Below are 115,343 nucleotides of genomic sequence, written 5' to 3'. Positions count from 1 at the left end.
TATATTAAATAAGGCTCTACAAATTAAAACATCTATGACCATTAGTACTGCTGCCAGTGGGGATTTTAATAATGATAAGAAAGGATTAAATAATGCAACTATTAAAATGGTTGGTACAGAACGCTTATTTACGGTTGATGATGAAAGTGTCGAAAATAGTTTGCTAGCGGTTGGTCTTATTGAGTTAAATTTACAAGGTTCATCCACCAAAGTAAATAATGGTGGTTTAATTCTAAACCGTGAAGCATTAACAATTCAATATTCTCGTCTGACTGGCGGTAATGCTAATAATGGTGGTGCAATTTATAATGCAGGTGTTTTATCTGATACACAGAAAACTGTAGGAACCGTAGCAATTAGCAATAGTATTCTTCAGAATAATAAAGCTGATCAAGGTGCTGCACTTTATACAGATATGCCATATTACCGTATCACTCAATCTGTAATTAGAGATAATACCATTACGACAAAAAATGGTTCATTGTTGTATACAAATATAGGTTTTAAAGATCCAACCATTGGAGTAAATATTTTATACAATGGCGCTTCTGGTTTGCGTAATTCAACTATATTTAATAATACAGGTGGATATGTTGCCAATATTCGTGAGGGGATGGTTTTAAATAATGTGACCATGATCAGAAACGATGCTGGTCTATATCTGCAAGCACCTAAATGGATCGTTAAAACCACAACAACAGATGAAAATGATGAGAAAAAAGAAACAAATACTGATTTAGTGAGTGCTTCTATTTCAAATAGCATTATTGTTGGAAATGGTGAGAACACATGTGGTTTGAAAACAGATCCAGAAGACTCAACAATTGTACAGAGTAATTTAATAGACTCAACTTGCGATTTTAGCAAATTTGATAAGTTACTTGATCGTAGAAACTTTAGTGTGGGAGACAATAAACTGATTGCAGGGAATAATATTGTAGATCAGAAATGTGACGCCCCACCTGCAAGTGGTCTGTTATGTCCTTATTATACACCTAAAGATCAAATGCTTGGATTCTTTAAACCACGTTTATTAATGGCTTATAATCAATTGTCAGACTCTTTAATTGTTAATAAAGGCCGAATTTATAGTGATGGTGGTGCTGTTGGTTTAGCAAGTTGCGAAGGAAGTGATCAGCGTGGAAAGAATCGTAGTGGTTATGATGAATTATGCGATTTAGGGGCAATTGAATTGGTCATTAACCGAGGGGATATCTCAATTGTTGGTCAAGATATTCTGTACGGTGAGATTGCGAAGTTTAGTATTGCAGACAGTTTATTGGATGGTGAATTATTAGATCCAGCGTCGTGTGAACAAGTCTTGGGTAAACGTTCTGATGGGCAAGCATGGCAGTGGGGATGTTTAGAAATAAAACAAACTGCCACTCCATCTAAAGGTAAACTGACTTTGGATCAAGATGGCAACATTACTTATGTGCCAGACAGTAATTGGCATGGGGCGGATAAGTTTAATTTACGTGTAATGACTACAACAACACGTTTAAATGATGTTTCTAATTATTATATTGAAATCCCAACAACGATTGTACAAGATCCACCAAATAACTTTAAAAGTAAAACCGTGAATGTTTCTGGGGGAAGTATGGGTTTTGCTGCAATATTTATGTTGTTAGGTTTAGTTGGAATACGCCGTTTTAAATCATAATCAAGGATGATGAGATGAAAAATTATAAAAAAGCTCTATTAGCAACTATGGTAATTGCTGCTATGCCTCTTTTGGCTGCAACAAGTAATACCCCAATTAATGTTACAACTTTCGATGATGAGGATGGTGATAACCTAAATGCTTGTTCTTTAAGGGAAGCATTGAAAACTGCAGAAACACGTAAGTCGTTTGGTGGATGTGAAGTTACTGATATACTTTCAACTACTCAGAAAGTGATTCAGCTTAAGGCTGGAACCTATGTGTTAAATACAGAGCTGACTCCAAAAGTTGATGTGTCAATATGGGGGGAAAGTCCTGTAGATTGGCAGAAAAAGAGTGTTCTTACCAATGATTATCCAGCTCAAACAGATCTGAAAACCACTATTGAGGTAAAAAATAATAGTCGTATTTTCAATACGACTTTAGCTAATAAAGCTTTAGCCTTAAGCAATATTATCTTAATAAATGGTAAAACTCCAGATCGGGGAGGGGTAATCTATGCAGGTGCCAATGTTACATTGCAAAATACTAAAATCTTAAATTCACAGGCTGGTCTGGGCGGAGGAGCCATATTTTTGGCGGGACCTACAGCCTCACTTTCTATAACAAATAGCTTAATTCAAGATAACCAGTCACCAATCGGAAGTGTACTGGCGATGAGCTGTTTTAATGATAATGTTTATTCAAAGCGTGATATCAGTATTACTGGAAGTAGTTTGGTTGGTAATGGTTCTAGCAGTTCAAAGAGCATGTTGGATTTCTGTGGGGAGCCCAAAGTTACTTTATCAACCAATACAATTGCTAAAAATATTGCAGATATAGCAATCGGTAATTTAATTCAATTTTCAGGAAATACCAAAGCAAGTGATACGCCAAATAATAACTCTAGTGTATTAAGTAATAGCAGTAGTTTGGAATTATTGAATAATACGATTGTCGAGAATACGGTAAATACCACATTATTATATGATAAATTGGGTACTAAGCTACTTAGTTTTAATGTGTTGGCTTATAATAATGGAAGTTATGCTTGTCGTTATTTACTAGGTGATGCAGCTAAAGAGGAAAAGGTTGGTTTTAATGTTGTTTATAATGCCTTATCTCTTAAAGGTGATAATAAATGTGATGTTCCAGACCAGTCCTTGAAAGAAAATAAAACTAATATTGATGTTAGTGCCATAAATGATATTAAGACACTCCTTAGTCCACTAAAAAGTGCCTCTGAATATACTGCTTTCCTACCTTTATATTATCCTAGAAATAATAGTACTGAGACAGACCTAGTCAATATAGGAGCGACAGGTTGTAGTTCAACAGACCAACGTAATATTGCACGTATTACGGATGGAACATTATATTATGATCCTAATGCTCAAAATAGTTGTGATATTGGTTCAGTTGAGTTGATGAAACTTACTGCTGGAGATTTGGTGGATTTATCTAATGGTTCATTATTAGGTCTTGTGGCTGGTTATCAACAAGAGTATGATTTTTTTAAAAATTTAGTTGAAAAGCCTAATAATCCAGACTTTTTGACTTATTATAAACTTCGTTTGCAAGAATATAAAAATTTACTGGAGAATACTAAGGCAAATTTGAAATATCGTGGAATTTATGTAGATTTAAAAAAATATAAGCTCCCATTGCCACAAGAAGTTGAGTTGGCAGATGGCAATCATCAACTCAATTTCTTTAGTCCAGAAAATTATAAAGTAACTGTTGAAACATTAGGTATTGGACAAATCAATGATAATGGTGAAACAGTAAAACCCGATCCAAACCTACGCTGTGAATGGAATGAAGGTTTAGGACAAATTCTTGTTTATAGAACTGATGATGCAATTACTCAAGCTGGTGATAAAGCTTTTTGTAAATATACGATTCAATCTAGGGGTGACGAAAGCGTAAAGTCTTCTGGTTTAATTCAGGCTGCGTTTGTTAATATTGCTCCTTTGGCTAAAGATACATCAGTCACTTTAAAGTATAGACAGCATGAAAAAGCCACAATAAATTTATTAAGTTTTGCAAATGATGATGGTGATACAGGTGAGGGGGGTAAAGGGCCAGAGAGTAATCCGAACAAGCCCTCTTTCTGGAAAAATGAAGACGGTGTTGAATTGCCAATTCGCTTAACCAATGTACCCGCCAGAGATTTGACCATAACAGCAGATCGACAAGGTGCTTGTCCTAAGCCAGATGATAAAGAAATCTGTTATGGCGGTAATATTTATGTTCAGGAAGTAAATACATTTAATCCATTTAACTTCTCATTCAATTATCAGGTGTATGATGCCGATGGTACTGCTTCAAATGCTGCCACAGTGAGTGTCATTAGTACGGCTACAACAACTGATGATACTCGTCCTGCGGGTAGCGGTGGTGGCAGCACGGGTATTTTCTCAATATTTGGGTTATTAAGTTTACTGGCTTATCGCCGATTCAGAAAGTAGAAACAATGAATCAAAAAATAGCGCTAAAGTAGCGCTATTTTTTATATTCTGAGTAATCCTCTAGGGATAAGCTTAAGTTTAAATTATAGTCAGTGCTCAGAATATTTACTTAGATATTCATCTCTAATTGTTACACGTTCTTCCAAACTTGCATTTTGCATACGTTTACGTAAGTTATTTCGCTCCTGAGTGCTCATTTTCTGCCAGATGTCACGCATTTTTTGTTTTTCATCATCGGGTAATTGCGTAAACCATTCCATTCTTTGCTGGAGTTGTGAACCTTGGTCTGTTGGAATTTCTTTCAATGTTTGGTAGCGTTTAATTAAGATACGCTGTTCTTCAGGGGATAAATCATCCCATGCTTCTTCAGTTGTCGGTTTGCTGAGTTTAGAGAAAACCCAAAACCGTTCTGAACCAGCAAAACTGGTTTGTAATAAACCCAATGTACACACAACAAGTGCTAACTTTCTAGCTGCCATGTGGAACTTTACCCTCACCCAAGACCATTAACATTTCCATATCTTCAACCATTTGTGGCGAAAGCTTTGGATTTACGATGACCTGATTTTGTGGTTTATCTGTAAGTTGCAAAGAACTTGGAAGAACCACAATACCCATAATTGCAGCGGCAAATGCAAAACCAGTCATTTTCCAGATACTGTAAAAAGACGTATGTTTCTTTTGAACAGAATCGAGAACATGATTCATCACCAACATTTTATTGTGATGTTGTTCTCTTGCGAGTTGATCAAGCTTGGAAGTCACTTGTTTGGTGAATTCATCTTTTTTCATTTGATGATCCTCCCGTATGTGGGTTTAAATGCTCTAAAGCGATTCTGAGTCCCTGAATTGCACGGTGATAATGTGTTTTCACACTGCCTTCACTGCAATCCATGATTTGAGCTGTGGTCATGGTATCAAAACCCTCCCACGCTCTTAGCATAAATGCCTGTTGTTGACGTACTGGTAATTGATTGATTGCAGCCTGAATTTCTTCCATTGTGACTTCCTGATCTAGAAAATCGAATGGATTAGGGGTGGATTCATCTACAACATCAATAATTTCTTCGTCATCATCCAAATTAATTTTTTTAAATAATGAAAATGGGTTTGCACGGCGTGCTTCTTTGCGCCGCCAGTCCTGAAGTTTGTTATTTAAAATGGTATAGAATAGCGGATACCATTCTTCGGTACTTTTATCTGAATATGATTTATGCAATGAGATAAAAGCTTCCTGAACCAGATCCATTGCAATGCCTTGTTGTCCCTGGGTTGCACTTTCCATCATCACAAGCGCACGACCTGTCACGTCTTGCATAAAAAAACGCAGACGTTGTTCAACAGTACTGCGGTCAGTACCATTATCGGTTCGGGCCTGTTTCGGTGCTAAATCCATAGAGATGGAAAATCCTGTCATGGATACCCACCATTATTTCAATTCATTAATTCTATAACGTTGAAAAGGGTGGATGCGTTGACAACTCAAGCAATTATTTTTAGTAGTGTAATTGATTTTCTCAGCAGAGAAAGTGTATTTAAAATAATTTAACCTTTTACTGGCGTTGGCGAACCATTTCAAACAGACAGATTGATCCCGCAATTGCAACGTTCAAGGACTCCTGACCACCAGGTTGGGGAATGGTGACAGCCTGGGCATGTTCAAGGGCATAGTCACTTGCACCTTGGCCTTCGTTACCTAGAATCCAGACACAGGGCTGGGTTAAATCCTTACCATATAAACTGGTGGAACGGTGGGAGCTGGTGACAAACACGGGAATATTAAATTTTGGTAAAATATCTGTAAGTTGATAATTCTCAAAACAATTTAAACTAAAATGTGCGCCCATGCCTGCACGTAGTACTCGAGGAGACCAAAGTAATGCTGAACCTTGGGTACAAATGACTTGTTTAACATTGGCCGCTGCTGCTGAGCGTAATAATGTACCCACATTACCTGGGTCCTGAACATTTTCAAGAATCAGGGTGTCTTTGCTAAAATCAATAGTTTGAATATTTGAGGGTAAGTCAATAATGGCCAAACAGGGTAGGGTTGTACCCAGTGTACTAAGGTCTTTATATAAAACCTCACTGATCACAAAGACATGCCCCTTGTGCAATTCAATTATCTTTTGCAAATCTGGATGGGCTAAGGCCTGTTCAGTGGTAAATAAGGAAAAGATTTTCTTTTGTTGTTGTAACCATGTTAGGCACAGATGTGTTCCTTCGAGTACCGTTTGTTGATGTTTTTTTCGGGCACTGTTGAGTTCGATGAGTCCACGCAAATGTTTGATTTTTGCATTGTCTTTTGATTCTAAGAAAATAACCGCCATAGGGTAAATATCCAAAAGGGCATTACAATTTATAATGCCCTGATTATTAAAAATAATTAATGATACCTTGTTACGCGTTCCACTTCATTTTTAGAACCGATAATTACAGGCACACGTTGGTGTAACTCAGTTGGCTGGATGTCCATAATGCGAACACGGCCTGTTGTAGATGCACCACCAGCCTGTTCAATCAGCATGCTCATCGGGTTTGCTTCATACATCAGACGTAAACGTCCAGCTTTTTTTGGATCTTTTAAATCGTAAGGGTAAAGGAAGATACCACCACGGCACAGGATACGATGAATATCACCCACCATACAGGCCACCCAACGCATATTGAAATCTTTTTCACGGACTGAGGTTTTTCCAGCCAACAGTTCATCAATATAACGTTTTACAGGATTTTCCCAGTGGCGTTGATTGGATGAGTTAATTGCAAATTCCTGGGTATCTACTGAAACCTGAACTTGTTCAGTGGTGAGCAGGAAAGTTTGTGTCGTTGGATCAAATGTGAAGAAAGTAACACCTGCACCTACAGTAAGCACCAGCATGGTGGATGGACCATACAGTACATAGCCCGCAGCGACCTGTGCTGTGCCTGCCTGCATAAAGTCAGTAGATTGGGTTACGGCATTTTTAGCAGGTAAAATTGAGAAAATCGTACCCACACACATATTGATGTCAATATTGCTTGAACCATCTAATGGGTCAAATAGCACTAAATATTTTCCATTTTCCTGTGCAGGCGTAAAGTCATCCAGCTCTTCAGATGCCAAGCCACCCACCTGTGGATGAACTTTGAGGGCATCAATCAGGTAATCATTTGAAATGACATCCAGTTTCTTTTGTGTTTCGCCCTGAATATTTTCATTACCCGCACTGCCTAAAATACCTGCCAAAGCACCTTTTTGCAGAGCCTGATCAATGGTCTTGCATGTGTCTGCAATTGTTTCAATGACCTGAGCCAACTCTGGTGTCAAATTCCCATTTTGTTGTTGTAAATATTGGGACAAAGTAAGGTTTGACGACATATTGAATAGCTCCGATTTTGCTGCATCAAAATTGATAAAAGAATGCCGCTATTCTAGATGAGAACGACAAAAAATAAAAATTATCTTACTTTATTTATGTTGCTTTTATGATTACAAGTCTTCATTTACATGCTATGTTGGATGCATATTAGACAGGATGTTTGGAGAATAAAATGTCAATCAAGAATTTTGAAGCAACCCCAACCCCAAGTGAGCCGATTAGTTTGGATGAAATTTCCAGAGAAAATGTGGAAGATGCCTGGAAAGATTATGAAGCGAAGCCTGAGTATAAGAATTTTAATAAGCACGATATGATTGAGTCGATGCAGTCATCTAAACAGGATGATAATATCCAACAGCAGCCATAAAAAATGCTCACATGATGTGAGCATTTTTTCTTAAAGCATTATCTTAATAATGGCGGAACGGCTTCATAGTTAATTTCCACACGGCGGTTTTCTTTCCATGCAGCTTCATTATGACCCTGATTTACAGGTGCTTCCTTACCATAGCTAACCGCTTCAAGCTGCTGTGGATTTACACCATTGGTGATTAAAAAACTTTCTACCGCTTTGGCACGGCGTTCGCCAAGTGCCATATTATATTCACGTGTACCGCGTTCATCGGTATGGCCTGTTAAAGCAACTTTTGAATTGGCATTTGCAACAAGAAATTGAGCATGTGCCTGTAATGTCTGATAATCTTCCTGAGATAAGTCGCTGCTGTCATAGTCAAAATGTACAACACGTTTTGCCAAAAATGCTTTATTCGCTGCGGTTACGCCTTTTGAGGACGCACCTGCCAAGTTTTGTGCATTGAGTGCTGCATCTTCACTTAGACCATCGGTACTTACCGTTGTTGCGCTGTTTGGTGTATTACCTGCGGTAATTTCAGCAGCAGGTTTACGGCTGGCGCAGCCTGTAAAAGCCAGAGTCGCTGCGAGTAGGGGAAGTGTAAGATATTTAATATTCATGTGTGTCTCCAATGAATCAAATTTATTTAGGTGCCCAAGCTGGTTCCCGAACTTCACCTTGCTCACTTGGTAAGTTCATACGGAAGCGACCATCTGTTGACATGATAGAGAGTAAGCCGCGCGCTCCCTCACGTGTCGCATAAACCACCATTTGCCCATTGGGTGAGAAGCTTGGTGATTCGTCCAGACTGGTCGGTGTCAGGATGTTGGTAATGCCTGTATTAATATCCTGAATGGCAACTTTATAGTTGCTTCCACTTGGACGATGAACTAATGCAATTTTTTTACCATCTGCACTTAATGTGCCACGGGCATTGAACGCACCTTTGAATGTTAAGCGTTTAACTGAACCATCATCAAAACGATAACTATAAATCTGTGGAGAACCGCCACGGTCAGAAGTGAAGATAAATGACTTACCATCTGGTGCATAACGTGCTTCGGTATCAATCGCTGAATCGTTGGTCATCCGCTTGACTTGGCGGCTGGCTAAATCCATTTGATAGATTTCAGGGTTACCATGCATTGAGGCAGTAAAGAGCATGGACTTGCCATCTGGTGAAAAGCTTGGTGCGCCATTTAAGCCCCTAAAGCTTGCTAAAACTTCACGCTGGCCTGAAGCCAAGTCCTGAAGATAGATTGCAGGACGTTTGGTTTCAAAAGAAACGTAGGCGATTTTCTTTGCGTCTGGTGTCCAGGCTGGAGAAAGGATTGGATCGCGTGATGAAAGAACAGTTTTAGGTTGTTTGCCATCGGTATCGGCGACCTGTAGGGTATAACGTTGAGCTGGAGTTGCCTGATTTCGCAGTACATAGGCAATACGACCGCTAAAGTCACCTGCAATACCTGTCAGTGCCTGATAAATCGCATCACTGATCATATGTCCCGCCTGACGGATACGTGAACTTGGTACAGTCAGTACTTCATTGAGTAGGTATTGCTGTTTTTGTACATCATACAACTGGTATTGAATTTCAAATGTATTGGCATCAACAGCTTTCATTTGTCCGACAACGACATAGGGAACGCCAGCATTTTGCCAGTCGCCAGCCTGAATCTGATCAATACTTGCAGTGGCAGGTAAATTTTGTGATGCACTGGTAAAACGACCTGAACGGTTTAAATCGCTTTCAACAATTGGATAAATCGCCTTGTCATTGGTAAATGGCACAATCGCAATTTTAGGAGCCTGTTCAGGGGCTTTGGCAATTTCAAGATGGAGTTGTGCAAAAGTTGTTGCTGGAACAACGGTGCTAATGGCAGTAAAAACTGCTAAGGAGATGAGATGTTTACGAGTCTTGTCCATAATTACAATAATTTGCATAGTATTGTTGTGGCTGTTGATTATTTAACATAGTTACATGCTTTGTGCTATGACAGGCATGTAACTATTCACGATAAATTACTATTGTGCAATAAATGTGATGGAAATTCGGCGAAGTTGACTCACAATATCAGGGTCATCAGGCATTGGTAAAGGTGACGCTCGTTTAACAGCATCCTCTACGCTTGCTTTCAAATCAGAATCACTACTATTGGCAACCACAGATTTTACGTTCCCATTAGCATCAAGTGTAATATTAACATTAATAGATTTTCCTCGAGAGGCTAAAGGGACTTCCCAAGCTCTGGTAATCTTATTTTTAAAAGCTGCTTTAGTTGAATCAGCGATTTTTTTAGTTTCCGCTTTTTTCTGAGCAGCTTCTTGTTCAGCTTTTTTAGCGGCAGCAGCTTTGGCTTCTTCTGCATCCGCTTTTGCTTTAGCGTCGGCATCGGCTTTACGTTTTGCATCGGCTTCAGCTTTGGCTTTAGCATCCGCTTTTGCTTTAGCGTCGGCATCGGCTTTACGTTTTGCGTCTGCCTCTGCTTTTGCCTTAGCATCAGTATCTGCTTTTTTCTTGGCATCAGCGTCCGCTTTACGTTTTGCGTCTGCCTCTGCTTTTGCCTTAGCATCAGTATCTGCTTTTTTCTTGGCATCAGCGTCCGCTTTACGTTTTGCGTCTGCCTCTGCTTTTGCCTTAGCATCTGCATCTGCTTTTTTCTTGGCATCAGCATCTGCTTTACGCTTGGCTTCAGCATCCGCTTTTGCTTTGGCATCTTGTTCAGCTTTCAACTTGGTTGCATGATCTGCCTTGGTTTTAGCGGCCAGATCAGCTTTACGTTTTGCATCATTTTCAGCTTGTCGTTTTTGCTCCGCAGCTTTTACTTTCACTTCGGCATCGGATTTACGTTTTTCTTCGGCAGCTTTTGCCTTGGCATCTTGTTCAGCTTTCAACTTGGCTGCATTATCTGCCTTAGTTTTAGCGGCTAGATCAGCTTTACGTTTTGCTTCCTGTTCAGTCGCTTTTGTTTTTGCTATGGTATCTGCCTGACGTTTTTCTTCTGCCTGTTTGGCTTTTGCATCATTTTCAGCTTGTCGTTTTTGCTCCGCAGCTTTTGCTTTCGCCTCGGCATCGGATTTACGTTTTTCTTCGGCAGCTTTTGCTTTGGCATCAGTTTCTGCACGTTGTTTTTGTGCGACAGCTTCCGCTTGCTTCTGTTGTTCTTCTGCCTGTGCTTTTGCTTTAGCGGCTTCCTCAGCCTTAAGTTTTTGTTCAGCCAACTTTGCCTGTTGCGCCTGTTCAGCTTTCTGCTTTTCGGCAGCAAGTTGCTGAGCAGTAGGTGGTGGAGGGGCAACAGGAAGATTTTCAGGCTGAGTTTCATCTACAATTGGACTTAATATTTCTTCTGCCTGATTTTCAGCAGTCGTTTGCTGTTCTACAGGTTTTGCCATCGGTGGTGGTAAATCTTCTGGCTTGACTAAAATGGTGGTTAGCTTTTTAGGCTGCTCAGGTGGTTTACTCAAGCCTAAAAAAAGTAAGCCAACAATGGCGATGGCATGAACGCCGAGTGTAAAACCCAGTGCAATCGCATTTTGCTTAAAAGGTGGCTCTTGAAATCTTTTCATAACTTATTTTAATGGCTCTGTCAGTAAGCCGACTTGGGTTAAACCTGCTTCTTGTAAACTTGCCATTAGGGAGACAACTTCTCCATAAGGGCGAGATTTATCACCATTAACCAGTACAGTAAGTTGCTTATTTTCCTGTTCAGCCTGTTTCTGGGCATCACTTAAAATGCTTTCAAGCTGCTCATGTGTTAGTGGTTCAGTGCCTTTATTCTCTTGATATTGCAGATAAATATTACCATCCTTGCCAATGGTGACCATTGCAGGCATATCTTTAGATTCAATTGGATTGTTATTGGCTTGAGGTAAATCCACTTTAATTCCACTGGTAATCATGGGTGCAGTGACCATAAAAATCACCAGAAGTACCAGCATGACATCAATATATGGCACGACATTCATGTCACTTTTCAGCGGCTTCTTGATGCGTTCAAAACGTCCAGATCGTTGAATCGCCATTATGCATCTTCCTGTGTCGTTCCAATTGCTTGACGCTGTAACAGGGCAACCATTTCTTCGGCAAACAGGGCACGGTCTGAATAAATTGCTTCACCTTTTGCGGTGAAATGGTTAAAGGCAAGTACCGCAGGAATGGCAGCAAACAGGCCAATCGCAGTTGCAATCAATGCCTCTGCAATACCAGGTGCCACAGTCGCCAATGTCACCTGATCCACAGCAGCCAGACCAATAAAGGCATTCATAATGCCCCAGACCGTACCAAACAGGCCGATATAAGGCGCAACAGAACCAATACTTGCCAATGCGCCTAGACCTTGCTCCAATCCGCCCTGATCACGGCTTAAGCCAACACGAAGAATACGTTCTGTTCCCTCAATGGTCTGGTTGGTGTCAGCCTTACGTTTTTGCAGTTTAAAAAATTCACCCAAACCCTGATAAAAAATATCTTCCAAGCCACGACGTTTAGAGTTGAGCTGGGCATTATTGTATAAGGTATTCAGTTCGGCACCTGACCAGAACATTTTTTGAAAATGCTCATCATCCTGCGCTGCCTTTTTAAAGCCCATATATAGTTTGGCAATCAAATACCAGCTGAAAATAGAAGCAAGTAACAGGATCAACATGACCAATTGTACGACAGGACTTGCCTGTAAAATCAGGTCAGAAATGTGCAGGGAAGATTCTAAATTTGTTGCCATAAGTTGAGTGCCGAAAGTTTATTTTTAGTCCTGTGCCAATTCTTTTTGAATCAGGTCACGAATTTCATCAGGAAGTCTGCGTGGCATCAAGTCCTTGTTTAAACATGCCAACGTAACCTCACCTGAAGCCAGCAAGATTTCACCACGATAAATATTTTGTTGCAACACAAATGACGCGGCTTTACACGAAATAACACGCGCTGTAACGGTAATTAAATCATCCATTAATATAGGGCGTACATATTTGACCTGAATCTGGTGGACAACAAAGCTGTAATCCTTTTGATGCCAATAGTGTGCAATCCCCGTGGAGCGTAGCCATTCTGTACGGGCACGCTCCATAAAACGGATGTGGTTGGCATGGTAGACAATCCCGCCTGCATCTGTATCTTCGATATATACACGAATATTAAATTCAAAATGATTGGCCATGATGACGTCCTTATACAAAACTCTCCTGAATATTCAAGAGAGTTGGAAGAAATTTAAACTTATGTTTCTGGCGGAGTTAATCCAAACTGTAAATAAGCCATGTTGGTCGCAATTCGACCACGTGCGGTACGCATCACATAACCTTGTTGAATCAAATATGGCTCAATCACATCTTCAAGTGTTCCACTATCTTCTGCCATCGCGGCTGCTAAAGCTTCAACACCTGTTGGACGACCTTCAAAACGCTCAAGTAACATGCTGAGATAACGGCGATCCAGTGTATCCAAACCTGCCTTATCCACATTTAGCATATCCAAGGCACGTTGGGCCATATCCTGAGTCACTTCACCTGTACCCTTGACTTGGGCATAGTCACGAACTCGACGTAACAGACGGTTGGCAATACGAGGTGTACCACGAGAACGGCGAGCAATTTCCATTGCACCATCATCTGTCATGAGTACATCCATCAAACGTGCAGAACGCCCAACGATATAAGTCAAATCTTCAACTGAATAAAATTCCAAACGTTGCACAATCCCAAAACGGTCACGTAAGGGTGAGGTGAGCAGACCAGCACGGGTAGTGGCTGCAACCAGTGTAAATGGAGGCAAGTCCAGTTTAATTGAACGGGCAGCGGGGCCTTCGCCAATCATGATATCCAACTGATAATCTTCCATCGCTGGATAAAGGATTTCTTCAATCACTGGAGAAAGGCGGTGGATTTCATCAATAAAAAGAACATCACCCTCTTCAAGATTGGTGAGCATTGCGGCCAAATCGCCTGCACGTTCCAACACAGGACCAGAAGTTGATTTTAAATTACCGCCCATTTCCCGAGCGATAATATTGGCCAGTGTAGTTTTACCTAAACCAGGTGGACCAAAAATTAGAGTATGATCGAGTGCTTCACCACGTCCACGTGCGGCACCAATGAAGATTTCCATTTGCTCACGGACTACAGGCTGCCCAATATAGTCCGTCAATGAAGTTGGGCGAATTGCACGATCAAAATGATCTTCTGGTTTTTCTGTTCCGCTAATAAGACGATCTTGCATATAGGTATTACTTCATCATGGATTTAAGTGCCGCACGAATAATATCGGCAGATTCTGTATAGTCTGCCTTAACGGCTGCAACCGCTTTTTGTGCCTCAGCAGGTTTATAGCCGAGTGACTGCAATGCTGCTTCGGCTTCAGCAACAGGTGAGTTTGCCATAAACTGGATTTGAGCCGTGGTTGGGCTTGCATTGCTACTACTGGTTGACTGTGCCAATGCCTTGAAACGATCTCGTAATTCAATCATCAAGCGTTCAGCAGTTTTCTTACCAACCCCAGGAACCTTGATCAGGGTGTTGATGTCATCGTGTTCAATGGTATGAATCAATAGCTCAACACTTAATGTGGATAATATTCCCAAAGCCATTTTAGGACCGACACCATTCACTTTCAGCAAAGTGCGAAAAATGGTTTTTTCCTGCGCATCGTTAAAGCCATAGAGTTGCTGGGCATCTTCACGGACCACCAAGTGCGTCCATAATGTCACTTTCTGGCCCTTTTGTAATTGGCAAAATGTCGAAAGTGGTGTGTCTATTTCATAGCCAACACCATTCACATTGAGTAAAACTGTTGGGGCTTCCAAGGCAAACACTTCGCCAATTAAACATCCGATCATTGAGTCATTTTCACTTATTTATTAATGGTTGAATAGTAGAGGCCATTTGCTCTAAACGCAAAATGGCTTTTCATATTTATTTGTGATTTCGCGTGGATTTTATTCAAATCAATCAAAATAAAATAGCCTGAATAAATCTTATTTCTTAGAAGAACCCAACTTTATTGCCTTGTAACTCTTGCGCTAAACTATAAGCTTGATGGTCAGAAAACTTACTAATAATATCCAGAACTTGCATAATATTATGGTAATGGTTGTTCTGGAAATGTGCGCCCGAATGTTGCAAAATTGACATCAAACGCTGTTCCTTAAAGCTGAGGGCTTTATGTGGCATGGTCAATGGTACGAAAGCATCTAAAATCGTCTGTAAACTTTGATGCGCAATGATTTCCAGACCTGATTTTTGTGGATGCTCAAAAATCCGATCTTTGGCAAGATTCTTGGCAGTTTGAATACCTGCCTCAATATCAGGTGAACAATATTGAAGTAAACTGCCTTGAAGCTGTCCTGTCAGGATTTCATACTGATATTTGGCAAAAGCGGTGGTGACTTCGTCGACCAGACGTTTCATCACACGGCCACGCAGGGCAGCGATTTTTTGTTGCCATGTGGTATGTGGCAAATGCAGCTCTTCTGGATAGCCATAATCCACAATCAGGTTCAGGAAAATAGGCTCAACTTCGGCATAATTCAGCATGTTGAGGATGATGCCATCTTCCAGATCAATCAATGCATAGCAAATATCATCGGCTGCTTCCAATAAATAAGTGAGTGGATGACGGCAATAATGATATTCGCCCAACTGAATTAGTCCGAGTTGCTCGGCAATTTGTTTTAAAATTTCTTTTTCAGATTGATAGCAACCAAACTTGGCTCGCTTATGTGACGGAATATCACCTTGTTCCTCAATGGTTTTGGAAAGCCATGGATATTTTAAATAGGCCCCCAATGTGGCATAGGTTAGACGCATACCACCATCGTCAGGATGATAGTCAATACGGCTTAACAAACGAAGTCCTTGCGCATTACCCTCAAATTGACGGACATCGGCTGCTTCTTCTGGCGTGAGTTTAGTTAAAAAGTCCCGATGTGAGGCATCATCAAACCATTCACGAATCGCATATTCACCTGCATGACCAAAAGGTGGATTGCCAATGTCATGAGCCAAACAGGCTGCCTGAATAATCGCACCGACATCCGCAGGGGAAATCCACATGGGTAGTTCATCTTTAATCTTCTCCGCAGCCAACATGCCCAGAGAGCGGCCAATACAGGAAACCTCAAGCGAATGGGTAAGGCGGGTATGGATACCATCATGTTGAGTGAGTGGGTGAACCTGTGTTTTTCTATTCAGTTGACGAAAGCTTTGGGAAAATATAATTCTGTCGTAATCTTTGTGGAATGGGCTTCGGGCCAATTCTGTACTGCTTTTTTTACTGCCTAAACGAATTGCGGAAAGCAATTCCAACCAACGCATTTGTTCCATTGATTATTATTCACTATGAGTTCAGCTTTATCATGCCAAAAAAAAGATGAAAGCACTAGGGTAGGGCGACACAAGTTGTCTTTGGATCATGAAGTGAATCAGAATTCTATATTTCATCTATCTTGGTAATTAAAGTTGGGCGGCGTAGAAAAAGAGTCCCAGACTGGAAATGTGATGCACTCTACAAAGCAAATGAATTGTTACGAATATGGAAAAGCGATAAAGCGAGAAGAAATTAAATGACTTGGCATAGAAAACTCTGATTTTTAAGATGGATATGGCTAGCTGAAAGCAGGCTTTCACAGTAGAATATGCGCTCTCTCATAAGTCACATTGCGGTAGGTTGGTTAGACCTGCCCGTGGAGCCAAAGTCAGCATGTTTATCGTGGCCGGTGCAGCAGCACATTCTTCTTTTAAGAAAGCTCAACTCTTAAACCGTTTAGCGTCAATGAGTTCTGTTCAATCTTTTGACAGCCAATGGGTCTATTTGTTTGATCAAGCGCTCAACGAGCAGCAACATCAATCGGCATTACAATTGTTAAACGATGGTCAATCTTTTGAACTTCGCCAGGCTGCAAGTGATGAGATCCAGATTTTAGTGACACCACGTGTTGGCACAATTTCGCCTTGGTCATCTAAAGCAACCGATATTTTCCAGAACTGCAATACCCCAATTCACCGCTTAGAGCGTGGTCTGTTATTTACATTAAAAGGTGTAAATGAGATTTCGAACGAAGTGAAATTGGCCTTACATGACCGTATGACAGAAACTGTTTTTGCTCAAATTGATGATGCAAAAGCATTATTTACTGAAACAGCACCGAAGCCATTGAACTCAATTGATATTTTAGGTCAAGGAAAACAAGCGTTAGTCAAAGCTAACAATGAGTTTGGCTTTGCTTTATCTGAGCAGGAAATTGATTACTTAACCGAAGCATTTACCAAGCTTGGTCGTAATCCAAATGACATCGAATTGATGATGTTTGCTCAAGCAAACTCTGAGCATTGTCGTCATAAAATCTTTGGTTCTGAATGGACAATTGATGGTGAAAAACAGCCATTATCCTTGTTCCAAATGATTAAGAATACCTATAAAGAATCACCAACGGATGTGTTATCCGCCTATAAAGATAACGCATCTGTGATCGTGGGTTATGACACCATGCGTTTTTATCCAAAAGCGGATGAAAATGGTCACTTTGTCTATAAGTATAAGAGTCAAGCTGCCCACATTTTAATGAAAGTGGAAACCCATAACCACCCAACCGCAATTTCTCCATTTGCGGGAGCTGCAACAGGTTCGGGTGGTGAGATCCGTGATGAAGGTGCAACAGGTCGTGGTGGTAAACCGAAAGCGGGTCTAACTGGCTTTACCGTTTCAAACTTAAATATTCCAGGTTTTGAACAGCCTTGGGAAGAAAATTACGGTAAACCGAGCCGTATGGCATCGCCATTACAAATCATGATTGAAGGGCCTTTGGGTGGCGCTGCGTTTAACAACGAATTTGGTCGCCCTGCATTAAATGGTTATTTCCGTACCTTTGAACAGAATGTCAATGGTGAAGTGAAAGGCTTCCATAAGCCAATCATGATCGCTGGTGGTTACGGTAACATCCGTCCTGATCATGTTGAAAAAGATGCAATCCTACCAGGTGACTTGCTCATTGTGTTGGGTGGTCCAGCCATGCTCATTGGTTTGGGCGGTGGTGCAGCGTCTTCTGTAGACAGCGGTACTATGGGCGAGAGTTTGGACTTTGCTTCGGTGCAACGTGAAAACCCAGAAATGGAACGCCGTTGCCAAGAGGTGATTGATACCTGCTGGCGCTTGGAAGATTTTAACCCAATCGTATCTGTACATGATGTCGGTGCGGGTGGTTTATCCAATGCCATGCCTGAACTTGTGAATGATCACGAGTTAGGTGCTATATTGAACCTTCGTAAGATTCCATCTTTAGAGCCAGGCATGAGCCCGATGGAAATCTGGTCAAATGAAGCGCAAGAGCGTTATGTACTTGCAATCCGCCCAGAATCTTTAGAACAGTTTGAAGAAATTTGTGCCCGTGAGCGTTGTCCGTTTGCGGTACTCGGTGAAGCGACTGAAGCACGTCATTTAACCGTTGAAGATCCATTGTTTGAAAACAATCCAGTCGATATCCCAATGCAAGTGATGTTGGGTGGTACGCCACGTATGCAACGTTCATATGAAACGATTGAACGTACGGGTAACGACTTTGATGCTGCGAAAGTTGATTTGAAAGATGCGATTTTCCGTGTATTGAAAAACCCAACAGTTGCGTCTAAATCATTCCTGATCACCATTGGTGACCGCTCGATTACAGGTATGGTTGCACGTGATCAAATGGTTGGCCGTTGGCAGGTGCCTGTCGCAGATGCAGCGGTAACGACGACAAGCTTGCAAGGCTTTACTGGTGAAGCGATGGCAATGGGCGAACGTCCACCTGTGGCATTGTTAAATCCTGCGGCATCGGCTCGTTTAGCGGTTGCGGAAGCGATTACCAATATTGCTTGTGCCAACATCGAACAAATCAGCGATATCAAACTTTCAGCAAACTGGATGGCAGCAGCAGGTCAAAAAGGTGAAGACCAAGCCTTGTTTGAAGGTGTGAAAGCGATTGGTATGGAAATGTGTCCTGCATTGGGCATCGCAATTCCAGTCGGTAAAGATTCACTTTCAATGCGTACCACCTGGAATGATGGTGAAGATAAAGCCGTTACATCTCCAATGACTGGCGTGATCACTGCATTTGCTCCTGTGTTAGATGTACGCAAAACCTTAACCCCTGAACTTAAAAATCTTACAGATTCAGTCTTAGTTCGTATCGACTTATCGAAAGGTCAGTTCCGTTTAGGTGGTTCGATCCTTGCCCAGGTGTATAAAGCAATAGGTTCTGTTACTCCTGATGTGGATAGTTTTGATGACTTCAAAGCATTCTTTGCCTTGATTCAAGACTGGAACAACCGCGGTTTGATCAAGGCTTACCATGACATCGGTGATGGTGGTTTATTGGCGACCGTTGCTGAAATGATGTTCGCATCACGTTTGGGTGTAGCTTTAGAAAATCAAACAATTGAAAGTTTATTTGCTGAAGAAATTGGTGCAGTACTGCAAATTACTGCTGCTGATTGGGCACAGTTAGAAATTGAAGTTGCAGCGTCGAGCCTGAAAGATACAATCGCGGTTGTGGGCCGTGTCAATACAACTGATCAATTGGTTGTCAATGGTTTGACTTTAGAACGTGCTGAATTACAACAAGCTTGGGCTGAAGTATCACATCAAATCCAACGTTTACGTGACAACATTGAAACGGCTGATCAAGAATTTGCTTTAATTGCAGATAAAAACCACAAAGGTTTAATTGCTCAAGCAACTTATGATTTAAATGAGCCAGTAGAAGCGCCATTTATTAATACACGTCGTCCAAACATGGCCATCTTGCGTGAGCAAGGTGTGAACGGTCATGTGGAAATGGCTGCTGCATTTGACAAAGTTGGCTTCAATACCATCGATGTACACATGAGTGACTTGCTTGCAGGTCGTGTGAGCTTAAGTGACTTCGAAGGTTTAGTGGCTTGTGGTGGCTTCTCATACGGTGACGTAATGGGCGCTGGTGGTGGCTGGGCGAAATCAGTATTGTTCAATGCCAAGTTACGTGACCAGTTTGAGCAGTTCTTCCATCGTGAGAGCACTTTCAGCTTAGGCGTATGTAACGGCTGTCAAATGATGTCGCAACTTGCACCATTGATTCCAGGTGCAGAGCATTGGGGCCGTTTCCATCGTAATACCTCAGAAGTCTTTGAAGCGCGTGCGGTCAACGTTCGTGTAGAAAAATCAGTTTCGGTATTGCTTGAAGATATGCAAGGTTCGATTTTACCAATCGCCGTGGCGCATGGTGAAGGGCGTTTAGTTGCAACTACGCAGCAATTGGCTGCTTTAAATGCTGAAAACCAAGTGATTTTGCGTTATGTGGATAGTTTGGGGAATCCAACGCAACACTATCCATTGAACCCGAACGGTTCACCTGAAGCGATTACAGGTTTAACATCTAAAGATGGTCGTGCAACCGTGATGATGCCGCATCCAGAACGTAACTTCCGTGCTTTACAGCATTCATGGAAACCTGAAGATTGGGTCGAAGATGGTGCTTGGTTGCGTATGTTTAGGAATGCACGTAAATTTATTGGTTAATTAAATCCATGCAATAAGCCACCGTCAGGTGGCTTATTTTATTCTTAGATTCAATATAAAATAACGATGAATGAACAAGAACAATGAAATCAAAAAGAATATGCTAAAACTTATTTATTACGTTCCTGAATCTCACCTTGAATCAACCAAACTTGCTATCTTTGAAGCAGGAGCAGGTGGTATTGGTAATTATGAGCACTGTGCTTGGCAAGTGAAAGGCATAGGGCAGTTTAAGCCCATTCAAGGTGCAAATCCATTTTTAGGGCAGTTGGATGAACTGGAACAGCTTGAGGAATGGCGGGTAGAAACCATTGTTACAGAAGAAAAGGCAAGTACGGTTGCAAAAGCATTAAAGGCAAGCCATCCTTATGAAGAGCCTGCCTTTGAGTTTATTCAAATATTAGATATTGAATAATTTTTTAGACTTTTTGAATAAATAAATCACGGTCAAAACGATATTGCGGGAAGAACACACCATCTGTAGCACGCTCACCAGCACCAATCACCATGACAGGATACTGTTGATCATTTAATTTTAAAATTTTACGAACTAAAGGTTCATCAAAACCTTCCATCATACAACTATCAAAACCATAGGCACGTAATGCCAATACAAGGTTTTCACAGGCTAAAGCTGTGGTTTTAGTTGCCCACAATTTGGCATCGGCAGGGTTAAATGCAGTTACAGGAAGTTGTTTATCAAGTGTGCGGGCTACTTTAAATGCAACTTTTTTAAAGTTACCTAATGCATTGAAATAACCAGTTTTATAGTTGTAGGGAATAAAACGGTAATATTTTTGTACCATTGCAGGGGCTTCAGGAAATGGAAATTCACTAATATTGCGTTTTGCCATTTCATCAACACGATCTGTACGCGCTACGCATACGATCAATTCTGATGCAGTTTTAGCAGCAAGTTGTCCTAAACACGCTTTAACCAGTTGCTTTTTCTTACTCGGATTTTGCACCACATAGAATGTCCAAGGCTGTAAGTTTGATGAATTGGGTGCAAGCAACGCCAAATCTAAGCATTCATCTAAAATTTCACTTGGAATCGGTTTATCCGTGAACTTGCGTACTGAACGACGGCTTTCAATCACCTTACGGAAATTGTCAACGTCAATGTCCTGTGGCGCGGCTTCGTAATAACGTTTCTTTTCAGTTTGTGTGTGTTCTGACATGAGGAAAGTGTCATCCTAAAGTTATTTTATATTTAAATTGGGACGTTCAATAAAAAAACCACCTCGATTTTGCAATAAAGTGGTTTTGTTTCAATTAATAATGAGTGATTACCTCATTAATTGAACTGTGAGAAGTCAGGTTTACGTTTTTGCATAAATGCCTGTACCGCTTCCATCATTTCAGGTGAGCGGACACGTTGCATAAAGATTTCAGCTTCTTCATCGATACAAGCAATAATTTCAGCTAAGTCTTTTTTCATTAGTGCTTTGCTTTGTTTTAGAGATGCTAAAGGTAGTGCTGCTAAATGTTGAGCGGTTTGTTGAGCTGTTGCATAGGGGTCTTCAACAACGTCATTTACAAGATTTGCTTTTACTGCTGTTGCTGCATCAAATTTCTTCGCTGTGAATAATAATTCAGCCGCTTTCTGATAGCCTGCTTGTTTGACCAATAAACGGCTTGCAGCACCTTCAGGAGAAAGACCTAAACTTACGAATGGAATTTGGAATAGGGCAGTATTGTCTGCAAATACGATGTCAGCATGTAATAAGATTGTTACACCAATACCAATTGCAACACCTTTCACTGCGATAATGAGTGGCTTAGAAAAACGAGCCGCTGCTTTTAATAATACAAATGGAGGTTGATCACCCGCTTTGCCTTCATATGGCTTTTGCATAAAGCCCATGAAGTCTTTCATGTCATTACCCGCAGTAAAATCTTGTTCTGCACCACGTAAAATCACAACACGTACATCTTTATTTGTATCGGCTTCATCTAATGCTTTTGCAATCCATAGATAAAGTTCGCCGTAAAGTGCATTCTTTGCTTCTGAACGGTTAATGGCTAAGGTGAGTACGCCATCTTCTAAATTTGCTTGCAAATGTTGATGAGGTTGTTGAATACAGCTAAGTGTCATCGTACTATCCTTGCTTTAATCCAGATTGATTTTTTAAGTGCTCTCATTATGTCGCATATTTGCGTTACATGGTGCAACTGATGAGTTCACAAAAAGTGAAATTACGCCTATGTACACATTTGACTATCTTGTTTTTATTGGACGCTTTCAGCCTTTTCATTTGGCACATCTACAAACGATTGAAATTGCGTTGCAGCAAAGTCAGAGCGTGATATTGGCATTAGGTTCAGCACAATCAGAACGGAATATCAAAAATCCATTTTTAGCCCATGAACGTGAGCAAATGATTCTTGCCAATTTCCCTGAGGATGAGCAAAAACGGATTCACTTTGTCCATGTAGTCGATGTGTATAACGATGAAAAATGGGTTAAACAGGTTAAAGATTTAGTCAATAAAGTGGTTCAGCCAAATGCAAAAGTAGGTTTGATTGGTCACTTCAAAGATGAATCTTCGTATTATTTAGCTTTATTTCCAGAATGGGAAATGGTTGAGTTAGATAGCTTAAAGGATTCTATTTCCGCTACGCCTATGCGAGAAGCCTATTATCGAGGTGAGATTCAGACTGAATTTTTCCCTAAAGGCACAGTCTATTTTCTTGAAGAATTTCAAAAAACATCAACTTACCAGACCTTACAACAAAAGTTTAATGCCAATGACCGTTCCAATATTGAGGCATCATCAGGTAGGGAGATTAAGCATCTTCCCAAAAGATGATTCGGTTTGAAAATGGATCGGTGATACTGAGTTCCAGAGTTTCCCAGTCTATTTTTTCAATTTTGGGGGTAGTGAATGTACCAGACTGGATCATGCTTCCTCTTAACGAACACCAAATTGTTGCACCCAGTATGCCTTGGGTTTTTCCGATTCATCAAAGCTACAGGCAACTGCGTAATCGGTAAATTTTGACTGCATCAGGTTGCTGCAATGCACAGGGCTGCTGCCCCAGGTTGCCATGACTTCATCCAGATTCTTTTGGCCCCGTGCCACATTCTCACCGCCACCACGTGTTTTAACCTGATACAGTTGAAGACGTGACCTTAAATTCAAGCCTGTGCTACTGGTATGACCCAGAAAATTATGTTCCGCCATATCCTGTGCGTGGGCAAGAGAACTCCTATGCAGACCGCTATTCCATCTCAGCGGTGCCACAGCAGCAAAATATTGTTGCCCACATTGACGTGGATGTTGCCGAATTTCATTAATCGCATTCATGATGACCTGCTGATAGGCTGGATTTTGTAAATCCTGACAGCTTATTTCCAGGGCGGGTTTTTGAATTTGGCGAACGGGCGTAGCAATATCCTGTGGCATTGTGGTTGAACTCGCCCCACATGTTGAGATAAAAAGATAAAAAGGCAACGAGATAAATACCTTGAACTGACTCATTTAAATGCCTTTGGTTGAATTATTTTAACGTTTTTATCATACCCCAAGCCCAAACAGGCGAGCAATTTTTCCTCAATAAAAAAGCAAGTGAAACTTGCCTCTTGTATTCAGGGTTTACGAAGCTGCCTGTAGTGTTTTTAAATCTTCAAGCACCTGTTCGGCATGTCCCGCCGCTTTTACTTTTCTATAGATTTTAACTAGTTGTTTATTATGGAAAATAAAGGTAGAGCGTTCAATCCCTATCACCTGTTTGCCATACATATTTTTTTCCTTAATCACATCGAAGTGTTTACAAAGCACTTCTTCCTTATCGCTAATCAGGTCAATGGTCAGTGCCTGTTTTTCGGTAAAGTTCTGGTGTGCCTTGATTGAATCGCGGGATACACCAATGATCTTACAGTTCAATCCATCAAACTGGTCTTTTAGGCAGGAAAAGCCAACCGCCTGGGTTGTACAGCCAGGGGTTGAATCTTTTGGGTAAAAATATAATACCAGCCATTCATTTGTGAGTTCGGCTAGGTTGATTTCGCCCTGAGTGGCTGGAAAGGTTTGATTGGGTAGCTGGATCTGTTCAGACATTTTGTATCCTTTGCCAAAGCTAAATTTGATCTGATTCAAGGGCTAAAAAAACATATTCTTCATCATAAACAATATTTCCATGACGTACAGGAATAGCTTTGTTAAAAATCCGCCCCCTCAATCACAGTGGTATGGAATTCTCCCCCTTTTTCAGCATAAAGGAAAGTTTAACAGAACCTACAAAAAAGCCTGCATAAATGCAGGCCTTGTTTACAACAGCGCAGGATTATTTTTTAGGTGCCTGTTGCTGGGCAGCTTTCATTGCTTCCTGAGTCAACTTTTCTAGCTTGGTGACAAGTGGTGCGCCTAGGCAAGCCTGTAAATCCTTATTCTGTTGCTGTACAAAGGCAAGGGAGCTTGGGCTTTTCTTGGCATTGATTGCACTTTGAATTTCCCATTTTTGTGCTTCAGTTACTTTGCCCTGTGCCTCAATATTACAAGAACAGAATTTGCTGACTTCTGCCGCTGTCAGTTTTCCACCCTTTGTGGTCTGGTCTTTACACACATTGATCAATGCAGATTTGACATTGGTACTTTTATACGCAGCTTTGAGTGGATTCTCATCCGCAGCATGGGTTGCCGTTGCAAGTAGGGCAGCCGCTGACATCATGGTGGAAAGAATAAGATTTGATTTAAAAAACTTCATATATTGTACCTAATTATAACCCTATATCGTCTATTCGGTATAACGTGTAGGATCCGCAATACCTGCTTCGATAAAACCTTGTTGACGTAAACGGCAACTGTCGCATTTGCTACACGCACGTCCTTGAGCATCTGCTTGATAGCAGGATACTGTTTGGCTATAGTCTACGCCATGTTCGATACCTAAGCGTATAATATTCGCTTTGGATAAATGTAACAAAGGTGTTTCAATTTTCAGGGGTTTTCCTTCCACACCCGCTTTTGTTGCCAAACGCGCAAGATTGGCAAATGCATCAATAAACTCAGGACGACAGTCAGGATATCCTGAATAATCAACGGCATTGACCCCAATCACGATGGCTTCGGCATCAAAAACCTCAGCGGCGGCAAGCGCATAGGACAGGAAAATTGTGTTACGTGCAGGAACATAAGTTACAGGAATACCTTCCTGTAATTGTTCAGGTACATCAATGTTATGGTCTGTAAGTGCTGAACCACCTAAATTGCCAAGATCAATATTAATGACGCGGTGCTCAACACCTGCTCGTTGTGCAAGTGCCTTAGCTGCATCAAGCTCAGTTGTAGAGCGTTGACCATACATAAAACTAATGGCGATACAGTCATAGTTTGCTTGTGCCCAAGCGAGACATGTTGTCGAGTCTAAGCCGCCAGACAATAATACGATGGCACGGGAACGCATATTATTTTCCATGATTCAACCTAAATATATTTAATGAAAGCAAGTCCAAAAATGAACCGATTTTGAACTGTTTAGCGACCAGATTCATCATTCCATAACAGTTTATGCAACTGTAGCTGGAAGCGAACAGGGAGATGGTCATCTAAAATCCACTGAGCTAAATCACGTGCAAGAGCAGGCAGGACAGCCGCACCTTTTTCAACGGCAAAGGCAGGGGAGAACCAAACGGTACTGACCTTATCCTGCAATTGAAAATTGATCAACTGTTGCTTCGACCATTCATAATCCTCACGATTACAAATCACAAACTTAATTTGGTCGTGCTGGGTTAAATAGTCAAGATTGGTTAATAGATTACGATGGTCTTCATTAGACGTTGGTGTCTTTAAATCCAGCACTTTGGAAACACGTGGCTCTACCTTTGAAACATCTAACGCACCGCTGGTTTCAAGCGATACCTGAAAACCCAACTCACACAGGCGCTGTAATAGAATTAAGCAATTCGGTTGTGCTAGTGGCTCACCACCTGTGACGCAGATATAAGGCGTTTTATGCTGGCTTGCTGTTTCAATGATGTGTTCAAGTGACAGACGTTCACCGCCCTCAAATGAATAGGTGGTATCACAATAACTGCAACGTAATGGGCAACCTGTCAGGCGAATAAAAACGGTAGGTAAACCAAAAGTGTTCGCTTCGCCTTGCAAGGAATAAAAAATCTCGGTAATGCGTAAACCAGCCGCAGGATCGGAGACAGGAATTGCAGAAGAACGTAAGGAAGCCATAGATTCAGAACCACACCATATAAAAGAACAAAATCCCTACAACCATGACTGATTGTAGAGACGAAAAATAACGGGGTTAGAGTTGCTTAGTCAGCGCGTAACAAGTCATTCAAGCTGGTTTTTGCACGTGTTTTTGCATCAACTTTTTTCACGATAATCGCGGCATAAAGGCTGTAGGTACCACACTTAGATGGCAGACTGCCCGCAACAACCACAGAACCTGCTGGTACTCGACCATAATGGATCTCGCCAGTTTGACGGTCATAAATCTTAGTCGATTGACCAATGAAAACGCCCATTGAAATTACAGAACCTTCACCAACAATTACGCCTTCTACAATTTCAGAACGCGCGCCGATGAAGCAGTTATCTTCAATGATGGTTGGATTCGCCTGTAATGGTTCTAACACACCGCCAATACCCACACCACCTGACAGGTGAACATTCTTACCGATTTGTGCACATGAACCCACAGTAGCCCATGTATCCACCATTGTACCTTCATCCACATAGGCACCAATGTTGACATAAGATGGCATCAACACCACATTTTTTGCCTGAAAGCTACCACGGCGAGCAACCGCAGGAGGTACAACACGCACGCCAGCCGCTTTAAACTGCTCTTCAGTCCAGCCTGAGTATTTGGTTGCCACCTTGTCATAGAACTGTAGGTCACATGCTTCGATTGGCTGGTTGTCATTCAGTTTGAATGAAAGTAAAACGGCTTTTTTTAACCACTGGTGAACAACCCACTCACCATCGATTTTTTCAGCCACACGAAGTGTGCCGTTGTCTAAACCAGTTAATGCTTCCTCAACGGCTTGACGAATTTCTGTAGGGCAGTCCGTTGCGCTATAGTTAGCACGGTCTTCAAATGCTTGCTCAATGATCGTAGAAAGCTGAGACATGATCTTCCTTCTTCCAAAAAAAATTTTGAAGATTTTACACTAATTCACTGCAAGAATCTTTGAAAAAAATAGTTACAATAATTTGTTTTTAAAATGTGAAATAAAACGGTAACGAAAGCGGATTTAGTTGTTTTTTATTCATTATTTTGAAATATACAATTATTCTGAATTTGTATCAAAAAATAACAAAAAGTAATCAGTTTCTGTATAAAAAGATATGAATGATTATTTTAATATAAAACCACGGTAACAATTATATTTAAGTAAAAGTGTTTTTTTGAGGAGACTTCAATGAAAGCTGTACGTATTCTTTTAAGTGCTGGTATTTTAACTGCAATCGCTGGAACAACTTTTGCAGCTGATGAGCGTATTGTGACAGATGAGGGTGTCGCAACTTTCTCTTTCATGAAACCAGCATCTGTTCGTGCTGAAGTGGGTACAACAGGTTATGGTGGAGCAATTTCTTACAATGCCAATCCACATGTAGGTGTAACACTGGGTTATAACGGTGGTGACATTTCTTGGACAGATGATTTATCAGTTAATGGAACAAAATATGACCTGGATATGGATAATAACCTGACATATTTAAATGCTGAAATTCGTCCTTGGGCGAACTGGTTCTATATGGCAGCAGGTGTTGCTTATATCGACAATGATTATGGTTTACGTGGCCGCCCTGGGACAAATGGTGAAATCAGAATTGATGGTTCAACATTTGGTGCAGATGTAGGAGATGTGGTAGGTAGTTTATCTTACAAAAATAATATCGCACCTTATCTAGGCATTGGTTTCTCACCGGCAATTACCAACCGTTGGGGCGTATTCGGTGAGATCGGTGCCTACTATAATGGTAATCCTACTGTAGATTTATATAACACAGGTAGTCAGACAGCAACAAGTGTAAATGGTCGTCCAATTACAGATGCAATTAATACAGAAAGAGATAAAATTCGTAATGACAATGAATACGAGTGGTTACCAGTGGCTAAGCTAGGTCTAAGCTTCCGTTTCTAATTACTTTAGTTGTTATAAAAAAACGAGCGTTACGCTCGTTTTTTTATGTCTGCATAAAATTAAAAGATAGCAGTTCCAGAAAGTTTATAAGGTAAAAATAGATCATTATGAAAATCAAGATAATATGGTAAGGATAGGTATGGGGCGATGATTACATTGCTCCACCATAATCATTATTCTTCAGGATAGGCAACTTTTTTAAGTGCCCTGATATCGGTTTCAGGTGAGCATAAGGAAATAAACTCATAGCCATAACCACGAAGCAAATGTCCTTTGCGTACAGCAATCCATGTGGTATTGACACCAAAAATATCGGTTTTGATCTGTTGCAGACGATAATCCCGCTCAGCATCATAGGCGACATCATTGACAATACCTACGCCCATATTCAGTTCAACATAGGTCTTGATGACATCGGCATCAAGTGCGGACATCACAATGTCAGCATGCAGTTGCGCATCTTCAAAGGCTTTGTCAATCTTGGAACGGCCTGTAAAACCACCATGATAGGTAATCAACGGATATTCCGCCAAGACCTCAAGGCTAATTTTGTCCAATTTGGCCAATGGGTGATCTTTAGGTGTAATGATGCTGTGATGCCATTCATAATAAGGCACGCTTGCAAGATTTTCCTCTGTGGTTAATGATTCCGTTGCGATGCCAATATCCGCCTCGCCCTGAAGTAGCATTTCTGCAATTTCTACTGGACTGGCCTGTTGTAAAATCAGGTGAACCTTTGGAAATAATTTCTTGAATTGATTCACAATCAGTGGAAGTATATAACGTGCCTGAGTATGGGTGGTGGCAATCGTCAGTGTTCCTTCATCTACCTTGTTAAAGTCATCGGCAAGACGCTTGATATTGTCTGCATCGACCAGCATCCGTTCAACAATACTCAATAATGATTGGCCTGGTTCAGTCAGCCCCAGTAAACGCTTGCCTTTACGCACAAACAGTTGTACGCCGAGTTCATCTTCAAGATCTTTAATGTGTTTACTGACACCTGACTGGGAGGTATAAAGTGCCGCAGACGCTTCGGTTAAATTAAAGTTTTGACGAACAGTTTCCCGAATAATTCTGAGTTGTTGAAAGTTCATAAATATTTTTCCACATAAAAGGTGGGGAACAACTAAAGTTCAGTAGGGAAGTTTAGTGTTCCTCCATATATTATTTTAAGCCACTTGCGTTGTTTGGTCTGCAAATAAATGAAGTTGAGCCGCACTAATCCAAACGGTTTGATTTGGCTTGAATTGATGTAAATTCGCTTCTTCTACACTTAATAAAATCTCAATGGTACGTCCACTGCGATCTTGTAATTCAGCAATGACCCTGCCTGCAATCCAGACTTCACGTAGAAACGTTGCCTCAATGGTATTTGGCTGTGGTTGTGCATGAATATGTAGTTCATTTGGTCGTGCAAAGGCGATCACTTTGCCTTGCGGTGCATCAATAGCAGTCGGTAACTGAATACGGTCATCACCGAGGCGAATGATACCGCCTGTATGCTCACCCTCAAAGCGGTTTGCCTGACCAAGAAAATCAAACACGAATGGTGTGGCTGGCTTTTCATACACTTCACGTGGTGAACCGATTTGCTCAACATCACCTTTGTTCATCACAATGATTTGATCGGCAACTTCCAGCGCCTCTTCCTGATCATGGGTCACAAAGATGGAAGTGATATGTAGTTCATCATGCAGGGTACGTAACCAACGACGAAGTTCTTTACGTACTTTGGCATCTAGTGCGCCAAAAGGTTCATCTAATAACAACACTCTTGGTTCAACCGCCAAAGCACGAGCTAGCGCAATACGTTGACGTTGACCACCCGAAAGTTGGGCAGGGTAACGGTCAGCTAAAAAGCCCAATTGCACTAAGTCCAATAAACGAGTCACACGTTTTTTAATTTCAGCTTCTGTTGGACGGGTGGCACGTGGGCGCACGCGTAAACCAAAAGCGATATTATCAAACACAGTCATGTGGCGGAACAGAGCATAATGCTGGAACACAAAACCGACCTGACGCTCACGCACATGGATGTTGGTGGCATCTTCACCCTCAAGCAAGACCTGACCGCCATCCGCAGATTCAAGTCCTGCGATGATGCGTAACAGTGTGGTTTTACCGCAGCCAGATGGACCGAGCAATGCAACCAGTTCACCCTCAGGAAAGTCTAGGGAGATGTTTTTTAGCGCATGGAATGCACCAAAGTGTTTTTCAATATTTTTAACTTGAATACTCATGTGTTCATTCCTTATGTATTTGGCTGATGTTCGTTGGCTTGGTCTTGACGGATTTCTAACCATGTTTTCAAAATCAGGGTAATAATCGCTAAAAATGCCAGTAATGAAGACACAGCAAATGCAGCACTAAAGGTATATTCGTTATAAAGAATCTCAACGTGTAACGGTAAGGTATTGGTTTGGCCACGAATATGTCCTGACACCACCGATACCGCACCAAACTCACCCATTGCACGGGCATTACATAGAATCACACCGTAAATCAGACCCCATTTAATATTTGGCAGGGTCACTTTCCAAAAGGTTTGCCAGCCTGAAGCACCCAAAACAATCGCAGCTTCTTCTTCCTCTGTGCCTTGCGCTTCCATGAGTGGAATCAGTTCACGTGCAACAAAAGGAACGGTAATAAAAATGGTCGCCAATACAATTGCGGGAACGGCATATAGAATCTTGATGTCATGATCCATTAACCAGCCACCAATCCAGCCTTGTGTACCAAAAATCAGCACCAGCATTAAACCTGCAATGACAGGGGAAACTGAAAACGGCATATCAATAATGGTGGTGAGGATGGCCTTGCCACGGAACTGAAACTTAGCCACTGCCCATGCTGCGGCAACCCCGAATACCACATTGATTGGAACGGCAATCGCAGCGGTTAATAAAGTCAACTTCACCGCAGACAGGGTATCTGAATCGGTCAGGGCATGGATATACACTTCAATCCCTTGTTTAAACGCTTCTACAAACACCAGAATCAGCGGCAAAATCAGGCAGCTCAGAAAGAAAATCATTGCCACGGTGATCAGCGTATAACGTACCCAGGTCGGTTCACGGGTTGCATCGCGGGCCTGTAACTTGAGTGCCAAGGCATTGCTATTGTTATTTAAGCTCATTGTGCAACTCTCCCTGTACGGCGGCTTGCCCATGCCTGTAATAAGTTAATTAAAAATAGGATGGCAAAGGAGAGAACCAGCATCACCACGGCAATGGTGGTTGCACCTGCATAATCATATTCTTCCAGACGGGAAATAATCATCAATGGTGCAATCTCGGTCTTATATGGCATATTCCCTGCGATGAAAATAACTGAACCATATTCACCAACACCACGGGCAAATGCCAGCGCAAAACCTGTCAGTAATGCAGGGAATAAAATTGGCAGAATCACCTTACTAATGGTTTGCCAGCGATTTGCGCCCAGTGCAGAAGCCGCTTCTTCAAGCTCCGTTTCAATGTCGCTGAGTACAGGTTGTACGGTACGCACCACAAAAGGCAGGCCAATAAAGATCAGGGCAAGGGTAATACCCAGCGGGGTATAGGCCACATGAATACCTAAAGGTTCAAGATATTGTCCAATCCAGCCATTTTTTGCATACAGTGAGGTGAGGGCAATGCCTGCAACCGCAGTGGGTAACGCAAAAGGAAGATCTACCAGTGCATCGACAATTCTTTTGCCTGGAAAGCTATAACGTACCAAGCACCATGCCAGTAATAAGCCAAAAATCACATTGACTGTGGCGGCAATCAGGGCAGCACTAAAGCTTAGTTGTAGAGACTTTAAAATTCGTTCAGAAGTTAAGATTTCCCATAATCCGTCCCATCCAATCCCAAAAGATTTGATAAACACAGCAGATAAAGGAATAAGCACAATGAAAGACACGTAAGCGAGGGTAAAGCCTAAAGAGAGACCAAACCCAGGCAGCACTCGGGAACGCTGCGACATGATATTTCCTCAAGATGAGAGATGCTTGCTAAAGACCAGTAAGCAAATAAATAACGCGAAAACTAAAGGTATGAAGAGCTGAGCTTAGGCAAATTTCAGGTTAAAATTTGCCTGACTCATTCGGTTTACAGGCTGCATCTTTTTTTCGGGCAGCATGTAATTGAGGATTTCAGGAAAAGGACCAAACCCAGATGCCACATTGATATGACCAACCTGACCCAGATTAATCGGAGTGAGTTTCCATGCCTGTGCAAGCTGTAACGCATCGACATAACCCAGCCATGGATCATTTTCACTAATCAATAATGTGGTCGGCACATCAATGCTGAGCTGATGAAAATATTGCTTGTAGTCCGTCAGACTATGACGGGCAAAGCCACTTTCACCAAAACGGGCAGGGTTGGCAGGTGCCACCAGAATCAGGTTTTCCACTTTTGCCCTGAGTTCAGGATGTTCAGCAAGTGCCGCAACACTGGTCAGGCAACCAAAACTGTGTGCAACGATTTGCACAGGCGATTTAATTGCTGCAACTGTTTTGACAAACTGGGCAACCCATTCATTTAATACTGGTCGGTCCCAGTGTTTTTGCTGCACACGAGAACTAGACACGAGTTGCTGTTGTAACCACGACTGCCAATGTTGTGCTTCACTGCCACCAACACCAGGAACAATGACTGTATGAACCATGTCTATTCTCCTTCTTAACTTACCCCTTGCGCTGTTATCAACTTCAGCGCAAGGAGAGTTTATTATTTGCCTGTACTATTGGTCTTAACGATCTGGTCAAAAATACCGCCGTTGTCAAAGTGGGTTTTTTGTACCTTGGTCCAGCCACCAAACTCTTTATCAATTGTCACAAGCTTCAGAGGCTTAAAAGTGGTGCTATATTTCTTTAAAACAGCTGCGTTGCGAGGACGATAGAAGTTACGTGCTGCAATTTCCTGACCCGCTGGTGAATAGAGATAGTTCAGGTAACCACGGGCAATTTGCAGGTTGCCTTTCTTCTCGGCATTTTTCTCAACCACGGCCACAGGTGGCTCAGCAAGAATTGAAAGTGATGGAGTCACAATTTCAAACTTGCCTGGCTGCTCACGTACGGCAAGGAATGCTTCATTTTCCCAAGCCAGCAACACGTCACCGATGCCACGTTCAGCAAAGGTCGTGGTTGAACCACGGGCACCTGAATCAAGCACCTTGGTTTGTTTATAAATCTGGCGTACGAATTCCTGTGCCTTGGCATCATTACCACCTTTCTGGTGTTTTGCCCAAGCCCATGCTGCTAAATAGTTCCAGCGCGCACCACCTGAAGTTTTAGGGTTCGGGGTAATGATTTCTACACCTGGTTTAACCAGGTCGCCCCAATCTTTAATCTGTTTAGGGTTGTCTTTACGCACAAGGAAAACGATGGTTGAGGTATAAGGTGTTGAGTTATTTGGCAGTTTCTTCTGCCAGTCTGCTGGAAGCAATTTTGCATTTTCAGCAATTTCATCAATATCTGCTGCAAGGGCAAGTGTCACCACATCAGCATTTAAGCCATCAATCACGGCACGGGCCTGTTTGCCTGAACCACCATGGGATTGTTTGAAGTCAATGTCCTGACCTGTACGCTGTTTCCAGAAAGCACCAAACTGCTTGTTGAAATCGGTATAAAGCTCGCGGGTTGGGTCATAAGAGACATTTAAAAACTCTTGTGCTGCAAAAGAAGACACTGAGAGTAATGCGGCAATGACACCAACTTTTAACTGAGATAAACGCATGAAAAACCCCTTGAAACTAAATGAATGTTTGGAATATGGATGCAGCATAACGCCAGTTTTTTTGCAAAAAAAATAATTAAAAACGAATTTGATATGAAAAAAATGCAATTGCATAAAATAGATAAGCTATGCTGAATTATTGATAAATAATAAATTTTTATTCCAATGCTTAAATTGTTATAATTATTTAAAATCAAAGAGTTATTTGTTGTTAATCATGCGGGCTATTTGGATTAAAAGGTGTTTGAATCATGCAATGCTATAAAAATGGACAATTCATTGATTCTATCCCTTTACTTGATCGGGCATTTCACTATGGAGATGGCTGCTTTACCACAGCACGTATTTTTCAGGAAAATTTTGAACTAAAAGAATTGCACTTTGCACGTTTAAAACTAGCTTGCCAGAACCTGAGTCTGGATGCTGATCTATCCCAAATTGAAAAATCAATCGAGCAGTTACAACAACAGCATTCAAGCTTAAATGGCACCTTAAAGATCGTGATTAGTCGTGGAGAGGGAAATCGTGGCTATAGCTTGCCTTTGCATCCCGCCGATATTTACCTTTGGTATTATCCAGCCACATTGCAGGCTTTCCAGCCTGAATGGATTGCCAGTGGCATGCTAAATCGTGCTTTGGGCCTGACCATGCCGAATCTGGTGGGCTTAAAAACCCTGAACCGTTTGGAACAGGTGTTATTGAAACAGGAAGCAGACCAGCAGGGTTGGCTTGAGGCATTGGTCAGTGATGTACAGGGTTATATTGTTGAAGGCGTGAGCAGTAATTGTTTTATTCGTATAAATGGACGGTGGATTACGCCAGAACTTCGTTATAATGGCGTCCACGGTGTCATGCGGGCAACTATCCTGTCGCGAATGCAGCAATCACAGATTGAATGTGAGCAACGCTATATTGGAATAGATGAGCTTGGGCAGATTCAAAGCCTATTTTTCTGTAATGCCTTGCACCCGATGAAAGCGGTTGTTCGATTTCATGATCGAGCTTTAGAGCAACAACCTTGTCTTGATTTATTTAAAACTTTAAAACTGAACCAGATTGATTAATATGCCAAAGCCGCCAAATTCAAGCAAAATCAATAAAAAACCGAAAGCCAAGCCGAAATCCAGATTTCCAGTGAAAGCATTTTTGGGCGCGATCATTATTTTACTTGTCATCCTGTTGAGTATTGTGGGGACAAGCCTGTTTAAGAATTTTCCTGTTGAGGGCAAGAAACAGCTTTTGGTCATTTCTTCGGGCGATACCTATTCCAGATTTATTGACCGTCTTGCAAAAGAAAATAAGGTGAATTTTCCGATAATATTAAAGCTGTACCAGAAGTTCATGATTCATGACAGTATGAAAGCGGGTGTGTATGAAGTCACTCATGGCATGAGTGTTCGTCAGGTGCTGGATATGTTGTCGAATGCTGAAAATGCACAGATGAACCGTATTCTGGTGATTGAGGGAACAACGTTTAAGCAACTGGTTCAGAATCTTAAAAAAGACCCAAATGTCAGCAAAACCATTCTGGATTTGCCACAGGATCAATTTCTTAAGGAGCTGGACATTCCATATTCACATCCAGAAGGTTTGTTTGCGCCTGATACCTATTTCTTTGCCAAAGGTGAAACGGACAAGAAAATCCTGACCGATTTATACCGCCGTCAAATGAAATCACTGGATGAGGCATGGATAAATAAAGCGGCGAATCTCCCTTACAAAGATAAGTATGAAGCATTGATCATGGCTTCGATTATTGAAAAGGAAACCAGTCTGGACAGTGAGTTGCAAAAGGTTTCAGGTGTGTTTGTGCGTCGCCTGCAAATCGGAATGCGTCTGCAAACAGACCCAACCGTGATTTATGGCATGGGTGATCAATATAAAGGGAATATCACCCGTAATGACTTACGTACCCCAACAGCGTATAACACCTATACCATTAACGGATTGCCACCAACGCCAATTGCTTTGCCAAGTAAAAAAGCAATTGAGGCTGCCATGCATCCAGATGACTCAAAAAATCTTTATTTTGTTGCCACAGGCAATGGTGGACATAAATTTACAGCATCGTTGGAAGAGCATAACCGTGCGGTACAGGAATATTTAACTGTGTTACGTTCAAAGAAAAATCAGGGTGAATGATGTTTATTAGTTTTGAAGGAACGGAAGGTGTGGGCAAAACCACGCTGATTCGCAAAATTCACCAGTATTTTGAACAGCAGGGTAAACAGGTGGTGCTCACCCGCGAACCAGGTGGAACGCCATTGGCGGAACAGATTCGCTCGTTGCTGTTGGCGGTGAATCATGAAGAACAAATGAGCCATGATACTGAGTTGCTACTGATCTATGCGGCACGGGCGCAACATTTACAGCAGGTGATTGTTCCAGCTTTGGAGGCTGGCAAGATTGTGTTAAGTGACCGTTTTACTGATGCTAGTTTTGCCTATCAATGCGCTGGGCGTGGTTTAAGTCAGGAAAAATTACAGCTACTTAACCAGACTTTCGTTTCCCATATGCCGAATATTACTTTCTGGCTGGATGCGCCGATTGAACTGGGTATGACCCGTGCCAGAGCGCGTGGGGCACTGGATCGTTTTGAGCAGGAAAAGCTGAGCTTCTTTACCAAGGTGAGGGCGGGATATGAAAGCTTGTGGCAGGCTGAACCTGAACGGATTAAGCGACTGGATGCCACACAGAATGCTGAGCTTGTGTTTGAAGACGCCCTAAATTATGTAAAACAGCTTGCTTAGAAGCTGTTTTACATCGAATAAATATAATTACTCATTCACCAACGGCTGTTCCACTGCAAAATTTGGTGGTGTCAGAACAGTTTTACGAATTTCACTGGAGAGTTCAGGATAATCCAGCGTGTAATGCAGGCCACGCGATTCCTTGCGTTGCATGGCACAGCGAACAATCATTTCAGAAACAAGCACCAGATTACGCAATTCAATCAGATTCTTGCTGACACGATAGTCCTGATAATACTCTGTGATTTCACGTTTTAACATTTCAATACGGTGCAGGGCACGTTGTAAACGTTTGGTGGTACGTACAATTCCCACATAGTTCCACATGGTTGAACGCAATTCATCCCAGTTTTGCAGAATCACCACATCTTCATCGGCATCGGTGACCTGTGATTCATCCCACGCAGGCACCTCAGGGAATTTAAAGCCCTCATCAAATTTCTGCTCAATATCTTCCGCCGCGCTCATGCCATACACAAAGCACTCCAGCAATGAGTTGCTCGCCATACGGTTTGCACCGTGTAGACCTGTGTAGGAGGTTTCACCAATGGCATACAAACCTGTCAAATCGGTGTGGCTGCTGGAATCTACCATCACACCACCACAGGTATAGTGGGCAGCAGGTACAACAGGAATCATGTCCTTGGTAATGTCAATACCAAGCTCTAGCAGGCGTGCATAGAGTGTAGGGAAGTGTTCGGTAATAAATTCTGGTGATTTATGGGTAATGTCCAGCCATACATGGCGGATACCCAACCGCTTGATCTCGTAGTCAATGGCACGGGCCACAATATCACGGGGTGCAAGTTCGGCACGTTCATCAAAACGCAGCATAAAACGTTCACCATCAGGTAAACGCAGATAAGCCCCTTCACCACGCATTGCTTCAGTAATCAGGAACGAACGTGCTTTGGGATGGTATAAGCAGGTTGGGTGGAATTGGTTGAATTCCATATTGGCAACACGGCAACCCGCACGATAGGCCATTGCAATACCATCACCCGTTGCAATGTCAGGGTTTGAGGTATATAGATAGGCTTTCATTGCACCGCCACAAGCCAAAGCGGTGAAAGGGGCCAGAAACGTATGAACCTGTTCAGCACTTTCATCCAGGGCATATAAGCCAATTGCACGGTTAGGCTGGTTCTGTTGGCCAAGTTTATGCAAGGTGATCAGGTCAATTGCAATGTAATTTTCAAAAATGGTGATGTTATCGCGTTCTTTGGCGCGTTCAACCAATGTGGTTGAAATTGCTTTGCCTGTTGCATCCGCTGAATGGATGATACGGCGTTGTGAGTGACCCCCTTCACGGGTAAGGTGTAATTGCTCGTCATCATCCAGTGTGAACTGCACACCTTGTTTCAGCAGGAAGTCAACAGAGGGTTTGCCACCCTCAACGGTATGTTTGACGGCATCCATTTCACATAAATGTGCGCCTGCAATCATCGTGTCACTAATGTGTTGTTGAATGGAATCAGTCTCGTCCAGTACCGCAGCAACACCGCCCTGAGCATAAAAGGTACTGGCTTCCGTGAGCGCCGCCTTTGCCAAAATTGCAATGTTGTAATGACTTGGTAAAGAGAGTGCGAGGCTTAGGCCCGCACCACCACTGCCTACAATAATCACATCAAAATGGTGAATTGTTTCTAAATCAGGCATGACGATCTGCTTCATTTTCAAACGTTCGCTAATGACAACGCTTTTTAATGAAAAAGGCAAGTGCCAATCTGCCTAGAATTGAATGAAATTTTAGCGAATAAGTTTATTTTAATTGCTTACCATAATTTAGCAGATCTATATAAATATAGGTCAATTACGATTTGGAACACTGTTTTAATCTTTTTTTAAGGCTTCCCATGATAAAACATGGCTGAGAGTGAAGATTGAGGTGGAACTCCACAATTTATTCACATTTTGCCATTCTATTTCTTTGTATACCTTGAAAATATAAACATATTTTTACGAAAAGAATGCTGGGGTTATGATAAAAACATAATCTTGAATTTTATTTGATCATCAGTATGTAGGTTCTTGCTTCATGAAAAGTCGCTATTTACAACAAGGAATGTATGCTGCGGTATTTACGGTGGCAGCTGCTCAAGTCAATGCTGCATCGCCAGTAGATTTTTCAAGTCTCGTTGAGCAGGTTAGCCCTGCTGTGGTGAGTGTGAATGTTGTGAAGAAAATGACTCAGGAAGAGTTGTTGCAGCAACAGGTTCCCGAAATTTTACGCCGTTTTTTTGGTAATCAGGTGATTATTCCCCAACAGCAGGGGCCACAGGAAAAAACCGCTTACGGCAGTGCGTTCTTTATCAGTAAGGATGGCTATCTGTTAACCAATCGTCATGTCATTGACGATGCCTCACGTATTACCATTACCTTAAATGACCGTCGTGAGCTTGATGCAACCTTAGTTGGAAGTGATGAGCGTACTGATATTGCCTTGCTAAAAGTGAATGGCGCGAGTTTCCCTGAACTGAAAATTGGTGATTCAAATCAGCTAAAAGTGGGTGAACCTGTGTTGGCGATAGGTTCTCCTTTTGGCTTTGATTACTCAGCATCGGCAGGTATCGTCAGCGCAAAGTCACGCAATATGAGTGGTGAAACGTCAGTTCCATTTATTCAGACCGATGCAGCCTTAAACCCAGGCAACTCTGGTGGCCCATTGTTTAACCAGCGTGGTGAGGTAGTGGGTGTAAACTCTCGTATCTTTAGTGGTACGGGTGGTTATATGGGCTTGTCTTTCTCTATCCCAATTGATGTGGCGATGGATGTTGTGCAGCAGCTGAAAACTAATGGCAAGGTAACGCGTTCTTATTTGGGGGTGATGTTGCAGGATATTGACCGCAACTTGGCCGATGCCTATAAACTGCCAAAACCAGAAGGATCATTGATTAATCAGGTTTCGCCAAAATCTCCTGCTGAAAAAGCAGGCCTAAAACCAGGTGATGTCATTTTAAAACTGGATGGTAATAGCATTAGCCGTACCAGCGACCTGATTTATCGCTTAAACCGTATTGCACCAAACCAGACCATCCAGCTGGAAGTTCTGAGAGATGACAAGATCCGTACAATTTCTGCGACTTTAAGTGTGGCGCCAGATGATACACCTGCGGCTGAGGATAAAAATAATCCAACCAATGGCTTGGGTATGAATATCCGTGACTTGACGGAAGCTGAACAAAGCCGTTTAAATGTTAATGGTGGTGCTTTGGTCCGTGAGGTGAAACGTGGTGGTTTGGCTTCATTGTCGAATCTGGTTGCGGGGGATGTGATTGTACAAGTCAACAGCACACCTGTTGCCAATAGTCAGGCATTTGCCAAGGCAATTGCAGCATTGCCAAAAAATAGTGTGGCCCGTATTGTGATTATCCGTCAGGGGCAACGTGCAATTGTTGGTTTGCGTCTTCAGTAATTCATCTTGATTTTTAAAACCACTCCTCATTGGAGTGGTTTTTATTTTGTAATGACGATGGGTTTAGACTAGTGTATGCAACGAAACTTTGACGAATGAAATATCAGACCAATGAGTACCATTTTTGATTTAAAAATACAGGTTCAGCCAGCACATATTGATGTACTTGGGCATGTCAACAATGTGATGTATATCCAGTGGATGCAAGATGTTGCTGAGGCGCATATCGAAGCATTGGGTTTGGGGCTGGCACAATATCTGGAACTCAAGCATGCGATGGTCGCGGTTGAACACCATGTGCAATATCGTAAGGCTGCATTTGAGGGGGAGGAAGTCATCTTAAGGACGTGGCTTAATGGTATTAATGCATTATATTCTTTTCGCCAGTATGCATTTTACCGTCCCAAGGATCAAAGTATCCTGTTTGTTGGTAACACTAAATGGGCCTGTATTGAAATTGCGACAGGTCGTCCAAAACGCATGTCACCAAGTTTTACCCATGCCTACCAACCCATTCCAGCTGATTTGAATCCGATGGATTTTTCAATTTCCTATGCTGCTATGGAATGAATGAAAGTGTTGCGTGAACAATGAAGCCTTTAAATGAAACTCATTATTTTGGATACTTTGAAAAGCTGTTCTGTTATAATCGGCAACAATTTTGTTAAACCGCTTTGGCCTATTGCTTTTTTAAAGTATCAGGCGTTCTATTTTCTCAAGGTAACCCATGGCGCAAGCTAAAAAATCCGTAGATATCAAAAATATACGAAATTTCTCGATCATTGCTCACATTGACCACGGTAAGTCAACACTGGCTGACCGTTTCATTCAAATGTGTGGTGGCTTACAGGATCGTGAGATGCAGGCTCAGGTGCTGGACTCCATGGAGCTTGAGCGTGAACGTGGGATTACCATTAAGGCTGCATCCGTCACGTTGTACTATACCCATCCGAATGGTCAGGAATATCAACTCAACTTTATTGATACGCCAGGGCACGTTGACTTTTCTTATGAAGTGTCTCGTTCCTTGGCTGCATGTGAAGGTGCATTGCTAGTCGTGGATGCGGCACAGGGAGTTGAGGCTCAATCTGTTGCAAACTGTTATACCGCAATTGAGCAAGGCTTGGAAGTATTGCCCATCCTGAACAAGATTGATTTACCTCAGGCTGAACCTGAGCGTGTCATCCATGAGATTGAAGAAATTATCGGGATTGAGGCAACAGATGCGCCAACCTGTTCTGCAAAAACAGGTTTAGGGGTTGAGGGCGTTTTAGAGCGTCTGGTTGATGTGATTCCAGCACCAGAAGGTGACCGTGATGCGCCGTTGCAGGCGTTGATCATTGACTCATGGTTTGATAACTATTTGGGTGTTGTCTCGCTTGTCCGTATTAAACAGGGTCGTATCCGCAAGGGCGACAAGATGCTGGTTAAATCGACAGGTCAAACTCATCCTGTCACGTCAGTAGGTGTGTTTAATCCAAAACATACCGAAACTGACATTCTCGAAGCAGGTGAGGTTGGTTTTGTCATTGCGGGTATCAAGGATATTTTTGGTGCACCAGTCGGCGATACCATCACGCTTTCATCTACTCCCGATGTTGCAATACTTCCAGGCTTTAAGAAAGTGAAGCCACAGGTGTATGCTGGGCTTTTCCCAATTGATGCCAGTGATTTCGAGCCATTCCGTGAGGCTCTGCAAAAACTCCAGATTAATGATTCAGCTTTATTCTTTGAACCAGAAAGCTCTGATGCTTTAGGTTTTGGTTTCCGTTGCGGCTTCTTGGGGATGCTGCATATGGAAATTGTGCAGGAACGTTTGGAACGTGAATATGATCTTGACCTGATTAGTTCTGCGCCAACTGTAATTTATGAAGCATTGACCAAGAAAGGCGACATTATTTATATCGATAGCCCATCGAAAATGCCAGATGGTTCAACAGTTGAAGACTTACGTGAGCCGATTGCAGAATGTCATATTCTTGTGCCACAGGAATATCTGGGCAATGTCATGACCTTGTGTATTGAGCGTCGTGGTGTGCAAAAAGATATGAAATTCCTGGGTAATCAGGTATCCATCACCTTTGAAATTCCAATGGCTGAGGTGGTTATGGATTTCTTTGACAAGTTGAAATCCTGTTCTCGTGGCTTTGCTTCACTGGATTATAACTTTGTCCGTTTTGAGAGTTCATCTCTGGTTAAGGTTGACGTGTTAATTAATAGCGAAAAGGTGGATGCTTTGGCGATGATTTGTCACCGTCAGGATGCGCGCCATCGTGGTATCGCACTGGTTGAGAAGATGAAAGACCTGATTCCCCGCCAAATGTATGATGTGGCGATTCAGGCAGCGATTGGTGCGCAAATCATTGCACGTTCTACCGTTAAAGCCATGCGTAAGAACGTTTTGGCAAAATGTTATGGTGGTGACGTGTCTCGTAAGAAGAAACTGCTTTCGAAACAAAAAGAAGGTAAGAAACGCATGAAACAGGTGGGAAGTGTCGAAATTCCACAGGAAGCGTTCTTGGCTGTATTAAAAGTTGATCGATAGAAAAAGACTTAGGAATCGCTCATGGATTTTGATTTTAATTTGATTCTCGTTCCAGTCACACTGATATTTTTTATTGTGTGGTTGCTTGACAAGTTTGTACTGAAACAACGTGTAAATAAGGGACGTGATCAGGAAAACTTTGTGATCACATGGGCGTATGATTTCTGGCCAGTATTGGCTGTGGTGTTGGTGCTGCGTTCTTTCCTCTATGAGCCGTTTAATATCCCATCTGACTCTATGGTGCCTACCTTGGAAACAGGTGACTTTATTTTGGTGAATAAGTTTGATTACGGTGTACGTTTGCCGATTATAAATACCAAAATAATTAATGTTGGTGAACCAAAGCGCGGTGAAGTCATCGTGTTCCGTTATCCACCACAGCCTACTATTAGTTATATCAAGCGTGTAGTGGGTTTGCCTGGTGACCATATTCAGTTTAAAGATGGGCAGCTAATCATTAATGGTCAGCAAATTGCAAAAGTTGCTACTGAGGTTAAACGTGAAAAGGATCAACTTGAAACGCCAACCGTATATTATTTTAAAGAGACTTTAGGTGAGCATCAGCATCTGATCCGTTATCTGGATGGGCGTAATCCTTTGGCTGAACAGTTCCAGTTTGCTCAGTTAAAGGGCGCTGAAGCATTAGTGCCATTTGTGGCAAAAGCCAATGATGTGTTTATTAAAAGTAATGGACGGGATTGGGAAGTGACTGTACCACAAGGCCAGTATTTTGCGATGGGGGATAACCGTGACCAAAGCGCTGATAGCCGTTTTTGGGGTTTTGTCCCAGAATCAAATTTAACAGGCCGTGCTTTTTATGTATGGATGCATAAAGAACCTGGTTTCAATCTTCCAAGTTTCAGCCGAAATGGTAAGATTGACTAATAAATAAAACGTATAGGACATACTACAGATGCGTAAATCTCAGCAAGGGGCTTCGTATATTGCAATTTTATTTGGGGTGGTTTTATTTGCGATTGCTGTAAAGGCATCAATCGCAATCTGGCCAGCATATTGGGATGATCGAATTATAGATTCTCAAATTGAAGGTCTATTAAAGGATAGTCCTGAGAATATTACACCAACTCAGTTCGCAGCTCAGATGGATCAGCGTCTGGATATGAATGGGGTTCGGGATCTTCGTTTCAAGGATGTTGCACAGGTTACTTATAAAGATGATTTAATTGTTAAGAAAAAGTATGAAGTGCGTAAGCCTTTCATGCTGAATATTAGTTTAGTGATGACCTTTGAGAAGACTTTTGACCAAAAATCTGCCAAACAAGCTCAATGATGCACGTCTGCAAGGGCGAATTGGTCACCAGTTTAAACACCTTGATTTGTTAAAACTGGCATTGACCCATCGTTCTGTGAGTCAAAAGCACAATTATGAACGCCTGGAATTTCTAGGCGATTCATTATTAGGGATGATTGTTGCCAATTATCTTTACCATACCTACCCACTTGAAAATGAAGGTCGCTTAACGCGGATGCGTGCGACTTTGGTTCGACAGGAAGCATTGGGGAAAATTGCAAATGACTTACAATTGAGTCGGTCATTAATTTTAAGCACAGGCGAGTTAAAATCGGGTGGACATCACCGAGAGTCAATTCTGGCTGATACAGTTGAAGCAATTATTGGTGCCATTTATTTGGATAGCAATGATCTCAACCTGTTGGAACGCATTGTGCTAAAATGGTATGAGCCTTATCTGGATTATATCGAACCGACAGATCAACTCAAAGATCCAAAATCACGTTTGCAAGAGTATTTACAAGCACGTAAAAAACCTCTCCCAGTTTACGAGGTTGTAGATATTCAGGGTGATGCCCCTAATCAACATTTCAAAGTGGAATGTGATGTAGCGGGACTGCCAAAAATTATAGGCGAGGGCTCAAGTCGTCGTTTTGCCGAACAAACGGCAGCGGCAGAGATTTTAAAATTATTGGAGCAATAACCTGATGTCTCATTCAGAAGAAAATAAGCCAGAAGCAACTGAACAGCAAGATGGCAATAATGTAGTTGATCAATTTTTTAGTTCTCAGGGAACGACTATTCCCTCAGATTTCAAAAGCGGTTTTGTGGCTATTGTTGGTCGTCCAAATGTAGGAAAATCGACTTTGATGAACCACATCTTGGGTCAAAAACTATCTATTACTTCACGTAAGCCACAAACCACACGCCACAAAATCGTCGGTATTGACTCGCGTGAAAAATCACAGGCGGTATTTGTAGATACTCCTGGGATGCATAAAAAAGAAGTACGTGCCATCAATAAGATGATGAATCGTGCGGCACACTCTGCTTTGCGTGATGTGAATCTGGTTTTATTTGTGGTGGATGCACAAAAGTGGACGCAAAACGATGAATTGGTTTTGGAAAAACTTAAAAATGCAGATATGCCAGTGATTCTAGTGATCAATAAACTTGATACATTTGAAAATAAAAATGAGGCTTTACCACTGATTCGAGAGCGTGCCAAGCTCATGAATTTTGCTGAAATTGTTCCGGTTTCAGCATTGCGTGGTGCAAATCTCGATCATTTGCGAGATACCATCGAGAAGTATCTGCCATATCAACCACCATTGTATTCATTAGATCAAATTACTGATCGTTCTGAGCGTTTCCTTGCGAGTGAGATCATTCGTGAGAAAATTATGCGTCAGTTAGGTGAAGAGCTGCCATATGATTTGACTGTACAAATCGAATCATTTAAAACTGAAGAAGCAGCCGTAAATGAAAAAACAGGTCGTTTAAAGCCACCTTGTACGTATATTGATGCGACCATTTTTGTGGAACGCCAAGGCCAAAAAGCGATTGTGATTGGTGATAAAGGTGCGAAGCTGAAAAGCATTGGCATGGATGCACGTACAGATATGGAAAAAATGTTTGAGCAAAAAATTATGCTAACGCTTTGGGTGAAAGTCAAAGGTGGTTGGTCTGATGATGAGCGTGCGTTAAAAAGCTTGGGTTATAGCGATATTTAACAGGTTTTAAGACAATGGAAACAGGTATGAAAATAACAATCCGTGTACTCGCAATCGTAACATGCATCTTCATGTTGCAAGGCTGTGTTCATAAGCTTGTGACCGTACCTGTTAAAGTTGCTTATAAGACCACCAAAGGTGTTGTTAAGGGGACTGCTGCTGTGGCTGGTGCAGTTATTCCTGATGGCGATGATGAAGAAAAGGATGAGAAAAAGAAGGACTAGTCTCGTACTATGATGCGCAATGAAGTCCTACATGGTTATTTGATTCATCATCGTAAATATCGTGAAAAAAGCCATATTGTGCATTTATTTACACAAGAATATGGGCGGGTGGATGGGATTCTAAGACAGACCCCACCGCCGCAATATCAGCCTATTCGTCTGCAGGCCACAGGCAAATCTGAACTAAAAAACTTCACAAAACTGGAAATTCTGAATCAACCTGTATTCTTTTATGGTGATGCATTTTTTGCTGGTTTCTATTTAAATGAGATCGTGTTGCGTGTATGCCCGCTTGAAGAGGCAATGCCACAGACGTTTGAACAATACCAACTGACCTTGTTGCAATTACAGCAATTGGCATCGCATAAACAAGCCTCTTTATTTCTTCGACAAATTTTACGTCAATTTGAGCATGTATTATTGCAGGAGTTGGGCTATGCGATTGATTTTTCGGTAGATGCAAACCAGCAGGAAATTTCGCCATTCCAACACTATCAATTTCAGCTCAATGATGGTTTTCTGCCAGTTTCACAAGCCTCACGTTCAACACTTGATGGTGCATTGATTACATCCATGCAAAGTTATGAAGATGGTCAGGATTTTTCTCGCGAACAACTGCAATTATTGGGTAAACTATACCGTCAAATGATTGGCGCTTTGTTGGGTGATCGACCCCTGAAAAGCCGTCAACTGTGGATTCAAAGTACACAAACTTGATATTCCTGATGTATTGAAAATAATGATTCAGGGCTAAACCGATAGGATATTTTTTATGGCTGCAATCTTAGGTGTAAACATTGATCATGTTGCGACATTAAGACAGGCACGTGGTACAACTTACCCCGATCCAGTTCAGGCTGCTTTGGTTTGTGAGCAAGCGGGTGCAGAGGGGATTACCCTCCATTTGCGCGAAGATCGCCGTCATATACAAGATGATGATGTACGTCGTATGCGTCCATTATTAAAAACACGTATGAATCTTGAATTGGCAGTGACGGATGAAATGGTTGCGTTTGCCAAGGAAATCCAGCCTCAGCATGTCTGTTTTGTTCCTGAACGTCGTCAGGAAGTGACTACAGAGGGTGGCCTGGATGTTGTAGGTAACTTTGAAAAAGTGAAGGCGGCAACTGAAGCACTGAAAGCGATTGGCAGTGATGTATCTTTATTTATTGATGCAGATTTTGCACAAATTGACGCAGCTGTCGCATGTGGCGCACCAACCATTGAAATCCATACGGGTGCTTATGCTGATGCCGAGACGGATGAGCAGCAACAAGCTGAATTAGCTCGTATTATCAAAGGTGCTGAATATGCAGCAGCTAAAGGTTTGGTTGTGAATGCCGGGCATGGTTTGAATTTGGATAATGTGGCAGCAATTGCAGCAATTCCACACATTCATGAATTAAACATCGGACACTCAATTATTGCCGATAGTGTATTCGTTGGTCTGGCTCAGGCAGTTAAAGATATGAAAGCAGCGATTCAGGCTGCTGCGAGATAAATTGATGAGTAGTGTGAATTATGATGAGTTAATGCAACCTGTCATTGCATTTTTAGGTTGTTCCACTCCTCAGGCATGGCTAGATGAAGCGGTGAATAAGCTCGACATTCTGATGCAAGACCATGCCAATTGTGAAAAGAAAGCGGCAAGTACAGCAATGAACCTGATGTTCCGCTATAGCTTTTTTACCGACTTACAAGTGAAATTGGCACAATTGGTTCGTGAAGAAATGCTGCATTATGAGCAGGTTCTGGAATTCATGACCAAACGTGGTCAGGAGTGGAAAGGATTGAGTGCTGGGCGTTATGCTGGTGGATTGCGTAAAGAAATCCGTACTTACGAGCCTGAAGCATTGATTGATGTCATGATTATCGGAGCTTTTGTAGAGGCACGTTCCTGTGAGCGCTTCTATGCGCTGGCACCTGTTGTAGACGATGAGCTGGGGCGTTACTACCGCTACTTACTTAAGTCTGAATCTCGTCATTTTGAGGATTATCTGGCACTGGCCTTGGATGTTGCAAAAACTGCCAAACTTAAAGACCCAGAAGAAAATATTCAGCAGCGGATTGAACATATCCGTGAAGTGGAAAAGAATCTAATTTTAACGCCAGATGATACGTTCCGTTTCCATAGCGGTGTGCCTAGTCGCTAAACACACCATTTTTGCATAAATCAATTAAACACGAGGTGTTGTAGACTACTTAGGGGTCTGATCAGCATTTAAAAATTTATAAATATTTTCAAATGGAATGTGGTCGCTAGCATCAGAACCGTAATATGTTTCAATAATATAACCTTGCTCATCAATTAAAAAATCTGCTGGCATAATATCACTTGGATTTTGTAGATTCTTTTTTAAACCCTCAGCCCCAATTATTTTGATGCCTAAAACCCATGAGACGAAATGTCGAAAAACGCTATAAGCAGAGCGTGCCATTGATCGTTCAATACCATAAGCTTTATAGGCGATATTTTCAGGATCGGCGACGATCGTAAAAGGGCGAGGGCGTTTTCTTACAAATTCATTGACTTCTTCATGTGTTGATGAAAAAAATGCAATGATTTCTAAGCCTTCATCCGAAAGTTTTTTATAATGTTGTGTTAATTGGAAAATTCTAAAATTACAAAAAGGACAGTTTGTATCACGGAAAAATGCAAGTAAAGTGCGTTTACCTGAGTCTAGTCGAACTACTCTGCCATGGCTATCTATAAGTTGAAATTTTGGTGCAGTTTCTGGCGATATAAGACGCATTATGATAAGACCATATATTTTAAAAGGTATGCATTGTGCTTAATATAAAAAAGCCCTGATTATTGATCAGGGCTTTTTAGAATTTTGGCTCTCCCACCTGGGCTCGAACCAGGGACCTGCGGATTAACAGTCCGTCGCTCTACCGACTGAGCTATGGGAGAATCTGGAGTGAATTTTAGGGGGCAAGACGTTTATAGTCAAGTAAAATCAGTGTAAATAATAAACTGTTAAGTGCTTAAAATCGCTATATTAACGTACAACCTGATTGCATTGGGCTAATTGGGACGAATGCGCTGTCCAGCTTGCTCCCACTGAATTTTTATAATAGCTAATCTTGCCAATACGCAAAACCAGATTTTGACAGGAGTCCAGAGACAGGTCATTGCCCCAGGGCCCAGACATGCTACAAACTTTACCATTACACTTCCAGACCACATTTGGCCCATTTTCAATAGGGACAGTCACAGTACCCTTATAAGTCGAGCCTGCATACCATGTTGTTTGTGCAGCCATGACTGGACTGCATAAGAATAATAAACTGAGAAGTAGTTTCTTCATTATGGTTTTCCTTAATATGACCATCGTTTTTTATTATAGGGTTGAAAAGGACGCAGGGCTAAAACATATACGAGATGCAACATAAAAAATAAATAGAGTTACAACAGGGATGACAATAAATTAAAGCATTGACAATAAAAAAACCCTGATCAAATCAGGGCTTTTTAGAATTTTGGCTCTCCCACCTGGGCTCGAACCAGGGACCTGCGGATTAACAGTCCGTCGCTCTACCGACTGAGCTATGGGAGAATCTGATGCGCATTTTAGGCATTAAAAACGTATGCGTCAATAAGAATAGTAAATAAAATGAATTGTTTGCTTGATAAATATGCTTTTTAGGCTTTACGCATAAAAAAACTGCCCGAAGTGGGCAGTTTTTATTCAAGAAATAAAAATTATTTCTCAACACCTGCTGGTTGACCAGCAAGTTTTGCATTTGCATAGTCCCAGTTCACTAGGCTTTCTAGGAAAGTTGCGATGTATTTTGGACGTAAGTTACGGAAGTCGATGTAGTAAGCATGTTCCCAAACGTCAATGGTTAATACCGCAATTTGACCGTGAGCAAGCGGGGTGTCTGCATTTGAAGTTTTGGTAATTGATAATTTACCATTGATTTCATCGGCAACCAACCAAGCCCAACCTGAACCGAACTGAGTTGTTGCAGCAGCGGTAAATTCTTCTGCAAATTTTTCATAGCTACCAAAAGCTTCTTCGATTTTAGCTGCGATTGCGCCTGTAGGCTTGCCACCACCATTTGGTTTCATGCTGTTCCAGTAGAATGTGTGGTTCCAGACCTGTGCAGCATTGTTAAAGATACCTGCTTTAGAAGCATCGCCAGCAGAAGCCTGGATGATTTCCTCTAAAGTTTTGCCTTCAAGGTCAGTACCTTTAATGAGGTTGTTCAGGTTAACAACATAAGTATTGTGGTGTTTGTCGTGATGGTATTCTAAAGTTTCGCGGGTAATGTGCGGCGCTAAATCATCATAGCCATATGGAAGTGCAGGTAAAGTAATGGTTGTCATGTTCCAATCCTTGCATTTGCTGGGTTTTACATTAAGTGGCTCTATTGTAAATGATTCTACAGAGAATAGTGCAGTCTTTTAAAGAACTATACACAATAACGACTTAATTTAAATGTATAACCTGAGCTTCAAGTAAAGCAAAGCTTGATTTGAAACCACAGACAATGTTATGGAAAAATATGTTGAACAGAATCGAATTATGCCATTGGGTTAAATCGGATTGTTTAATTCAAAATATTCAGCTTGTATGGAAAACTGCTTGGCAATGGCCTGAGCCAAACGCTGTACACCATAACGTTCTGTTGCATGATGCCCACATGCAAAATAATGAACACCTAATTCTTTAGCCTGATAAAACGTACGCTCACTCACTTCACCTGAAATATAGGCATCACAGTTCTCCTGAGCTGCCTTATCAATAAAGTCCTGTGCTCCGCCTGTACAAAAGCCAACTTTCTGAATCAGGGCTTTATCACATGCCAGATGTAATACACTAAAATCAAAGACCGCCTGTAGTCTTTCCTTAAATTGTTCAGGGCTCAGGGCTTGATCCAGATAGCCAATATTGCCAATCGGATGTTTTTCGGTTGGGTCCAGCGCTTCCAAATCTTGTAAGCCGATTAACTCCGCAATGGCTGCATTATTTCCCAGCACAGGATGGGCATCCAAGGGCAGGTGATAGGCGATCAGTGAAATGTTGTTTTGAATGAGTTTTTTAATGCGATTGCCACGCATCCCTGTGATTGGGTAGGGTTCACCTTTCCAGAAATAGCCATGATGAACCAGCAAGGCACCTGCCTGTTGAGCAATTGCCGCATCAATGGCACCTTCAGAGGCTGTGACGGCACAAACAATTCTACTGACTTCAGAATTGCCCTCAATTTGTAGCCCGTTTGGTGCATAGTCCTTAAATTCATTCGCTTTTAATGTCTGATTACACCACTGCACAATGTCATGCAAATTTGCCATGCGATTCCTTAAATGCTTTACATCTATATAACTGTCAATAAAAACATATTTTTGAATGTAACTAAAGCTAGACAAAACTTTTTTAACTTTTGCATTGATTTTAGGCAATTTACTTTACAATAGTGGAAAACTCGTGTTCTTCAATATATTAACTCCATTGTTCGCCTAGAGGATAATAAACGTGCGCCGTGCATTTACATGGTTACCTTGGGTATTACTCATTCTTGTTATCATTAGTTTCCTAAGCTGGCAAAAATTGCATCAGCCAAAGCCAACAGTCGCTGCCGATGGCGTTAAAATGCCTGCCGAAAAAGTGGAGCCACTGATTGATACAACCCGAACGGGTGGCGTGGTTTCCTATAGTGCTGCGGTAAAGGTTGCAACGCCAGCCGTGGTAAATATTTTTACCACGCAGAAAGTGAAGCAGATGAATCATCCATTGTTGAATGATCCTGTGTTCCGTGAGTTTTTTGGTAACCAGATTCCTCAGCAGCCTCAAAATGAAAATAGTCTGGGTTCGGGCGTTATTGTTCGTGCAGATGGTTATATTTTAACCAATAACCATGTGATTGCTCAGGCTGAACATATTGTAGTGGCGTTGCATGATGGTCGCCGTGCTGAAGCTAAGGTGATCGGAACTGACCCTGATACTGATTTGGCTGTCATTAAGATTGAACTGAACAAACTGCCTGTTCTGCCATTTAAACTGAGTGGTAATGAGGTTGGGGATGTCGTGCTGGCGATTGGTAATCCATTTGGAGTGGGTCAGACTGTCACGCAGGGGATTATTTCTGCCACAGGTCGTTCAGATCTAGGTATCAATACCTATGAAGATTTTATTCAGACCGATGCTGCAATTAACCCAGGTAATTCTGGTGGTGCATTGATTGATGTTGCGGGTAACCTGATTGGTGTAAATACTGCAATCTTCTCGCAGTCTGGTGGTTCGCTGGGGATTGGTTTTGCGATTCCTGCACAGATTTGCCAGCAGGTTCTCAACTCGATTTTAAAAGATGGTCGTGTTGTACGTGGCTGGTTGGGCATTAGCCTGATTCCAAATACGCTGGATGAAGATGTACTGGCCTCAAAACCAGTCGGTGTCATTGTTGCAGATGTATTGCGTGATGGTCCAGCCGATGCTGCGGGCGTGAAGCGTGGTGATAAAATCATTCAGGTCAATAATGAGCAAATTAGCTCAGCATCACACCTGATCAATTATGTGGCCTTGCAGGCACCTGCAAGTGTGATTGATGTAGTTGTTGAGCGTGATGGCAAGCAGCAAACCTTGCAGGTCAAAGTAGGCGAGCGTAAAGTGCAGCAAAATGCCCAGTCGCAATATATTCCATTGCCTAAACAACAATAACTAATTGATTATATTTAATGAAAAAGGGCTGCTTAAGGGCAGCCCTTTTGTTTGAGCAATAAAAAAAGCTTGCTGATCAAGGTCACTCAGCAAGCTTTTTGATTGTTTATAGGCTTTTTATTTTTTATTAAAACAGCAAAATTTGATGATTTGACTATATTCATCACAATCCGCATCTTAATAAAAAAGCTACCGAAGCAGCTTCTTATATCTTATTTAAATGAGTGTCTACATAAAACGTGATAAGTCTTCTTCAGGACGTGCTGTTAACACTTCAATTCCTGTTTTGGTGACGAGAATCGTATGTTCGTATTGAGCAGACAACTTATGGTCTTTAGTTACCACCGTCCATTTATCGCCTAAAAGCTTGGTTTGCCAAACACCAGCGTTGACCATTGGCTCAATGGTAAAAGTCATTCCAGCTTCAAGAATCATGCCTGTGCCTTTCTGGCCATAATGCAGAACCTGTGGCTCATCATGGAACACCTTGCCAATACCATGACCACAATATTCACGCACCACACTGAAACGTTGCGATTCCACATACTGCTGGATAGCATAGCCAACATCACCCAGATAAGAACCATCTTTAACCGTTGCCATACCACGGTACATGGCTTCCTGAGCCACCTGACACAAACGGTTTGCAAGAATAGAAGTCTCTCCACCGACGATATACATCATGTTGGTGTCGCCGTGATAACCATCTTTAATCACGGTGACATCAATATTCAGAATATCGCCATTTTTTAGGATTTTATTTTCAGATGGGATACCATGACAAACCACATGGTTAACCGAAGTACAGATTGAATGTTGAAAAGCAGGGCGGCCTGGTGCCGCGCCGTAACCTACACAGGCAGGAATGGCCTGCTGTACATTTTCAATGTGATTGCGACAGATGGTATCGAGTTCTAAAGTGCTTACACCCGCTTTAATGTGCGGTTTAATCATGTCTAGAACTTCAGCCGCCAATTTGCCTGCAACACGCATCTTTTCAATTTCTTCAGGTGTTTTGATTAATCGACGAGGGGCTGTATAAGTTGTATTCATGATCTCTAAAAACTTTTGGAAATTTGTGTGTGACTATGGTATAAATAGCCGCCCATTTTATCAAATGCTTTTTCGTGAATAAATTTCACGGGCTTTGTGCGATGGGGCAATAAAATCCGCACATATATCGACACATTTCTCTGGGTGCCCGTTAGGGTGGAGGATGCGGATATATGGAGGCCTAACCCAAACTTTAAGGTAAAGAAAATGGCAGATTACAACGTAAGCATGCGCGACCTTCTTCAAGCAGGCGCACACTTCGGTCACCAAACACGTTTCTGGAATCCAAAGATGCGTCAATACATCTTTGGTGCGCGTAACAAAATTCACATCATCAACCTTGAGCACACTGTTCCTGCGTTAAATGATGCTTTGAACTTTGTTAACAACCTTGCTAGCAAAAAGAATAAAGTATTGTTTGTTGGTACGAAACGTGCTGCTTCTAACATCATCCGTGAACAAGCACAACGTGCTGGTCAACCATATGTTGATCACCGCTGGTTAGGTGGTATGTTGACGAACTGGAAAACACTTCGCCAATCTATCAACCGTTTAAAAGATCTTCAAACTCAATCTCAAGATGGTACTTTTGCCAAGCTTACTAAACGTGAAGCTTTAGAGCGTACTCGTGAGATGGAAAAACTTGAACGTGCTTTAGGCGGCGTTAAAAACATGGGTGGTTTACCTGACGCATTATTTGTAATCGACGTTGATCACGAAGCGATTGCAATCAAAGAAGCGAAAAACCTGGGTATTCCTGTAATCGGTATCGTTGATACAAACTCTAACCCAGACAACGTAGACTACGTTATTCCTGGTAACGACGATGCGATCCGTGCAGTAACTTTATATGCTTCTGCTATGGCTGATGCGATTCTTGCTGGTAAAGAATATGCTCAATCACAAGCAAATGCACAAGCGAAAGGCGACGACGCTGCTAAAGACGCTTCTGAGGCTTAATGCGTTTTGACGCAAGCTTGTCATTTTTGCGACATGTAATGGTGGCAGATTAAAGCGTCGAGATTGCAAACGGCCCAGAGATTCTTTGGGCCGTTTTTGTTGAACAGATTTATTTTCTACCGATTTTAGGAGAACAACATGACTGCAGTTACTGCGAGCATGGTAAAAGAATTACGTGACCGTACTGGTCTTGCAATGATGGAATGCAAAAAAGCATTAACAGAAGCAGGCGGTGACATCGAACTTGCAATTGATAACCTTCGTAAATCAGGTCAGGCAAAAGCTGCTAAAAAAGCAGGTAACATTGCTGCCGATGGTGCGATCACAATTATTCAAGACGCTAACAAAGCGATTCTTGTTGAAGTTAACTGTCAAACTGACTTCGTTGCAAAAGACGAAAACTTCAAAAACTTCTCTGATAAGGTTGCTGCTGCTGCACTTGCTGCAAATGAAACTGATGCTGCAAAAATTGCTGAACTTAAGCTTGAAGATGGCGCAACTGTAGAAGAAGCTCGTGTTGCACTTGTTCAAAAAATTGGTGAAAACATCCAGGTTCGTCGTGCTCAAATCGTTGAAGGCGAAAACTTGGCTGTTTACAAGCACGGTTTAAAAATCGGTGTGGTTGTATCTTACACAGGTGATGCTGACACTGGTAAAGGTATTGCAATGCACGTTGCTGCGTTCAACCCAGTTGCTGTAAATGCAGAAGCTGTTCCAGCTGACTTAATCGCGAAAGAGAAAGAAATTGCTGAAGCGAAAGCGTTGGAATCTGGTAAGCCAGCGAACATCGTTGAGAAAATGGTAAGTGGTTCAGTTGATAAATACTTGAACGAAGTTGCACTTGACCGTCAAATGTATGTAATCGACAACGACAAGAAAGTTGCTGATGTATTGAAAGCAACGGGTACCAATGTCGCTCAATTCGTTCGTTTCGAAGTGGGTGAGGGTATTGAGAAGAAAGCTGAAATGAGCTTTGCAGAAGAAGTTGCTGCTGCTCAGGCTGAAGCTGCGAAGTAATTCGTATCTTTTCAAAAAACCCAGCCTTGTTGCTGGGTTTTTTTATTGGTTCTTTTTACATGCTCAAACTATGGCTCATCGTGTTGCTGTTTGAACTGTGCCAGTGCCTCAATTCGGTATTTAATCAGCATTTCACCAATTTCAGGCCCTGTAATGTGTTCGGGTAAATCCTGTGCCCGAATATTCCGTACAATTTGCATTGCATCCAGAATATATTGGGCCTGTGGATAAGGGCGATCTTCCAGACCTAGGCGGCCTTTTGCGTCACATTCACATGCCTGTACAAATGCCTCAACCTTTTCTGGTTTCCGTAGAACATCCAAACGTTGTAATAAACGCCATAAAGTACCTGGTTTTAAACTCTTGGCCTGATGACACTTTAAATGTTCTTTACAGACGGTCAGGGCCAGACTCTTGAGCTGAGAGGGAACCTTTAAGCGGTCACACACCTCGGTTACGGGTTGCAAACCACGTTCCTCATGCATGATATGCCGTGGTAATTCCTCAGTTGGGGTCAGTGCTTTCCCTAAATCATGCACCAAGACAGCAAAACGTACATCTAGTCCATAGTTGGACTGACACGCTTGTTTTAGGGCCATTAAAGTGTGTACACCACAATCTATTTCAGGGTGGTACTCTGGGCGTTGTGGAATACCAAATAACGAATCTATCTCAGGAAACAGAACTTTTAGCGCATCACAATTTCTTAATGTTTGAAAATAGATATCGGCATGATCCTCCATTAAGGCCCGTGATGTTTCTTTCCAGACACGTTCAGGAGTCAATGCATCAAGCTCACCTGATTTCGCAATTTCACTCATTAGTTGTAGCGTTTCATCTGCGATTTTAAAACCGTAGTTGGCATAACGTGCGGCAAATCGTGCAACCCGAAGCACACGCAAAGGGTCTTCGGTAAATGCATCTGAAACATGGCGTAGGATTTTCTGGTCAAGATCTTTTTGACCACCATAGGGATCATAAACTTTTCCAGTTTCATCCATTGCCATTGCATTGATGGTTAAGTCACGACGAATTAAATCTTCTTCTAATTTAACAGTGCTATCAGTAAAAAATTGGAATCCGTGATAGCCAATGCCTGATTTTCTTTCAGTACGTGCTAGTGCATATTCTTCTTTTGTTTTTGGATGAAGAAATACAGGGAAGTCCTTTCCAACGCGTTGGTAACCTTCAGATAATAATTGTTCAGGTGTTGCTCCAACCACAACATAATCTTTTTCGTGATAGGGGTGACCGAGTAAGTGATCTCGAACTGCACCGCCTACTAAATAAACTTGCATAAAAAACCTCTATTCTTCACACAATCATGCTACAGAATAGAGGTTTTCTCAAGCACTAAGCATAGCTTTTAATGTTAAAAGCTATGCTTAAACTATATCAGTTTTGGCTTTGCTGAATTTCAGCAACAGTTAAAGCTGTCATATTCACTAGACGGCGGGTAGTTGCTGTCGGTGTTAAAATATGAACTGGCTTTGCTGCGCCTAATAAGATTGGACCAATCGTTACATTATTACCAGATGTTGCTTTTAACAAATTGAATGAAATATTTGCAGAATCTAAATTCGGCATAATCAACAAGTTTGCTGAACCTTTAAAGCGTGAATTTGGGAATGCAAAATGACGAATATTATCATCTAATGCAGCATCACCATGCATTTCACCTTCAACTTCAAGTTCTGGAGCTTGTTCAGAAAGTAAACGATAAACTTCACGCATTTTCTGAGCACTTGGATCAACTTGATCACTTCCAAAACTTGAGTGAGAAAGTAAAGCGACACGAGGAGTCATACCAAAACGACGCACTTCTTCGGCTGCTAAAATAGTCATCTCTGCAAGTTGTTCAGCAGTTGGATTGGTATTGACGTAGGTATCGGCAATAAACAAGTTACGATCTTCAAGCATTAATGCATTGAGTGTAAACAATGTACTACGACCTTCTTTTAAACCGATCACGTTTTTAACGAAATCTAAATGGATATCGTAGCTCGCATAAGTGCCACATAGCATGCCATCAGCTTTGCCAAACTTAACTAGCAATGCGGCGATTAAGGTTGAACGACGACGTGCTTCACGTTGCGCATATTCCACAGTTACGCCTTTACGTTGCATCGTATTGTAGTAGTCTTTCCAGAAATCATCATATAAAGGATTGTTTTCTTGATCGACGATTTCAATATTGACATCGCGCTGTAAGCGTAAACCGAGTTTTCTGATATTGTCTTCAATAACAGCCGTACGACCAACAAGGATTGGTTTAGCTAGACCTTCATCTACAACAATTTGAACCGCACGCAATACACGTTGATCTTCACCCTCGGCATATGCAATACGCTTAGGATCAGTTTTTGCCTGAGAGAAAATCGGTTTCATTAAGAATGCTGAGTTATATACAAACTCAGAAAGTCTTTGACGATATGCAGAGAAATCTTCAATTGGACGTGTCGCAACACCAGAATCCATTGCTGCTTTTGCCACTGCTGGTGCAATTTCTAGAATCAGGCGCTGATCCAGTGGGCGAGGGATCAAGTAATCACGACCGAATGATGCAGATTTTTCACCGTAAGTCGCAGCATCTGCTTCAATATGTGCCATACGTGCAATCGCATGTACACAAGCAATTTTCATATCTTCATTAATGGTAGTTGCACCGACATCCAGCGCACCACGGAAAATATATGGGAAACAAAGCGCATTGTTTACTTGGTTTGGATAGTCTGAACGACCAGTTGCCATAATCACATCTGGGCGAACTTCGTGCGCATGTTCAGGCAAAATTTCTGGGTCTGGGTTTGCCAATGCAAAGATAATTGGGTTTTCAGCCATTTCCTTAACCATTTCTTTGGTTAAGATTCCTGCCGCCGAAAGGCCGAGGAACATATCTGCGCCAGCCACAACTTCATGCAACTGGGTTGCCGCGATGTCCTGAACATAGCGTTTTTTCGAATCGTCCAGCCCTTCACGTGAGGTGGTGAGAAGACCACGGGAATCTGCAACAACAATGTTGGCCTTGTTTACGCCTAATGCACAAAGTAAATCTAAACATGACAATGCAGCAGCACCAGCACCTGATGCAACGATTTTAATTTCATCAATTTTCTTGTTCACGATCTGCAAGGCATTCAACAATGCTGAGCCTACAATGATACTGGTACCATGTTGATCATCATGGAATACAGGAATGTTCATGCGTTCACGAAGTTTCTTCTCGATATAGAAACATTCAGGTGCCTTGATGTCTTCCAGGTTGATACCGCCAAAGGTTGGTTCTAGTGCGGCAACGATATCCACGATCTTGTCTGGATCGTTTTCAGCAATTTCAATATCAAATACATCAACCCCAGCGAACTTCTTGAACAGTACGCCTTTACCTTCCATTACAGGTTTGGAGGCAAGGGGACCAATGTTCCCTAAACCAAGTACGGCTGTACCATTACTCACGACGGCGACCAGATTGCCACGGGCTGTATATTTAGCGGCGGCAGAAGGGTCACGTTCAATTTCCAGACATGGAGCTGCGACACCAGGAGAATATGCAAGCGCTAAATCTCGTTGGTTAACGAGCTGCTTGCTAGGTGTCACACTGATTTTTCCAGGTGTAGGAAATTCATGGTAATACAAAGCGGCTTGTTTTAAAGATTGATCGTCCATCTGAGTCTCGATTGTTTCGATAGTTGTTTCAATACAACAACCAGTCATAGCTAGGACTGATTATGATATTAAGATAAGTGCACAAGAATATAGCACTAGTTCATGGTTTAGCCCAGTCAAAAAAGCTTATTTTCACTGAACGATGAGGCTTATTGACAATTGATAATGATGGCAAAATCAACATGCAAAAAGTCCAAAATCATTTTAAATGGAATATCTTGCGGTTGACAGTTGGGTATGCTGTTGCAGATATTCAGTTGCATTGACTGCCGTTAATGGTTTGGCAAACAGGTAACCCTGCAATATGTCACAGTTTTGGCGTTTTAGGTAATCACGCTGTTGTTCGGTCTCAACCCCTTCCGCCACAACTTTTAGGCCAATGGTTTTGCCCATGGCTATCATGGCATTAACAATCGCATCCTGTTTGGCATCACCAATTTTTGAAATAAATGCCCGATCAATTTTTAAGATGTCAATTGGATATTCGGTAAGGTAGGCCAGAGATGAATAGCCAGTACCGAAATCATCCAATGCAATAGAAATGTCGCGTTCTTTAATGGCTTTTAACACCATTTTCACAGTATCAGTATTTTCCAAAAATGCCGATTCGGTAATTTCTAATACAAGATTACGGCCAATAATGGCGTAGGTTTCGAGTATGTCATCGAGATCGCTCAGCAATTGACCACGTTGAATTTGCTGCGCCACAATATTTACCGCAATTTTAATATGATTGAAACCAAGTTTTTGCCATGCTTGTAATTGTTTTGCCGCTTCATACAACACAAAACGCCCAATATCTGAAATCAAACTGGTGCTTTCTGCCAAAGGAATAAAAATATTCGGCATGATTAAGCCTTTACTTGGGTGATTCCAGCGAATTAAGGCTTCAAAACCAACAACTTTACCATCAAGCGCATTCATTTTAGGTTGATAATAGACAACCAGTTCATTGTTCTGAATCGCTTTTCTTAGATCGAGTTCCAGGTCAGTGTGTCTTGCCACAAAGTTGGTGCGTTCACTCGAATAATAACGAATGGTGTTGCCACCCAAACGTTTGGCTTCTGTTAGTGCCTGTTCGGCATGGGTATTGAGGTTATCAACCTGACGGCCGTGCTCTGGGTAAATGGCGACACCGATGGAGATGCTGACCACATATTCCTGTTCCGCAATATAGAATGGCTTGCTAAATGCCTCGACAATATTGTTGCACAGTTGATGTATCTGCGGATGGAGTGGTGACATCTCGTAAATAATGGCGAAATCATCCGCGCTTAAATGGGCCACCAAGAGTGCGTCAATATTACTAATCCGTAAACGCTGTGCAGCCTGTTTAAGCAGCTCATTTCCTGCCTGATTACTCAGTAATTCATTCAAGGCACGGAATCTGTCGATATTCAATCGAATTACCGCAAGATGCTGGATAGATGCCTCATTGACCAGATATTGATGTAATTGCTGATGGTAATAGAAACGATTTGGTAAATCCGTCAGGGTGTCGTAGTTGGTGAGGTAGGAAAGACGCTGTTCCTGATGTTTACGCTCAGTCTGGTCAGACACAATGCCAATATAGTTAATGACCCGATCAGTCTCATCTTTCACCGCATTGATATGTATCCATAAAAAACACGATTTTTCAGAAAGATAGGTTTCCTGAAATTCCCCTTCATATTCCTGTTCTTCATAGAGGGTGTCTAGAATCGAAAGGTGGAAATTATGGTGATGCTGTTTATTTTGTTTGGTAATTTCAAAAAGTTCTTTGTTTATAATAATTTGCTTATCAAGTCCAGTCAGTTGTTGGTATTTTGGGTTGACATCGATATAACAGAAATTTTCATCCAGAATAAAAATGCCTTCAGAAGCGTGTTCAAAAACGCTGGCAGCCAGTTTTAAACGTTCCTGATGCTTTTTCTCCTGATTAATGTCACGGTGTATGCCCACCATGCGCAACGGCGTTCCATCTTTGGGATTTCTTAGAATGACCTGTCCAACATCATGAATCCATGCCCATTCACCATTATGGCGTTTGATGCGGAAAGTTTCTTCATAGCGTTGTGTTTGTCCGCATAAATGGCTATACAGGTTATTTTTAACCCGATCCACATCATCGGGGTGTACGATTTTATGCAGCAGGGTATAGTGGTTTTCAGACTTGCGTGTAACCGCCTGACTATGGGCATTGGTGACACCAACCGTATGGGTTTCCAGATTCCATTCCCAGGGACGAATACCCGCAGTTTCATGGGCAAAAGCCAAGTTCTGGCGGTGTTCTTCCAGACTCTCATTCATCTGGGTAAGATCGAAAGTACGCTCACGGACCTTTTGTTCGAGTAAATGATTATTGAACTGTAGTTGTGCTTCTATGTCCCTGGATTTGTTGACTTCACGCTGCAATTGTTGGCAGAGTTCCTCTGTCCATTGATTGTGTTGTTCCGCCACATCAATCAGTTGCTTGTTCTTGTTCAGAACCTGTGACAGGCGCTGGTGAATTTTAAAGGTAGCCTGTGCACACAGTAGGGTTGCAAAAAAAGACAGGTAATAGGCAATATAAAACAGGGTATGTTCTTGATCTCTATGTATAATCTGGGAAATCACCAAGGGGCTGATGCTTGGAATGAAGAACAGGAAGAAGTAACGGATATGCTGGGTTAAAAAAGTCAGCGCAATAATATGTGAAGAGGTGAGCAGCAGGGCTGTCAAGGTTAGGATGTGTGATGTGGAAAGATTCGGGACATCCTTAATCAATAGGTCATTGATCACAAGGGTGCTGATCCCCAGCAATAAACCCGTGAAAAAGCAGATCACCTGAAAGGTAATGTTGGTTTTTCTAGCAAAGCGACTTGATGAGTAATATCTTAATGAAAAGTGGCAGATTGCGTAAAAAGTGAGTAATAGCGTAAGGGTGAGGGTCATCCATGTGGTAAAGATATTCGCACTAAAAGAATAGAAAGAAGCAAATAACAGATAGTCCAGAAGTGCAATAAAAAATACACTTAAAACGAATAGGCGTACGTGGTTAGGATAGTTGATCTGATCCGTATAAATAAACTGCGGAATTTTTTTTTCTTGAACCCCTGACATATAAAGAATAATCCTTTTCATTTTTATCTGTGTTGGGCCTACATACGTTGCTGTATATCAACATCATCGTATTTTATTTTAAATTACCGCTAAAGCCATTGGAAAGCAATCCAAAACCATTATTTGGCTGAAAAGTGATAATTTAAAATGGATAAGGCGACAACTGGAGCGGTTTCAGTCCTTAAAACACGGTCTCCAATGCACCAGCTTTGAAAATGGTTCTGGTTTGCAGTTTCAATTTCTGCTTCACTCAAACCGCCTTCTGGACCAATCAGTAGCGCTAAATCAGGTTCACTATTCAGCAGTACATTGTTCTGGTCTTTATTTGGCGCCAAAACTAAACGGGCCTGTGGCAGTTCCGAGCTGACCCACTCTGTTAAGGCAATCGGAGCAAGGATTTCTGGAACAATGTTCATGCCACATTGTTCACATGCTGCAATCGCCACAGACTGCCAATGATCAATCTTCTTTTGGTCACGGTCATATTTCAGGCGCATTTCGCAACGCTCGCTGGTCAACAGTTGAATAGTGGTCACACCAAGTTCAGTGGCTTTCTGAATCGCATAATCCATACGATCCCCCTTGCTCATCACCTGGCCTAAAACCACTTTAAAGGGTGGTGTCCGATCAGCTGGCTCAAAATGATCAACTGACACAAACGCATTTTTTTTGTTGATTTCAGTGAGCGTCACGCGATATTCGCCACCTTTTCCATTGAAGAAGATGGCCTGTTCCTGTTCTTTTGCACGGAGCACACGCACCCAATGATGAAACACCGATTCCGTCAATTCAATAGTATTGCCAGTGTTTAATTCGGCTTCGATGTAAAAACGGTTCATGTCTGGGGAATGCTCATGCAAATTAGTTTAAGCCAAGGTCAACAACGAGTTGTCGAGTTGGTTCGGTTTGGTTCATTGAATAGAAATGCAGTGTTGGCGCACCACCCGCAATTAAACGTTCACAAAGCTTCACAATCACTTCATGGCCGAATGCTTTAATACTTTCGCTATCATCACCATAAGCAGCAAGTTGCTTGCGAATCCAACGTGGAATTTCTGCACCAGTTCCATCCGCAAAGCGAATTAAATTGCTTGCATTGGTAATTGGCATGATGCCTGGCGCAACGGGAATATTGATACCTTCTTTTTCCAATCTTTCTATAAAATAGAAGTAAGCATCTGGATTAAAGAAAAATTGAGTAATCCCTGCATTCGCACCTGCATTCACTTTTTCTACAAAGCGCTTAATATCAGCATCAAAGCTATCAGCCTGCGGATGCATTTCTGGATAAGCAGCAACTTCAATATGGAAATGGTTGCCTGAATGTTCACGGATAAACCGAACAAGATCTTGAGCGTATGGTAATTCACCTAAGCCAACTTGACCTGAAGGTAAGTCACCACGCAATGCTACGATGCGGTCAATCCCTTGTGATTTATATAAATCTAAGAGCTCAGCAATACGAGCTTTATCATCACCAATACAAGAAAGGTGAGGGGCTACGGGCGTACCTTTGCCATTAAAATCATGAATAGTTGCTAAAGTACGTTCACGAGTAGAACCACCAGCACCATAAGTAATTGAGAAAAACTCTGGGTTTAATCGCTGTAGTTCTTGGTGAACGATATGTAACTTTTCAGCGCCAGCATCAGTTTTTGGCGGGAAAAATTCAAAAGAAATAGGAATACGTTTCGTCATTTCAAATCCTTTTTTTAATCGCTTAGACATTATTTTAGAAAAAAGGGCAGCCCGTAAACGTCTGCCCTGATTTTCTTAGTATTTATAAGCGTCAGATTTGAATGGACCTTCTACAGGAACACCGAGGTAATCTGCTTGTACTTGAGTCAATTGGGTTAATACACCACCAAAACCAAGCACCATTGCAGTAGCAACTTCTTCATCTAATTTCTTGGGAATCAGTTCTACTCGGATTTTCTCAGCTTTTTGATCTTCAGGAAGATCGGCAAATTTTTCAGCGAACAAGTGCATTTGACCCAATACCTGATTAGCAAAAGAACCATCCATAATACGTGATGGGTGACCTGTTGCGTTACCAAGATTCACTAAACGCCCTTCAGAAAGAAGGATTAAGTAATCATTTTCATTTTCTGAACGATACACTTGGTGAACTTGAGGCTTAACTTCAACCCATTTGTAACCACGGAGGTAAGCTGTGTCGATTTCAGTATCAAAGTGACCGATGTTACACACTACCGCACCTGCTTTTAATGAATCAAGCATTGCTGAATCACAAACGTGGTAGTTACCCGTTGTCGTTACGATAAGGTCAGTGTTTTGAAGAAGGTCAAGATTGATGTCTTCTTTCTTACCTGTTTGAACGCCATTTTTGTATGGAGATACAACTTCGTAACCATCCATACATGCTTGCATTGCACAGATCGGATCTACTTCAGTTACACGTACAATCATACCTTCTTGACGAAGTGATTGTGCAGAACCTTTACCTACGTCACCGTAACCGATTACAAGTGCACGACGACCAGATAACAACATATCTGTACCGCGTTTGATCGCATCATTTAGAGAATGGCGGCAACCATATTTGTTGTCGTTTTTAGATTTCGTTACCGAATCATTTACGTTGATTGCAGGAACTTTTAAAGTACCATCACGTAACATTTCATACAGACGTTGAACACCTGTTGTTGTTTCTTCAGTTACACCGTGGATTTTTGCAATCACTTCAGGGTATTTTTCGTGAACAAGTAGTGTTAAATCACCGCCATCATCAAGAATCATGTTGGCATCCCAAGGTGTGCCATTTACATTGATTTGTTGTTCAAGACACCACATGTATTCTTCTTCAGTTTCGCCTTTCCAAGCAAACACAGGAATACCCGCAGCAGCGATAGCAGCAGCAGCGTGATCTTGAGTAGAAAATATGTTACATGATGTCCAACGAACTTCAGCACCTAACTCAACTAGGGTTTCAATGAGAACCGCAGTCTGGATGGTCATGTGGATACAACCGAGAATTTTTGCACCAGCAAGTGGTTTTGACGCTGAATAACGCTTACGTAAACCAATCAAAGCTGGCATTTCTGCTTCAGCAAGTTTGATTTCTTTACGGCCGTAGTCAGCAAGGGAAATATCAGCGACTTTATAATCTGTAAATGAAGCAGTAACCGCGTTCATCAGGATCTCCTAGAAAAATAGTATGGATCATTCTGTTCGCGGATGCCGTTGTTGGTTAAAACGAGTGTTCAACCGATCGTCGAGCCTGGCAAATTGATCTTTAGCGCCAATCAATTGTCGCAGCATCCCTCGACTAGGACATTATGATACTTGGAAATTATAATTGTTCCAACGTTATTTTGATGACAGTTGGTTAGAAAGCGAGAAATCAGCAATAAGATGAAAACTAAAAAATAGGTCAGTTATTCATACCATAGGATTTCATATCCATATGAAACCCTAGTTTATGTAAGGATAAAATCATTATTATGCTTTTAAGTGGTCTTCGAATTCTTCGCCCAGTTGCATTGCCAAAGCATTACCCGATAGGTCACCTGTGACCAATCCATATTCTTTTTTAAAGCTAAAGGTAAATCCGCGATTATCTGTCAGATTCTTAACGGAATATCCCAGTTTTTCCAGCCAAATACGAAAGGCCAATAAATTTTTTGCTTTAACAACTCTATTTTTCATGTGAGAACTCCTTGTGAACCTGAGTTTATTAATAAGGGTCGCCGAAAATTTTTTAAAGGGGGAGTACAAACATTTATTTTTCTGCATGTAAATTATGTAAAATTAGCGTAATTTTTATGAGGAAAATTTTATCTGTCGTTTTTTTACTTGATTGTATTTATTATTAAAATTATTTTTTACGTGCTTGGATAAGATAATTTTCTGTAAAAATCTATTTAATCCTAAATGTAAAAAATTATTTCATTTTTCACTTTTTAAAGACTAAATTTTAGCCTTTAAAAAGTAGAACTTTAAAATTAGAACAGATCTTTAAGCGCTCTGATCCGTGCGAAATCTTCGGCACTTTCTGTGCGCAAGAAAGGATTGGTTTCAAGCTCTAATTCAATTGTACTTGGCAGAGTAATTTGTTCTGAATCTCTCAATGCTTTTACGTCTTTTATGCGTTCTTGTAGTGCAACATTATGAGGTTCAATTGTTAATGCAAACTCTGCATTTGCAAGCGTATATTCATGGGTGCAGTAAACCTTGGTTTGGATTGGCAGGGCAGCAAGCCGATTCAGTGAATGATACATCTGCTCAGCTGTACCCTCAAACAGGCGACCGCAACCCATTGCAAACAGAGTATCACCACAGAACAGGGTATCAATTTCTTCAATAAAATAAACAATATGACCGAGAGTATGACCAGGTGTGGCAATAATCTCAACTTTTAAATCATTAAAGTGAAAATGGTCATTATGTTGCAGTGGGTTCGATATAAACGAAATTTTACTGAGTTCATCACGTGGACCGAAAACTGGTAAATTTTGCTCAGCCAATAGAGCTTGTACGCCATCAGTATGATCGCGATGCCAATGTGTTAACCAGATTTGCTTCAACTCAAGTTGGTGTTGTTCGCAAAATGCAGTCACCAAATCTGCGTCAGTGGGGTCAATCACAACAACTTCTTGTGTCGTGGTATCTTCCAATAACCAAATATAGTTTTTTAAGGCATTTTTTACGTCAATTGCATGAATCTTATAATGCATAGCCGAGTCCTAAATATTTGTTTCATGCTGGGTTGATGATAAAGACCATCCCCTGTGTCTAGTGTAAGTGGAAATATTAAAGAGTGCAAAAATAGTGTGTTATGTAACTGACGGTTTAGGCTAAATTCTGACACCTTTAAGACCAGAAAATCTTTAGAGTTGACAAGTGTAGTATTTTAAATAAATATGGTATAAAAGTTTTATAAGTTAATGATTTATATTCATCTTTAAATATATGGAATAAATGTGAAAATAATTTAAAAAGATTACTTAACAACATAAGGACAGGGTAATTTCTCAGGATGAAATTCAAATAAATCATAACAATAAGAGAGGAAAATATGTCTGATTTGGTTGATCACGAAGTGGTGGTGATTTTTAAAAAATATTTGCATCCCTTGTCTGCCAAACTCACTGAAATGCTGAATGAGCACTTTAGTCATCAAACCGAACGTCGCGGTTGCGGTTATACTCAGGCAACACGTGTGATTGCCGAATTTGTCTCACAGCCGCGTGATGCGCTTGGTTTTCAGGATTTACGAATCTTTGATGATTATGAAACCAAGGGACTGAGAAATATTTTAAACCAGAGCTCTTGCTATGGCTTGGAACTTGCCACTTGGCGCAATCTGGATATACATGCCGATGTGCAGCAGTGTCTGCAACGCCTAAATCCAGAAGAGACATTTGCCCAGAATTTAAGGCAGGAAGTGGATTTTCAGGCCAAATTAAGAAATATCCATCAATATGCTGAACTTGAGGAAAGTATTCTGATTTGCCAGTTGCTTGCTGATATTATTTTGCCGCAGGATGCACGGACGATTGAGATGATTGAATGCCATGCGCTGGAAGAAAAACCCAAAGTGGGGTCCTGCCCAATGGCAGAGAAATTCTTTCTACGGATCGCACATCATCGTTTATTGAGACAGGGTGAAATTAATATTTTTGTAGATGAAAACCACCAGCCAATTATGATGGAAAAGCTGAATATGGGGGACAATCATTCCTGTATTAGTTTGGTACCATTGATGATGAATGGGGTGCGTTTACCCGCAGGTAGCCTGTTTTCTGCAAACTATGACATTGAACAACTGGAAAAACATAAAAATAAACAATATAAAGGCTATGTGATTCCCATCTCTGAAATGAATGGTTTCTGGTTTTTGCGTCTAACCACTTTGGCAGTGTCACCTAAAAACCGTGCCCGTGCATTTAACTCTCACTTTAAACAACAGGTGGATAATGGATTATTTCGACCTGATACGACTGAATTGAGCCAACTTATTGAAATTGCTAAAGATCAAATTTACGTAGGACATCCATGCTAAAAGCCTGTTACTCTCCGCGCTATTATGCCCGAACGCATACCAATAGCATGGAAAAGCTCACCGCGGTGGCGGATGTGTTGTGTAAGCATAAAATGGTTGAACTGATTGATCCAGGTTTGATTGATGTTGAAATCCTAAAGAAACTCCATAATCCGCAATATGTTGAGGCCTTTCTGGCAGGCGAGTCTGCATTTGCAACCATACAGGGCTTTAAACCATGGAATGAACAATTGCGGGATGCAATTTTATCAGTACAGGCAGGGCAGTTGGTTGGTGCTGATATTGCGTTTAAAGAGGGTATTGCCGCGAATATCGCACAGGGCTTTCATCATGCCAGTTATGAGTCTGGTGCGGCGTATTGTACCTTTAATGGTTTGGCCTTGGTTGCAAAGCAATATCCTGAAAAACGAATCTTTGTACTGGACTGTGATCAGCATGGTGGAGATGGCACTGCGATATTTACCAACCGACTCACCAATCTGGTTAATTTTGGAATTTTTGGGATTCGTTTTGGTTGTAAGGCAGGTGAGCGCAGCCTGACCCGTTATATTCACCCCAAGCAGGGCAATTTTGATTTATATCGGGAGTCCATTTTTGAGGCGTTTCAATATGCTTCACGTTGGGAGGCCGATCTGATTATTTATCAGGCGGGGATGGATTGTCATCAACATGATAAATATGGCTCGAAGTGGTTGACCACAGAGCTGTTGTTTGAACGTGACCGTTTGGTGTTTAATATGGCAAGGAAAATGAAAATTCCCATACTATTTGTGTTGGCGGGTGGCTATCAGGTACTTGAAGATCTGGTGCCTTTGCATGTAAATACGTTTAAGGCGGCAAATGAGGTTTATTTTCCTTAAGAAAACCGTTTCATTCTACATAAAAAAACAGCCCTTGTTTTTAAGAGCTATTTTTTAACAGTATTCATCAATTAGCGTAATTTTGCCAACCAATCCCCCAACATTTGAACCAACTGCACAAGCAGCAGAAGTACGATGACGGTGAGGATAACCACACTGGTATCAAAACGCTGATAACCATAAGAAATGGCTAAATCACCGATACCACCTGCGCCAACGGCGCCCGCCATTGCTGTGGCACCAATTAGGGTAATCGTTCCTGTGGTTAGGTTCAATATCAGTGAGCTACGCGCTTCAGGGATAATAAACTTAAAGATGATTTGCCAAGGGGTTGCACCCATTGCCTGAGCTGATTCAATAATTCCTTCATTCACTTCAAGCAGAGAAGTTTCAATTAGACGGCCTAGGTATGGACCCACATAGATGGTTAAAGGCACAATTGCAGCCCATGTCCCAATGGATGTTCCCACCAACAGTTTGGTTAGTGGAATCACCGCGATCAATAAAATGATAAATGGGAGTGAACGCAGGGCATTGACAATAGGATTCAGGAAATAGTAAATCGCCCGATTTTGTAGAATGCCACCTGTACGGGTAACCACCAGCGTAATGCCCTGAATCAATCCCCAGATACAGCCAAACAGTAATGAGAAGAAAACCATTTGAAAGGTTTCCTGCAAGGCTGTCACAAACTGGTCAATGCTAAGGGCACTATGCCAAAAAGGTGCTGTGACGTCAGTTAGCCATTGTACAATTAAATCTCTCATTGGCTGACTCCAGACTGTTCAACTTTAACGCCATGCTGCTCCAGAAATTGGATTGCTTGCCGAATAAGACTTTCATCACCGAGCAGTTGAATAAACATTTGCCCAATCACGGTACCATTGATTTCAGTCATATTGGCAAAGAGAATATTTAAACTGATATCAAACTGTTTGATGACTGCCTGAATTACCGTTTCCTGTGCAGATGTACCCAGAAACTGCAAACTATAAATACTATTGTGATGTCTGTGTTCAAGGTTGTTTAAGATATTTACTGGCAACTGTTGCTGTAATACCGTTTGAATAAAAGTTTTTGTGGTGGGGTGTTGTGGCTGACTAAAAATATTCAGCGTAGGTCCCGTTTCAATCACCTTGCCAGCTTCCATCACAGCCACATAATCACAAACAGTCTCAATCACGTCCATTTCATGGGTGACCATCACAATGGTGATGTTTTGTTCTTTATTAATCTTTTTTAATAGTGCCAATACAGATTGTGTGGTTTGTGGATCAAGTGCGGAAGTGGCTTCATCACACAGCAGAATTTTTGGGTGATTGGCAAGCGCACGCGCAATCCCTACACGCTGTTTTTGTCCACCTGAAAGTTCGTCAGGGTAGGCATCTTTTTTATGTTTGAGATCAATAAAATCTAGCAGTTCAGCTAAACGTTTCTCTCGTTCCGCCTTGCTGTGACCAAGTAGCCTAAGTGGCATTTCAATGTTTTCAGACACCGTTTTGGTTTGTAATAAATTGAAGTGCTGAAAAATCATGCCAATATTTGCACGTTCTTGACGAAGAGTGCGTGCATCCATTGCAGTAAAATCTTTTTGATTGATGATGACCTGCCCTTCGGATGGGCGTTCAAGCAAGTTAATCAGTCGGATTAAGGTACTTTTACCTGCACCACTATAGCCAATAATGCCAAAGATACTTCCAGCTGGAATCTCTAAATTGATTTGATCCAGCGCGTTGATCGTTTGACCTTTTAGCTGATAGCGTTTTGAAATATTTTTAAATTGGATCATGTTCGTCAATACTAGGCAAAAAAGAAAAACAGGCAAATATCTTTGCCTGTTTCATTGAAAATATTATATTACGGATTTGCTTCTGTGAGATAGCTTGTTGGCTTATTTACGTCAACTTTAGTGCCCGCAAAGTGTTCCTGTACATATTGCTTGACTGCTTCGGTATGATAAAGCGCGCCGACTTTTTGCAATACTGGATCATCTTTACGAGATTCAGCCGTTGCCAAAATATTGACATTCAATTTAGTGCTTTGATCAATTGGTTCGTAATAGATTGCATCTTTAAGAACGTTCAAACCACCTTCCATCGCAAGGGTGTTACCTAACAAGATTGCATCAACCTCGTCTTTTACACGTACAGCAGTGGCCATCTGAATCGGCTTGATTACAATTTTCTTGCTGTTTTCAATGATGTCGGCAGGCGTACCTTTCACTGGGTCAAAGTCAGGTTTTAACTTGATCAAGCCAGCGCTTTGTAAAAGTAATAATGCGCGAGATTCATTGGCACCATCATTTGGGATTGCAATGGTTGCACCTTGAGCAAACTCTTCAACTTTCTTCACCTTGTTTGAATAAATCCCCATAGGTTCTAAATAAGTGGTTGAAACAGGCGCGATCTTGTCTTTGTTGGCTGCGTTGAAAGCAACCAGATAAGCATAAGACTGGAATGCGTTGAGATCAACTTCCTTATTGGCAACCGCGGTGTTCATTGCCACATAATCCGTGAAGTTTTTCACTTCCAGTTTAATACCTGCAGCTTTGGTTTCAGGTAATGTCGCAATATAACGCCAAATATCAGCGTCTGAACCTGTAGATGCGATGACAACAGTCTGGAGGCCCGCAGCATCATTTTTTTGTTCACTCGATGCGGTATCTGGCTGTTTACTGCATGCTGCAAGTAGTAGCACAGATACACTTAAAAAAAGGCTAATCAGCTTTTTCATGTATAAATCCTAATAGGAAGAATGCCGAGAACATTATGATTTCTCAAGCATCAATCATTGCAATGGGTTTGTATGTTGCAAATTGGCATCCTCATTCAACAATCATGTGAATTGTTTTTAATTTCTAATCCAGAAGACTGTTTGCAACAACACAAGAAATAGATGAATATTCAAATTCCAGTTGGTCTATCCCGTGTCTGGAAAATCTCTATCCAATTATTCCTTAAATTAAATTGGGAGCTGAATACAATAGAATATTGATGTTTTATTTTATTAAATGATTGAACATAATCATGAATAATCTAAAACAACAATTGAGCTGTATTCAAGATTTTAGCAATCATAGCAATAATTTACCAACTGATACAGGGGCGGTATTTGTGTTTTGATATATAAACATATGATTATGTGAGGGAAGTTGTGTTTAAAGTAAATATAAACTGATGATAGTTTTATAAATTTTTTTAAATGTGGGGTTGAGTGATTTACGGGAAAATAAATATATGTTTTTCTGAATTTTATATTTAAGTAATGAATATAGAAGTTTGATTTATTGCCTATTAAAGAATAAAAAAGCTTTCCAAGGAAAGCTTTTTTATCAATTAGATTGGCTTATTCTGCCTTTTCACGCGCAATGGCACGGTAACCAATATCGCTACGGTATTGCATACCTGTAAATGTCACTTGACCACACACTTCTAAAGCATTGATCTGGGCTTCAAGTACTGTATCACCTAATGCTGTTACACAAAGAACGCGACCGCCAGCTGTGATGATATGGCCATCTTCTGTCGTTGTCGTACCTGCATGGAAGATCTTAGTATCTTCAGGAGATTGTCCGATACCAGAAATCACATCGCCTTTACGGACTGTATCAGGGTATCCTTCAGCTGCAAGTACAATACCGATGGATTTACGTTCATCCCACTCAGCTTCTTTTGGAAGATTGCCCGCAATACCTGCTTCAACCAAATCTACTAAAGATGATTTTAAACGCATCATAATCGGTTGTGTTTCTGGATCACCGAAACGACAGTTGAATTCAATAACGCGTGGTTGACCTTGTTCATCAATCATTAAGCCAGCATATAAGAAACCTGTGTAAACATGACCATCAGCTGCCATACCATCAACGGTAGGGCGCATGACTTCATTCATTACACGTTCAAATACTTCTGGTGTAACAACTGGAGCAGGAGAGTAAGCACCCATACCACCAGTATTTGGCCCTTGGTCACCTTCAAAAATACGTTTATGGTCTTGTGAAGTTGCCATAGGTAAGATGTTGTTGCCATCAATCATGCAAATGAAGCTAGCTTCTTCACCATCAAGGAATTGTTCAATGACAACACGTGAACCAGCATCACCAAACTTGTTGCCTGCAAGCATATCGTCTATCGCAGCAAAAGCTTCTTCGTTGGTCATTGCAACGATTACACCTTTACCTGCCGCTAAGCCATCCGCTTTGATCACGATGGGTGCGCCATGCTGTTCGATATAAGCTTTCGCAGCATCAACCTCAGTAAATACATCATAAAATGCTGTTGGGATATTATGACGTTTTAAGAAATGTTTAGCGAATGCTTTAGAACCTTCAAGCTGTGCAGCGTACTGAGTCGGTCCCCAGATTTTTAAACCTGCTTCACGTGCTGCATCAACCACGCCATTTACTAAAGGTGCTTCAGGACCAACAATCACCAATGCCACATCATTTGCCTTTGCAAATTCGATAATGGCAGGATTATTTAAAATATCGATATCAACGTTTTGACACTTATCTTCGGTTGCTGTGCCTGCATTACCTGGCGCAACAAAAACTTGTGTTACTTTTGCATCTTGTGCGATTTTCCATGCAAGTGCATGTTCACGGCCACCGCTGCCCAAAACTAAAATATTCATTTTAAAGTTATTCCCTTTTTCAGTATTTAAGAATATACCTGTTAAAAATAAAAAAGTCCCTCTTTGAGCAAGAGGGACTTCAGGGATATATTAATGACGGAAGTGACGCATACCCGTAAACACCATTGCAATACCTGCCTCGTCAGCAGCGGCGATAGTTTCTTCGTCACGCATTGAACCACCTGGCTGGATAATACATTTAATGCCAGCTTTAGCCGCATTATCAATACCATCACGGAATGGGAAGAATGCATCAGATGCCATGACCGCACCCTCAACCACTAAGCCAGCATGTTCAGCTTTGATTGCAGCAATACGAGCAGAATTTACGCGGCTCATCTGACCTGCACCCACACCAATGGTTTGACGGTTTTTAGCATAAACAATCGCATTCGATTTCACGTATTTCGCTACTTTCCATGCAAAGATGAGATCATCAATTTCCTGTTCAGTTGGCGCGCGTTTAGTCACAACCTTAAGGTCATCTTTGGTGATCATGCCCAAGTCTTGATCTTGCACCAGTAAACCACCATTCACGCGTTTATAGTCAAGTTGAGCGGTACGTGCATCAATGGCTGGAAGTTCACCACACACCATGACACGAACATTCTTTTTCGCACCAGTAACTTCAAGTACACCGTTAGCAATGCTTGGTGCAATAATCACTTCAACGAATTGGCGATCTACAATTGCCTGAGCCGTTGCAACATCAAGCTCACGGTTGAATGCAATGATGCCACCAAACGCAGATTCAGGATCAGTTGCATAAGCAAGATCATAAGCCGCATGGATACCATCTAATGAAACTGCAACGCCACATGGGTTTGCATGTTTAACGATGACACAAGCAGGTTTTGCAAATGATTTAACACACTCAAGTGCCGCATCTGTATCTGCAATATTGTTATAAGACAATTCTTTGCCTTGTAATTGTTTCGCAGTTGAAACTGATGCTTCTTTAGCATTTGCTTCAACATAGAATGCTGCATTTTGATGAGGGTTCTCACCATAACGCAAATCTTGAGCTTTATTGAGTTGGGTGTTGAAGGTGCGAGGGAATAAATCTGCTTCACCCTCAGCTTTGCCAACACGTGCTCCTAAATAAGATGCGATCATGCCATCATATTGTGCTGTGTGCTCAAACGCTTTTACCGCTAAGTCGAAACGAGTCTCGTAAGAAAGAGCTCCATTTGTCTTTAACTCTGCAATTACAGCATCATAGTCAGAAGCATTTACAATAATACCCACAGAAGCATGGTTCTTCGCTGCGGCACGCACCATTGTTGGACCACCAATGTCGATGTTCTCAATCGCATCAGCGAGTGAGCAGTTTGGTTTAGCAACTGTAGCTGCAAATGGATAAAGGTTTACTACGACAAGATCAATTGCATCGATATTGTGTTCTTGCATAACAGCTTCGTCTAGACCGCGACGCGCCAAGATACCACCATGAATTTTTGGATGTAGTGTCTTAACACGACCATCCATCATTTCAGGAAAACCTGTATGTTCAGAAACTTCTACTACAGCGATATTGTTGTCTTTAAGCAACTTATAAGTACCGCCCGTAGATAAGATTTCTACCCCTAATCCAGCAAGGTTTTGAGCAAATTCAACGATTCCAGTTTTGTCGGAAACAGAGATTAAAGCACGTTTGATAGTCATGATTCTAGTCAACAGTTTGAAGTCTACAGATTAAAACAAAGGCAAAAAAAATGCCCACGAGAACGTGAGCATTTTATCAATTATTCACTCATTAAACCGTGAGCTTTTAACTTTTTACGTAAAGTTCCGCGGTTAAGGCCTAAAATCTCAGCAGCGCGCGTTTGATTGCCACGAGTGTATTCTAAGACCACAGATAAAAGAGGTTTCTCCATTTCTGCTAAAACCATGTCATAAACTTGAGATGGTTGCTCACCTTGCAATTGTGCAAAATAATGACGAACTGCGCGATCTACATGGATGCGAAGAGCGACATCAGATTGAGCCGTAAAAATAGGAGATTTGCTATTCATGCGTGTTAATCCGAAAAATCAAAATATCACTTGGATAAAGTGATATGTAAATGTGGTCTAAATTACTGAGTCCTGTTTTAGATCCTAAAACAGTGACTCTAAAACAAAGGGACTATTAGCTTGCCACAAATCCTCGATTTGTGTAAAAAATAAGCGTAACAATGGTTAAATATTTGTTACAGCCTATTTTTAAAAACAAAAAAACCAACAGTGCGCTTAGCAGATAAAAGCACAGTTTGTTTAACGATTTTATTGTCTATAAATAACGAGGAGTATGTAGGTCAAAGCATTCGTGGCGCGTATCATACCACTGTCAGCGAAAAAGTGAGCAAATTAACTGCACTTTTTTTTATTTTTTTGTCATTTTTTTATGTGTTTAGGGCTGTACAATTTCTAAACTATAGTCATCGAAGCTATTTTTACTTTTTGGAATGCTAAATTCAAACTTAAAAGGGCTATTTGATGGGATGCGTTGAATGGTTTTTAAACTATCAACCAGATAATCTTGTGGCTTGAGTGTAATGTCTGTTGTCACTTCTCCCTGGTCTTTCAGAACCACCTTGATGGAAGGGAGCAATATGCTGTTTTCATGACGATTGATCAGCACGCCTGAAAACCGCGTTTCATTTTTACTGGTTTGTTTGAGCTTAACCTTTTCAAAACTGAGATATTTATATTGGTCATTCTGAGTTTTGCAGGTCAGCATGCCGCAGGCATAGTTAAACATTTTGTTTAAGGCAGGGCTATCGTGCATCAATTTTGGGTTGAACCATAAAATCTGGAACGCAAACACCACAATCAGCGCGATATTGCCAATTCCCCAGAGTGTGTAATAAAGCCACCCATGTTGTTTGGTACTATGATCATCATGATTATTAAGTAAAATATCTTCAGACAAATTCAAATTAGGCAAGGCGCTCACTGGCTCTGTATTGAAATAATTTAGGTTATTAAGATAGGTGAGCAGATCAATATTGGAGTTTTCAATTTTCTGGTCAAAAATACTTAAAATCTGCATTTGCTTTTCTGCAAATGAACTGTCTGGCTGAATCGACGAAAATAGTGAGCGGTTACTGGGTATTGGTACCACTTCGCTTGTCTCGGATTCCAGTAAATTCGTCAGTGCGTTAAAGTTAATCACGCATTTTGGACAACAAACCATACCCTGTGCAACACTGAGTTGTGAAAGGGTCACTTTGTACGCGGTTGAACACTTAGGGCAGCGGGTTTGTTTTTCACTCATGAGTAACAATATTCTCAAATTATTGTTTTACGTTTTCCAGAAATGCGGCACCAGTTCTCTTCACGCTTTTCAATCTCTAATATATCAAAAAACTCAGAGTAAACACTAGAAACATCAGCAACTTGCTCTTCGATTACACCAGCAAGTGCGAACTCACCCTCATTTTTAAGCAAAGTTGCGAATTCAGGCGCCAGTGCCATGAGCGGTGCAGCCAGAATATTCGCAACCAGAACGTCTGCCTGTTGTGGTTTGAATTCCTGATCAAACTCTTCTGGCAAGCCCACATAAAGTCGATCAAGTACACCATTGAGTTCAGCGTTTTGTTTGGTGGCTAACACCGCCTGAGGATCAATATCGGTTGCATAAACCTTTTTTGCACCCAGTAGCAATGCAGCAACCCCTAAAATGCCTGAGCCACAGCCATAGTCGATTACAACTTTATCTTTTACATCGGTTTTGCCCAACCACTGTAAGCATAAAAAGGTACTGGCGTGGTTGCCTGTACCAAACGCTAAACCTGGGTCCAGCTTAATGTTAGTGGCATCCGCTTCAGGTGGTTCCAGCCATTCAGGTACAATCCAGTATTTCTCACCAATCTGAATTGGTTCGTAGTAATCCATCCAGGCACGTTCCCAGACCTGATTTTCTAGATATTCATGGCGCATTGGCACATCTGGAAGTTGGACCCTCAGAAAAGCCTCCAAGGTATCAACATCAATTGGATCATCTTCTTCCTGTTGATAAATACCCGTTACAATGACTTTATTCCAGAGAGGGGTTTCTCCTGGTAAAGGCTCAAGCAATGCCTGATCTTCGGCATCATCCAGCGTTACGCTGACCGCTCCCAGAGAAAGTAACAGGGTTTCGGTAAGTTCAACTTGATGTTGATCAACAGTAATATGAATTTGTAGCCAGTTCACAGGAAAACCTAAATTAATGAATTTGCAGTTATTGTAATGGATTCAAAACCGTTAAAGGGATTATAAAATAAACAGATTACAATTTTAAGGTGAAATATGTTGTGACCAATTCTATTTGTTTTATTGTGTTTTTTATATTTTTAGCTCATTAAAGGATACCTGAAATGGGTATCCTTTAATCTAGTGCTTTAAATTAAGGGACTGTCTGTTCAACATCTGAAACAGGCGGCGCTGGTTGCATTGGAGGAACATCCACAGGCATAGGGGCACTGACAGGACGTGGCTCAGACTGGGTTTGCGACATGCGGCTCTGGGTTTCAGGCATTGTGCCTGCTGGCGGAGCAGGTGGCTGGAAAGCTAGTTTGCCCGCATCATTATTTTCACAAACACCGTTGAAAATAACACCTTTATAGGCAAATGAAACGGCATCACCCTGTTTTTTACCTTTACATACCTGTTGATACTTCTGTGTTTGTGGGTCCTGAGTGGTTTTGGCATTTGCCTGGGCTGCAACGGTAAAACACAGACCACAAATCAGTGATGAAAGTATAAGCTTCGTGTTCATATCATTGTCCTGAGTATTTGTTATGCATGTTTTAGAATAAGAAATTCATCAAATAAAACAGTGGTGATCAAGTTAGTAATTATGGGGCGATGTGTTAAAAGTGCGATGAAAATGCAACATAACGTTTCTTTTTGTGTATTCAACAGCGATATCTAATTCTTGCAAGCGGCAAGAATATCGACAGTTTTTGTCAACTTAATATGAAAAATCCTGTATAATACTCTGTCATTTTTTGAATACACATTTACCACTATGCACTATCCTAAAGTTTACGACGTTATCGTGATTGGTGGCGGTCACGCTGGTACGGAAGCGGCACTGGCTGCGGCGCGTATGGGACGACAAACCTTATTGTTGACGCATAATATTGAAACTTTGGGGCAGATGAGCTGTAATCCAGCGATTGGTGGTATTGGTAAATCACATCTTGTTCGTGAGATTGATGCGCTTGGGGGCGCAATGGCGCTTGCGGCGGATAAAGGTGGTATTCAGTTCCGTATTCTTAACTCGCGCAAGGGTGCGGCTGTACGTGCAACACGTGCACAGGCTGACCGTGTCCGTTATAAGGCTGCAATTCGTCATACGCTGGAAAATCAGGCAAACCTTGATATTTTCCAGCAAGCGGCGGATGACCTGATTGTTGAGGGAGATAGCGTAAAAGGTGTCGTGACACAGATGGGTATCCGTTTTGATACCAAAACGGTAGTGCTTACAACAGGAACTTTCCTTGGTGGCGTGATCCATATTGGTTTGCAAAACTCAAGTGGTGGCCGTGCGGGCGATCCTCCATCGATTGCTTTGGCACATCGCCTACGTGAACTTAAACTTCCAGTGGGTCGCCTAAAAACAGGGACACCGCCCCGTATTGATGCTCGTAGCGTTGATTTTTCGGTCATGACACCTCAACCAGGTGATTTCCCATCGCCAGTGATGTCATTTATGGGTGATGTGTCGATGCACCCTGAACAGGTGAATTGCTATATCACGCATACCAGTGAAAAAACTCATGATATTATTCGTGGTGGTCTAGACCGTTCACCGATGTATACAGGTGTGATTGAGGGTGTTGGCCCGCGTTATTGTCCATCAATTGAAGATAAAATTCACCGTTTTGCTGATAAAGACTCACATCAGGTATTTCTGGAACCTGAAGGTTTGGATACCCATGAGCTTTATCCAAATGGTATTTCGACTTCATTGCCGTTTGATGTTCAGTTCAACTTGGTTCGTTCAATTCGTGGTATGGAAAATGCGCACATTTTGCGTCCTGGCTATGCGATTGAATATGACTACTTCAATCCACAGGCATTGAAGTTCACGCTTGAAACTAAAGCCATTCAAAACCTGTATTTTGCTGGTCAGATTAATGGTACAACAGGATATGAGGAAGCAGGCGCACAAGGTCTGCTTGCTGGTCTGAATGCTGCACGCCGTGCGTGGGAACAGGAAGAGTGGACACCGAAACGTGACCAAGCCTATATGGGCGTGTTGGTGGATGACCTGATTACGTTGGGAACTAAAGAACCGTACCGTATGTTTACCTCTCGTGCTGAATATCGTTTGATGTTGCGTGAGGATAATGCCGATCAACGTTTAACGTCTATTGGCCGTGAGCTTGGTTTGGTAGATGATGAACGTTGGGCTGCCTATAGCGAGAAAATGGAAGCGGTTGAGCGTGAAACTTCCCGTTTGCAGCATCTATGGGCTGCACCAAATAATCCAATGGGTAAAAAATTCGTTGAAATGACGGGTGCTGACCTGAGCAAGGAATGTAGTGCGATTGATTTGTTGAAACGTCCAAATATCAATTTCAGTCAAATTGCAGAGTTAACGGGTTCGGAAGTGTCTGAGCAGGTGGGTGAACAGATCGAGATTGCGGTGAAGTATGAGGGTTATATTAACCGTCAGCATGATGATGTTGCACAGATGAAGCGCCTTGAGGAAACCCGAATTCCTGCTGACTTTGACTATGACGTTGTTTCAGGTCTGTCACGTGAAATCACACAGAAGTTGAAAACCGTACGTCCAGAGACTTTGGCACAGGCCAGTCGTATTCCTGGCGTAACACCTGCCGCGGTTCAGTTGGTGATGATTACAATCCGTAAAAATAATATGGCAAAAAAGTCAGCATAATTCCTGACTATAAGCGATATAAGATCAATATTAAAAACACTCTTTAATCAAAAGGGTGTTTTTTTATTGGCTTATTTAAAGCTTTAGTAGGCGGCTTAGGTGTATTTAGATGAAAAACTGGATATTTTTATGTGTTGCAATTATAGCGGAAGTGATTGCAACCTCAGCTTTAAAAAGTAGTGAGGGTTTTAGCAAACCGATTGCCTCCGTCATTGTGGTACTGGGCTATATCATTGCGTTTTATTGCCTGTCACTTACACTCAAAACTATTCCTGTTGGGATTGCCTATGCCATTTGGTCAGGGGTGGGTATTGTTCTGGTGACGACAATAGCGTGGATTGTATTTGGTCAGAAACTGGATGTGTGGGGAATTATTGGCATTGCATTGATTATGAGCGGCGTTCTTGTCCTGAATTTGTTGTCGAAAACTAGCTCCCATTAACATTGACATGCATATAAAAGTGAAAAACTGAACTGCTTGTAATGGGGCAGGAGAATTAAAGGCACTTAGCAAGATGTAAGTGCCTGAATTAGTTATTCAGTCACTTCAACAGTAACGCTGTAGGTATAGCTTTGGGCAACAGGTGGCTTGGTATTGTCATTACCAGCTTCTGGATAAGTTGCCGTGATTAAGTAAATACCTGCTTCATTGAATTTAACCTCAACTTCACCTTTTGCATTGGTTTTTACATGCGGCTGCTCGCGTTTGGCATTTGGCTGATAGCTGTCCGCACCTTTAAATACATCAACCTCAAGGTTTGGAACTGGTTTGCCATCAAGCAAAACCTGTGCTTTCAATGATTCGCCAGCATATAGCTCATTTGGATGGGTTAGAAACTTGAACTCAAAACCTTTATTGGTCACTGCTGGAACAGGACTAGGCTTGCCCTTGGTCACAAAACTTTCAGCAATATAGGTATTGATGGTTTGTGCCGTTTTCGCATTGGCTGGAATCTGGTCTTCAGCAATGAAGCGTGGTGGCTGATTTGCTGGCGCCTGCTGAGGTGCCTTTTGTTCTGGATTGTCCCGCTTCTCTGGGTTGGCAGCCTGTGGTGGCATTGCATTCATATTTGCAGGACGGGGTGCGCGAACACGTAACCAACGACCATCAATCAGGGCATATTTGCTTGGCATCCCTGCCGCATCCTGAGTACGAATACGGTAAGTCCCTTCAGTCGACAGGTTAAATTCACCAATGTTGAATTTTTTTAACTCTGCTGCTGGGTTAATGGTTTCCGTTTTGCCATCTGGTGCTGTGACTTGGTAAGTAGTTTTAAAGTTACGGCTTGCCACGAAAAATTTTTCTACAGTAATTCCGCTTTGGAAACTTACATTGTCAGATTTGCTGTCAAATACTTCTGGTAATAAAAAAGGGCTGGCGGTATGGGCAAAGCCAAGGGTCGGCAGGGCAGTAAGTAAGGCAAGACTAAGCAAATGGCGCATAGAAAGAATTCCTAAATAATTAAACAAGATGCAAAAGAATTACTACAATTTACTTGATAACGAGTATCAGTTGCAATATTATTTCGATAAATTTTTAGTCATTGCGCCGCCTGCTCAGGCATTCTGACTTAAAAATATTTCGCCTGTTTATGATTATTTAAAACTGTGAGGAAATTATTGATTTTACTTAAAAATCAGCATTATTTCTTTGCATGGCCTTAAATAGTGAACCTGAACAGGAATTCAGATAAAGTTAGTTATTTGCCATAAATCTTTACAGTACGTTGATTTAGGCAAATCCTGGAGAATGGAACCCTGCGTATGTCATCAACTCAACTTTTTCGCCCAGTTCAGATAATCTTCCGTTTATCACCGTTGATGGCAGCCTTGGCTGTATTTATCTCGCCAATCACGGCAGTTCAAGCAGACGAAACAACCACAACTATAAATAAGCTGGAAGCACCTGTTCAGTTACCAAGCTATCGTTTTCATCAGGACCATGTTTTAGGAACCTCTTTAGATGTTGTGGTCACCACAGCAAACCAGAAAGATGCGGAAAAGGCCTTAGAGGCAATCCAGACTGAAATTGCCCGACTTGACCAGATTTTATCGGTTTGGCGTGATGACAGTGAAATTAGCCAACTGAACCGTGAACAAAAGATTTCGGCTTCATCAGAGCTGTATGATGTGATTGCAGCCTGTGAGCAATGGCGCAGTGCAACCTGTGGTGGCTTTGACGCGCGTTTAGGTCAACTGATCGGCCTGTGGGAAAACAGCAATCAGGTGCAAAAGCTGGATGACCAGACGCAGGAAGCACTACTACAACAGCTAAAAACACAAAGTATTGAGTTAAATCCACAGACCAAACAAATTACGCTGACTCCAGCCATTAAGGTGGCTCCAGATGCCTATGCAAAAGGCTATGTGATTGACCGTGCCTTGGTTGCGGCGCAGCAGGCTGTTCCACATTTGCAGGGTATCCTGATTGATATTGGTGGTGATATGCGTGTTTGGGGACAATCTCCACAACAGGCAGGCTGGAAAATTGGTATCCAGAATCCAAATGAACGTTTTGATAATGCGGCACCAGCACAGGTTCTCAATGTTAAGGATCAGGCTGTGGCATTTAGTGGTCAGGGTTATCGTGATCTTGCGGGACAATCTCATCTACTTAACCCGCAGACAGGTCAGCCTGTGCAAACAGTGGAACAGTGTGTGGTTGTGGGGCAATGCGCCGCTGATGCCGATGCCTTGGCAACCGCTTTAACTGCAATGCCTGCACATGAGGGGATTCAGTTGATTGAACAACTGGTGGGATATGAGGCGCAACTGGTCAGCACGGATGGTACACAGTATCAAAGTTCGGGCTGGTCAACACTGTTAGATGCCAATCAGCCAGCCATCATGCGCCATGTTGCGGCAGGTGGAGCGGCAACCGCATGGCCAAAAGGCTATCAGGCACAGATTGAAGTCAATATTCCAAAAATTGCGGTAGACAACTATCGTGCGCCGTATGTATCGGTATGGGTGACAGATGCCAATAAAAAACTGGTCCGTACCATTGCGGTTTGGGGTAAGGATGAAAAATGGATCAACTCCAACTATGTTTGGTGGCGCCGTTATGGCCGTCAAATGCCGAACCTGGATGCGGTGGCGAAGCCATCACGTCAACCTGGTCAATATAAATTGGCCTGGGATGGCAAGGATGAAGAGGGCAAGGCAGTGAATGCAGGTAAATACCTGATTCATATCGAAACCTCACGTGAGCATGGTGACCACTCTTATCAAACCATTGAGTTGGATGTTGCACCAAAAACCGCCACCCAAACGCTTCCTGCGCAGGCAGAAATTGGTATTGTTAAATTAAAGTTCCAACGTGGTGCTTAATTTAATTCCTTCCTGAATCCATGAGAGGCTTGTCTCTTGTATCAACGCCGTGATTTTTACCGCCATGCACGTTATGTGCATGGCTGGCTTTCTGCCTTTGCCTTTATTGTTCTACTTTTCTTTGCCGCCACAGGGCTGTTACTGAACCATCCTGAGTGGTTTAGTGCCTCTAATCAGGAACAGACAGTTAAGCTTAGCTTGCCTGAAAGTTTTGTTGAGACAGTTCAACAGCAGGAAAACCCAAGTCAAACTATCCTTGACTATGTACGTGAAAAACATTCGCTGGTTGGTCGCTATAAGAGTAGTGAGGTACTGGATGGTGAGGTAATGATTCGTCTGGAAAGTCCAGCAGGTTCAACCGATGTGTGGGTGTTGCTCGATACAGGTGAGGTTGAGATCACCCAAAAACCTGCAACCACAGTATCCCTACTCAATGACCTGCACCGTGGCAAAAATGTAGGTACGGCCTGGAGCTGGTTGATTGATGTCAGTGCCATCATCATCATCCTGTTATCGTTGGCAGGTTATATCCTTTTCCTGACCATTAAAACGCGTTTGCTCACACATTTACTGTTAACCGCATGCAGTTTATTCGCAATCATTCTGCTCATTTGGTCTGCCATCTAAGGTGAAACAATGACTCAAGCTGTCATGATAATTATTGTGATACTCGCAATATTATTGAGTCTGCATATTTTTATCATCGTATGGCTGTTATGGCAGCAACGTAATGGCAATAAGTCAGAGGTTCAGGATGATCATACCTATTTAGTGGTTTATGCCAGCCAGTCAGGTCATGCTGAATCCTGGGCAAAGCATACCACTGAGCAATTACAGCTTATTCATCAGCACGTCACGCTCAAGAACATTCAAAAACTGACAGCCACTGATTTGATCCAGTATCAACGGATTTTGTGGGTGGTTAGTACCTATGGTGAGGGTGATGCACCTGATGATGCCCAGCATTTTGTGCATAAAATATTGTCACAGCCTGTAGATTTATCACATTTGTCTTTCGCAATCCTTGCGTTAGGTGATAAACGCTATACAAACTTCTGCCAGTTTGGGCAAAGCATTAAACAATGGCTTTTACAGCAAAAAGCCCAGCCTTTATTTTCCACAGTGCTGGTGGATCAGCTCAATAGCGGTGATCTGGAACAATGGCTAATAGGGTTGGAACAGTTGACCGCAACCAAGCTGACAGCACTGGACAATGAATGGGAAACTATTGAACTCAAGTTTGCCCATCGTCAGTGTTTAAATGTGGGCAGTGCTGGCCAACCCATTTATAAGATTCATTTGATTGCTGAGCAGGAACTGGTTTGGTCATCAGGTGATATTCTGGAAATTCAGTGTGAAAATAACATTGCTGAGATTCGACAGTTTCTAGCTGTGCATCAGCAGGATGATTTTAATGATATAGATGCATTAAAAACGCTGAATTTAAGAACACTGCCAAAGCGTGAGCATCATTCATTTACACAATGGCTGGAACATTTTGACAGATTACCCAAGCGTGAGTATTCAATTGCCAGCTTGCCTGAAAATGGTCTGATTGAACTGGTGGTGAGGCAGCAACAGACGGAAACAGGTCTTGGACTGGGTTCTGGCTGGTTGACGGCAGGTTTGCAGCAAAACCAACCGCTTCAGGCACATATCCGTAACAATCCAAGCTTCCATTTATCGCATTGCCCACAGCCTTTAATCCTGATTGGCAACGGGACGGGGATTGCTGGTCTGGTTGCCCATTTAAAGCAACGGGAGCAGTGGAGCTACAGGCAAAACTGGCTGATTTTTGGAGAAAGGCAACAACAGTTTGACGATTTATATCATGCTGAAATTCAGTATTGGCAACAGCATGGCTTTTTACAACATGTTGACTATGCGTTCTCACGAGATCAAGCTGAAAAAATTTATGTTCAGGATGTGTTAAAGCAGCAGTCTGCACGTTTAAAACAATGGATTGAACAAGGTGCGGCCGTGTATGTCTGTGGTAGCTTGAATGGTATGGCCAGTGGTGTGGATCAAGTCCTAAAAGAAATTCTGGGTAATGAGCTGGTTGAACAGTTGAGGCATGAGCAACGTTACCAACGTGATGTTTACTAAATAGAAAAAATCACCAAGAAAAAAGCCAGTAAGTGAACTTACTGGCTTTTTGTATAAGGGCAGATTAAAATTTCTTTTCAAGTGTAAACTGGAAATTTGGAATGGCTTCGTTGTTACGGGCCTGATAAAGGCTGCCATCAGACTGGTTGGTTAAACGCTCTTTATAGTCAGTGCTTAAAATGTTGTTCAGGTTTAGGCTTGCTGACCAGTTTTTGGGAAAGCGTTTGGTTGCTGCAATATCCACATTGAAACGCTGGTTGGTGGTACGGTTATAAGGCTGGCCATCTAGGGCACGGGTAAATTCAGGCGTGTAATTGACATTGATGCTGGTGGAAAGCTGCCAAGGTTTGTAGCTGTATGAAATGCCTGAACTCGCGGTATAAGGTGCAACATCACTGACCAAACGGTCATTGTGCTGGGCATCTTCAATGGTTGCACGTACGGTTGAGACTTGCCCATTGAGCATAAAGGCATGTCCAGCTTCAGTCTGTTTCAGTGCATAACGACCAGAGAATTCCACACCGTAGGTGGTGGCTTGATTCTGGTTTTGTGGGCGTTCAACATAACGGCTACCCTCAAGCGCAATCACCCGTTCAATATAGTCCTTGATTTCACGGTGATAGGCGGTTAAGTTCACGCCACCACTGGCAGAATCAAATGCCAAGGTTGACTCAAATGCCTTGATCTTTTCAGGTTTTAGGTTTGGATTACCCCCACGGTCAGGATTATTGAGTGAACCCGCATCGCTGTCTGTTGAAACCGTTACGTTTGGAATCAGTCGATCAGTATTTGGACTGCGGAACGCCTGACTTAAATTGGTTTGAATTGACCATTGGTTGGTGAGGTCAAAACGGTAGGCAAGTACAGGACTTAAATGATGGTCTTGATAATCCACCAGACCTGAACGGTCCAACCATTCCTGACGCGCACCCAACGTGACAGTCTGGCGGTCAGTAAAGCGCCAGCTTCCCTCACTGTAGAGGGCATAGCGTTGTTCATCCAGACTTTGGCTGATATTGCTGTCCAACTGACTGTTGTTGGCACTGACCCCAAACTTAATCTGGCGGGTTTGGTCAAACTTACGCACACCATCATAGGCCAAACCATATTCGTCCACGGTTTCATCAGTATAAATGCTGTTGAGTGGGGAGCGGGTCAATTGCGTTTCAGTCTGATGTTCAACTGTTAAGCGAACCTTGTCACTGAGGTCTTTATCCTTACGTTCATAACGTGTATTCAGGCGAATACTGTCATTTTTATCATCCTGAATCTGGTCGCCACGTACCCCTGTGCTTTTATTATTCCGATAAAACAGTTCAGCAATGAGTTTTTGCTGGTCATCCAGTTCATATTGCAGACGAGGGGAGAACATTTGGCTGGTACGGTTGGTGGTGCGTAGTTGCTCACGTGTGCCTGTGGCTGTTTCCGTCTTGGTAATGGAGGTGGTGTCATTCCACATCTGGTTGGCAGACAGGCTGTAGATCCACTGATTGTCACGACCATCGGCTTGTACGCTGACCTGTTTGCGTTCGGCTTCCTGCTTGCCACTATCGCGTAAACCATAGCCAAGTTTCACTGAACCATTTAAACGGGTATCCAGCGGTTCCTTTAAAATAATGTTGATGACTGCGGAAGAGGCTACAGATGCCTGAGCAACACTTGGCTGCTTGACCACCTCAATCCGTTCGATCATGTCGGCGGTAATGGTGTCAACAATGGACATGCCACCACGTGGACCACCTTGCACAGCTTCACCATTGATCAGGAATGTCGGTGCGCCACCACCACGGAAACGCATGCCAGAAGCACCATTTCCGCCACGTGGGCCTGGGCCACCTGGTAACTGGAAACCAGCAGCACGACGCAAGGCATCCATAACCGTCTGGTCGCCATACTGGAGCATTTCATCACGGGTGATGATGGTTTTAGGTACTGCACTGATATCATCATCTTTTGGTTTTTGTGGTTCCGCCGATGCCTTGAATGACAGTGTAGGGAGCACCTGTGCTGTTTGTTCGGCAGGAGATGAGGCTGGCGCTGTGGTGGATTCAACATCATTTGCTAAAACTGAAGAACTTAGGCTGAGTAAAGCCGAGCTGAGTACGGTCAGCTTTCCATAGCGGAATGGATGCTTCATTGAAATTACCCCAAAACATTGATGATCAAATTATTTTGAATATAGACTAATGTAAAATTGTGTAGAAAAATCGAATATCTGTGCCGTAATAGCTTGAATTTGAGATTATTTTTTTATTCATTTAACGAGGAAGCACAATAGAGTGAGTCATCTGACACATAGAGGGCTTTAACTCTGTAGATGTTGTAACAGGGCATAAAAGAATAAAGGGTGCTTCTAGCCGTTTTAAACCACCTCGGCAACAGACAATATTGGCGTTCTGAGTCCATGCCTCGGACACCACGTAGTTTCCTGGTTCGATTAAACTATCAATTCTAAAAAAACGGCAGGTTCTGCCAATAAAAGTTCAACATCTTTGCCTGTACAAAGATGCTTTTTTTATCAATTAAAGCCCTGATAAAGTGTTTAAAAATAAACATTTTGGTAAATTTTTAAAAATATTTGATATCTATCTTATTGAATAATATAAAAAGTCATTGATTTAAAAAATGGAATATTTTAGTATCTAAGTGGGTGAAAAATGTACAAAATTAATATTTAAATGATCATATAATTGTGACTAGTTTTTATTTTGTCATTATTAAATGTTGAAAATTTATCATTTTGTTCCTTTTTATTAGTATTAAACAAAACCATACAATAGAGATAATAACAATGAAGATATTACTTGCACTGGTTATGGTCTGTTCAGTCCTTATTTTAGGATATGCTTCCTATGTAGATTCCAAAAACAAGAAACGCCAGGAAATTACTAAAATTGTGAATGATGCTGAACATAGCTTAAATACAATCCAGCATAACGCTAATTATGTAAATTCCACCCATATTTCCTCCTCAAAACACCATAACTAAGGATAGAGTTCTATGATGATGCGGCAGGTGAGGTGCCTGATGTTTTTTGAACTCAGGAATCCATGTGCTTTTTTATCTGGACATGCGCCAGTTTTGTATGAAATCTGCTAAAATATTTACCATTAAGTAAAAAGCTGCATCTTGTTATGCGGCTTTTTACGTTCTGATAGCGGAATCGAATTTTATATGGATTGTTCGTGTAACACCTATGAAACTGGCATATAGATTGCTATATCGCATGATATGCCGTTTTCTGTCCATTGAAAAAATTTTTGAACACAAGCGTATAGATTTCAATTCTACGATCTTGGATTTTACAGGTGCCATGTTATGACAACGCCTCATGCTTCGGCTGGTTTGTTGGAACGCTTATTTAAACTGAGCGAAAATAAAACCAGCTTTAGAACCGAAGTTCTAGCAGGTGTAACCACATTTTTGACCATGTGTTACATCATTATTGTAAACCCACTTATCTTGTCTGAAACGGGTATGGATCATGGTGCCGTGTTTGTTGCGACCTGTCTGGCTGCCGCAATCGGCTGTTTGGTTATGGGGCTTGTTGCGAATTATCCAATTGCACTTGCACCTGGGATGGGCCTGAATGCCTATTTTACCTATTCTGTCTGCTTGGGAATGGGAGTGCCGTGGCAAACCGCACTTGCGGCGGTCTTTGTTTCGGGAATTGTATTTTTAGCGATTAGCTTCTTTAAAATCCGTGAAGCGATTGTCAATGCCATTCCAATGTCACTAAAGTTTGCCATCGGAGGCGGTATCGGTTTATTCCTTGCCTTGATTGCGCTTAAAAATGCAGGAATTATTGTGGATAACCCTGCGACTCTGGTTGGCTTGGGTGACATCAAGCAGCCAGCGGTATTGCTTGCGCTGTTTGGCTTCCTGATGATTGTGGTTTTGCATCAGTTTAAGGTGCGTGGTGCCATCATCATCAGTATTCTGGTGATTACTGGAATTGCGACAGCCTTGGGCCTAAACGAGTTCAAGGGTGTTGTTGGACAGGTTCCATCCATTGCACCGACATTTATGCAAATGGATTTTGAGGGCCTGTTCACCGCAAGTATGGTGGGCGTGATTTTTGTCTTCTTTATTGTTGACCTGTTTGACAGTACGGGAACACTGGTAGGCGTGTCACATCGTGCTGGTTTGTTGCAGGATGGAAAATTACCGCGTTTGAAAAAGGCCTTGTTCGCAGACTCAACCGCAATTGTTGCGGGTGCGGCCTTGGGTACATCATCCACCACACCTTATATTGAATCTGCTTCTGGAGTTGCGGCAGGTGGGCGTACAGGTTTAACAGCAGTTGTGGTTGCCCTATTGTTCATTGGCTGTTTATTTTTGGCACCCTTGGCGCAGTCAGTACCTGGCTTTGCGACGGCACCCGCATTGCTGTTCATTGGCGTATTGATGATTCAGGGCATCACCCATATTGACTGGGAAGATATTACCGAAGCGGTTCCTGCCTTTTTAACCATTGTGTTTATGCCATTTACTTACTCAATTGCAGATGGTATCGCGATGGGCTTTATCAGCTACGCGCTGGTTAAATTATTCACGGGCAAGGCAAAGACCGTTCCCTATATGGTTTGGATTATTGCAGCACTTTGGGTATTTAAGTTTATTGCCTTTGGCGGTTAACATATCAATCAATAAAAGGATGTCGTTATGGCTGGCGACATCCTTTTTTCTTTGGAGAAAAATGATGAATGCAATTGAACTGATACAGGCTTTACCAAAAGCTGAATTGCATGTGCATATTGAAGGGACATTTGAACCAGAGTTGATGTTTGCCATTGCACAACGCAACCAGATTCAGATTCCATATCAATCTGTTGAAGAAGTGAAGCAGGCCTATAACTTCCATAATCTTCAGTCTTTCTTGGATATCTACTACGCAGGTGCCAATGTACTGGTACATGAGCAAGATTTTTATGACCTTGCGTGGGCGTACTTTGAGAAATGTGCTGAAGATAAAGTGGTACATACTGAAATGTTCTTCGACCCTCAAACACACACTGAGCGTGGGGTGGAATTTGCCACGGTGATTGCGGGCTTAAAACGTGCCTGTCAGGATGCACAGCAAAAGCTGGGGATTAGTTCTCAACTGATCATGTGTTTCCTGCGTCATTTAAGTGAAGAAAAAGCGTTTGAAACTCTTGAGCAGGCATTGCCATTTAAAAATGACATTATTGCGGTTGGTCTGGACTCAAGTGAGGTGGGTCATCCACCTGCGAAGTTTGAACGTGTCTTTGCCAAAGCCCGTGAGGCAGGGTTCCTGATTGTGGCCCATGCAGGTGAAGAAGGGCCACCAGAATATGTCTGGGAAGCGCTGGATTTATTGAAAGTGAACCGTATTGATCATGGTGTGCGTTCAGAGGAAGATAAGCAACTCATGGCCCGCCTGATTGCAGAGAAAATGCCTTTAACGGTTTGCCCACTCAGCAACTTAAAGCTGTGTGTGGTGAATGATATGAAAGAGCATAATATTCGCCGTTTGTTGCAGCAGGGTGTACATGTCACAGTCAATTCAGATGATCCATCTTATTTTGGTGGTTATATGAATGATAATTTTATTGCCATCCAGCAAGCTTTGGATTTAAGCAATGAAGAGTTAAAGCAGCTTGCAACCAACTCTTTTGAGGCTTCATTTATTTCTGATCAGGAAAAGCAGAAATGGATTGCAGAGATTAAAAAGATTTAAGTTTAAAAAACCGCGTGAAGCGGTTTTTTTATGGTTGTTATTTTATTTCGGCTGTCTCAACATACTCAGCAAAACATTATCCTTATCAATCACATGATGTTTAGTGGCTGCCAGAATATGTCCAGCAATTGCAACACTTGTGCTGTGCGGGTGTAACACTGTGCTGAGTTTGACATTGCAACATCCTGGTTGTTTGAAATGAACTGATTTTAAATAGGGCCTTTTTCTGTTTCATACAGCACCGCTGTAACGGAGCGTTTTATGTGTGCAACAGTCCCGATAAAACCTTAAGCTAGAATTTGTTATATTATGTAAAGATGATGGTGGGTTATTTCATAAAATAAGCCATTTAGGCACAATAAGCCTGACAAAATTGAGATACAGGTAAGAATCGTGAAAAAGTTATTATTGATTGCTGCTCCCCTTGTTTTAGCGCTATCTGGATGTGTTGCCCCGAATGGAACGAGTCCAGCAACCACAACTTCACAGCAGTTGGGTATGGCCGCGCTTAAAATCGCTGTAAATGCAAAATGCCTGAATGAGATCAATACATTGCCTGCATGGAAAACAGCGACACGCTATATGACTGCGGACCAGCGTGACAACATCCAAACCAGTGTCTGTGGCTGTGTCAGTGACAAGGCACCTAACAGTGTAACTGCTGTTGAACTTGCAACCGCTGCCATTGATCCATCCGCACGCGCAACAATTGTCAATCAGGTGGTTTCACAAACGGTGAATGCATGTGTTGCTGAAACCTTGAAAAAAGTGCAATAACAAAGACTAGGCTGAGAGATCAGAATTTGTGAGATAAAGATGAAAATAGCAGGTGTAGATGAAGCTGGAAGAGGCCCACTGGTTGGTTCTGTTGTGGCGGCCGCGGTCATTTTAGATCCAGACAATCCCATTGTGGGCCTGAATGATTCCAAGAAACTGACTGAAAAGAAGCGTGAAAAACTCTTTATCGAGATTCAGGAAAAAGCGCTGGCCTGGTCAATTGCTGAGGCAACACATGCTGAAATTGATGAGTTGAATATCTTACAGGCAACATTTCTTGCCATGCGCCGTGCGGTCGAAAGCTTGAACGTTCAGCCAGAAAAAGTCATTGTGGATGGTAATCAAATTCCAAAGGGCATTAGCATTGCATGTGAGGCTATTGTTGGGGGAGATGCTAGTCATGCTGAAATCAGTGCCGCCAGTATTTTAGCGAAAGTGACACGTGACCGACAAATGCAGGCTCTGGATTTAATCTACCCTGATTTTGGGTTTGCCAAACATAAAGGCTATCCAACCAAGGCTCATTTTGAAGCAATTGCTGCACATGGTGTTATTCATGAGCATCGACGTAGTTATGCACCCGTAAAAAAAGCACTGGGTTTATAATAGGGTATAAAATATCTATCCTAAACATAATTAAAGCGACTAATATGAGTCGCTTTAATTATTGGAGAAGAATTCTGCGTATTAACGATTAAAGTTATTATGTCGAGCAAAATCGTTATTATCTTCTTCATAGGAAACTTGATAATCTTGATCAAGATGTTGTAAATGCTCATGCATGGCACGTTCATGTTGGATACGTTGGTAAATTTCCTCACGATGCACAGAAACTTCTTTAGGAGCATTTACACCAATACGCACCTGATTGCCTTTTACGCCAAGCACAGTGACACTGACTTGATCCCCAATCATTAATGTTTCTCCGACACGACGGGTCAGAATCAGCATGTTTATCTCCTTGCTAAACGCTTAAACTTGCAACAGGGAATTGTTTGAAAGCACAGCCTTAATATACAGAAAAATCTAAACAGAAATAAGTAAAAACAATATTTTTTCGTAAGTTCTGTTGAGATGCTCTGAAAAACCTCATGGGTTAATATAACAGAGCCACTGTAGTAAAAACTATAGTGGCTCTTATTTTTTTACTATTTACTTGAAAGTAAATATGTTTAAGCAGCTATTAATTAAGCACGTGCACTGCTTTCGCCATGTTCACGGTCTAAACCAAAAACAGTATGTAAACAACGTACCGCAAGCTCTAAATAGTTTTCTTCAATAATCACTGAAATCTTGATTTCAGAAGTAGAGATCATCAGGATGTTGATACCTTCTTCAGCCAGTGCAGTAAACATTTTGCTTGCCACACCTGCATGCGAGCGCATGCCTACACCCACAATGGACACTTTAACGATATCGTCGCGTGTTGCAACTTCACGTGCGCCAATGGCTGTAGCAGTTTCTTCCAGAATCTTTTTCGCTTTCGCAAGCTCGCCACGGTTCACTGTGAAAGTAAAATCAGTGGTGCCATCTTCTTCCACATTCTGGATAATCATATCCACTTCAATGTTTGCGGCACCGATTGGCGACAAAATTTTGGATGCAACACCTGGAACGTCAGGAACACCCAAAATTGTTAATTTTGCTTCGTCACGGTTAAATGCGATACCTGAGATAATTGGTTGTTCCATGTCGTCTTCTGCCTCAGTAGTAATAAGTGTGCCTACGTTTTGTTTAAATTCTTCATCAAATGCGCCATCATCATCATTATCAAAACTTGATAATACGCGTAATGGAACCTGATATTTACCTGCGAATTCAACAGAGCGAATTTGTAAGACCTTTGAACCCAAAGATGCCATTTCCAGCATTTCTTCAAATGAAATACGATCCACTTTTTTAGCTTTGGGTGCAACACGTGGGTCGGTGGTATATACACCATCTACATCAGTGTAGATCTGGCATTCATCTGCCTTTAATGCTGCAGCAAGTGCAACGCCAGAGGTATCAGAACCACCACGACCTAAGGTTGTGATATTGCCATCGGCATCAAAACCCTGAAAGCCTGCAACAACCAGAACACGGCCCGCATCAAGGTCAGCAGACATAACCTCAGTATCAATGGATTCAATACGGGCTTTGGTAAATGCGCTGTCAGTCTTGATACCGACCTGACGACCTGTATAGGATTTAGCTTCCACACCAATCGAGTTCAGCGCCATCGCTAACATGGAAATCGTAACCTGTTCACCCGTTGATACCATTTGATCAAGTTCACGTGGATCAGGTGTGCTGGTAATGGCTTTTGCAAGCGCAAGCAGGCGGTTGGTTTCACCACTCATTGCAGACACAACCACGACCACCTTGTGACCGTGATCATGCCAGCGCTTGACACGACGAGCAACATTTAAAATGCGCTCAGGAGTACCCATAGAGGTGCCGCCATATTTTTGAACGATTAATGCCATAGTTGTTCCATATAAGCCATGACCCTGAGAGGCATCAGGGTCAGTTACACAAAAAGTGAAGTGTTTATTATTGTTCAAGCCAAGCAGGCAGGGCTGCAATCACTTGATCAAACTTCTCGTTGAGTGGCGCGCCACCTTGTGCCAAGTCAGGTTTACCACCACCTTTACCACCCAGCTCCTGAGCCAGGTGTTTGATGATGTCACCCGCTTTTAGATGTGCAGTATATTGTTTAGCAACGGAGGCGATTAAACTCACTTTATCGCCCTCAACGCCAGCTAAAATAATGACTGCATCATCTAATTTTGATTTTACGCTGTCATGCAGGTTGCGTAATGATTTTGCATCTAAACCTTGTACAGTGGTAATCAGGGTTTGACGACCTGCAATTTCTTTCACCTGATCAAGCAGGTCAGCCGCCTGGAAGCTCGCCAATTTCTGGTTTAACTGTTCAATCTGCTTTTGTAGGCTTGAAGCTGTTTCAACAATCGCTTCAACTTTTTCTACAGTTTGATCTTTCTGCGCCTTTAACAAGGCGTTGATGATTTGAATGTTGGTATCAGTCTTTTGGACCACTTCAAGCGCCTTGGTACCTGTAACCGCTTCAATACGGCGGACACCAGCAGCTACACCACTTTCAGAAGTGATCTTGAACAGGCCAATATCACCTGTACGCTTAACGTGAATACCACCACACAGCTCGATGGAGAAGTTTTTCTCTTCAATTACAGAACCCATTGAAAGGACACGAACTTCTTCGCCATACTTTTCACCAAACAGCATCATTGCGCCTTTGGCTTTTGCTGACTCAATATCAAGCAATTCAGTGCTAACGGGTGTGTTGGCGATGACTTCAGCATTGACCAAACGTTCGATGTGCTGCAATTGCTCAAATGAAACAGGTTGGTCATTGGCAAAATCGAAACGCAAAATATCACTCGCAACCAAAGAACCTTTCTGTTGAACATGCTCACCCAGAATTTGACGTAAAGCGGCATGTAAAAGGTGGGTTGCAGAGTGGTTACGTGCGGTTGCCGCACGAATGTCTGCTTTAACTGTTGCTTCAACGTTTTGAGTTGCCTTAAGGCTACCCATAGTTACGACACCTTGGTGAACAAATGCACCACCAGATTTTTTGGTATCCTGAACTTCAAAAATACCCGTATCGTTCTTGAAGATACCTGTGTCACCAATTTGACCACCGCTTTCAGCATAGAAAGGGGTCTGGTTTAATACGATCAGTGCTTCATCACCTTCGTTGATTTCATCAACCTGCACGCCATCTTTATAGATCGCAACAATTTGACCTTGACCTTGAGTTGCGTCATAGCCATCAAACTGGGTTTCGCCTTCAACTTTAACAATGCTGTTATAGTCAACCGCAAATTTACCTGCATCACGCGCACGTTGACGTTGTGCTGCCATTTCCACTTCGAAACCAGCTTCATCAATGGTCAGGTCACGTTCACGCGCAATATCAGCAGTTAAGTCGGTCGGGAAGCCGTAAGTATCATAAAGTTTAAATACAGTTTCACCTGGGATGACATTGCCTTTTAGTTGAGCCAATTCACCTTCAAGTAATTTCAGGCCTTGTTCAAGTGTTTTCGCAAATTGCTCTTCTTCTTTCAGCAGTTGCGCTTCAATTCGTGCTTGCTGTGCAGCAAGTTCTGGATAAGCATCGCCCATCACTTCAATCAGAGGTTGCAACATCTTGTAAAAGAATGAACCAGTCGCACCGAGCTTGTTACCATGACGTACGGCACGACGAATGATACGACGCAACACATAACCACGACCTTCATTTGAAGGATTAACACCGTCAGCAATCAAGAATGAGCATGAACGTGCATGATCTGCAATGACTTTTAAAGAAGCTGGGTATTCAACTGGTTTATTTTGAACTTTCGCTTCAGCTTCAATTGCGGTGGTATCCAAACCAATGATGTCAGCTGCTGCTTTTAATAAGTGCTGGAACAGGTCAATTTCGTAGTTTGAATTGACATGTTGCAGAACCGCAGAAATACGCTCCAAACCCATACCTGTATCAACAGAAGGCGCTGGAAGAGGGTGCATCACACCATCCGCAGTACGGTTGAACTGCATGAAAACGTTGTTCCAGATTTCAATGAAACGGTCGCCATCTTCTTCAGGTGTTCCTGGTAAGCCACCCCAGATGTGGTCGCCATGATCATAGAAGATTTCAGAACATGGACCACAAGGACCTGTATCGCCCATTGCCCAGAAGTTATCAGAGGCGTATTTGCCACCTTTGTTATCGCCAATACGGATGATACGTTCAGCATCGATTCCGATTTCTTTGTTCCAGATATCAAATGCTTCATCATCGGTATGATAAACCGTGACATATAAACGATCTTTCGGTAAGCCTAACCATTGTTCGCTGGTTAAAAATTCCCAAGCAAATTTCAGTGCATTTTCTTTAAAATAATCACCGAAAGAAAAGTTACCTAACATTTCAAAGAAAGTATGATGACGTGCGGTATAACCTACATTGTCGAGGTCATTGTGTTTGCCGCCTGCACGTACACATTTTTGAGATGAAACAGCACGAACATAATCACGCTTTTCTAAACCTAAGAAACAATCTTTAAACTGGTTCATACCAGCATTGGTAAACAGTAAAGTTGGGTCGTTGGCAGGAACGAGAGAACTCGAAGCAACACGTGTATGCCCTTGCGATTCGAAGTAACGCAAAAATGCTTCACGGATTTCAGCGGATGTCATAAAACGAGTACTCACAACCAAGCGTCCATAATTTTGAAAGTGCTAAATTATAGCGGAAAATGTGTGCTCGACCAACGATTTTACAAGTAATCTTAGATAAAACTGTGTTTAGGCTAAAAATCTATATTCAATGCTGGCTTGCATGTTTTACCATATAACATAGAAAAAATGATGTTTTGATGAATTAAGGGCACCACATGCAACGTATCGCGATTAATGGATTTGGCCGAATTGGCCGCAATGTGCTACGGGCATGGTTTGAAAATCCCAAACAATTTCAGTTTGAAATTGTCGCAATTAACGATATTGCTGATGTTCAGACATTGGCTCATTTATTTAAGTATGACACCACACACGGGCGTTTTTCAGGTCAGGTTGAAATCCAGATAGAAGATGGACAGATTTTCTTGAATATTCAGTCCAATCAGCGTCAATTAAAACTACAGGTTTTTAAACAGGTACAACCTGAGTTATTACCTTGGGCGGCTTTAAAAATAGATGTGGTACTGGAATGTACAGGATTGTTTCGCTCCAGAGCCGATGCAACCCGTCATATACAGGCAGGAGCAAAGCGGGTGATTATTGGGGCAGCGCCTTTTGACTCTGTTGATGCCGCAATTGTCTATGGTGTCAATCATGCCGAAGTCAAAGCCACGGACCAGATTATTTCCAGCGTGTCCTGTACCACACAGGCTTTAGTGCCATTGGTGAAAATTATTGATGATGCCTTTGGAATTGAAACAGCGCTGATGACTGAAATCCATGCGGTGACTGCGGATCAGTCGGTGCTGGATCATGCCCATCGTGATTTGCGCCGTGCGCGTGCATCGGGACAGAACATTATTCCTACCACATCCAGTGCTTTGGGTGCATTAAAACAGGTGATGCCGAAAATGGAAAACCGTATTGATGGTTATTCCATTCGTGTCCCTACAATTAATGTTGCAGCGATTGACCTGACTTTTATTTCCCAGTCACCTATTACCGTACAGAAAGTCAATAAAGTCCTGACTAAGGCTGCACAATTGGATTATTCCCAGATTATGCAGGTCACAGAGGAAGACCTTGTTTCAAGCGACTTTAACCACTCACCATATTCCTTAATTGTAGATTTAACCCAGACCATGGTCGTCGGACATCAGGCCAAGGTCTTTGCATGGTATGATAATGAATGGGGATATGCCAATCGCTTACTTGATTTATGTGAATCATTTGATTCGAAAAATATTAAATAAATAACAACGGATTTGGAGAACGGAATGATATTAATATTGATTTGGGGTTTTATTGGTCTGTTATTGATTGCAGTTACTTTCTTGTTTTGGTTTCAGTTTAAAAATAAACAGCAACCTGCTGTTGATCCGCAAGTATTGTATCTGGAAGAAAAAGTTCTACATCTGGAATCCCACCTTAAAAAGAGTCTGGAAATTATGCAGGACCTAGCAAAGAAAATGCATGTCCAGCAAGAAGTGCTGGATCGGACTGTTGCAAACATTGCGGCGTTGGAAAAGCAAAATGTTGAGTTGGTGAATGTTTTGGAAGTGGTTGTTAAAAATGGGAAAAATATGCCCTAAATTTGTCCCCCTTGAATAAGGGGTTGACAAATTAATATGTATAACTATTTGTTTTTATTAAATATTTTGATACAAATTTAAGAAAAATAAGCAATATATTCCAATACATAAAACCTATAAAAAACAATTATTAATTTTTGTTGGATGGTTAAATATTTTTTAACCATCCGTTTTGATTGCAATTCCACTTGATGTGTATCTAGAACGCTCATTATGATGAATTTGTGCTTCATAAAGTATTGATCGAAAAACACATAGGGGTGTCTGATAATGAATAAAACAACTTTAAAACGTACGGCAATATGCTCAGCTTTATTGAGTGCCGTTGTCATGGTTGCGGGATGTAATGATGATGACAACTCGTCCAGTAATAATTCTGGACAGCAACAAACGACAACCGAAAAGCTTACAGGTACCGCTGCAACTGGAGCTGCTCTGGCTGGTGCGAATGTTGAAGTGGTCAATAAAAATGGCACAACTAAATCAGTTGTTGCGGGGGCAGATGGTAAATTCAGTATCGATGTTGAAAAGGGAGCACCTTATTTATTAAAGGCAACTAAAGGTACTGGTGAATCCCAAGTTACCCTATATTCTTATGCTTCGGCTGCTGGTAATGTCAATGTAACCCAATTAACTACACAGGCAATTCTGGCTGCTAATAAGGCGGATGAAAAACGTGATTACAACTCATTGGCAGAAATTTATACCAATTGGGCAAAACTGACTAAAGACAGTACTAGTGATGAAATAAATGCTGCTATTGATAAAGCCGCAAAAGAAGTTGTTGCGAACTTAAAGACCGTATTTGATGCAAATATAGATACGAGTAAAGGTTATCCAAACATTTTTAAAACTGCGTTTAATGCAGATTCTACTGGTCTGGACAAGGTTCTGGATCAAGTTAAGATTAATGGTTTGAATAGTAAATGTACGGGTATTGGTAGCACATATACTTGTAATGTGCAGTATGTCGTCAATGGGCAAAACTTTGCATGGAATTATAGTGTTGATACAACAGGTCTAAATGTCGTTGTTGATCTAGGAAATAATCCAAATATCCCTTCAGGAAATTATAATTTGAATGTTACAACTTCTGTGATGGGGCAAGGTGCAACAGTAACAGTGAAGAATGTTCCAAAACCAGCTAATCAAAATGAATTCTGTGGTTCTAATGATGTCACAGCACAATTACCAAATGGTCAGTTTAAGATTAATAGCTGTAGCTTTAATGGTACGGTAGGTAATATCAATGCGACAGTAAATGCAAACGGTTTCAGTGTTACCTATGATGTGAAGTATGAGTATAGCCCAGCATAATCAAATTTAAAAAACTTGGAATTGATTTTAGGCAATCATTTTGGTTGCCTATTTTTATGCGGGATTTACTAAAATTCTCAGGTGCATCATAGAAATCTTCATGTTACACTACGCTGAATCGGGCATTCACCCGATTTTTTTATGTGGTTGCTTTTTATGTGGATGCCTCCACGTTGAACAGATTTTAGGTTTGAAACATGACCATTTCAGAGACATGGTTGCTCCCTGACGGGGTAGCAGATGTATTACCCGAACAAGCGCAAATGGTTGAAACCCTGCGACGGGAAGCTTTAGATTTCCTCGCTGTTCGAGGATATCAACTGGTATACACTCCATTTATTGAATACATCGAATCGTTGTCTTCACTTTCAGAATCCAATCAAGATTTAGACTTGGTCACCTTTAAGGTGATTGACCAGCTTTCAGGTCGCCTGCTTGGTGTGCGTGCGGATATGACCCCACAGGTTGCCCGTATTGATGCGCATGTTCGCCCAATTGAAGGCGTTGCCCGTTACTGCTATGCAGGTACAGTACTGCATACCAAACCACAGAATTTTAATGCAACACGCGCACCTTTGCAGTTGGGCGCTGAGCTTTATGGCCATGACAGCATCGAAGCTGATGTGGAGATGATTGATGTCATGCTGGGCCTGTTGGAGAAAACTGACAGTTTTCAAGGTGTTCATCTGGATTTAGGTCATGTCGGTTTATTTCGTAGTTTAGTGAAACGTGCTGGTTTAAATAAAAACACTGAAAGCCAGCTGTCTGATTTATATCAGCGTAAGGCTTTACCAGAATTAGAAGAATTTACTCAAAACTTGCCAATGGGTGCAGATTTCTATGCGCTTGGTCGCTATGCAAGTGACCTTGATGCATTACAGGCGCATTTAAGCCATGACATTTTAAGTGATGCTGATTTTAAAAACGCGTTTGATGCATTGAAAACAACATTCACTCAAATTCAGTCACGTTGGTCGAATCTGAATATTGGAATCGATGTGATTGAGTTGCGTAGTTATCACTACCATACGGGCCTGATGTATGCCATTTATGCACCGAATCGCGCTGCGCCGCTTGCGCAGGGTGGACGTTATGATGGTATTGGTGAGCACTTTGGCCGTGCACGCCCAGCCACAGGCTTTAGTTGTGACTTATATGCCTTGGGTGCTACACAGTTTGCTGAAATTGAAACTGTCGTTGCGCCAAAAGGAAATGATCAGGATTTATTAACCGCGATTGCAGATGCACGGGCGAATGGTTCGCGTGTGGTGCAGTTGCTGGGTAATGATGAGTTAAGTTCAGTGCCTTATGCAACCCACCAAATGGTGTTGCAAAATGGGCAATGGATCATTGAAAAAATTTAATTGCCGAGTTGTAAAAACAACTTGGTTTCCAATTCTAACAGCATGATGTAATGAGGCTATTATGGGCAAAAATGTTGTGGTACTTGGTACCCAATGGGGCGACGAGGGTAAAGGTAAGATCGTCGACCTGCTCACAGATCAGGCGGCTGCGGTCGTACGCTACCAGGGCGGGCACAATGCAGGACATACTCTTGTGGTCGGTGGTAAGAAGACTGTATTACACCTCATTCCATCAGGTATCTTACGTGACAACGTATTGTGCTTAATTGGTAATGGTGTCGTTCTTTCTCCTGAAGCACTGATCAAGGAAATGGCGATTTTGGAAGAGGAGGGCGTACCTGTAAAAGAGCGTCTGCGTATTTCTCCAAACTGTCCGTTGATTTTGCCAAACCATATTGCACTTGATCAGGCCCGTGAGAAAAAACGTGGTAATGCCAAGATTGGTACAACAGGTCGTGGTATTGGCCCAGCATACGAAGATAAAGTTGCCCGTCGTGCGGTACGCGTTGCAGACTTGGTTCGTGGTGGCGCTAATTTGGAAGAAAAACTCAAGGAAATGCTTGAGCTTCATAACTTCCAGCTTTCTCAGTTCTATGGCGTTGAAGAAGTTAAGTTTGAAGATGTGTTGGCACTTTGCAACGAATGGCGTGAAGTTCTTGCCCCGTTGGTAATTGACGTAACCAAAGTGTTGCATGATTACCGTAAAGAGGGTAAAGCAATCATGTTCGAAGGTGCTCAAGGTTCGTTACTTGACATCGATCATGGTACCTATCCATATGTAACAAGTTCTAATACAACTGCGGGTGGCGTAAGCTCTGGTTCTGGTATGGGTCCTTTACATTTAGACTATGTGTTGGGTATTACCAAAGCCTACACAACACGTGTAGGTGCTGGTCCATTCCCAACTGAGTTGCATTATGATGCTGCGACAGATACAGGTGATGCGATTGGTCGTCATTTAGGTACAGTAGGTCATGAATTTGGTGCGTCTACTGGTCGTCAACGCCGTTGTGGTTGGTTTGATGCGGAAATTCTACGCCGTTCAGTTGAAGTGAATTCGTTGTCTGGTATCTGCCTAACCAAGCTTGATGTTCTGGATGGTTTAGAAGAAATCAAAATCTGTGTAGGTTATGAAGATGTTGATTCAGGCTGTGCAGGTTCTTCTGATGCAATTTCATTTGAAAGCTTAAAACCAATCTATGAAACAATGCCAGGTTGGAGTGAGTCTACAGTAGGCTTAACTCAAATTGATCAACTTCCTGCGAATGCCTTGGCTTATGTAAAACGTCTTGAGCAGCTCATTGAATGCCCAATTGATATCGTTTCTACAGGTCCAGACCGTGCGGAAACCATTATTTTACGTCATCCATTTTCAGCTTAAATTGAATAGATAACGTCAAAAGCCTCTTTTTAAAAGGGGCTTTTTTATTTTTATGGATTTATATATCAAAAATATCTAGCAAAAAATCAGCTTTTTATTCCAGTCATTGTTATTTCACAGCGTGGAAAATCCCCGTTATATTCACTCTACATTCAAACAAAGAGGGGTTTAACCATGACGAAAAAAACAATTCGCTATAATGGATATGAACTGGCATGCCAATGTTAGATTATATCAAGGCGATTAAAAGGGTACAAACCAGTTCTGATCAGGTGGGGAAAGGAATTGGTTTGAACATTTTGATACAATAAGAATGATCCTGAATATTAAATAACATTTTAATAAGAAATCTAGGGGAATCTATTGATTCCCTTATTTTTTTTCTAAAAATAAAAACTTTTATGTTTTGGAGTGGATAGCACAGCAGTTGTAATCAGTATAAATAATCGTATTGTGAGCTAAATAAAATGGTCTTAGAATTTTAAATTGATAAGATATAAAAATGAAACGGGATCAGCAATGGCAGGTGGTTGGGCACGTGACGGTGCAGAGCAGGAGCAGATTGATGCAACAATTCATGATGCGATTGCAAAAGCAAGACAAGGTCTTTCTCATAATGAAGATGGAGAAGCCGCACTATATTGTGAAGAATGTGGCGAGCCCATTCCTCAAGCCCGCCGTGAAGCGATGAAAGGCGTGAAATATTGTATTCGTTGCCAGCAACAACTTGAGGAAAAGAGCAAGGCACTGGAACTATTTAATCGGCGGGGAAGTAAGGATAGCCAATTACGTTAAATCTTTTGCCTTGTTAATCTTCTATCTCTTTCACAGCATTAAATACAATGCTCGGTTCAATATTGAGCAGCTTTTTACCAAAGCTGCGTAACCACCACACCAGTTGAGACGTAAAGGGAACCGTTGCGCTCACCTCAACAATATTTTCCTCTAGTGCCGTAATGGTCTGGTCTTTGCTCAACTGGCTTTCATAAAAGCTTTTGGCTGTATTTTCCGTCATGGTTAGCTTTAACTGAATTTGTTCAGTTGGTTTGCTGTAATCCACGCGGAAACCCAGTGCACCTGAGTCAATGTAATGATCAATATCAAAATTGACAGGATGCAGTGCCCGACTATCCAGAACCGTGGCTGCCTTAAAACGGTGCAGGGCAAAAGTTTGCACTTCAGTTTTATCATTTCTGGTACAGATTAAATAAATCACTGCACCTTTTTGTACCAGTGCCAGAGGATTGAGGATATAGGTTTTATCTTCTCCCTGGTGGGTTCTGGCACGATAGATACATTCAATTTGCTTGTCTTGTAACAGTCCCTCATAAATTGCCTGCTGTGCATGTTTATCCACAATTGGCGGAATGAGCGGCTGTGTCGCTGGAACAATTCGCACACGGTTGATCCATTGTCTGACATTGTTTTGTGTGGAAAGACTGCGTTTTGCCAAGTCGAACCACGGCATCATTTCTTCAAGCAAGCTGGGTGGAAGCAAATGGCGTAAATGCTCTTCCACCATCATAAAGGTGACCGCCTGTGAGCTGGTCATGTGCGGCAAACTTTGAATAGGTGCATCTGAACGCCAGCGCCAACCTTGCGGTACGGTACCATTGCTTTCAATTGGAAAACGCTGTGAAATTTGATTTAAGTCACGTTGAATGGTACGCAAACTAATCTCAATACCCTCACGTTCCAGAATTTCCTGCAATTCACGCGTGCCCATCCATTTACCCGTAGAAAGGCGGGACAAGATTTGCCATTGACGATAAAGGCTGTTTGACGTTTCTTTTTCTTGTATGGATGACATAGGCGTAATATGCAATTCAATGAGCTAGAGCTGACACAATAAAAAAACTCCGATTATTTAGCAAGTACATCACATTTAGATTACGTATTTACGACTGAAACCAATGCAGATTTGCTTAAAACTTTTAAAACTGCTTCAAAAATGATCATTTTATATAGGTGGCATTGAAATTGCTTACTTAAGAGATAAATAAATGATGAGATGAGGTTTCTATGCCAGAACAAGAACACAATCTAAATATCAGTACAGATTATTATTCTCCAGACCAAACGGCAGCGGTTTCGGTATATTCGTCCACATTTATTCCAGATATTCCAGAGCTGAGCAGTATTACCATTAACCTGTTTGAACAACTCAAATCACAGTTTTTTAATGAAATGCTAGACGATAGAAGCTTTAATGGAGAGGCATCAAAAAAGATTGAACAATGGTTAAGTATCCATAGCCTTGATGAGTTAAAAGTTCTGAGGGCTCAGGCAAAGCAGCATTTTTTGTATCAGGGTATCACCTTTAATGTGTATGGGGATCAGGAGGGAACAGAGCGGACCATTCCTTATGATTTAATCCCGCGTGTCATTGAGAAAAAACAATGGGAGAAAATATCATCAGGCTGTGCACAACGTGTTAAGGCGCTGAATCTATTTCTGGATGACATTTACCATGAACAAAACATTCTTAAGGATGGGCTGATTCCCGCACATCAGGTGATGGCACATGAAGCCTTTCAGCCGCATATGCTCAGGCATCATCTTAAAGGCAAGGTTTATTCACAAATCAGCGGCATAGACATTATTCGAGATGGGCGGGGTGATTTCTTTGTGCTTGAGGACAATTTAAGAACGCCATCAGGGGTGTCTTATATGCTGGAAAGCCGAAAAATCAGCCAAAAATTGATGCCTGATTTGTGCAGTAGCAATAATTTACAGGGGATTGAACAATACCCAACTTTATTAAGGGCTATTCTGGAAGAGAATGCCTATGTTGATAAGCCCTTTATTGTGGTGCTGACTCCAGGCCGTTTTAACAGTGCCTACTATGAACACGCCTTTTTGGCGCGTGAAATGGATGTGCCGCTGGTGACAAGTCGTGATCTTTTTGTTGAGAATGACAAGGTCTTTGCAAAAACCATTCGTGGCCGTCAGCAGGTGGATGTGATCTATCGCCGTGTTGATGATGAGTTTCTAGACCCACTGGTATTCCGTGCTGACAGTACGCTTGGTGTGGCGGGTTTGATGTCGGCCTATCTACAGAACAATGTGGTGATTGCTAATGCACCAGGAACAGGGGTTGCTGATGACAAGTCAATCTATCCTTATGTTGACCAAATGATTCAGTATTATCTGGGTGAAAACCCTATCTTGAGTAATGTGCCTACTTATCAATGCCGAGACAGTGAACAACTGGATTATGTGCTCAACAATCTGGAAAAGTTGGTGGTTAAGGAAGCACAGGGTTCAGGTGGATATGGCATGTTGATTGGGCCTCAAGCGGATCAACAGCAAATTGAGCAATTTAGACAGAAAATTATGCAGACCCCGCATTTATATATTGCACAGCCAACCTTGGCACTGTCAGTTGCACCGACATTGACCACAGATGGCGTTGCTGAGCGACATATTGATTTACGCCCATTTGTTTTGAGTTCACCTTACCGTACGGAAATTGTGCCAGGAGGTCTGACTCGAGTTGCGATGCAAGCGGGTTCTTTAGTGGTTAATTCTTCTCAGGGTGGCGGCATTAAGGATACCTGGGTGGTGGAATCGCTGCACTCCTAACATCTTTCCTATGCAGCAATAACATTGCACATATCCTTTGTGTGCAGTGCGATATTTCACAGGAATTTATGATTAATAAGGGAGGAGATTTATGCTTTTACTTAGCTCAAGTGCTCAACATATTTATTGGTTAGGTCGTTATTTATTTCGTATTGAGTATATGGCGAGTCATTTGCCCTTTACAGATGACCAACAGGCAGCAAGATTTGCACAGGCATTGTGTCTGCATATTGATGATGCTGAAAGTTTGAACCAATTTATGCTGGATCGGCAACAGCCATATTCCTTGATGAGCCAGCTTGAGATTGCTCGGGATAATATTCAGGAGCTTAGGGGATTGTTGAGTTCTGAAACTTATGCTGAGCTGAACCACTTAATAAAAAATGTCGTGTCTGATGTGCCAACTATCCAGAATATCGTAAAGGAATGTTGTGCAATCCTGAAAACAGAACAAGAGGATATTGCTTTATTTTTCCATATTGGACAGGGTATGGAGCAAATTGATACCTGTTTTCGGTTGCAGCATAATATTCATGATGTGCTGAAGAAGACTGATCCAGTGATTGAACGATTATTTCATTTAGGTTGGGATGACTTGCAACCAAGTTGGAAAATATTGAAAAATCAACCTGACTTGAACCAGTTTTATGCATTTACCTATAAACTGGAAAATCAATTTGAGGCGTTCGCATGAAACTGATGGTGAATCACCAAACGCATTATCATTATACGCAGGCTGCACGGAATAGTGTGCAGTCGATTAAAATGATACCGCAGAGTTCACGGCACCAGTTGGTTGAGTCCTGGCATATTTGCGTTCCAGGGCAATACACCAGTAAACTTGATGCCTTTAACAACCTCTGGATTACGGCAAGCCAGCGACATGACTACCATTACCTGACCATTATGGCGCAGGGGGTTGTTGATTTGTATGATACTGAACTGGGTTATGTGGACACTGGTGTTTCACCAATATTGTTTTTACAGGGCACAAACATGACCTGTTGCGACTTAATGATGCGGGATTTTGCCCAGACCATTGTAAAGGTGAACGACCGCCATCATCTTGTGTTACTGGCAGAGCAGATTTTACAGCACATCCCTTATCAGCCTGAAAGCACATCTGTAACGACTTCTGCAATAGATTCATTTTATGCTGGGCAGGGTGTATGTCAGGATCATGCACATGTGTTTATTGCCATGTGCCGTGCGTTACAATTACCCGCCCGTTATGTGTCGGGTTATTTATACGATCAAAACCAGCCACACCTTGCCAGTCACGCATGGGCAGAAGTTTTTGTGGAAAATGAATGGTATTGTTTCGATATCAGTAACCAGATATTCACGCCCAAAAGTCATATCTATGTGGCAATTGGCCGTGATTATCTGGATGTTGCGCCCGTACGGGGTGTGCGTGAACAGGGTGGTATTGAAATTATGACATCCAGTGTTCAAGTTTTGGCTTGTTGAGTGTGAAGAGAGAAAGATGACCTATTGTTGTGCATTAAGATTAGAGCAAGGTTTGGTATTGATCAGCGATACTCGAACTAATGCAGGGGTAGATCATATTTCTGTATTTCGTAAATTACATACCTTTGGTATTGAGGGTGAGCGTTTTATTGCATTGCAAACGGCAGGTAATTTAGCAACAACCCAAGCTGTTATTGGTCATTTACAAAATGCTTTAGCATTACATCAAGAGCCAAATTTATATAGCGCAAATACCATGTTTGAAGTTGCTGAATTAATTGGGAAGACTTTGCATAAGGTGCTTGAGGATGTTACGACTGATACTCAGGAACAGATGAATTATTCCTGTAGTATTTTGGTAGGTGGACAGATAAAGGGTGATGAGATGCAACTTTATAATGTCTATCCTCAAGGCAATTTTATTTGTGCCACAACTGATACACCATATTTTCAGATTGGTGAAAGTAAATATGGAAAGCCAATTTTAGATCGTGCACTGCACTATACGATGCCATTAGATGATGCATTACGTTGCAGTTTGATCTCTTTTGATTCAACATTAAGGTCTAATGTTTCTGTTGGATTACCTTTAGACGCGTTGGTCTATCATAAAGACAGTTTTATGATTCCAGAGGGCAAGCGCATCAGTGAGGAAGACCCTTACTTTAGCCAAATTAGTAAGCAGTGGTCTGATACCTTGCGCCGTGGTTTGCAGGAACTACCAAAACCAACAGTAGATTATTGGGGCTAGTCAGCAAAGACAGGCATAATGAACTAAAATGCTTTATAAGTGTAAGAAAAAAATGATATTTCAACTTTGTTATGCCAGTACCAGTACTTCTGAAAAATCATATTTGCCACTTGATTTAAGAGAAGTTTTAAATGAGGCACACCATTTTAATTATGTGAATAATATACATGGTGTGCTGTACTTTGCAGATGGTTATTTTTTCCAGTGTCTGGAGGGAGAACAATCAGTTATTTTGGAACTGCTTGATAAAATCAAGAAAGATCCTCGCCATCATCAGATTTATATTTTTAATCCTCAACGCATCTCACAAGGTCATTTCAAAGATTGGTCAATGAAATTTGTGCGGAAAAATAGTCAAGTTTCAGAGTTTTTCCAGCAGCATCTACAACAGGCCGAGTTTAATCCCTATTTGTTAAATGAGGGTTTGATTGCAGCATTGATTCCATTGCTTGAGGATATACAAATGGATGAAGTGGCTTAAAAATCTAAGATATTGGTTTGTGCTTGTTTTTGGTTTAAGCTAATTTTTATAATACATCGAATAGGTCAGTAATCATAAATTCCTGACCTATCTTTTAATCTGCTTAATACAAGAGTTGACGTTTTGGACGTTGGCTCAAGCGACATAGCAGTTCATAGCCAATGGTGCCATTGGCCGTGGCAACATCATCTACCAAACGGTGTTTGCCCCATAATTCAATTTGCGTGCCTAATTCAACGTCCAAACCAGTGACATCGATGGCAATCATATCCATGCTTACACGCCCGATCAAGGGAACTAATTGGTGATTAATCGCCACAAAATTTGGTTTGATATAAGCTCTTGGATAACCATCACCATACCCAATTGAAACAATGGCAATATTCATAGGCTGTGTTGCTGTAAACGTTGAACCGTAACCTACAGATTCGCCTTGTTGAATAGAATTAAGCGCAATAATTCTAGCACTAAATGTCATCACGGGTTTGAGATCAAGCGTATGGACGTTTTGATCGGCAAAAGGCGTTGCACCATACAACATGATCCCTGGACGAACAAAGTCGAAATGTAGTTCAGGATATTTATAGATTGCCGCAGAATTGCAACACGATGCCAGAATCGGTTCACATGCTTGTTTTACTTGTAGAAACTGGTTTTTTTGTTGTTCATTTAATGGATGATCTGAATCAGCGTTGGCAAAGTGCATGGTGAGTACACAGGTAAAACCATGTGATTTTAAGCGTTGAATCACTTCAATAATTTCTGTCGGTTTAAAACCCAAGCGATTCATACCGCTATTCAGCTTTACCCAGACCTTTAGGTTTAAAGCGTTATAATGATCTTTATGGGCAATTAACCATTCAACCTGCGGGGTCTGATGAACAACACATTCCAGTTTTTGCCCAATCACTTGAATCATTTCATTTTCAGAAAAAACACCTTCAATCAGGGTGATGGGCTGCGTATATCCCAATTCGCGGATTTCTAAGGCTTCTTCAACGCAAGCGACACCAAAGGCATCGCTATCCTTTAAGGATGCTAAGCAGTCTTTTACACCATGTCCGTAAGCATTGGCCTTGACCATGCTGACAATTTTCGCTGTTGGGGCAAGTTGTTTGACACGGTTTAAATTATATTGCAGTGCCTGACTGTCAATATAAACTGTTGCTTGGCGCACCCTCGTTACTCCTTGGGAATGACAATTGGTAATGTGTGTTAAATACACTGTGGAGTGATAAATAAATACTAAAAATAGTTCTATTTAAAAATATTCACTATTGTAGACTTATCAAGCTCAAATAGACACGAACATCTAAGTTTTTGATCATAAATTAACTTAAGATCGAAAAATATATAGGTTATTGATTGCAACTAATTTGTAAAAGTTTCAGGCTTTATTTTTATATAAAATTATACATTCTAAAAGCTATCATGGCGTTAGATGCTCTCACTTAGGAAAATTCTGAACTTTACGAGTTAGGGCAAGAATCAGATGATGGTGGAGCGTGGGTTTGTAATTTAAATGAACTCAAAGAGAGATTAAACAATGCATTTTAAACAAGGATATGCTGAATAAATGATGAAAATATTTTGTTATCTGGGATGGAGTACATTATTTTTCTGTCAGTCAGTTATGGCTTGTATGCCACATTCACCCAATGACGTATTTATTGCCCGTTACCACGATTCATTGGCATTACAGGGGAGTTCAGACTTCATCTTTCAACTCAGTTCAGGTCAATTTATTTTTCGCTCAAAACTAGATGAAGTTAAATATAAAAAACCTACACAATGGAAAAGTGCATTTTCTAGTCAAAATATTGAAAAGGGCAGTTTGATCATAGGTTTAGCTTATACTCCCGATGGTGCTAAACCTGAACAATATCAAATTGCTTCATTTGCAACTTTGAGTTGTGCTCATAATCAGCTCAGTGTTTCTAGACCAGTGCAGCCGTTTTTAGCTTGGAATCGACAGATGGCAAAATGTACAATCGGGGGGCGGAAAACAATTGGTATCTTGGATGGGTTTATACAATATGATCAATCACATTACTTAGCAAAACTTCAACAAAAATATCCAACATGTGAACAACTCAATAAAGCATTTCCATCATTTGAAATGGAAGAAAATAGCCAAGATTCGAATTTACTCTCAAGCTGGAAACTATGGTGGGCAAAGTTAATAAGTCAGATTAAATCATGGTTTTAATAAAAAAGAGCAATGCAGGCATTACTCTTCATCATCATACTGAGCATAATACTCAGGAGATAAGTTACTAAAACGCGTATATTGTCCTTCAAAAGCAAGACGCACCGTACCAATTGGGCCGTTACGCTGTTTACCAATAATAATTTCGGCTGTGCCTGCTTCTTTAGATTCTTTATTGTAGACTTCGTCACGGTAAATAAACATGATTAAGTCCGCATCCTGCTCAATGACACACCATCCGTATTGAGCATGAACCTGCATCAACCCAACGTGCTTTTGGCTGCCGTCGAGTTCTCCAATTGCCAAGGCGATAAATTACACTCTGAAGCGTTGGCCAGCTTTAAGCCGCTATCTGGATGATGGCAATCTACCGATTTGCAACAATTGGATAGAGAACCAAATGCGTCCCTGGGCGTTGGGGCGCAAGAACTGGCTATTTGCAGGTTCGCTGCGTAGTGGTCAACGAGCGGCCAACATCATGACTTTAATGCAGTCAGCAAAGCTGAATGGACTGGATCCGTATGCCTATTTAAGTGATGTGCTGAAAAGGCTGCCGACCCATAAAGTGATCCAAATAGAAGAATTGCTACCACACTGCTGGAAACCTGAACCGAATTAAAAAACAGCTATGGAGTTCAGTGGACGGTTACGTTATTTCTAAAAATACCCAATTTCAGGTATTGCAAAGTCAAGTAATGTGTATTTAATAGAACATAACTTTACAAAAATACAGGTTTTGGGGATGTGTGATGAACAAAATTTATAAAATTGTATGGAATAAGGCACTAGGGCAGATGGTTGTGGTGTCTGAAAATGCCAAAAGTGCTGCCAAAGGAACAACAGTTGGCACGCATTTATCTCGTCCATTACACAAAACCCAAAACATATCCGCGTGTCCGCAGTGGTTATTGTGTAGTCTAAGTCTCAGTATGGCTTTAGTTGCCAATGCAACATGGGCTGGAGTTGCCAATAATGCCCTACCGACAGGAGCAAATATAACGCAAGGCTCAGCACAAATCAGCCAAAATAATAATAGCCTAAATATCAACCAAAACAGCCAAAATCTCTCGACGAACTGGAATACCTTTAACATTGGTAAAGATGCGACGGTAAACTTTCATCAACCCAATCAATCTTCGATTGCAGTCAATCGGGTACTCGATAATAACGCCAGTCAAATTATGGGTAAATTGAATGCCAATGGGCAGGTATTCTTACTCAATCCAAATGGAGTGATTTTTTCCAAAACGGCACAGGTGAATGTTGGTGGTTTGGTTGCTTCAACCTTAAACCTATCCGACAGCGATATTGCACAGGGCAAATTCACGCTTAAAAATAATAGCAATGCAGGCAGTGTAGAAAACTACGGTTCGATTATTGCCAATGGCGGTGTGGTGGCGTTGATTGCGCCAACGGTCAAAAATCACGGCACGATTCAAGCCCATAACGGCACAGTCCATCTCACCGCAGCCGATCAAGTGACTTTACAGCTGCAAGATGGCAGTTTAGTCGAATATCAGATTGATTTAGGTACGTTACAGGGTTTGGTGGAAAATGGCGGAGCAATCCAAGCCGATAATGGAGCGGTCTATTTAACTGCCCAAGCCAAAGACAGTTTAAGTAAAGCCGTTGTGAATCATTCAGGCATTATCGAAGCCAACCGTTTAAGCAAAAACGCCAAAGGGGAAATTATCCTACTGGCTGATATGCAGCATGGTACAACGACCGTGAGTGGCACGCTTAAAGCTGAAGGCAAAAATGGTGCAGATGGCGGCTTTATCGAAACCTCTGCTGCTAATGTACAGATTGCAGGCAGTACAAAAGTCTCGACACTATCGGATAGTGGTAAAACAGGTGAATGGCTGATTGACCCTACAGATTTCAGTATTAATTCGGGTAATGCATCAGCAAGCAGTAGCGGCATAGGCGCAACCACTTTAGCAAGCAGTCTTGCAACCAGTAATGTCATATTGCTAACCAGCACTACGGGTAACCAGAAGGGTGATATCAATGTTAATGCTGATGTGACTTGGGGGAGTGCGAACAGCCTGACTTTAAATGCACAAAATAACATCAACATTAATGCCAACATCACAGCGACAGGCAATACTGGTAAATTAAACCTACAATATGGGCAAACCACCAGCAATAGCAACGCCAGCTATTACCTAAACAATGGTGCAAAAGTAAATCTAAAAGCAGGGCAAAACTTTAGTACTCAAAAAGGTACAGATGCACCGATAAACTATACAGTGATTACCGATTTAGGTGCAGCAGGTTCAACGACAAAGACTGACTTACAAGGGATGAGTGGGGATTTATTGGGGAATTATGTATTGGGTGCAGACATCGATGCAACGGCAACATCGGGTTGGAATAATGGGCAAGGTTTTAACCCGATTGGTAATGATTCAAATAGATTTACAGGGAAATTCGATGGTTTAAATCATACGATTTCCAATTTAACCATTAACCGTCCAAACCAAAGTTTTGTCGGATTATTTGGTGCAACCAGCAATGCAACCATTCAAAATATCGGATTAATACAGGCAAATATTAAAGGCAGTTTGAGAGTTGGTGCACTTATAGGCGAGGCAAATTATACAAACACGAGTAATGCGTTTAGTACAGGTCAAGTGAATGGTTCTACTAGCGTTGGTGGTTTAGTTGGAATTAATCAGAATCAGTCAAATATTCTATCGAGCTATTCCAATGCTCAAATTACAGCGACAGACGGTTTTGCCGGTTTTGCAGGTGGACTTTCAGGAGCCAATCAATTCGGCTCTCGGATTGAAAACAGCTATGCAACTGGGGCAGTCCAAGCACAAGGTTCTAATAGTAACGCAGGTGGTTTATCGGGAAATAATTTTGATAACTCGGTAATTAAAAACAGCTATGCCACAGGAGCAGTGTCAGGTATAGAGAGAGTTGGTGGGCTGCTAGGTAATAATTATTCAAGCACTGTAGAAAACAGTTATGCTACGGGTCAGGTTACCAGAACATCAGGAAGTGCAATAACATTTGGTGGTCTTGTGGGATGGTTGGGTGGAACAATCAACAATAGTTATTGGAACAGCGCGACAACAGGACAAACACAAGCCGTTGGTGATAATTCAGGCAATCTAACAAGTGTTGTAGG

General features: G+C 41.7%; 107 protein-coding genes, 2 tRNA genes and 5 pseudogenes (1 of these 114 only partly in view). 50 read left to right on the top strand and 64 right to left on the bottom strand.

Features of this window, described 5'->3' with window-relative positions:
- Together rbtA and F973_RS10240 are read left to right on the top strand one after the other, a co-directional pair.
- Nucleotides 1–1,666, top strand: the 3' portion of a protein-coding gene (gene rbtA / locus F973_RS10245; RefSeq protein ID WP_004761627.1) for a rhombotarget A. 233 nt of this gene lie to the left of the window's left edge; 1,666 of the gene's 1,899 nt are visible here — the last part of the coding sequence; its start codon lies off the left edge, out of view; its stop codon occupies nt 1,664–1,666.
- Between the two features lie 14 nt (nt 1,667–1,680).
- Entirely contained in the window at nt 1,681–4,116 is a 2,436-nt protein-coding gene (locus F973_RS10240; protein ID WP_004761624.1) for a CSLREA domain-containing protein, read from the top strand.
- Nucleotides 4,117–4,205: 89 nt separating this feature from the next.
- Here the strand turns inward: F973_RS10240 and F973_RS10235 are convergent, their stop codons facing one another.
- The 5 genes from F973_RS10235 to F973_RS10215 form a co-directional block, all read right to left on the bottom strand.
- Nucleotides 4,206–4,595: a DUF3106 domain-containing protein gene (locus F973_RS10235; RefSeq protein ID WP_004682687.1), complete on the bottom strand. Its 390-nt coding sequence runs from the start codon at nt 4,593–4,595 to the stop codon at nt 4,206–4,208.
- A complete protein-coding gene (locus tag F973_RS10230; RefSeq protein WP_004682686.1) occupies nt 4,585–4,908 on the bottom strand; it encodes a hypothetical protein in 324 nt (107 codons plus the stop codon). Before F973_RS10230 ends, F973_RS10235 begins: the two co-directional genes overlap by 11 nt.
- Nucleotides 4,895–5,512, bottom strand: a complete 618-nt coding sequence (locus tag F973_RS10225; RefSeq protein WP_004676830.1) for an RNA polymerase sigma factor — start codon at nt 5,510–5,512, stop codon at nt 4,895–4,897. Before F973_RS10225 ends, F973_RS10230 begins: the two co-directional genes overlap by 14 nt.
- 157 nt (nt 5,513–5,669) lie before the next feature.
- Nucleotides 5,670–6,446, bottom strand: a complete 777-nt coding sequence (locus tag F973_RS10220) for a TrmH family RNA methyltransferase (RefSeq protein ID WP_004676832.1) — start codon at nt 6,444–6,446, stop codon at nt 5,670–5,672.
- 56 nt (nt 6,447–6,502) lie between these two features.
- Nucleotides 6,503–7,477, bottom strand: a complete 975-nt coding sequence (locus F973_RS10215) for a class 1 fructose-bisphosphatase (protein WP_004761622.1) — start codon at nt 7,475–7,477, stop codon at nt 6,503–6,505.
- A 173-nt stretch (nt 7,478–7,650) separates the two neighbouring features.
- On the opposite strand from F973_RS10215, the gene F973_RS10210 reads away from it, so the two are divergent.
- On the top strand, nt 7,651–7,845 hold the full coding sequence (locus F973_RS10210) for an NF038105 family protein (protein WP_004761620.1): 195 nt from the start codon (nt 7,651–7,653) through the stop codon (nt 7,843–7,845).
- 38 nt (nt 7,846–7,883) lie between these two features.
- Here F973_RS10210 and pal read toward each other — a convergent pair whose 3' ends face one another.
- The 9 genes from pal to F973_RS10165 form a co-directional block, all read right to left on the bottom strand.
- Entirely contained in the window at nt 7,884–8,450 is a 567-nt protein-coding gene (pal, locus tag F973_RS10205) for a peptidoglycan-associated lipoprotein Pal (RefSeq protein WP_004761618.1), read from the bottom strand.
- Nucleotides 8,451–8,472: 22 nt separating this feature from the next.
- On the bottom strand, nt 8,473–9,756 hold the full coding sequence (gene tolB / locus F973_RS10200; protein ID WP_034432750.1) for a Tol-Pal system beta propeller repeat protein TolB: 1,284 nt from the start codon (nt 9,754–9,756) through the stop codon (nt 8,473–8,475).
- 99 nt (nt 9,757–9,855) lie between these two features.
- Complete coding sequence (gene tolA / locus F973_RS10195; protein ID WP_004761616.1) at nt 9,856–11,397, bottom strand: cell envelope integrity protein TolA; 1,542 nt, start codon at nt 11,395–11,397, stop codon at nt 9,856–9,858.
- Nucleotides 11,398–11,400: 3 nt separating this feature from the next.
- Nucleotides 11,401–11,853 (bottom strand): protein TolR, encoded by a 453-nt coding sequence (tolR, locus tag F973_RS10190; RefSeq protein WP_004761614.1) that lies wholly within the window; start codon nt 11,851–11,853, stop codon nt 11,401–11,403.
- Nucleotides 11,853–12,551: a protein TolQ gene (tolQ, locus tag F973_RS10185; RefSeq protein WP_004682677.1), complete on the bottom strand. Its 699-nt coding sequence runs from the start codon at nt 12,549–12,551 to the stop codon at nt 11,853–11,855. The genes tolR and tolQ overlap by 1 nt, the downstream gene beginning before the upstream one ends.
- 24 nt (nt 12,552–12,575) lie before the next feature.
- Complete coding sequence (gene ybgC, locus F973_RS10180) at nt 12,576–12,983, bottom strand: tol-pal system-associated acyl-CoA thioesterase (RefSeq protein WP_004676848.1); 408 nt, start codon at nt 12,981–12,983, stop codon at nt 12,576–12,578.
- A 59-nt stretch (nt 12,984–13,042) separates the two neighbouring features.
- Nucleotides 13,043–14,041 carry a Holliday junction branch migration DNA helicase RuvB gene (gene ruvB, locus F973_RS10175; protein WP_004757666.1) on the bottom strand — a complete coding sequence of 333 codons (999 nt, stop codon included), beginning with the start codon at nt 14,039–14,041 and terminating at the stop codon, nt 13,043–13,045.
- 7 nt (nt 14,042–14,048) lie between these two features.
- Nucleotides 14,049–14,657: a Holliday junction branch migration protein RuvA gene (gene ruvA / locus F973_RS10170; RefSeq protein WP_004676851.1), complete on the bottom strand. Its 609-nt coding sequence runs from the start codon at nt 14,655–14,657 to the stop codon at nt 14,049–14,051.
- Between the two features lie 145 nt (nt 14,658–14,802).
- Nucleotides 14,803–16,143, bottom strand: a complete 1,341-nt coding sequence (locus F973_RS10165) for a deoxyguanosinetriphosphate triphosphohydrolase (RefSeq protein ID WP_004676853.1) — start codon at nt 16,141–16,143, stop codon at nt 14,803–14,805.
- Between the two features lie 376 nt (nt 16,144–16,519).
- On the opposite strand from F973_RS10165, the gene purL reads away from it, so the two are divergent.
- Entirely contained in the window at nt 16,520–20,350 is a 3,831-nt protein-coding gene (purL, locus tag F973_RS10160) for a phosphoribosylformylglycinamidine synthase (RefSeq protein WP_004761611.1), read from the top strand.
- Nucleotides 20,351–20,450: 100 nt separating this feature from the next.
- A complete protein-coding gene (locus F973_RS10155; protein ID WP_004769584.1) occupies nt 20,451–20,765 on the top strand; it encodes a YqfO family protein in 315 nt (104 codons plus the stop codon).
- A 4-nt stretch (nt 20,766–20,769) separates the two neighbouring features.
- Here the strand turns inward: F973_RS10155 and F973_RS10150 are convergent, their stop codons facing one another.
- Nucleotides 20,770–21,531: a nitroreductase family protein gene (locus tag F973_RS10150; RefSeq protein WP_004682672.1), complete on the bottom strand. Its 762-nt coding sequence runs from the start codon at nt 21,529–21,531 to the stop codon at nt 20,770–20,772.
- Nucleotides 21,532–21,647: 116 nt separating this feature from the next.
- Nucleotides 21,648–22,448: an enoyl-CoA hydratase-related protein gene (locus tag F973_RS10145; RefSeq protein ID WP_004682671.1), complete on the bottom strand. Its 801-nt coding sequence runs from the start codon at nt 22,446–22,448 to the stop codon at nt 21,648–21,650.
- A 109-nt stretch (nt 22,449–22,557) separates the two neighbouring features.
- On the opposite strand from F973_RS10145, the gene F973_RS10140 reads away from it, so the two are divergent.
- The gene (locus tag F973_RS10140) at nt 22,558–23,163 is read left to right on the top strand and encodes a nicotinate-nicotinamide nucleotide adenylyltransferase (RefSeq protein ID WP_004761609.1); all 606 of its coding nucleotides are present in this window, start codon (nt 22,558–22,560) and stop codon (nt 23,161–23,163) included.
- Here the strand turns inward: F973_RS10140 and F973_RS15350 are convergent.
- The 8 genes and pseudogenes from F973_RS15350 to dapD form a co-directional block, all read right to left on the bottom strand.
- Nucleotides 23,141–23,239, bottom strand: a pseudogene (locus tag F973_RS15350) (glyoxalase/bleomycin resistance/extradiol dioxygenase family protein); the annotation flags it as partial. The gene F973_RS10140 and the pseudogene F973_RS15350 sit on opposite strands and share 23 nt — an antisense overlap.
- Nucleotides 23,240–23,265: 26 nt before the next feature.
- Nucleotides 23,266–23,835, bottom strand: a complete 570-nt coding sequence (locus F973_RS10135) for a CAP domain-containing protein (protein WP_004682669.1) — start codon at nt 23,833–23,835, stop codon at nt 23,266–23,268.
- A 114-nt stretch (nt 23,836–23,949) separates the two neighbouring features.
- On the bottom strand, nt 23,950–24,414 hold the full coding sequence (locus tag F973_RS10130; protein WP_004761606.1) for a peroxiredoxin: 465 nt from the start codon (nt 24,412–24,414) through the stop codon (nt 23,950–23,952).
- A gap of 19 nt (nt 24,415–24,433) precedes the next feature.
- Nucleotides 24,434–24,563: pseudogene (locus tag F973_RS14755) on the bottom strand (ATPase); the annotation flags it as partial.
- 77 nt (nt 24,564–24,640) lie between these two features.
- Nucleotides 24,641–25,060, bottom strand: a complete 420-nt coding sequence (locus F973_RS10125) for a hypothetical protein (RefSeq protein WP_004676872.1) — start codon at nt 25,058–25,060, stop codon at nt 24,641–24,643.
- Between the two features lie 30 nt (nt 25,061–25,090).
- Entirely contained in the window at nt 25,091–25,759 is a 669-nt protein-coding gene (queC, locus tag F973_RS10120; protein WP_010589178.1) for a 7-cyano-7-deazaguanine synthase QueC, read from the bottom strand.
- A 71-nt stretch (nt 25,760–25,830) separates the two neighbouring features.
- Nucleotides 25,831–26,541, bottom strand: coding sequence for a 7-carboxy-7-deazaguanine synthase QueE (gene queE / locus F973_RS10115; RefSeq protein ID WP_004761604.1), 711 nt, complete (start codon nt 26,539–26,541; stop codon nt 25,831–25,833).
- 86 nt (nt 26,542–26,627) lie between these two features.
- On the bottom strand, nt 26,628–27,449 hold the full coding sequence (dapD, locus tag F973_RS10110; RefSeq protein WP_004761603.1) for a 2,3,4,5-tetrahydropyridine-2,6-dicarboxylate N-succinyltransferase: 822 nt from the start codon (nt 27,447–27,449) through the stop codon (nt 26,628–26,630).
- 291 nt (nt 27,450–27,740) lie between these two features.
- Between dapD and carO the strand changes: the two genes are divergently transcribed.
- Nucleotides 27,741–28,466: an ornithine uptake porin CarO gene (carO, locus tag F973_RS10105; RefSeq protein ID WP_004761602.1), complete on the top strand. Its 726-nt coding sequence runs from the start codon at nt 27,741–27,743 to the stop codon at nt 28,464–28,466.
- 173 nt (nt 28,467–28,639) lie between these two features.
- On the opposite strand, the gene F973_RS10100 is transcribed toward carO, so the two are convergent.
- The 6 genes from F973_RS10100 to F973_RS10075 all read right to left on the bottom strand — a co-directional run bounded on the left by F973_RS10100 (nt 28,640) and on the right by F973_RS10075 (nt 34,192).
- Complete coding sequence (locus tag F973_RS10100; protein WP_004761599.1) at nt 28,640–29,563, bottom strand: CysB family HTH-type transcriptional regulator; 924 nt, start codon at nt 29,561–29,563, stop codon at nt 28,640–28,642.
- A 75-nt stretch (nt 29,564–29,638) separates the two neighbouring features.
- The gene (locus tag F973_RS10095) at nt 29,639–30,709 is read right to left on the bottom strand and encodes a sulfate/molybdate ABC transporter ATP-binding protein (protein WP_004761598.1); all 1,071 of its coding nucleotides are present in this window, start codon (nt 30,707–30,709) and stop codon (nt 29,639–29,641) included.
- 11 nt (nt 30,710–30,720) lie between these two features.
- Nucleotides 30,721–31,605: a sulfate ABC transporter permease subunit CysW gene (gene cysW, locus F973_RS10090; RefSeq protein ID WP_004676886.1), complete on the bottom strand. Its 885-nt coding sequence runs from the start codon at nt 31,603–31,605 to the stop codon at nt 30,721–30,723.
- Nucleotides 31,602–32,435: a sulfate ABC transporter permease subunit CysT gene (gene cysT, locus F973_RS10085; protein WP_004676888.1), complete on the bottom strand. Its 834-nt coding sequence runs from the start codon at nt 32,433–32,435 to the stop codon at nt 31,602–31,604. Before cysT ends, cysW begins: the two co-directional genes overlap by 4 nt.
- An 84-nt stretch (nt 32,436–32,519) precedes the next feature.
- Nucleotides 32,520–33,122, bottom strand: coding sequence for an RBBP9/YdeN family alpha/beta hydrolase (locus tag F973_RS10080; RefSeq protein ID WP_004761595.1), 603 nt, complete (start codon nt 33,120–33,122; stop codon nt 32,520–32,522).
- A 62-nt stretch (nt 33,123–33,184) separates the two neighbouring features.
- Nucleotides 33,185–34,192, bottom strand: a complete 1,008-nt coding sequence (locus F973_RS10075; protein WP_004682657.1) for a sulfate ABC transporter substrate-binding protein — start codon at nt 34,190–34,192, stop codon at nt 33,185–33,187.
- Between the two features lie 251 nt (nt 34,193–34,443).
- Here F973_RS10075 and pabC point away from each other — a divergent pair, with 251 nt between their 5' ends.
- Genes pabC through tmk form a run of 3 tightly spaced genes read left to right on the top strand, consistent with a single transcriptional unit; the run spans nt 34,444 to nt 36,942 of the window.
- Nucleotides 34,444–35,256: an aminodeoxychorismate lyase gene (gene pabC, locus F973_RS10070; RefSeq protein ID WP_004682656.1), complete on the top strand. Its 813-nt coding sequence runs from the start codon at nt 34,444–34,446 to the stop codon at nt 35,254–35,256.
- 1 nt (nt 35,257) lies between these two features.
- On the top strand, nt 35,258–36,334 hold the full coding sequence (gene mltG / locus F973_RS10065; RefSeq protein WP_004761593.1) for an endolytic transglycosylase MltG: 1,077 nt from the start codon (nt 35,258–35,260) through the stop codon (nt 36,332–36,334).
- Nucleotides 36,334–36,942 (top strand): dTMP kinase, encoded by a 609-nt coding sequence (gene tmk, locus F973_RS10060; RefSeq protein ID WP_004761592.1) that lies wholly within the window; start codon nt 36,334–36,336, stop codon nt 36,940–36,942. The genes mltG and tmk overlap by 1 nt, the downstream gene beginning before the upstream one ends.
- 27 nt (nt 36,943–36,969) lie before the next feature.
- Here the strand turns inward: tmk and nadB are convergent, their stop codons facing one another.
- Nucleotides 36,970–38,607, bottom strand: coding sequence for an L-aspartate oxidase (nadB, locus tag F973_RS10055; RefSeq protein WP_171062345.1), 1,638 nt, complete (start codon nt 38,605–38,607; stop codon nt 36,970–36,972).
- A gap of 373 nt (nt 38,608–38,980) precedes the next feature.
- Here nadB and F973_RS10050 point away from each other — a divergent pair, with 373 nt between their 5' ends.
- The 11 genes from F973_RS10050 (at nt 38,981) to F973_RS10000 (ending at nt 48,264) form a co-directional block, all read left to right on the top strand.
- Complete coding sequence (locus tag F973_RS10050; protein WP_004761589.1) at nt 38,981–40,357, top strand: Do family serine endopeptidase; 1,377 nt, start codon at nt 38,981–38,983, stop codon at nt 40,355–40,357.
- A 111-nt stretch (nt 40,358–40,468) separates the two neighbouring features.
- Nucleotides 40,469–40,927, top strand: coding sequence for an acyl-CoA thioesterase (locus F973_RS10045; protein WP_004761588.1), 459 nt, complete (start codon nt 40,469–40,471; stop codon nt 40,925–40,927).
- A 157-nt stretch (nt 40,928–41,084) separates the two neighbouring features.
- Nucleotides 41,085–42,902, top strand: a complete 1,818-nt coding sequence (gene lepA / locus F973_RS10040) for a translation elongation factor 4 (RefSeq protein ID WP_004761587.1) — start codon at nt 41,085–41,087, stop codon at nt 42,900–42,902.
- A gap of 21 nt (nt 42,903–42,923) precedes the next feature.
- The gene (gene lepB / locus F973_RS10035) at nt 42,924–43,787 is read left to right on the top strand and encodes a signal peptidase I (RefSeq protein ID WP_004761584.1); all 864 of its coding nucleotides are present in this window, start codon (nt 42,924–42,926) and stop codon (nt 43,785–43,787) included.
- A gap of 28 nt (nt 43,788–43,815) precedes the next feature.
- Nucleotides 43,816–44,193: a DUF4845 domain-containing protein gene (locus tag F973_RS10030; protein ID WP_004761583.1), complete on the top strand. Its 378-nt coding sequence runs from the start codon at nt 43,816–43,818 to the stop codon at nt 44,191–44,193.
- A complete protein-coding gene (gene rnc / locus F973_RS10025) occupies nt 44,162–44,857 on the top strand; it encodes a ribonuclease III (protein WP_004682647.1) in 696 nt (231 codons plus the stop codon). Before F973_RS10030 ends, rnc begins: the two co-directional genes overlap by 32 nt.
- A gap of 4 nt (nt 44,858–44,861) precedes the next feature.
- Nucleotides 44,862–45,887, top strand: a complete 1,026-nt coding sequence (gene era / locus F973_RS10020; protein ID WP_004682646.1) for a GTPase Era — start codon at nt 44,862–44,864, stop codon at nt 45,885–45,887.
- 26 nt (nt 45,888–45,913) lie between these two features.
- A complete protein-coding gene (locus F973_RS10015; RefSeq protein WP_034431119.1) occupies nt 45,914–46,111 on the top strand; it encodes an NF038104 family lipoprotein in 198 nt (65 codons plus the stop codon).
- A 9-nt stretch (nt 46,112–46,120) separates the two neighbouring features.
- On the top strand, nt 46,121–46,828 hold the full coding sequence (gene recO / locus F973_RS10010) for a DNA repair protein RecO (RefSeq protein ID WP_004761582.1): 708 nt from the start codon (nt 46,121–46,123) through the stop codon (nt 46,826–46,828).
- Nucleotides 46,829–46,883: 55 nt separating this feature from the next.
- The gene (pdxJ, locus tag F973_RS10005) at nt 46,884–47,612 is read left to right on the top strand and encodes a pyridoxine 5'-phosphate synthase (protein WP_004761580.1); all 729 of its coding nucleotides are present in this window, start codon (nt 46,884–46,886) and stop codon (nt 47,610–47,612) included.
- A 4-nt stretch (nt 47,613–47,616) separates the two neighbouring features.
- Nucleotides 47,617–48,264 (top strand): MiaE family protein, encoded by a 648-nt coding sequence (locus F973_RS10000; RefSeq protein WP_004761578.1) that lies wholly within the window; start codon nt 47,617–47,619, stop codon nt 48,262–48,264.
- A gap of 45 nt (nt 48,265–48,309) precedes the next feature.
- Here F973_RS10000 and F973_RS09995 read toward each other — a convergent pair whose 3' ends face one another.
- The 6 genes from F973_RS09995 to F973_RS09970 form a co-directional block, all read right to left on the bottom strand.
- Nucleotides 48,310–48,864 (bottom strand): peroxiredoxin family protein, encoded by a 555-nt coding sequence (locus F973_RS09995; RefSeq protein ID WP_004761576.1) that lies wholly within the window; start codon nt 48,862–48,864, stop codon nt 48,310–48,312.
- A gap of 85 nt (nt 48,865–48,949) precedes the next feature.
- Nucleotides 48,950–49,025, bottom strand: a tRNA-Asn gene (locus tag F973_RS09990).
- Nucleotides 49,026–49,113: 88 nt separating this feature from the next.
- Complete coding sequence (locus F973_RS09985) at nt 49,114–49,422, bottom strand: DUF8200 family protein (RefSeq protein ID WP_004682640.1); 309 nt, start codon at nt 49,420–49,422, stop codon at nt 49,114–49,116.
- A gap of 173 nt (nt 49,423–49,595) precedes the next feature.
- Nucleotides 49,596–49,671: transfer RNA gene (locus tag F973_RS09980), tRNA-Asn, on the bottom strand.
- Nucleotides 49,672–49,817: 146 nt separating this feature from the next.
- Entirely contained in the window at nt 49,818–50,444 is a 627-nt protein-coding gene (locus tag F973_RS09975; protein ID WP_004761574.1) for a superoxide dismutase, read from the bottom strand.
- Nucleotides 50,445–50,654: 210 nt separating this feature from the next.
- The gene (locus tag F973_RS09970) at nt 50,655–51,413 is read right to left on the bottom strand and encodes a Nif3-like dinuclear metal center hexameric protein (protein WP_004761573.1); all 759 of its coding nucleotides are present in this window, start codon (nt 51,411–51,413) and stop codon (nt 50,655–50,657) included.
- 181 nt (nt 51,414–51,594) lie between these two features.
- Between F973_RS09970 and F973_RS09965 the strand changes: the two genes are divergently transcribed.
- Complete coding sequence (locus F973_RS09965; RefSeq protein WP_004761572.1) at nt 51,595–52,776, top strand: trypsin-like peptidase domain-containing protein; 1,182 nt, start codon at nt 51,595–51,597, stop codon at nt 52,774–52,776.
- A gap of 228 nt (nt 52,777–53,004) precedes the next feature.
- Here F973_RS09965 and map read toward each other — a convergent pair whose 3' ends face one another.
- Nucleotides 53,005–53,829: a type I methionyl aminopeptidase gene (gene map / locus F973_RS09960; protein ID WP_004761570.1), complete on the bottom strand. Its 825-nt coding sequence runs from the start codon at nt 53,827–53,829 to the stop codon at nt 53,005–53,007.
- A gap of 207 nt (nt 53,830–54,036) precedes the next feature.
- Here map and rpsB point away from each other — a divergent pair, with 207 nt between their 5' ends.
- Together rpsB and tsf are read left to right on the top strand one after the other, a co-directional pair.
- Entirely contained in the window at nt 54,037–54,789 is a 753-nt protein-coding gene (rpsB, locus tag F973_RS09955; RefSeq protein WP_004652723.1) for a 30S ribosomal protein S2, read from the top strand.
- Between the two features lie 138 nt (nt 54,790–54,927).
- Nucleotides 54,928–55,806: a translation elongation factor Ts gene (tsf, locus tag F973_RS09950; RefSeq protein WP_004676927.1), complete on the top strand. Its 879-nt coding sequence runs from the start codon at nt 54,928–54,930 to the stop codon at nt 55,804–55,806.
- Nucleotides 55,807–55,874: 68 nt separating this feature from the next.
- On the opposite strand, the gene F973_RS09945 is transcribed toward tsf, so the two are convergent.
- The 8 genes from F973_RS09945 to gloB form a co-directional block, all read right to left on the bottom strand.
- Entirely contained in the window at nt 55,875–57,104 is a 1,230-nt protein-coding gene (locus F973_RS09945) for a multifunctional CCA addition/repair protein (protein ID WP_004761569.1), read from the bottom strand.
- A gap of 97 nt (nt 57,105–57,201) precedes the next feature.
- Entirely contained in the window at nt 57,202–59,472 is a 2,271-nt protein-coding gene (locus F973_RS09940) for an NADP-dependent malic enzyme (protein WP_004761568.1), read from the bottom strand.
- A 204-nt stretch (nt 59,473–59,676) separates the two neighbouring features.
- Nucleotides 59,677–62,553 carry a bifunctional diguanylate cyclase/phosphodiesterase gene (locus F973_RS09935; RefSeq protein ID WP_004761567.1) on the bottom strand — a complete coding sequence of 959 codons (2,877 nt, stop codon included), beginning with the start codon at nt 62,551–62,553 and terminating at the stop codon, nt 59,677–59,679.
- Nucleotides 62,554–62,672: 119 nt separating this feature from the next.
- Nucleotides 62,673–63,392, bottom strand: coding sequence for a 16S rRNA (uracil(1498)-N(3))-methyltransferase (locus F973_RS09930; protein WP_004676933.1), 720 nt, complete (start codon nt 63,390–63,392; stop codon nt 62,673–62,675).
- Between the two features lie 22 nt (nt 63,393–63,414).
- The gene (metF, locus tag F973_RS09925) at nt 63,415–64,251 is read right to left on the bottom strand and encodes a methylenetetrahydrofolate reductase [NAD(P)H] (protein ID WP_004676935.1); all 837 of its coding nucleotides are present in this window, start codon (nt 64,249–64,251) and stop codon (nt 63,415–63,417) included.
- 75 nt (nt 64,252–64,326) lie between these two features.
- Nucleotides 64,327–65,709 carry an adenosylhomocysteinase gene (ahcY, locus tag F973_RS09920; RefSeq protein WP_004761565.1) on the bottom strand — a complete coding sequence of 461 codons (1,383 nt, stop codon included), beginning with the start codon at nt 65,707–65,709 and terminating at the stop codon, nt 64,327–64,329.
- A 306-nt stretch (nt 65,710–66,015) separates the two neighbouring features.
- The gene (locus F973_RS09915; RefSeq protein ID WP_004638493.1) at nt 66,016–66,222 is read right to left on the bottom strand and encodes a hypothetical protein; all 207 of its coding nucleotides are present in this window, start codon (nt 66,220–66,222) and stop codon (nt 66,016–66,018) included.
- Between the two features lie 296 nt (nt 66,223–66,518).
- Nucleotides 66,519–67,250 carry a hydroxyacylglutathione hydrolase gene (gene gloB / locus F973_RS09910; RefSeq protein ID WP_004761564.1) on the bottom strand — a complete coding sequence of 244 codons (732 nt, stop codon included), beginning with the start codon at nt 67,248–67,250 and terminating at the stop codon, nt 66,519–66,521.
- Between the two features lie 341 nt (nt 67,251–67,591).
- Between gloB and F973_RS09905 the strand changes: the two genes are divergently transcribed.
- Both F973_RS09905 and F973_RS09900 read left to right on the top strand, forming a co-directional pair.
- Nucleotides 67,592–68,578, top strand: a complete 987-nt coding sequence (locus tag F973_RS09905; protein WP_004761563.1) for a hypothetical protein — start codon at nt 67,592–67,594, stop codon at nt 68,576–68,578.
- Nucleotides 68,572–69,438, top strand: a complete 867-nt coding sequence (locus tag F973_RS09900; RefSeq protein ID WP_004761562.1) for an arginase family protein — start codon at nt 68,572–68,574, stop codon at nt 69,436–69,438. The genes F973_RS09905 and F973_RS09900 overlap by 7 nt, the downstream gene beginning before the upstream one ends.
- Before the next feature lie 71 nt (nt 69,439–69,509).
- On the opposite strand, the gene F973_RS09895 is transcribed toward F973_RS09900, so the two are convergent.
- The 9 genes from F973_RS09895 to F973_RS09855 form a co-directional block, all read right to left on the bottom strand.
- Nucleotides 69,510–70,205 carry a methionine ABC transporter permease gene (locus tag F973_RS09895; protein ID WP_004761560.1) on the bottom strand — a complete coding sequence of 232 codons (696 nt, stop codon included), beginning with the start codon at nt 70,203–70,205 and terminating at the stop codon, nt 69,510–69,512.
- Nucleotides 70,202–71,227 (bottom strand): methionine ABC transporter ATP-binding protein, encoded by a 1,026-nt coding sequence (locus F973_RS09890; RefSeq protein ID WP_004761558.1) that lies wholly within the window; start codon nt 71,225–71,227, stop codon nt 70,202–70,204. The genes F973_RS09895 and F973_RS09890 overlap by 4 nt, the downstream gene beginning before the upstream one ends.
- A 68-nt stretch (nt 71,228–71,295) precedes the next feature.
- Nucleotides 71,296–72,171: a MetQ/NlpA family ABC transporter substrate-binding protein gene (locus tag F973_RS09885; RefSeq protein WP_004761556.1), complete on the bottom strand. Its 876-nt coding sequence runs from the start codon at nt 72,169–72,171 to the stop codon at nt 71,296–71,298.
- A 612-nt stretch (nt 72,172–72,783) separates the two neighbouring features.
- On the bottom strand, nt 72,784–74,070 hold the full coding sequence (gene purD, locus F973_RS09880; protein WP_004761555.1) for a phosphoribosylamine--glycine ligase: 1,287 nt from the start codon (nt 74,068–74,070) through the stop codon (nt 72,784–72,786).
- Between the two features lie 90 nt (nt 74,071–74,160).
- Nucleotides 74,161–75,735 (bottom strand): bifunctional phosphoribosylaminoimidazolecarboxamide formyltransferase/IMP cyclohydrolase, encoded by a 1,575-nt coding sequence (gene purH / locus F973_RS09875; RefSeq protein WP_004761553.1) that lies wholly within the window; start codon nt 75,733–75,735, stop codon nt 74,161–74,163.
- An 80-nt stretch (nt 75,736–75,815) separates the two neighbouring features.
- A complete protein-coding gene (gene fis, locus F973_RS09870) occupies nt 75,816–76,085 on the bottom strand; it encodes a DNA-binding transcriptional regulator Fis (protein ID WP_001086304.1) in 270 nt (89 codons plus the stop codon).
- Between the two features lie 376 nt (nt 76,086–76,461).
- Nucleotides 76,462–77,328 carry a DUF3426 domain-containing protein gene (locus F973_RS09865; protein ID WP_004761552.1) on the bottom strand — a complete coding sequence of 289 codons (867 nt, stop codon included), beginning with the start codon at nt 77,326–77,328 and terminating at the stop codon, nt 76,462–76,464.
- 14 nt (nt 77,329–77,342) lie between these two features.
- Nucleotides 77,343–78,248 carry a 50S ribosomal protein L11 methyltransferase gene (gene prmA, locus F973_RS09860; RefSeq protein ID WP_004761550.1) on the bottom strand — a complete coding sequence of 302 codons (906 nt, stop codon included), beginning with the start codon at nt 78,246–78,248 and terminating at the stop codon, nt 77,343–77,345.
- Nucleotides 78,249–78,441: 193 nt separating this feature from the next.
- The gene (locus F973_RS09855; RefSeq protein WP_004761548.1) at nt 78,442–78,813 is read right to left on the bottom strand and encodes a hypothetical protein; all 372 of its coding nucleotides are present in this window, start codon (nt 78,811–78,813) and stop codon (nt 78,442–78,444) included.
- Between the two features lie 252 nt (nt 78,814–79,065).
- Between F973_RS09855 and mnmG the strand changes: the two genes are divergently transcribed.
- Nucleotides 79,066–80,946 (top strand): tRNA uridine-5-carboxymethylaminomethyl(34) synthesis enzyme MnmG, encoded by a 1,881-nt coding sequence (mnmG, locus tag F973_RS09850; RefSeq protein WP_004682614.1) that lies wholly within the window; start codon nt 79,066–79,068, stop codon nt 80,944–80,946.
- Nucleotides 80,947–81,055: 109 nt separating this feature from the next.
- Nucleotides 81,056–81,388, top strand: coding sequence for a DMT family transporter (locus F973_RS09845; RefSeq protein ID WP_004757727.1), 333 nt, complete (start codon nt 81,056–81,058; stop codon nt 81,386–81,388).
- Nucleotides 81,389–81,480: 92 nt separating this feature from the next.
- On the opposite strand, the gene F973_RS09840 is transcribed toward F973_RS09845, so the two are convergent.
- The gene (locus tag F973_RS09840) at nt 81,481–82,389 is read right to left on the bottom strand and encodes a DUF4198 domain-containing protein (RefSeq protein WP_004682612.1); all 909 of its coding nucleotides are present in this window, start codon (nt 82,387–82,389) and stop codon (nt 81,481–81,483) included.
- Nucleotides 82,390–82,710: 321 nt separating this feature from the next.
- On the opposite strand from F973_RS09840, the gene F973_RS09835 reads away from it, so the two are divergent.
- Genes F973_RS09835 through F973_RS09825 form a run of 3 tightly spaced genes read left to right on the top strand, consistent with a single transcriptional unit; the run spans nt 82,711 to nt 86,382 of the window.
- On the top strand, nt 82,711–84,276 hold the full coding sequence (locus tag F973_RS09835) for a DUF2271 domain-containing protein (RefSeq protein WP_004761546.1): 1,566 nt from the start codon (nt 82,711–82,713) through the stop codon (nt 84,274–84,276).
- Nucleotides 84,277–84,312: 36 nt separating this feature from the next.
- Nucleotides 84,313–84,903: a PepSY-associated TM helix domain-containing protein gene (locus F973_RS09830; RefSeq protein ID WP_004761544.1), complete on the top strand. Its 591-nt coding sequence runs from the start codon at nt 84,313–84,315 to the stop codon at nt 84,901–84,903.
- 9 nt (nt 84,904–84,912) lie between these two features.
- Nucleotides 84,913–86,382, top strand: a complete 1,470-nt coding sequence (locus F973_RS09825) for a sulfite reductase subunit alpha (RefSeq protein WP_004761543.1) — start codon at nt 84,913–84,915, stop codon at nt 86,380–86,382.
- Between the two features lie 64 nt (nt 86,383–86,446).
- Here F973_RS09825 and F973_RS09820 read toward each other — a convergent pair whose 3' ends face one another.
- Nucleotides 86,447–88,519: a TonB-dependent receptor plug domain-containing protein gene (locus tag F973_RS09820; RefSeq protein WP_004761542.1), complete on the bottom strand. Its 2,073-nt coding sequence runs from the start codon at nt 88,517–88,519 to the stop codon at nt 86,447–86,449.
- A 654-nt stretch (nt 88,520–89,173) separates the two neighbouring features.
- Here F973_RS09820 and F973_RS15480 point away from each other — a divergent pair.
- From F973_RS15480 to F973_RS09810, 3 genes are all read left to right on the top strand, one after another.
- A complete protein-coding gene (locus F973_RS15480; protein ID WP_004761540.1) occupies nt 89,174–89,371 on the top strand; it encodes a hypothetical protein in 198 nt (65 codons plus the stop codon).
- Nucleotides 89,372–89,701: 330 nt separating this feature from the next.
- Nucleotides 89,702–91,021 carry an NCS2 family permease gene (locus F973_RS09815; RefSeq protein WP_004682606.1) on the top strand — a complete coding sequence of 440 codons (1,320 nt, stop codon included), beginning with the start codon at nt 89,702–89,704 and terminating at the stop codon, nt 91,019–91,021.
- 64 nt (nt 91,022–91,085) lie between these two features.
- Entirely contained in the window at nt 91,086–92,084 is a 999-nt protein-coding gene (locus F973_RS09810) for an adenosine deaminase (RefSeq protein ID WP_004761539.1), read from the top strand.
- A 42-nt stretch (nt 92,085–92,126) separates the two neighbouring features.
- On the opposite strand, the pseudogene F973_RS14745 reads toward F973_RS09810, so the two are convergent.
- A pseudogene (locus tag F973_RS14745) lies at nt 92,127–92,213 on the bottom strand (cytochrome b); the annotation flags it as partial.
- A 264-nt stretch (nt 92,214–92,477) separates the two neighbouring features.
- On the opposite strand from F973_RS14745, the gene F973_RS09805 reads away from it, so the two are divergent.
- Nucleotides 92,478–92,861, top strand: coding sequence for a hypothetical protein (locus F973_RS09805; protein ID WP_004761537.1), 384 nt, complete (start codon nt 92,478–92,480; stop codon nt 92,859–92,861).
- Nucleotides 92,862–92,900: 39 nt separating this feature from the next.
- Entirely contained in the window at nt 92,901–93,467 is a 567-nt protein-coding gene (gene rnhB, locus F973_RS09800) for a ribonuclease HII (RefSeq protein ID WP_004761535.1), read from the top strand.
- Nucleotides 93,468–93,548: 81 nt separating this feature from the next.
- Here rnhB and csrA read toward each other — a convergent pair whose 3' ends face one another.
- The 3 genes from csrA to alaS all read right to left on the bottom strand — a co-directional run bounded on the left by csrA (nt 93,549) and on the right by alaS (nt 98,087).
- Nucleotides 93,549–93,812, bottom strand: coding sequence for a carbon storage regulator CsrA (gene csrA / locus F973_RS09795; protein ID WP_004676965.1), 264 nt, complete (start codon nt 93,810–93,812; stop codon nt 93,549–93,551).
- Nucleotides 93,813–94,048: 236 nt separating this feature from the next.
- Nucleotides 94,049–95,329, bottom strand: coding sequence for an aspartate kinase (locus tag F973_RS09790; protein ID WP_004757731.1), 1,281 nt, complete (start codon nt 95,327–95,329; stop codon nt 94,049–94,051).
- A 67-nt stretch (nt 95,330–95,396) separates the two neighbouring features.
- Nucleotides 95,397–98,087 carry an alanine--tRNA ligase gene (alaS, locus tag F973_RS09785; RefSeq protein WP_171062333.1) on the bottom strand — a complete coding sequence of 897 codons (2,691 nt, stop codon included), beginning with the start codon at nt 98,085–98,087 and terminating at the stop codon, nt 95,397–95,399.
- Nucleotides 98,088–98,269: 182 nt separating this feature from the next.
- Here alaS and gap point away from each other — a divergent pair, with 182 nt between their 5' ends.
- From gap to F973_RS09755, 6 genes are all read left to right on the top strand, one after another.
- Nucleotides 98,270–99,307 carry a type I glyceraldehyde-3-phosphate dehydrogenase gene (gap, locus tag F973_RS09780; protein ID WP_004761532.1) on the top strand — a complete coding sequence of 346 codons (1,038 nt, stop codon included), beginning with the start codon at nt 98,270–98,272 and terminating at the stop codon, nt 99,305–99,307.
- A gap of 24 nt (nt 99,308–99,331) precedes the next feature.
- Entirely contained in the window at nt 99,332–99,646 is a 315-nt protein-coding gene (locus tag F973_RS09775) for a hypothetical protein (protein WP_004676969.1), read from the top strand.
- Between the two features lie 270 nt (nt 99,647–99,916).
- A complete protein-coding gene (locus F973_RS09770; RefSeq protein WP_004761530.1) occupies nt 99,917–100,963 on the top strand; it encodes a hypothetical protein in 1,047 nt (348 codons plus the stop codon).
- A gap of 197 nt (nt 100,964–101,160) precedes the next feature.
- The gene (locus tag F973_RS09765; protein WP_004761528.1) at nt 101,161–102,327 is read left to right on the top strand and encodes an ATP phosphoribosyltransferase regulatory subunit; all 1,167 of its coding nucleotides are present in this window, start codon (nt 101,161–101,163) and stop codon (nt 102,325–102,327) included.
- A 61-nt stretch (nt 102,328–102,388) separates the two neighbouring features.
- The gene (locus F973_RS09760; protein WP_004676972.1) at nt 102,389–103,708 is read left to right on the top strand and encodes an adenylosuccinate synthase; all 1,320 of its coding nucleotides are present in this window, start codon (nt 102,389–102,391) and stop codon (nt 103,706–103,708) included.
- A gap of 519 nt (nt 103,709–104,227) precedes the next feature.
- Nucleotides 104,228–104,503 carry a DksA/TraR family C4-type zinc finger protein gene (locus tag F973_RS09755; RefSeq protein WP_004676973.1) on the top strand — a complete coding sequence of 92 codons (276 nt, stop codon included), beginning with the start codon at nt 104,228–104,230 and terminating at the stop codon, nt 104,501–104,503.
- Between the two features lie 13 nt (nt 104,504–104,516).
- On the opposite strand, the gene F973_RS15345 is transcribed toward F973_RS09755, so the two are convergent.
- Complete coding sequence (locus F973_RS15345) at nt 104,517–105,518, bottom strand: helix-turn-helix transcriptional regulator (RefSeq protein ID WP_004761525.1); 1,002 nt, start codon at nt 105,516–105,518, stop codon at nt 104,517–104,519.
- 212 nt (nt 105,519–105,730) lie between these two features.
- On the opposite strand from F973_RS15345, the gene F973_RS09745 reads away from it, so the two are divergent.
- From F973_RS09745 to F973_RS09725, 5 genes are all read left to right on the top strand, one after another.
- Nucleotides 105,731–107,293, top strand: a complete 1,563-nt coding sequence (locus F973_RS09745) for a circularly permuted type 2 ATP-grasp protein (RefSeq protein ID WP_004761524.1) — start codon at nt 105,731–105,733, stop codon at nt 107,291–107,293.
- A 91-nt stretch (nt 107,294–107,384) separates the two neighbouring features.
- On the top strand, nt 107,385–107,987 hold the full coding sequence (locus F973_RS09740) for an alpha-E domain-containing protein (RefSeq protein WP_004761522.1): 603 nt from the start codon (nt 107,385–107,387) through the stop codon (nt 107,985–107,987).
- Complete coding sequence (locus F973_RS09735) at nt 107,984–108,763, top strand: transglutaminase family protein (RefSeq protein WP_004761521.1); 780 nt, start codon at nt 107,984–107,986, stop codon at nt 108,761–108,763. The genes F973_RS09740 and F973_RS09735 overlap by 4 nt, the downstream gene beginning before the upstream one ends.
- A 16-nt stretch (nt 108,764–108,779) precedes the next feature.
- Nucleotides 108,780–109,514 carry a proteasome-type protease gene (locus F973_RS09730; protein WP_004761519.1) on the top strand — a complete coding sequence of 245 codons (735 nt, stop codon included), beginning with the start codon at nt 108,780–108,782 and terminating at the stop codon, nt 109,512–109,514.
- A 52-nt stretch (nt 109,515–109,566) separates the two neighbouring features.
- Nucleotides 109,567–109,995, top strand: coding sequence for a BLUF domain-containing protein (locus F973_RS09725; protein ID WP_004761518.1), 429 nt, complete (start codon nt 109,567–109,569; stop codon nt 109,993–109,995).
- A 103-nt stretch (nt 109,996–110,098) separates the two neighbouring features.
- Here F973_RS09725 and alr read toward each other — a convergent pair whose 3' ends face one another.
- Entirely contained in the window at nt 110,099–111,172 is a 1,074-nt protein-coding gene (gene alr / locus F973_RS09720) for an alanine racemase (RefSeq protein ID WP_004761516.1), read from the bottom strand.
- Between the two features lie 465 nt (nt 111,173–111,637).
- Here alr and F973_RS09715 point away from each other — a divergent pair, with 465 nt between their 5' ends.
- Nucleotides 111,638–112,204 carry a hypothetical protein gene (locus F973_RS09715; RefSeq protein WP_051060432.1) on the top strand — a complete coding sequence of 189 codons (567 nt, stop codon included), beginning with the start codon at nt 111,638–111,640 and terminating at the stop codon, nt 112,202–112,204.
- A 21-nt stretch (nt 112,205–112,225) separates the two neighbouring features.
- Here F973_RS09715 and F973_RS09710 read toward each other — a convergent pair.
- A pseudogene (locus tag F973_RS09710) lies at nt 112,226–112,432 on the bottom strand (DnaB-like helicase C-terminal domain-containing protein); the annotation flags it as partial.
- Nucleotides 112,433–112,484: 52 nt separating this feature from the next.
- On the opposite strand from F973_RS09710, the pseudogene F973_RS09705 reads away from it, so the two are divergent.
- A pseudogene (locus tag F973_RS09705) lies at nt 112,485–112,823 on the top strand (IS66 family transposase); the annotation flags it as partial.
- A 130-nt stretch (nt 112,824–112,953) separates the two neighbouring features.
- Nucleotides 112,954–115,343 (top strand): two-partner secretion domain-containing protein (locus tag F973_RS09700; protein WP_004761510.1); only part of this gene is annotated, 2,390 nt, incomplete at its 3' end.

The sequence above is a fragment of the Acinetobacter sp. CIP 102129 genome (assembly GCF_000368305.1).
Lineage (GTDB): Bacteria > Pseudomonadota > Gammaproteobacteria > Pseudomonadales > Moraxellaceae > Acinetobacter > Acinetobacter parvus.
The sequence above is the reverse complement of the archived record's forward strand: the minus strand, read 5'-3'. Positions and strand labels throughout refer to the sequence as shown.

Coding starts and splice junctions, on each gene's coding strand:
- F973_RS10220 (WP_004676832.1), bottom strand. CDS start 6,446: ATGGCGGTTATTTTCTTAGAATCAAAAGACAATGCAAAAATCAAACAT.
- map (WP_004761570.1), bottom strand. CDS start 53,829: ATGAATACAACTTATACAGCCCCTCGTCGATTAATCAAAACACCTGAA.
- F973_RS10050 (WP_004761589.1), top strand. CDS start 38,981: ATGAAAAGTCGCTATTTACAACAAGGAATGTATGCTGCGGTATTTACG.
- ruvB (WP_004757666.1), bottom strand. CDS start 14,041: ATGCAAGATCGTCTTATTAGCGGAACAGAAAAACCAGAAGATCATTTT.
- F973_RS09770 (WP_004761530.1), top strand. CDS start 99,917: ATGAATAAAACAACTTTAAAACGTACGGCAATATGCTCAGCTTTATTG.
- F973_RS09930 (WP_004676933.1), bottom strand. CDS start 63,392: ATGAACCGTTTTTACATCGAAGCCGAATTAAACACTGGCAATACTATT.
- F973_RS09715 (WP_051060432.1), top strand. CDS start 111,638: ATGCCACATTCACCCAATGACGTATTTATTGCCCGTTACCACGATTCA.
- metF (WP_004676935.1), bottom strand. CDS start 64,251: ATGACGAAACGTATTCCTATTTCTTTTGAATTTTTCCCGCCAAAAACT.
- F973_RS10000 (WP_004761578.1), top strand. CDS start 47,617: ATGAGTAGTGTGAATTATGATGAGTTAATGCAACCTGTCATTGCATTT.
- F973_RS10095 (WP_004761598.1), bottom strand. CDS start 30,709: ATGAGTATTCAAGTTAAAAATATTGAAAAACACTTTGGTGCATTCCAT.
- queC (WP_010589178.1), bottom strand. CDS start 25,759: ATGCGTTCCCGTGCCATCGTATTATTGTCTGGCGGCTTAGACTCGACA.
- pdxJ (WP_004761580.1), top strand. CDS start 46,884: ATGGCTGCAATCTTAGGTGTAAACATTGATCATGTTGCGACATTAAGA.
- tolB (WP_034432750.1), bottom strand. CDS start 9,756: ATGGACAAGACTCGTAAACATCTCATCTCCTTAGCAGTTTTTACTGCC.
- ybgC (WP_004676848.1), bottom strand. CDS start 12,983: ATGGCCAATCATTTTGAATTTAATATTCGTGTATATATCGAAGATACA.
- carO (WP_004761602.1), top strand. CDS start 27,741: ATGAAAGCTGTACGTATTCTTTTAAGTGCTGGTATTTTAACTGCAATC.
- mnmG (WP_004682614.1), top strand. CDS start 79,066: ATGCACTATCCTAAAGTTTACGACGTTATCGTGATTGGTGGCGGTCAC.
- F973_RS09755 (WP_004676973.1), top strand. CDS start 104,228: ATGGCAGGTGGTTGGGCACGTGACGGTGCAGAGCAGGAGCAGATTGAT.
- F973_RS09915 (WP_004638493.1), bottom strand. CDS start 66,222: ATGAAAAATAGAGTTGTTAAAGCAAAAAATTTATTGGCCTTTCGTATT.
- F973_RS10230 (WP_004682686.1), bottom strand. CDS start 4,908: ATGAAAAAAGATGAATTCACCAAACAAGTGACTTCCAAGCTTGATCAA.
- F973_RS09945 (WP_004761569.1), bottom strand. CDS start 57,104: ATGCAAGTTTATTTAGTAGGCGGTGCAGTTCGAGATCACTTACTCGGT.
- F973_RS09735 (WP_004761521.1), top strand. CDS start 107,984: ATGAAACTGATGGTGAATCACCAAACGCATTATCATTATACGCAGGCT.
- F973_RS09970 (WP_004761573.1), bottom strand. CDS start 51,413: ATGGCAAATTTGCATGACATTGTGCAGTGGTGTAATCAGACATTAAAA.
- F973_RS09985 (WP_004682640.1), bottom strand. CDS start 49,422: ATGAAGAAACTACTTCTCAGTTTATTATTCTTATGCAGTCCAGTCATG.
- F973_RS10015 (WP_034431119.1), top strand. CDS start 45,914: ATGAAAATAACAATCCGTGTACTCGCAATCGTAACATGCATCTTCATG.
- queE (WP_004761604.1), bottom strand. CDS start 26,541: ATGGCTTCCTTACGTTCTTCTGCAATTCCTGTCTCCGATCCTGCGGCT.
- rpsB (WP_004652723.1), top strand. CDS start 54,037: ATGGCAGATTACAACGTAAGCATGCGCGACCTTCTTCAAGCAGGCGCA.
- purL (WP_004761611.1), top strand. CDS start 16,520: ATGTTTATCGTGGCCGGTGCAGCAGCACATTCTTCTTTTAAGAAAGCT.
- F973_RS09935 (WP_004761567.1), bottom strand. CDS start 62,553: ATGTCAGGGGTTCAAGAAAAAAAAATTCCGCAGTTTATTTATACGGAT.
- F973_RS09790 (WP_004757731.1), bottom strand. CDS start 95,329: ATGGCATTAATCGTTCAAAAATATGGCGGCACCTCTATGGGTACTCCT.
- purD (WP_004761555.1), bottom strand. CDS start 74,070: ATGAATATTTTAGTTTTGGGCAGCGGTGGCCGTGAACATGCACTTGCA.
- F973_RS10135 (WP_004682669.1), bottom strand. CDS start 23,835: ATGAGTCAGTTCAAGGTATTTATCTCGTTGCCTTTTTATCTTTTTATC.
- fis (WP_001086304.1), bottom strand. CDS start 76,085: ATGAATAGCAAATCTCCTATTTTTACGGCTCAATCTGATGTCGCTCTT.
- F973_RS10075 (WP_004682657.1), bottom strand. CDS start 34,192: ATGCGTTTATCTCAGTTAAAAGTTGGTGTCATTGCCGCATTACTCTCA.
- F973_RS09845 (WP_004757727.1), top strand. CDS start 81,056: ATGAAAAACTGGATATTTTTATGTGTTGCAATTATAGCGGAAGTGATT.
- tolR (WP_004761614.1), bottom strand. CDS start 11,853: ATGGCGATTCAACGATCTGGACGTTTTGAACGCATCAAGAAGCCGCTG.
- F973_RS09730 (WP_004761519.1), top strand. CDS start 108,780: ATGACCTATTGTTGTGCATTAAGATTAGAGCAAGGTTTGGTATTGATC.
- recO (WP_004761582.1), top strand. CDS start 46,121: ATGATGCGCAATGAAGTCCTACATGGTTATTTGATTCATCATCGTAAA.
- F973_RS09820 (WP_004761542.1), bottom strand. CDS start 88,519: ATGAAGCATCCATTCCGCTATGGAAAGCTGACCGTACTCAGCTCGGCT.
- F973_RS09865 (WP_004761552.1), bottom strand. CDS start 77,328: ATGAGTGAAAAACAAACCCGCTGCCCTAAGTGTTCAACCGCGTACAAA.
- pabC (WP_004682656.1), top strand. CDS start 34,444: ATGCAATGCTATAAAAATGGACAATTCATTGATTCTATCCCTTTACTT.
- F973_RS10150 (WP_004682672.1), bottom strand. CDS start 21,531: ATGTCAGAACACACACAAACTGAAAAGAAACGTTATTACGAAGCCGCG.
- F973_RS10140 (WP_004761609.1), top strand. CDS start 22,558: ATGTACACATTTGACTATCTTGTTTTTATTGGACGCTTTCAGCCTTTT.
- ahcY (WP_004761565.1), bottom strand. CDS start 65,709: ATGAACGCGGTTACTGCTTCATTTACAGATTATAAAGTCGCTGATATT.
- F973_RS09760 (WP_004676972.1), top strand. CDS start 102,389: ATGGGCAAAAATGTTGTGGTACTTGGTACCCAATGGGGCGACGAGGGT.
- cysT (WP_004676888.1), bottom strand. CDS start 32,435: ATGTCGCAGCGTTCCCGAGTGCTGCCTGGGTTTGGTCTCTCTTTAGGC.
- F973_RS10165 (WP_004676853.1), bottom strand. CDS start 16,143: ATGGAACAAATGCGTTGGTTGGAATTGCTTTCCGCAATTCGTTTAGGC.
- F973_RS09765 (WP_004761528.1), top strand. CDS start 101,161: ATGACCATTTCAGAGACATGGTTGCTCCCTGACGGGGTAGCAGATGTA.
- tolA (WP_004761616.1), bottom strand. CDS start 11,397: ATGAAAAGATTTCAAGAGCCACCTTTTAAGCAAAATGCGATTGCACTG.
- F973_RS09840 (WP_004682612.1), bottom strand. CDS start 82,389: ATGCGCCATTTGCTTAGTCTTGCCTTACTTACTGCCCTGCCGACCCTT.
- tmk (WP_004761592.1), top strand. CDS start 36,334: ATGTTTATTAGTTTTGAAGGAACGGAAGGTGTGGGCAAAACCACGCTG.
- mltG (WP_004761593.1), top strand. CDS start 35,258: ATGCCAAAGCCGCCAAATTCAAGCAAAATCAATAAAAAACCGAAAGCC.
- F973_RS09995 (WP_004761576.1), bottom strand. CDS start 48,864: ATGCGTCTTATATCGCCAGAAACTGCACCAAAATTTCAACTTATAGAT.
- F973_RS10125 (WP_004676872.1), bottom strand. CDS start 25,060: ATGAAGTTTTTTAAATCAAATCTTATTCTTTCCACCATGATGTCAGCG.
- lepB (WP_004761584.1), top strand. CDS start 42,924: ATGGATTTTGATTTTAATTTGATTCTCGTTCCAGTCACACTGATATTT.
- F973_RS09725 (WP_004761518.1), top strand. CDS start 109,567: ATGATATTTCAACTTTGTTATGCCAGTACCAGTACTTCTGAAAAATCA.
- F973_RS09905 (WP_004761563.1), top strand. CDS start 67,592: ATGTCTGATTTGGTTGATCACGAAGTGGTGGTGATTTTTAAAAAATAT.
- F973_RS10030 (WP_004761583.1), top strand. CDS start 43,816: ATGCGTAAATCTCAGCAAGGGGCTTCGTATATTGCAATTTTATTTGGG.
- tolQ (WP_004682677.1), bottom strand. CDS start 12,551: ATGGCAACAAATTTAGAATCTTCCCTGCACATTTCTGACCTGATTTTA.
- gap (WP_004761532.1), top strand. CDS start 98,270: ATGCAACGTATCGCGATTAATGGATTTGGCCGAATTGGCCGCAATGTG.
- F973_RS09900 (WP_004761562.1), top strand. CDS start 68,572: ATGCTAAAAGCCTGTTACTCTCCGCGCTATTATGCCCGAACGCATACC.
- F973_RS10145 (WP_004682671.1), bottom strand. CDS start 22,448: ATGACACTTAGCTGTATTCAACAACCTCATCAACATTTGCAAGCAAAT.
- F973_RS09815 (WP_004682606.1), top strand. CDS start 89,702: ATGACAACGCCTCATGCTTCGGCTGGTTTGTTGGAACGCTTATTTAAA.
- gloB (WP_004761564.1), bottom strand. CDS start 67,250: ATGCATTATAAGATTCATGCAATTGACGTAAAAAATGCCTTAAAAAAC.
- rnhB (WP_004761535.1), top strand. CDS start 92,901: ATGAAAATAGCAGGTGTAGATGAAGCTGGAAGAGGCCCACTGGTTGGT.
- F973_RS10100 (WP_004761599.1), bottom strand. CDS start 29,563: ATGAACTTTCAACAACTCAGAATTATTCGGGAAACTGTTCGTCAAAAC.
- F973_RS09895 (WP_004761560.1), bottom strand. CDS start 70,205: ATGAGAGATTTAATTGTACAATGGCTAACTGACGTCACAGCACCTTTT.
- F973_RS15345 (WP_004761525.1), bottom strand. CDS start 105,518: ATGTCATCCATACAAGAAAAAGAAACGTCAAACAGCCTTTATCGTCAA.
- F973_RS10080 (WP_004761595.1), bottom strand. CDS start 33,122: ATGGTTCATACAGTCATTGTTCCTGGTGTTGGTGGCAGTGAAGCACAA.
- ruvA (WP_004676851.1), bottom strand. CDS start 14,657: ATGATCGGATGTTTAATTGGCGAAGTGTTTGCCTTGGAAGCCCCAACA.
- F973_RS09810 (WP_004761539.1), top strand. CDS start 91,086: ATGAATGCAATTGAACTGATACAGGCTTTACCAAAAGCTGAATTGCAT.
- F973_RS09745 (WP_004761524.1), top strand. CDS start 105,731: ATGCCAGAACAAGAACACAATCTAAATATCAGTACAGATTATTATTCT.
- F973_RS09740 (WP_004761522.1), top strand. CDS start 107,385: ATGCTTTTACTTAGCTCAAGTGCTCAACATATTTATTGGTTAGGTCGT.
- csrA (WP_004676965.1), bottom strand. CDS start 93,812: ATGCTGATTCTGACCCGTCGTGTCGGAGAAACATTAATGATTGGGGAT.
- F973_RS09890 (WP_004761558.1), bottom strand. CDS start 71,227: ATGATCCAATTTAAAAATATTTCAAAACGCTATCAGCTAAAAGGTCAA.
- F973_RS09975 (WP_004761574.1), bottom strand. CDS start 50,444: ATGACAACCATTACTTTACCTGCACTTCCATATGGCTATGATGATTTA.
- tsf (WP_004676927.1), top strand. CDS start 54,928: ATGACTGCAGTTACTGCGAGCATGGTAAAAGAATTACGTGACCGTACT.
- purH (WP_004761553.1), bottom strand. CDS start 75,735: ATGACTATCAAACGTGCTTTAATCTCTGTTTCCGACAAAACTGGAATC.
- cysW (WP_004676886.1), bottom strand. CDS start 31,605: ATGAGCTTAAATAACAATAGCAATGCCTTGGCACTCAAGTTACAGGCC.
- F973_RS10235 (WP_004682687.1), bottom strand. CDS start 4,595: ATGGCAGCTAGAAAGTTAGCACTTGTTGTGTGTACATTGGGTTTATTA.
- F973_RS15480 (WP_004761540.1), top strand. CDS start 89,174: ATGAAGATATTACTTGCACTGGTTATGGTCTGTTCAGTCCTTATTTTA.
- F973_RS10225 (WP_004676830.1), bottom strand. CDS start 5,512: ATGGATTTAGCACCGAAACAGGCCCGAACCGATAATGGTACTGACCGC.
- pal (WP_004761618.1), bottom strand. CDS start 8,450: ATGAATATTAAATATCTTACACTTCCCCTACTCGCAGCGACTCTGGCT.
- F973_RS10130 (WP_004761606.1), bottom strand. CDS start 24,414: ATGTCTGAACAGATCCAGCTACCCAATCAAACCTTTCCAGCCACTCAG.
- F973_RS09835 (WP_004761546.1), top strand. CDS start 82,711: ATGTCATCAACTCAACTTTTTCGCCCAGTTCAGATAATCTTCCGTTTA.
- F973_RS10240 (WP_004761624.1), top strand. CDS start 1,681: ATGAAAAATTATAAAAAAGCTCTATTAGCAACTATGGTAATTGCTGCT.
- F973_RS09940 (WP_004761568.1), bottom strand. CDS start 59,472: ATGGACGATCAATCTTTAAAACAAGCCGCTTTGTATTACCATGAATTT.
- F973_RS09775 (WP_004676969.1), top strand. CDS start 99,332: ATGATATTAATATTGATTTGGGGTTTTATTGGTCTGTTATTGATTGCA.
- era (WP_004682646.1), top strand. CDS start 44,862: ATGTCTCATTCAGAAGAAAATAAGCCAGAAGCAACTGAACAGCAAGAT.
- F973_RS10215 (WP_004761622.1), bottom strand. CDS start 7,477: ATGTCGTCAAACCTTACTTTGTCCCAATATTTACAACAACAAAATGGG.
- F973_RS10210 (WP_004761620.1), top strand. CDS start 7,651: ATGTCAATCAAGAATTTTGAAGCAACCCCAACCCCAAGTGAGCCGATT.
- F973_RS09825 (WP_004761543.1), top strand. CDS start 84,913: ATGACTCAAGCTGTCATGATAATTATTGTGATACTCGCAATATTATTG.
- F973_RS09885 (WP_004761556.1), bottom strand. CDS start 72,171: ATGAAAAAGCTGATTAGCCTTTTTTTAAGTGTATCTGTGCTACTACTT.
- dapD (WP_004761603.1), bottom strand. CDS start 27,449: ATGTCTCAGCTTTCTACGATCATTGAGCAAGCATTTGAAGACCGTGCT.
- F973_RS10155 (WP_004769584.1), top strand. CDS start 20,451: ATGCTAAAACTTATTTATTACGTTCCTGAATCTCACCTTGAATCAACC.
- F973_RS09855 (WP_004761548.1), bottom strand. CDS start 78,813: ATGAACACGAAGCTTATACTTTCATCACTGATTTGTGGTCTGTGTTTT.
- F973_RS10045 (WP_004761588.1), top strand. CDS start 40,469: ATGAGTACCATTTTTGATTTAAAAATACAGGTTCAGCCAGCACATATT.
- lepA (WP_004761587.1), top strand. CDS start 41,085: ATGGCGCAAGCTAAAAAATCCGTAGATATCAAAAATATACGAAATTTC.